Genomic DNA, 115,343 nt, shown 5'->3' on the forward strand with positions numbered 1-115,343 from the left:
CGCGAGCGGCAGGTCGCCGAGGGCGTCGGCCAGCCGGTCGGCCTCGGGCCCGGTGAGTTCGGGTCCGCGGCGGCGCAGCAGCTGCACGCTCTCCGTGCGCGCGAACACGTCGACCTCCAGCGGGCGGGCGACGTGCGACCACTGCGGGTTGCGGGAGGTGACGAGGATGTTGCCGGTGCCGCCGGCCGGGAAGTAGCCGCGGACGCTCTCCGGGCTCTCCGCGTTGTCGAAGACCAGCAGCCAGTCCTCGTACGGCTCGCCGCGGCGCAGCGCCTCCAGGACGGCGGGTACGGCCGTGCCCGCCTCGCCGCTGGTCCTCAGGCCGAGGCGCACCGCCAGTTCGGCCAGGGAGCGCTGGATCTGGGTGCTGCGTTCGGCGGGGATCCACCAGATGACGTCGTACTCGCCGAGCCTGCGGTACAGGTACTCGACGACGAGCGCGGACTTCCCGACGCCGCCCATGCCGTGCAGGGCGTTGGGCAGCACGGCGGTGGCGCGCTCCCGTTGCAGCCGGCGGTGGAGGTTCTCCAGGAGGTCCTCACGGCCGATGAAGTTGGCGTTCTGCGGCGGGACGTTGCCCCACACCACCGGGGTGCTGCCCGACCGCGTACCGCTCCGCGGCCGGCTGGCCTCGACCATCTCCTGGCCCCTTTCCTGAATGTGCCGATTGTCCTGAAGTTGTCGACGTTCTTGCGTTTCCGGTGTGGCGTGCTGAGTGATGACGTTCGTGCCCGACGCCCGGGCCTGCCGGGTGAGCGCCCCCGCGGCCGGCGTCCTGACCGGTGCCGGTGGCAGGGGTGCCGAGGGCACCGGCGCATGCTCGGCCAGCGCCTGGCCGATACGCCGGGCCGCCTCAAGACTGGGGCCGGACAGGGCGCCCAGGACGGCCTTCTGGGCGGTCAGCCACGGCACGCTGTCCGTGCCGACCGGGACGCGCAGCGGCGCCGTGGGATCGTCGATCAGCCGGGGCAGGTCCCACAGCGGGCGGGAGCGCGGCCCCAGCGCCGCGGTGGCCGTGCGCACCAGGCGCCGCAGGTCCTCCTGCCGGACGTAGGCCAGCAGTTCCTCGCGTACACCGGGTACGAAGTCGAAGCGCACCCGCTGGGCGCCGGTGACCCGGTGCGGTGCCGCGACCGGCCGCAGCAGGCCGTGGGCGAACATCTGGGCCAGGGCGTGCGGTCCGGCGGCGGCCGGGCACAGCCGCCGCACCCGGCCGATCAGCGGCCCGGTCAGCGGTACGGCGGCCAGCAGCACACCCAGGTCGAAGACCTCGGGCGCGGCCCACCGGCGCAGGCCGTCGACCAGGTCGGCGGGCGCGCGCGGGGCGGGCAGCGGCGGGCGGGGCGGTGCGGGCGCCGTGGCGCGGCCGGCGAAGGTGACCGGGAGCGCGGTCCAGCCGGGCGTCCGGGAGGTCAGCATGGCCGCCCAGCGGGCGAGTTCGGGCGCGGCCAGCTCCAGGACGGGCACCGGCACGGGGGCGCCCGGCGCGGCCCGGCCCGCGCTGCCGGGCCGGATGCCCCGCACCCGGCAGCGCAGCCGGTGGGCGCGGGCGCCGGGTGCGTCGGGCCGCAGGAAGGCGGGCCAGGTGGTGAGCCGGGTGCGGTCCCACAGGGCGCGCGGCAGCAGCTGTACGACGGCCACCGGTCCGTCCGCCGCCCAGCGGGTCAGCAGTCCGTCGGTACGGCCCGTCGTCCAGCCGCCCGCCCAGCCGTCGGTGAGCAGCAGCGTGACCCGGCCCGGCGTGCGCGGCAGGGCCCGTCCGTCGCCCGGCCGCCGCACGGCGACCCGCTCGAAGGCACCGCTGCGCCGGGCCAGCGCCCCGACCTCCCGCGCGGTCTGCCACCACACGTCCGTCGCGGGCCCGTCGTCCAGCACGACGGCGACGTCCCGCCGCCCCGGCAACCCGGCAAGCCCCCGCAGCACCGCCAGCACCCCAGCGGAATCAACCCCCTCCACTACACCGCCCTCCCCGACGCTCGCCACGCCAGGACCGGCCGAACCGACACCGCCCGCCCGGCGTCTGCCGACGGCTCGGGCGAACCCGACGGAGCGGGACGTGCCGGCCGCTCGGACAGCAAGGGCTGCGCGGGGTTTGTCAGCGGCCCAGTGGGAACCGGCGGGTCGGGGCGTGAGCGTGGCTCGGGTGGGGGTGGCTGAGCGGGGCGTGTGCGTGGCTCGGGGGTAGCGGACGGGCCGGGTGGGGCCGGGGGCCTGCCGGTCACGGGGGCGCCGTGGGGGCTCGGCGCGGCCCGCCGTCCGTGGTCCGCCGCGGCCGGGTGCGGTCCCACCACGCCCGCCGGCACACGCCCGCCGTCGGCCACCTCGGCACCGGTCCGGGCACCGGGTACGCACCGCCCGCCGCCGGCCACCTCACCACCCACCCGGCCCGACACACCGAGTACACACCACCCGCCATCGGCCACCCCACCACCGGCCCCGCCCGACGCGCCGGGTGCGCACCGCCCGCCGTCGGCCACCTCACCACCCGCCCGGCCCGACACACCGGGTACACACCGCCCGCCATCGGCCACACCACCACCGGTCCCGCCCGACGCACCGGGTACGCACTGCCCGCCGTCGCCCACCTCACCACCCGCCCGACCCGACGCGCCGGGTACGCACTGCCCGCCGTCGGCCACCTTCGCGCCGGTCCCGCCCGGGCCGTTGTGGACGCGCCGTCCGGCGATGGGTGTCGGGGGTGTGGTGTGCCCCGGGGGTCGGGTGGTGGAGGTGGTCGTCGTCATTGGGTCTCCCCCCATGCGGCCCGGCGCAACAGGGCGTCCAGGGCCGTCTGTCCGGGGTATTCCCCCTCGGGCGGGGGTCCACCCGCCGAGTGCCGGGCCCGTGCGAGCCACATCGCGTCCAGGAGGGGGCGTGCGCCGGGGGCCTGGCCGGGTTCCATGCCCTCCAGGACGCGCAGGGCGGCGCGGGCGCCCGCGTCGGCGGTGCCGGGCGGCAGCCAGGTCTCCGCGAGCCGGTCGGGGTCCGGCGGCGCGGACAGCCGCAGCGGCACGCAGCGGCCGGTGAACGCGCGCGGCAGCACGTCCTCGTCCGCGGCCGTGATCACCACCACCGGGTATCCGTCGCCGCACGCCACCCGGCCGTGGGCGATCTGGGCCGCCGCGCCGGGCCCGTCGGCGGTGCCGACCGTCGCCTCGGGCACGTCCCGTAACTCGGCGACGTCGAACGCCCCTTCCTCCAGGACGTCCTGTACCGCCTCGCACAGGGCGACATCGCTGCGGTCCAGGTTCTCCACCAGCAGCACCCGGGGCCGCTCGCGCGGCAGCAGCGCGGTGCCCAGTGGCCCCAGCCGGACGAAGGCGCCCGCGCCCGGGTCCTCCCGCCGGGCCGCGGCGGCGCACAGCCGGCCGGTGGTGTCGTGCTCGTACAGGCCCTCGCGCAGCGTGGTGGTGCTGGTGATCCACCAGCGCAGCACGGGCCCGAGGCCCAGTTCCCGGGCGAGCTGCCGGGCCAGGGCGCTCTTGCCCACGCCGGGCGGACCGGTGACGAGCAGCGGGCGGCGCCACAGCAGGGCGGCGTTGACCAGTGCGAGCCCGTCGGGGCCGAGGTCGACCGGGGCGCCGGGCGGGGCGTCACGGCGGCGCCAGGGCGGGGGCGCGGGCAGGGACGGCCCGGGCTGTCCGGGGTCCGGGGGCCGTCCGGTCCCCCGGTAGACCCACCACGGTTCGGTGTCCAACACGCGCTCCCCTCTCCTTTTGTCTTGTCTCCAGGGCCGCCTACAGGGCTCCCGGTGCCACCGGCTCGCCGGGAGCGAGCGGGTTGCGTCCGGGGTCGTCCCACAGGACGGCCAGATGCTCGGTCACGGGGTTGGCCTCGGGGGTCTCCACCAGCACCTGCCGGCGGGCGGCGGCGACCCGGGCGGGCAGGTCGGGCAGGCGCCCGCGCAGCAGCTGGTTGACGGACTGTTTGATCTCGACGTTCGTCTCCTCGGTGCGGTGCCACACCAGCACCGGCAGCCCCGACGACAGCGCGGCCGCGGCCTCGTGCGGGCCGCGCGTGCGCCAGGGGTCCGGCGGTTCGCTGAGCATCACGGCGACGTACCGCTCGTCGTTGAGCTGCGCGACCAGCCCGGACACATCGCGGGCGTCGGACGGGAAGCTCTCGGCGGTCATGAACACGGGCCGGCAGTCGGAGCCGCTCTGCAGCCGCTGCCAGCGTCTGATCCACTCCCGGTACCAGCCCTGGTTGCGCAGCCGGTCGAGGCTGCGCAGCACCACCTCGTAGCGGGCGGCGAGCTTGGCCCGCGCGCCGCCGCGCCCCGCGGACCACCAGTGCACCGGGAGGTTGAGCAGTTCCAGCGGCAGCACGAACTCAAGGCGCAGATCGGCGCCCCGGCCGCGGGCGCCCTCCTCGACCTCGACGAGGGAGACGATCTCGTTGACGGCCTCTTCCAGGGCGGCCAGCTGCTCCTCCCTGAGCGCCGCGGCCCGCTCGTCGCGTGCCCCGGCGGGTCCGGGCGCCAGCAGCGCGGCGGCCGTCAGCCGCACCCGGCGCACCGCGCGGCCCGGGGTGGTCACCAGCCGGCCGTGCTCGTCGGGGGACTGCAGCCAGTACGACACCGTGTACCAGTCGAGGGTGAGCGGGTCGGGGGCGATGCCGATGAGCAGGTAGTCGCCGGCGGACCGGGGCAGGACGGCCGGTGCCCGGCGGGCCCAGCGGTCCTTGTCGAGCCGGTCGGCCAGCTCCGGGCCGCCGAGGTCGAGGACGCTGTGCCGGGTCAGCTTGGGCAGGTCGCGCCGGGTGCGGGGGCCGCGCTCGCGGGCCACCCGGTCCAGCAGCACGGTCCAGGGCGGCACCCCGCCGGGCCGGGCGGCCTGTCCGACGAGGTACAGGAACAGGTCCCACACGCTCGTGCAGTGGTCCGGCGGCCGTGTCATCCGTGCGTCGGTGGCGGCGCGCAGCAGCTCCGCGAGGTCGTCCTCGGGGCGGCCGTTCAACTCCAGCCTGAGCCAGGTCCAGTGGGGCACGAACCGGCCGAGGGCGCTCGCGGCGGTCCATTCGTCGGCCGCCCGGTGCAGGGCCAGGGCCGGCGGGCCGTTCTGGTCGAGGTCCTGGACGACCCTGGCGAGGCCGGGCAGCAGACAGGGTTCGCCGTCGCGGGTGCAGGCCCGGGTCAGGGCGCGGCACCACATGCGCCAGTCCGGCAGGTCGCCCAGGGTGAAGGGCCGTCCGATCTCGTCGGCCAACTCGTCCTGGAGCAGGGCGCGGAAGGAGTCGTAGGGCATCGACCGGACGCTCTGCAGGGCGTCGACGACCTCGCCGCGTATCCTGCGCTGGATGGCCGGCAGGGTGTCGCCGTCCGTGTCCCGGGCCCGCTCGTGGGTCCCGTCCAGCCCCTCGGTCACCGTGCCGCCCCCTCCCCCGACCCCCCGCCCGGCCGCACGCCGCACGCCCTGAGCGTAGCCAATCCACGACGCGTGGGTGTACGGCTTGTTTCCGCCGGTTCGCCGGTTCAACCGTCGAACCGGCGCTGCGCGGCCCGCATGCCGAAGGGGCCGCCCGCACCACGGATGGCGGACGGCCCCTTCGGGCGGCTGGACGGAGCCCCGGTCAGGATGCCTTTGCCTTCGCCTCGGCCTTGTCGGCCGGGGCCGCGGCGGCGACCGGCGCCGGCTTGGCGGCCTCGTAGAACTCCTCGCGGGGGTTCTGCATGGCGCCGAGGGAGACGACCTCGCGCTTGAGGAACATGCCGAGGGTCCAGTCGGCGAAGATGCGGATCTTGCGGTTCCAGGTCGGCATGGCAAGACCGTGGTAGCCACGGTGCATGTACCAGGCGAGCCGGCCCTTGAGCTTGATCTTCATCTTGCCGACGACGATCATCGCGACGCCCTTGTGGAGGCCGAGGCCGGCCACCGCGCCCTTGTTGGCGTGCGCGTAGTCCTTCTGCTTGAAGCCCCGCATGGCGGAGACGACGTTGTCGCCGAGCACCTTGGCCTGGCGCAGCGCGTGCTGGGCGTTGGGCGGGCACCAGGCGTTCGGGTTGCCGGCCTTGCGGCCGACCAGGTCGGGCACCTGGGCGTTGTCGCCGGCGGCCCAGATGTAGTCGGTTCCCTGCACCTGGAGCGTGGGCGCGGTGTCCACGTGGCCGCGCGGGCCGAGGGGCAGGCCGAAGCGGGCCAGGGCCGGGTTCGGCTTGACGCCGGCGGTCCACACGACGGTGTTGGAGTCGACCTCCAGGCCGTTCTTGAGCACCACGTGGCCGTCGACGCAGGAGTCCATGGAGGTGGAGAGGTAGATCTCCACGCCGCGGCTCTCCAGGTGCTCCTTGCCGTACTGGCCGAGCTTGGGGCCGACCTCGGGGAGGATCTTGTCGGCGGCGTCGACGAGGATGAACCGCATGTCCTCGCGGGAGACGTTGGTGTAGTACTTGGCCGCGTCCCGGGCCATGTCCTCGACCTCGCCGATGGTCTCCGCGCCCGCGAAGCCGCCGCCGACGAAGACGAAGGTGAGCGCCTTGCGGCGGATGTCCTCGTCGGTCGTGGAGTCGGCCTTGTCGAGCTGTTCGAGGACGTGGTTGCGCAGGCCGATGGACTCCTCGATGCCCTTCATGCCGATGCCCTGCTCGGCGAGGCCGGGGATCGGGAAGGTGCGGGAGACCGCGCCGAGCGCGACCACCAGGTAGTCGAAGGGCAGCTCGTACGCCTCGCCGACCAGCGGGGCGACGGTGGCGACCTTGCGGTCCTGGTCGATGGTGGTGACCCGGCCGGTGAGCACCTCCGCCTTCGGCAGCACGCGTCGCAGGGGGACGACGACATGGCGAGGGGAGATGCTGCCGGCGGCGGCTTCGGGAAGGAAGGGCTGGTAGGTCATGTACGACCGGGGGTCGACGACCGTGACGGTCGCTTCGCCGTAGCGCATCTTCTTGAGGATGCGCCGAGCCGCGTACAGGCCTACGTACCCACCGCCTACTACGAGGATCCTGGGACGCTCCGTGGTGCTCATGGCATCGAGTATCCACCCGCCCCTGGGGGGTGGCTCGTGCGCCCCTTCACAAGCTCCGACGGCCCCTGTGCTAAACTGCGCGACCCGCGTCAGCCAGGTCATGACGGCACGGGGAACCCCGTGTCCGATACCGGCCGTTGTCAATGCCGCGTGAGCTGCCCGTCCGGGCCCGCGGAGGGCATGGCCGACCCCCTTTCGACACCGCCGCGCGACCCCTTCGGATCGCTCTTTCGGGCATGCTCCCAGGGTTGTTGAGCCCCGTACAGGGCCGACCGGCCCCATTCGGCCCGCCACCGGGCGGCAATTCCTTGTGAAGAACTTCACGAACTTTCCCGACGGCGCGTCGCCCACCACCCCGCCACTCCACCCCCGCCCCGCTCAAACGCCACCCAGACCGCTCAGCGGAGTACACCCGACGAGCGAAAGCCGAGTGAAAGACAAGCCGGTCCCGTGTACACAAATACGCGTACACTGGCTTCATGGCTGAGAACACCGTGACCATACGAGAGGCCCGCGCGCATCTCGCGGACCACATCAACCGGGCCGAGGGAGGCATCCCGACGGTCATCACGCGCAACGGCACGCCGGTGGCGGCCGTGGTTCCGATCACGGACTTCGAAGCGCTGGAGGAGGCGGCCGACGTGATGTTGGCACGCGAAGCGGAAGCGGTCCTGGCCGAGGGCGGCCCCACCGTCACGATGGCGGAACTGCTGGCGGATCTGTTCACCGAGCACGGCGGCGACGCGGCGTGAAGTACGCCTTCCGGTTCACCACGGCGGCGCAGCGACAACTCCGGGCCATCAGCCGACCCGACGCCATGCGCATCCTGACCGCGCTGACCGCGCTCGGCGAGGACCCGTACCGCGAGGACGCCGACGTCAAGAAACTCACCGGCCCGTCCGGGCTCTACCGGCTCCGGGTCGGGAGCTACAGGGTCGCCTACCAGATCAACGACGGTGAACTCGTCATCCTCGTCGTCAAGGTGGGCGACCGGCGGGACGTGTACCGCAACCTGTAGGCGGTCAGGCCAAGGACCAGGCGATGCCGTCGAGGATGTCGTGTTCGCTCACGACGATCTCGGGGGTGCCGGTGCGGTCCATGAGGGTCAGGAGGATCAGGGCGCCCGCGCCGATGACGTCGACGCGTCCGGGGTGCATGGACGGGATCGCGGCCCGCTCCGCGTGCGTGGAGCGCAGCAGCCACCCGGTGATCTCGGCGACCCGGTCGCGGGAGATCCGGGAGTGGTGGATGCGGGCGGAGTCGTAGGCGGGCAGGTCCTGCGCGATCGCCGACACGGTGGTCACGGACCCGGCGAGCCCCACGAGCGTGCGCGCCTCGCGCAGCGGGACCGTCTCCTCGGCGAGGTCGAGCGCCGCCTCGATGTCGGCCCGCATGGCGGCGATCTGCGCCTCGGTGGGCGGGTCGCTCACCACGCCGTCGCGCACCAGGTGCCGCTCGGTCATCCGCACACAGCCCACGTCGACGGAGCGGGCGGCGCGCACCCGTTCGTCGCCGACCACGAACTCGGTGGAGCCGCCGCCGATGTCCACCACCAGATAGGGCCGGGCGAGGTCGGTGCGGCCCTTCAGCTCCGCGGTGGCCCCCGTGAAGGAGAACTCCGCCTCCTGGTCCCCGGTGATCACCTCGGGCTCCACGCCCAGGATGTCCAGCACACCCCGCGCGAACTCGTCCCGGTTCTCCGCGTCCCGTGAGGCGGACGTGGCCACGAACCGCAGCCGCTCCACGCCGTGCTCCTTGATGACCGCCGCGTATTCCCGGCAGGCGGCGAACGTCCGCTCCAGGGCCTCGGGGGCGAGCCGGCCGGTGCGGTCGACGCCCTGGCCGAGCCGCACGATCGTCATCCGCCGGTCCAGGTCGACGAGTTCGCCCGCCGTCCCCGCGCCCAGGGCGCCCTCGGACACGTCGGCGTCCGCGACGAGCAGCCGGATCGAGTTCGTACCGCAGTCGACGGCGGCCACGCGGGTCACTGGTCGTCCCCCTCCGGGATGTGGTCGGTGTCCTTCGCGGGGACCGTCACACACGGCCCCTTGCGCCACCACTCGGGCAGCAGGGCGATCGCCTCGTCGCCCAGGGGGTTCACCCCGGGCCCCGCGGCCAGCGCGTGGGCGACCAGGACGTGCAGGCACTTCACCCGGTCCGGCATGCCGCCCGCGCTCGGGAAGCCGGTCAGTTCCTCGATCGCGTCCCGGCGCCGGATGTAGTCCTCGTGCGCGGCGCGGTAGGCGGCGGCCAGCTCGGGGTCGGTGGCCAGACGGTCCGTCATCTCCTTCATCACGCCGTTCGCCTCCAGGGTGCCGATCGCCGAGGAGGCGCGCGGGCACGTCAGGTAGTACAGCGTCGGGAAGGGGGTGCCGTCCGGCAGCCGCGGGGCCGTCTCCACGACGTCCGGCTGCCCGCACGGGCAGCGGTGGGCGATCGCGCGCAGCCCCCGGGGCGGCCGGCCGAGCTGCTGCTCGAAGGCCGCGACGTCCGCGTCGGTGGGCTCGGTGCGCGCAGTGCGCGGCGGAGGCGTTTCCATGACTGTGTTCAGGGTGTCTTTCTGTCGGTTCACTGGTCGGCGGCGTCGGACCGGTCGACCCCGTCCCAGACGTTGGCGTACCAGGGACGGTGGGCGGCCCCGTGGTCGGCGCGGGCCTGCTTGGCCGCGTTCGGGTCGATCACGACGTAGCCGGTCTCGCCGGGCATCACATAGTGCAGCCGCTGCCGGATCTGCGCTCGCGCGTACGCGTCGTCCTGCCAGCGCGCCTTGAGGTCGCGCAGTTGCTCGACCCGCTCCCTGGCCTGCCGCTGCTGCCGCTCCAGGTCGGAGATCTCGGCCCGCTGGGAGACGTACTGGCGCATCGGGTAGGCGAGCGCCACCACCATCGTGCACAGGACCAGGGCGAGCAGCGCGGCCCGGCCGGTGAGCCGGGAGCGGCGGGCCTGGCGGCGGGTCTGGGAGCGGTAGACCCGGGCCGCCGTCTGCTCCCCGAGCAGCCGCAGCCTGGTCGCGGTGGAGAACCGGTCCCGGTCCTTCGCGGCCATCTCCCGCCTCCCCTTGCCTGCGTGCGTCCTACGCGCGTACGTCCCCGGACACGGTACGGGACCGGGTACGGGGACGTACGTACGACTGGCTGAGCCCTGGCCCTTACCGGATCAGCCCTTGAAACGCGGGAACGCGCTGCGGCCCGCGTACACCGCGGCGTCGTCGAGGATCTCCTCGATGCGCAGCAGCTGGTTGTACTTGGCGACGCGCTCGGAGCGGGCCGGGGCGCCGGTCTTGATCTGGCCGCAGTTGGTGGCGACGGCCAGGTCGGCGATGGTGACGTCCTCGGTCTCGCCGGAGCGGTGGGACATCATGCACTTGAAGCCGTTGCGCTGGGCCAGCTCGACGGCGTCCAGGGTCTCGGTCAGGGAGCCGATCTGGTTGACCTTGACCAGCAGCGCGTTGGCGCTGCCCTCCTCGATGCCGCGGGCCAGCCGCTCGGGGTTGGTGACGAACAGGTCGTCGCCGACGAGCTGGACCTTGTCGCCGAGCTTGTCGGTGATGACCTTCCAGCCGGCCCAGTCGTCCTCGAACAGCGGGTCCTCGATGGAGACGAGCGGGTAGGCCGCGACCAGCTCCTCGTAGTACTCCGTCATCTCGGCGGCGGAGCGCTCCTTGCCCTCGAAGACGTACTTGCCCTCCTTGTAGAACTCGGAGGCGGCGACGTCGAGCGCCAGGGCGATCTGCTCGCCCGGCACGTAGCCGGCCTGCTTGATCGCTTCGAGGATGAGGTCGAGGGCCTCGCGGTTGGAGCCCAGGTTCGGGGCGAAGCCGCCCTCGTCGCCGAGGCCGGTGGACAGGCCCTTGGACTTCAGGACGGACTTGAGGGTGTGGTAGACCTCGGCGCCCCAGCGCAGGGCCTCGGAGAAGGACTCCGCGCCGATCGGGGCGATCATGAACTCCTGGATGTCCACGTTGGAGTCGGCGTGCGAGCCGCCGTTCAGGATGTTCATCATCGGCACCGGCAGCAGGTGCGCGTTCGGGCCGCCCAGGTAGCGGAAGAGGGGGAGGTCGCTGGCCTCGGAGGCGGCGTGGGCGACGGCGAGGGAGACGCCCAGGATGGCGTTGGCGCCGAGCGAGCCCTTGTTGTCGGTGGCGTCCAGGTCGAACATGGCCTGGTCGATCAGGCGCTGCTCGGTGGCGTCGTAGCCGACCAGCTCCGGGCCGATCTGCTCGATGACGGCGAGGACGGCCTTCTCGACGCCCTTGCCCTGGTAGCGGTTGGGGTCACCGTCGCGCAGCTCGATGGCCTCGAAGGCGCCGGTGGAGGCGCCGGACGGGACGGCGGCACGACCCGTGCTGCCGTCGTCGAGGCCGACCTCGACCTCGACCGTGGGATTGCCTCGGGAGTCCAGGATTTCCCGGGCTACGACGACGTCGATGGACGGCACGAGCATCTCCTTCTTGGAATGTGACGCTGGAAGTGCGGGGCTGTGCGCCTTGCGACTAGAGCCTAACCGGACCGGGGCCCCCGGCCGGTCGCCGACCGCCCCGTGGACAGGGTGACGACAGGCTGACGGTACACATTGTTTCCAACCGGAACAAAGGAACGGCCCAAAAACCGCGGCCACACCAGCGGCAACAGAACGAGAAGAAGAAGGACCGGCAAACAAGAGGGGGCACGCCACGGGGGCAGCCCTGGGTCGGGGAGGAGCGGCCACGGGGTGGGCGCGCCGGGGGACGACACCCGGGAGGGCGGCCGGGGCAGCGCTGGAGGCGGGCGATCAGGCGGAACCCGAGGGACCGCGTCCCGGTGACCGCTGCGCGGCTCGGTCCTGACGGGTCGGCGCCGCGGCCTCGTCGTGCAAGGCGCGGCGGACGGCCGTGATGCCGTCGCCGGTCCTGGACGCCATGGAGAGGCGGGGCGGGAGGGGGTGGGTGGGCCGGCCGTGCAAGGGGGGCGGTGGGAAAGGGCCCGCCCCGGCGCGTACGGGGGAAGACGCGTCGGGGCGGGGGTTCCGTGGGGACGGGGCGGGCACGGGGCGCCCTCCAGGGTGGCGGGCGCCGCTGTGCCGGGGCTGTGGCCGGGCTGCCGGCCGGCTGTCACTTCAGGTGCAGCAGCTGGCCCGGGTAGATGAGGTCGGCGTTCTCGACGATGTCCTGGTTCAGCTGGAACAGCTTCTGCCAGCCGCCCTTCACCCCGTGCCGCTGGGCGATCGAGCTGAGGGTGTCGCCGGTGACGACCTTGTACTCGCCGTCACCCTTCTTGACCTGCTTGCCGGTCGGGGTGGTGACCGTCTTGCCGGCGGCCGGGCGGTCGGCGGAACGGGAGGCGGACTGCCGCTCGGTGGAGCGGTCGGTACCGGCATTCGAGGAGCCCGTGCCGGTGTTCGAGGAGCCGGTGCCGCTGCCGGAGTTCGAGGTGCCGCTGCCCGTGGTGGAGTTCGAGGAGCCGGTGTTGCCGCCGGACGCGGAGCCACCGCCGTAGGCGGCGCCGGACAGGCCCTTGCCGCAGACCGGCCAGGCGCCCTTGCCCTGACCCGCGAGGACCTTCTCGGCGATCGCTATCTGCTGCGACTTGCTGGCCCTGTCGGCGGTGCCCGCGTACTGCGTGCCGCCGTACGCGGCCCAGGTGGAGGCCGAGAACTGCAGGCCGCCGTAGTAGCCGTTGCCGGTGTTGATGGACCAGTTGCCGCCGGACTCGCACTGGGCGACGGCGTCCCACTCGGAGGCGGTGGCCGCGGAGGCGTTGCCGGCCGCCATCAGCGGGGCGGCGACGGCGGCGCCGGCGACACCGGCGAGCGCCACGACACGGGTGACCTTGGACGGACGACGGTGCTTGCCCTTGCCGAAGAACAGCATGGATGGTTCCCCTCACCGACGCCTGCGAGGTGAGCTGTCGGGTTCGGGCCGGTTGAGTTGCCCGGCCACGTCTCCGTGTGGAGGCGTGGCTTCACCCCGAGCCGCTTCGGTCAACCGACCGGCGCGGCACTTACCTTGGGTCCCCCGCTCCTGCCTACGGCGCTTGACGCGACGACTGTTCCCGTACGGCCGCTGGCAGGACTCGGCGTTGCGGCAGCCGGGGCTCGCGGTGGCGAGCGGTCATGACCGTAGGCACGCGATCGCCGGAATTTCAAAGACGATCAGGGCTTCTGAGACTCATCCCACACTTTCAGCAAACCGGATATCACCCACGAAACGGGACGTCAGCTCCCGCTACTTTTCGCCCGTTTCGACCCCGACGTCCAGGGTCTGACCGGCGGCGATGTGGTTCGGGTCGGCGCCGATGGCCTTCTCGTTGGCGGCGTAGAGCGCCCGCCAGCCGCCGTCCACGTCAAGGGAGTCGGCGATGGAGGCGAGGGTGTCGCCGGCGCGCACGGTGTAGGCGTGCCGCCCGGACGGGCCTGACTCCGGGTCAGCCGTACCGGTTGCCCCGTTTTCGTCCGCGCTGTCGCCCCGGTGGCGACCGCCGCCGAGCGATCCGGTGTCGACGAGGCTCCAGGAGCCTCCGCTGCGCCAGGAATTGCCCGAGGCCGCGGACTCGGGCTCCTCCGTGGGTGAGCCGTCCTCAGGCGAGGCGCCGGGCTCGGACGGGTCCGACCGGCCGGGCTCGGCGGAGGACGTACGGCCGCCCTCCCCCTCGCGGCCGGCGCTCTCGCTGGGCGAGGGCGAGGCGGACGGCGAGGTCTCCGCACCGGAAACCGCCGTGTCGGAGGACGAGGACGGGTCGGAGGAGCCGGACGATCCGGAGGAGCCGGATCCTTCCGGCGAATCGGTGGAATCCAGCGATTTCTGCGTATCTGACGGCCCGGAGGACTTCGTGGAGCCCTTCGAGCCGGTCGAACCGCCGCCGGTCACGCCGGTGTCGACGCCGACGGAGCCCGATGTCGAGGTGAGCCCGGAGAGCAGGGCGCAGGTCGCCCACGGGGTGGTGCCCCGGTCGGCGAGGATCTTCTCGGCGACGGCTATCTGCTGCGAACGGCTGGCCTGGTCCGGGGTCGTCGCATACTCAAGACCGCCGTGGCTGTCCCAGTCCTGCTGTGAGATCTGCAGCCCGCCGAAGTACCCGTTGCCGGTGCTGGCGCTCCACGAGCCGCCGCTCTCGCACTCGGCGACCCGGTCCCATGTGGTGCCGTCGGCGGCGCTCGCGCCGGTGGCGCCGAGCAGCGGGATGGCGATCGCGGAGCCGGTCACTCCGGCCGCGACGACGAAGGCCGGAGCCTGACGGGGCCGACGGTGACGACCGTTCCCGGAGAGCATGCGGAAGCCTTTCGCGCGACAGCACTGACCGGCGCGGCAGGCCACACCGGAGTACCGCACCGAGGGGTGAACGTATCGGCACCCGATCGCCTGTCACAAGTTCATGCCGCGCAGATCACGTGAAGATCACAGACTTGAGGGCCTGTCACCTTCCGTCGGGGCAAGGGGCTCCGGAATCACCCATTCCGTTCGCTTCCCGGACGGGCGTGAACTCAACGGGCAAAGTGCGCAGTCCACGCATGATGAGCCCGCCGCGCCAGCGCAGATCGGCCGGTTCCACCGCAAGTCGCAGGTCGGGCAGGCGGGTGAGGAGGGTGGCGAGTGCGGCCCTGCCCTCCAGCCGGGCGAGCGGCGCACCCAGGCAGTAGTGGATGCCGTGGCCGTAGCCGAGGTGCTGATTGTCACGCCGGCCGAGATCGAGCACGTCCGGGTCGGCGAACCGCTCCGGATCCCGGTCCGCCGCCGCGAGGACGACGAGAACGGGGTCGCCGGCCGCGATCCGCTGCCCGCCGATGCTGACCGGCTCGGTGGCGAACCGCCAGGTGGCCAGCTCGACCGGGCCGTCGTAGCGCAGCAGCTCCTCCACTCCGGTCGCCAGCAGGTCCCGCTCCCCGGCCGCGAGGGAGCGTTGCAGGCGGCGGCGCTGCTCGGGATGGGTGAGCAGCGCGTACGTGCCGTTGCCGATGAGGTTGACGGTCGTCTCGAACCCGGCGAACAGCAGGATGAAGGCCATCGCGGCGGCCTCGTTCTCGGTCAGGTGCTCGCCCTGGTCGGAGGCGCGGATGAGCCCGGAGATGAGGTCCTCGCCGGGGGCGGGCTCACCGGGCAGCGCCGCCCGCTTACGGTGGATCAGCTCGGCCAGATAGCCGCGCATCTTCTTCACCGACCGGGCCACGCCGCCCCGCGGCCCGCCACCGTGCCGGATCATCATCCCCGCCCAGTCCCGGAAGTCGTCCTGGTCCTCGCGCGGGACGCCGAGCAGGTCGCAGATGGCGTAGATGGGCAGCGGGAAGGCGAACTCGTGGATGAGGTCGGCATGGCCCCGGTCCGCGAACCGGTCGATGAGCCGGTCGGTGAGCCGCTGCACGCGCGGGGCGAACTCGGCGACCCGCCGTGGCGTGAACGCCTTGCTGACCAGCCGGCGCAGCCGGGTGTGGTCCGGCGGGTCGATGTTCAGCAGATGCGTCATCAGCTCGGCCTTGCGCTCCCCCGGGATGCCGGTCCTGCCGCGGGCGTGCTCGGGCTCGTCGTGGTGCGCCGGGTTCTTCGACAGCCGCGGGTCGGCCAGGGCCTGCTTGGCGTCGGCGTAACGGGTGACCAGCCATGCCTCGACCCCGCTCGGCAGCTCCGTCCGGCGCACCGGGGCGTGCTCGCGCAGCCAGGCGTAGGCCGGGTAGGGGTCCGCGGCGAACTCCCAGGTGAAGAGGTCGGGCGCGGCGGGGGCGGGCTTCGGAGGGTGGGGCTGGTCGGTCACTCCCCGACCGTATCGGGCGGGGCGGGGCGGACCAGGCTCCGGTCCCGCCAGTACCGGGCGCGGACCTCGTAGATCACGGCGAGCTGCCGGGCCGCCTCCACCGCGCCCCGCCGCGCCGCCATCTCCAGATACGGGATCGCCCGGCCGTCCTCGCCGCGGCGCAGCAGCAGCGTCGCCAGCAGCAGGGCCGCGCGATCGTCACCGAGGTCCGCGGCCCTCCGGTACCAGCCCTCCTGCTCCTCGCCCTCGGTCAGCGACGCGAACCGCATCATCACCGGAACGTCGCCGCCCTCGACCCGCGCGCGCAGCGCTGCCTTCGCCGCGTCCAGGACGGCCGCCCGGTCGACCTCCCGGTCGCCCAGCAGGGTCCACCACACCCCGTCCGGAACCGGCGGCAGGTCCCCCGTCCGCAGCGCCTCCGCGACGAGCGCCCCGTACGCCCGCCAGGTGCCGCCGCTCTCCCCCTCCACGAGCAGCCCCGATATCCCGAACATCGGCGCCGTGGCCCAGGCCAGCGCGGCCTCCAAGGGTTCCCGTTCCGCCCCGTCGGCCGGATAGCAGCCCGCCGCCCGCAGCAGCAGCTCCACCGACACGGCCTCCGTGACACCGCACCGCGCCAGGTCGACGGCCACCCGCACCAGCAGCCGCCCGCGCGGATGCTCGGCCTGTGTGCCGGCCCGCTGCCACTCGTCGAACAGCAGATGCCCGATCGCGAAGTAGGAGGCGGCGCCCTCCCGCCCACTCCACATATAGGCCGGGTAGGCACGCGGGTCGTCGGTGTGCCCGGCCAGGCGCGCCAGCTCCGACTCGCTCCACTCACGGGCCAGCGCGACCGTGCGCGCCCGCGTCAGCACGCCCTCACCGGGCCCGGTCCCGGACCGGCGCCGGTAGTACTCCTCCGGTTCCATCGTGCCCAGCACCACCACGCCCCGGTGGGCGAAGCGTCCCAGCAGCCGCCGGTCCAGTCCGCTTCGGCCGCCGAGGTGGTCGCTGAGTTCGTCGAGCCACAGGACCCGCTTGCCCGCGTCGCCCTTCGGCCCGGTGGGCAGCGCGCGCAGGTCCTCGTGCGGATCGGGGGCGTAGAGCAGATACCCCTGTTCCGCCAGCGACCGCACGGCGTTCCACGCGGTGTACGACTTGCCGACGGACCGCTCGCCCAGGACCACGACCAGCCCGCCGCCCTCCAGCAGCAGGTCCCGAAGCTGTCCGTCGCAGTCCCGGGGGACGTACGGCGGCACTTCCGGCAGCCCGGGGACGAGTCGGGTCGGCTGCACCCCGAACTCCACGGGGTCCACCTCGTCCACGGGGCTCCACTGCACCGGCGTGGGCATCGGCACGGCCGGATAGTGGTGGTGCTGCACGCCGATCACCTCCGCGTGGAAGGTGGCGTCACGGAAGTCGACGTGGTCGGCGAGCGGGGCGGGAGCGGGGGTCTCGACACCGGCGGGCGCGGGGGCCGCCGGGGCCGCCGGGCGGGGCTGGTCGTGGCGAAGGGCGTCGGAGGGGGCGGGGGCCCGATCGGCACGCCCGGAGCGGGTGCCGGCGGCGCGGGCATCGGCGGCGCCGGCGTCAGCGAGGGGGCCGGCGGCGCGGGCGTCGACAGCGAGGGGGTCTGTGGCGCGGAGGCCGGTGGCGCGGGCGTCGACGGACTCAGGGGCGCTGGGAAGGGAACGAGAAAGGGCCTCGCTGACAAGGGAGTTGTGTCGGGCGTCGGAGTCGGAGCCGTAGGGATCGGTGCCTTGGGCGGAGACGCCGGCCGGCCCGTCGGAGCGAGGGCTGCCGGAGCCGGGGCTGCCGGAGCCGGGGCTGTCGAAGTCGGCGTACGGGGAGTCGGGGTATGGGGAGTCGGCGTACGGGGAGTCGGGGTCCGGGGAATCGAGGTCCGGGGAATCGAGGTCCGGGGAATCGGCGTCCGGGGAGCCGGGGTACGGGAAGTCAGTGTGCAGGGGATCTGTGTGCCGGGGGTCTGTGTGCGGGGGGCCTGTGTGCGGGGAGTCGGGGTAGGGCGGGAACCACCGTTCGGGGGCGTCCGTGGGGCGGCCGGTGGTCCTCATCCGGTCGACGAACTGCCGGTACGCCTCCGGGCTCTGCTCCCGCAGCGCGAGCAGATAGCTGCGCATCGACTCCGGACTCGCGTACCCGGGGAACCGTAACTCCCGCTGTGCGTCGGGCATCTCCTGGAGCTTGCCCACGAGCCATTCCAACTCCCGCTCCATGCAACGCCCCCACGCATAGCGGCCACCCGTGTGACCCACGGTACTAAGCGCTCCGCCGGATGCGCCGCGATGTGCCGTCGGTCGTCCGCGGCACCGTGGTGGCTGGTCGCTCCGCCCCGTGCCCCTTCGGGGCGCTGTCGAACCGCACCGTACTGCACCGGGCCCGCTTGGCGTTCGATCCGCCGGGCGGTCCCCGAACCGGTCCCGGGCGGTCCCCGCTGCCCCGAGCGATGCCTGCGATACCTAGACGTCCACCCCCTCCGCCGTGCGCACCGCGTCCCGGTAGGTCCGGGCCGCCGCCCGCAGCGCCGCCTCGGGGTCGACGCCCTCCGCCTCGGCCCGCGCCGCCAGCGCCAGCAGTTCGTATCCGATGCCCTCGCCCCGCGGCAGCGGCACCTCCAGCCCGGCCGTGCGCACGCGGGAGGCGAGCTTGGCGGCGAGGGCGAGCCCGGGCTGGCCGAGCGGGACGCCGTCCGTCACGGAGGCGCGCCGCTTCTCCTCCGCCTTCGTGCGCAGCCAGTGTTCCTTGACGTCCTCCGGGGTCTCGGCCGTCTCGTCGCCGAAGACATGGGGGTGCCGGTGGATCAGCTTGGCGACGATGCCGCCTGCCACGTCGTCGATGGAGAACGGGGCGTCCGTGTCCTCCTCGGCGATGCGGGAGTGGAAGACGACCTGGAGCAGGACATCGCCCAACTCCTCCCGGAGTTCGTCGCGGTCGCCGGCCTCGATCGCCTCGACCAGTTCGTACGCCTCCTCGATGCCGTACTTCGCCAGGCCCTGGTGGGTCTGGCGGGACGACCAGGGGCACTCGGCGCGGATGCGGTCCATGACCTGGACGAGGTCGAGGAGCCGGGCGCCCGGCAGGTCGTAGGAGGCGGGGAGCAGTTCCAGCGCGGGCATCCGGACGCGGCCGGAGCCGGCGAGGCGGGCCAGTCCGTCGGTGAGGGCCGGTTCGCCCTCGCCGGTCGCCACGACCACCACCGTGTGCCCGCCGGCGCAGGCGTCGACCAGCTCCGGGGCGCTCGGGGACGCCTCCTGGACGGATATTCCGGCCTCCCGCAGATAGGGCAGCTGCGGGTGCGCGCCGTCCGCGCACAGCACCTGGTCGGCGGCGCGCAGGGCCTGCCAGGCTGGCCAGGACAGCAGGCCGGGCGCGACGCGGTGGCTGGTGGTGAGCAGGACGACGCGGCCCGGGGCGGCGTCAGGTCCCGGTTCCGGTGCGGCGGCTTCGAGGCTGGTGGTGTTCACGCATCGAACGTAACGCACACCCGCCGACCGCCCCGCGAGTTGTCCACAGGCAGGGTCAGCCGATGCGATCGTATGACCACCATGGGCGGATCGCGGCCCGGCCCGGCACCGATGCCCCGGCCCGCCCGCGCCGCGGCCCCGGCCCCTGACCTGCGGTATCAGGCCACACCCGGACTACCACGGGCGGCCGGCCCGCACCTGCGATCAGGCCACGCCGGGCCACCACCGACGGTCGGCTCATGCCTGCGGTGCCGGGCCACGCCCAAGCCACCACCGACGGGCTGACCCAGACCTGCGATCAGACCACGCCCGGCCCACCACCGACGGCCGGCCCGCACCTGCGGCATCAGACCATCGCCCGGACCACCACCAGCGGCCGGCCCGTAGCTGTGGTGTCAGGTCGTCTGCTGTGGGGTGCCGCTCGTCGTGATCTCCCGTACCCAGGGGGTCTTCGCGTCGACGCGGCTGCTCTTCTCCACATCCCAGGTGCCGTAGCGCGGGTTGAGGTCGACCTGGAGGTCCGCGGAGGCGGCGGACATGGCCTTCCAGAAGGCGGGCGCCGAGGTGTCGGTGCCGAGCTTCTGCGCGAGCTTCTGGGCCTCCAGCTGGACCCGGAGGTTGTCGTCGAGCCGGTTCGGCGCGACCCCGTACCGCTGGAGCCACGTCGTCTCCAGCACCTTCGCGCCGCCCGCCTGCTGCTCCAGGCCGGTGCGCATCTGCTGGAGCTCCTTGGGGCTCACGGTGACGCCCGCGTCCCGCGCGGCCCGGTGCAGCACCCGGTCGAGGACCATGTTGTGCAGGGTGTCGCGGGTGAGGCTGCTGGTGGAGGCGAGGACCTGCTGGTACTGGCTCTCGTCCGGCACCGCCGCCCGCTGCGCCCGGCGCACCTCCTTCACCCGGTCCTCCAGCTGGGCGACCGTGATCCGCTGACCGCCGACGACGGCCGCCGCGCCCGGATGCGCCTCGCTTCCGCAGGCGGTGAGCAGGGGTGCCGCGGCGGCGATCGCGGCGGACAGGACGAGCGCGGTGCGACGGCGGCGGTGCAAGGAAACCTCCCGAGGAGATTGTGCGACGGTGCACAAGGTCTTGCGGTGATCGATGGTAGGCAGTGGGCGGCCTCTGGCCAACCCATCGGACCAACGATTCACCTGCTCTTCGGGCACCGGCCCGTCCCCGCGGCGGCGATGTCAGCCGACGATGGCCACCGGTGCGTCCCAGGCGTCCCGGTCCACGGTGATCGTGTAACCGTTCCGCGTCTCCTTGCTGTTGACCATGTACTGGTGGCCGCGGCTGTGGTCGGTGAACTGCGTCGCGCCCCACGGCCAGTCCGCGGTCGTGGTGTTCTTCTTGTCCCACAGCGCGTACCAGAGGTTGCCGGGCAGGTCCGTCTTGTCGGTCGCGGTGGCGATCGCCTTGGCGCTGGAACTGGTGAAGCCGTACATGCCGCCGCGGTACGTCTTGCCGCGCAGCGTTTTCGTGAAGGAGCGCACATACGTCAGGACGGCGTTGTTGCACGCCTTGTTCGTGACGTCGTACGCCTCCATGTCCAGGTAGATCGGGCTGCCTGCCTTCATGCCGAGCGCGGCGGCCTTGGCCACGGCGTCGGCGGCGTCGTGCGCGCCGAGGGAGGCGGCGGTGCTGGCCGTGATCTTCTCCGGGCTTGAACCGGTCTGGCAGGGCGGCTGGGCGCCGACGTAGATCGGGATGAGCTTCCAGCCGACGGCGTTGACGGACTTGACCCAGGAAGCGGTCAGGTTGGGCTGGTTGCAGCCGCGGTTCTTGCCGCCCACGTAGACGGCGGCGGCCCCGTAGAAGCCGGTGTGCCATGCCTTCATCGCGGCCAGCGAGGGCGCGGCGCAGGTGTCGAAGGCGCGGCCGGTGTACGTCTTCTGCGCGGGCCAGGTGGTGGCGGCCATGGACGTCTGCGCGGCGATGCCCGCGCCCGCCGCGACGACGGCGCCCACCGCCGCCCACGTGATGTATCGGCGCTTCTTCGACTGCCGATGGCTGGACATGAAGACCCCACCCCTGATCGCTCGGTGCCCACGGCGGCACGCGGGCCGGCACACGCTGTCCGGCACACGCCGCGCACCCGCCACGCGCACGCTGTCTGCACGCGCTGTCTGGCACGTACTGTCTGGCAAAAACGAACCGCAACCTATCCGGCCGCGTCCCTGGCTTCGGAAAACCCCGCCCCCGGAAGATCACAAGATTCCCACAGGAGTCGGCAAAGCCTAGCCGCGCACCTGTCCCAGCCACTGCAGGCTCCGTCTGACCTCGGCGGCCAGCGAATGGCCTGGGCCGTGCACCCGCTCCACGTCGATCAGCAGCCGCGCGAGCGTGTCGTGGGCGGCGGGCCGGTCGCCGAGCGCGAGCAGCAGATGGCCGATGCGGCGGCGCACGTCATGGCCGAGCCGCGGGTCACCGGAGACGTACTGGTTCTCGTAGTACGGCAGCAGCGCGCGGTACTCGGCGAGCGCCGCCGCCGCATCGCCGAGTTGTTCGAGGCACTGGGCGGCCTCGTAGCGAAAGCGCAGGGACTGCGGATCGGACGGGCCGGCCTCGGCGGCGCGCTCGTCGGCCAGGCGGCGCAGTTCGGGCAGCGCGCGCCGGTACTGGCCGTCGTCCATCAGCGTGGCCGCGTACTGCTTGCGCAGCGTCCGCACGACCGGGGAGTGCTCGCCGTGCTGCTCGGCGGCGGCCGGCAGGATCGCGCCGAGGATGTCGACGGCCTGGGTGATGCGGCCCTCGCCGAGCAGCCGTTTGACCTCGTCCACGGCGGCGGCGACATCGGTCCTGCCGGGGGCGGCCGGCACCGGGGCGGGCGAGGGCACGGGCGTGCGCGCGAGGTCCGGCCAGGGGGCGTGCGGGCGCAGGAAGGGGCGCGTGGGATCCAGCGGTTGCCCGGTCGGCGTGCCCCGCCCGGGCAGCAGCGGCGCCAGGTGTTCGTACACCTCCTGCGCGGACCCGGGGCGGTGCTGCGGGTCCTTGGCGAGCAGGCGCAGCACCAGCGCCTCCAGGGGCTCCGGCACCTCGGGGCGGAGCCGGCGCACGGGCAGCGGCGGCTCGTACAGGTGCCGGTGCAGCACGCCGAGCGCCGTGGAACCCGCGAACGGCACGTCACCGCTGAGCAGTTCGTGCAGCAGGACGCCGAGCGCGTACAGGTCGGTGTACGGGCCGACGGCACCGCCCATCGCCTGCTCGGGCGCCATGTACGCGGGCGAACCGATCGGCGAGCCCGTGTGGGTCAGGCGCGTGGTGTCCGTGTCCATCACGGAGGCGACGCCGAGGTCGAGGACGGTGACCGTGCCGTCCTGCTTCACCATCACGTTGCGCGGCTTCAGGTCCCGGTGCACGATCGGCACCGCGTGCACGGCGCTCAGCACCGCGCACAGCTGCGCGGCGACGGCGACCGCCCACTGCCACGGGTACGGATCGTGCTCGGCGAGGTGGTCGGACAGGTCGGCGCCGTCGACGTACTGCATGACGAGGAACAGCTCCTCGCCCTCGCTGCCCGCGTCGTGCACGGTCACCAGGCCGGGGTGGTCGACCTGCGCGGTCACCCGGCACTCGCGCACGAACCGTCGGCGCAGTTCGTCGGCCTCCTGTCCTGCCACCTTGTCGGGGCGCAGCAGCTTCACCGCCACGCGCCGGTCGAGCCGCTGGTCGTACGCCGTCCAGACCTGGCCCATGCCGCCCTGCCCGATCAGCGTGGACAGTTCGTAGCGCCCGGCGACGACGCGTCCCGTCGCCACGCTCACCTTCCGCCTTCGCGGTCGCCGCCGTCGCCGCCGTTGCCGTCCGTGGGCTGGCCGTCGTGCCTGCGCAGATAGTCGCTCAGCTCGTCGAGTTCGGCGCGCACCTGGTCGATGCGCGCGGGCGCAGGACGCGCGGGCGGCGCGGGTATCGGCGGCCGCGGCCCCGGCGGGCCGACGGCGGGCGCGGGCGGTACGGGGGTGTGCGGCCCGCGCGCGTGCGGTACGGGCGTGTGCGGTGAGGGGGTATGCGGTACGGGCGTGTGCGGCATCCGGGGCTGCGGCATCGCGGGCCGCGGCACGATCGGTACGGTCGTCCCGGTGGACCACGGCTGCCCGTAGCCGTACGCCGGTGTCCGCGGCCCGCCGTGGGCCTCCTGGAGTCGCTGGAAGTGACGTATGTCCGCGACCAGGTAGTACGCGGTCGAGGCCACGAGCGTGAACAGCAGCACGGCGAGGCCCAGATAGCCGCCGGGGGTGTGGATCTCGTCACCCGGCTCGCTGCCCAGCAGCACCACGCTGAGCACGTCGGCCGCCAAGGTCGCCACGAGCAGGCCCCGGTCCAGCGCCCTGCGGGTCACGACGGCCAGGCGCAGCATCATCGCCCAGCTCAGAAAGCCCATGCTGACGAAGGCGAGCCCCACGAACAGCACGCGCAGGAAGACCAGCCACGCGGGGTGCGGCGGCTGCTTCACCGGCTGTGCGTAGCCGTGGCCTTGCATGGCTGCTCCTGTGATGCCTGAAGTGGGCGTACGCGCCCGCCGGCACGGTCCGCAGCGCGGGCGACGCCGGTCGGGCGATGTCGCTTCGAGCATATGGCCCACCAGGGACGAGCGGTCCAACGTTGTGGACAGTGAGCTACCGAACCGTTGTCGACCCGCGGCACCCGCGCCCGCCCAGTCCTTCGCGGAGCCGCCGTCGGCCTTCAGCAGATACGACTCGCCCTCGGTGGCGTGCCCCAGGTCCTCGACCTGGACGCGCTCGGCGGCTGAGGCTCAGCGGGCGTGGAAGCGCTCCGGCGCTTTGGTCGGGTTGCCGCCTGAGGGCAGTTTCTGGTTCGGGCAGGCGGCCAGCACCTTCTTCATGGCGGCCTGTTCCGAGGCGGTGACCCACAGCTCGTACTTCTGCTTCACGGCGACCTGGGCGGCGACGTACGCGCACCGGTAGGACTTGTTGGGCGGCAGCCAGGTCGCCGTGTCGCCGTCGCCCTTGCCGCGGTTGGTGCTCGCGTCGACGGCGATCAGGTTGAGCGGGTCGTTGGCCAGGGCTATGCGCTTGCCGGCGTCCCAGTACTTGGCGCCCTTCTGCCAGGCGTCCGAGAGGGCGACGATGTGGTCGATGTCCACCTGGCTGCGTCCGCGCCGGTAGGTGATGTCCTTGCCGGAGTACGGATCGGGTTCCAGCAGGCCGTAGGAGACCTTGCAGTCGCCGTCGGTGAACTTCACGTCCTTCAGGTCGCGTTTGAGGATGTCGTCGCGGGTGTTGCAGGAGTTGGAGTCGGTGTCGGCCCAGGCCGTGCCGAACCGGTCGCGGTCGTAACCGGTCTTCGGCGCGCGCCCCTTGACGGTCAGTGACTCCGCGGCGGCCAGGGCCGCGCCCCCGCCGCCCGTGCCCTCGGCCCCGGAGGATCCGTCCGACTGCAGCTCCGTGCAGCCGGCCACGGCAAGCATCACGACGGCGGCGGTGACGGCCCCGCCCCTCAGACGCCCCACGGCGCGTCCCCCTTGGGTTCCTCTGCTCCGCCCCGGCGTGGAGCAGATCGTTGCTGGTGACACGGTAGCGGCCGACGGATGAGCAGCGCAGCGGGCTCAAAGGGGCGTTGGGGGCGAAGAGGGCGTATCGCCGGTGGCACGCCGCCGACTTGTGGGTCGACTCACACCCACCGCCGTCCACCACCACCCCCGCAGCCGCCCCCGCACGCAACCCACCACCGACGCCAACGACCGGCACCCAACCCGGAACCGGCACACCGCCGACGCCACTTGCCCCGGAGACCGGCCCACCCCCGCCGACCGCCGGCCTCACCGCCCAGCGCCCCGACCCACCACCGACGCCACGACCTCACACCCCACCGACCGCCAACGCCGCCGACCGGCACGCCCGGAACCGCCCCACACCCAGCCCCCACCGACGCCACCCGACCTGGAACCGACTCGCACCCGGCCCCGCCGGCCTCACCGCCCGGCCCCGTTGGCCTCACCGCCTGGGCCCGTTGGCTTCGCCGCCCGGGAGCCGTCCCGGCCGCCGGGAGGCGTTCCCGTGGGGTGGGGTCAGGAGCCCAGGATGGTGGCCAGGAACTCGCCGACCCAGGACAGCAGTTCGCGGCCGACCAGCGGTTTGCCGCCCACCTTCGCCGTCTTCGGGCGGGGGACCAGGACCTGGTGGGCGGCCGGCTTGATGACCGCCCCCGGGTACAGCCGTTTGACCCGCAGCTCCTGCGACTCGCGCAACTCCACCGGCGCGAAACGGATGTTGTTGCCCTGAAGGACGATCTCGCCGACCCCGCACGCCCGCGCCAGCATCCTGAGCCCGGCCACCAGCAGCAGGTTCTCCACCGGTTCGGGCAACTTGCCGTAGCGGTCGACCAGTTCCTCGCGGACCGAGGTGATGTCCGCCTCCGAGTTGGCGGAGGCGATGGACCGGTACGCCTGGAGGCGCAGCCGCTCGCCGGGCGCGTAGTCGTGCGGGACGTGCGCGTCGACGGGCAGCTCGATCTTGACCTCCAGCGGCGGCTCCTCCTCGATCGCGCCGGTCTCCAGCTGCCGCCGGTAGTCGGCGACGGCCTCGCCCACCATGCGCACATACAGGTCGAAGCCGACGCCCGCGATATGCCCGGACTGCTCGCCGCCGAGCAGGTTCCCGGCGCCGCGGATCTCCAGGTCCTTCATCGCGACATACATGCCGGCGCCCATCTCGGTGTGCTGGGCGATGGTCGCGAGCCGTTCGTGCGCGGTCTCCGTCAGCGGCTTCTCCGGCGGGTAGAGGAAGTACGCGTACCCCCGCTCCCTGCCCCGGCCCACGCGTCCGCGCAGCTGGTGCAGCTGGGACAGGCCGAAGGTGTCGCCGCGCTCCACGATCAGGGTGTTGGCGTTGGAGATGTCGATGCCGGACTCGACGATCGTCGTGGACACCAGCACGTCGAACTTCTTCTCCCAGAAGTCGACGACGACCTGTTCCAGCGTCGACTCCGACATCTGGCCGTGCGCAGTGGCGATGCGCGCCTCGGGGACGATCTCCCGCAGCCGGGCGGCGGCCCGGTCGATCGACTCGACCCGGTTGTGGATGTAGAAGACCTGGCCCTCGCGCAGCAGTTCACGGCGGATCGCGGCGCCGATCTGCTTCTGTTCGTAGGGCCCGACGAAGGTCAGCACCGGGTGCCGCTCCTCCGGCGGGGTGGTGATCGTGGACATCTCGCGGATGCCTGTGACCGCCATCTCCAGGGTCCGCGGGATCGGGGTGGCGGACATCGTCAGGACGTCGACGTTGGCGCGCAGCTTCTTCAGCTGCTCCTTGTGCTCGACGCCGAAGCGCTGCTCCTCGTCGACGATGACCAGGCCGAGGTCCTTGAACTTGGTCTCGGCGGAGAAGAGGCGGTGGGTGCCGATGACGACGTCCACGGAGCCGTCCCGCAATCCTTCCAGGACGGCCTTGGCCTCGGTGTCGGTCTGGAAGCGGGACAGGGCGCGCACGTTCACCGGGAACTGGGCGTAGCGTTCGCCGAACGTCCCGAAGTGCTGCTGCACCAGCAGTGTGGTCGGTACGAGCACCGCGACCTGCTTGCCGTCCTGCACCGCCTTGAAGGCGGCCCGCACCGCGATCTCCGTCTTGCCGTAGCCGACGTCGCCGCAGATCAGGCGGTCCATGGGAACCGACTTCTCCATGTCCTCCTTGACTTCGGAGATCGTGGTCAGCTGGTCGGGGGTCTCGGCGTAGGGGAAGGCGTCCTCCAGTTCGCGCTGCCAGGGGGTGTCGCCGCCGAAGGCGTGCCCGGGTGCGGCCATGCGCGCGCTGTACAGCTTGATCAGGTCGGCGGCGATCTCCTTGACGGCCTTCTTCGCGCGTGCCTTGGTCTTCGTCCAGTCGGCGCCGCCCAGGCGGTGCAGGGTGGGTGCCTCGCCGCCGACGTACTTGGTGATCTGCTCCAGCTGGTCGGTGGGGATGTAGAGGCGGTCGCCGGGCTGGCCGCGCTTGGCGGGGGCGTACTCGACCACCAGGTACTCGCGGGTGGCGCCCTGCACGGTGCGCTGGACCATCTCGATGTAGCGGCCGACGCCGTGCTGCTCGTGGACGATGTAGTCGCCCGTCTCCAGGGTCAGCGGGTCGATGGTCTTGCGGCGGCGGGCGGGCATGCGGGCGCCGTCCTTGCCGGCCGCCTTCTGCCCGGACAGGTCGGTCTCGGTGAGCACGGCGAGCCGCAGTACCGGGTCCACGAAGCCGTAGTCGATCGAGCCGCAGGCCACGTGCACGACGGACGGCGCGATCTGCCCGAGGTCGACGTCCAGGCGGGCCGCGACGCCCTCGCTGCCGAGCACTTCGACCGTGCGGGCGGCCGGTCCGTGGCCCTCGGTGACGAAGACGGTGCGCCAGCCGTCCGCGAGCCAGCCCTTGGTGTCGGCGAGCGCCTTGGCGGTGTCGCCGCGGTAGGTGTCCGGGGCGTGCATGCCCAGCTGGAGGGTGTCGGCGTCGCCCGTGGCGTCGGCGCCCGACGTCAGCGACTCGTCGGCGGCGAACGGGGACACCGACCACCACATCATGCCCAGCTCGCGGGCCCGGTCCCGGATGTCCGCGAGGGACCACAGGGAGGCCGCGCCGACGTCGATGGGGGCCTCTCCGCCGCCGGCGGTGGCCGCCCAGGACGCCTGCAGGAACTCCTGCGAGGTGGCCACGAGGTCGGCGGCACGCGTGCGGACCCGCTCCGGGTCGCAGACGAGGGCCATGGCGCCGGCGGGCAGGACGTCGAGCAGCAGTTCCATGTCGTCGACCAGGACGGGGGCCAGGGACTCCATGCCCTCGACCGCGATGCCCTCGGCGATCTTCCCGAGCAGTTCGCCCAGTTCGGGGTGTTCCTCGGCGAGGGTACGCGCACGCGTGCGTACGTCGTCCGTGAGCAGCAGTTCGCGGCAGGGAGGCGCCCACAGGCCGTGCTCGGCGACTTCGAGGGAGCGCTGGTCGGCCACCTTGAAGTAGCGGATCTCCTCGACGTCGTCGCCCCAGAACTCGACGCGCAGGGGGTGCTCCTCGGTGGGCGGGAACACATCGAGGATGCCGCCGCGCACCGCGAACTCGCCGCGCTTCTCGACCAGTTCCACGCGCGCGTAGGCGGCGGCGCCGAGGGCGTCCACGATCTCGTTCAGGTCGGCGTTCTGGCCGCTCCTCAAGGACACAGGTTCGAGGTCACCGAGGCCCTTGACCTGCGGTTGGAGCACGGAACGCACGGGCGCGACGACAACGGAGACCGGGCCGGTCTCCGGGTCGTCAAGGCTGGGATGGGCGAGGCGGCGCAGCACGGCGAGGCGGCGGCCGACGGTGTCGCTGCGCGGGCTGAGCCGCTCGTGCGGAAGGGTCTCCCAGGAGGGGTACTCCACGACGCCCTGCGCCGGCAGCAGCGAGCGGAGCGCGGCGGCCAGGTCCTCGGCCTCGCGGCCGGTGGCCGTCACGGCGAGCACGGGGCGGCCGGTCTCGCGGGCCAGGGCGGCGATCGTGAAGGGGCGGGCCGCCGGGGGGCCGACCAGGTCGACGTGGGTGCGGTTGCCGTCGGCCGCCGCCTTGATCGCTTCCGCGAGAGCGGCGTCCTTGACGACGGCGTCGAGCAGACCGTGCAGGCTCATGGAGGGGGTGTCCGTCCTGGAAGGGGCAACGCGAATCACCCGACACGCTGCGCGGGCCGGGGGTGTCCAGCCTACGACGCCCGAGTGACGTTCACCCGCGAGAGCGAACGACGTGACGCTGCGTGAACCGTACGGTTGTGCACATGAGTGCGACCTTCCCCATCACTGTGGCCCGTGCCCGGTTCGGCTCCCTGGTCCGCAGGACGGCGAACGCACGCGAGCGCATCACCATCACGGATCACGGCCAGGCCGCCGCCGTGTTCATCAACCCCAGCGAGCCGGCCGAGCTGGAGGCCCGGCTTGCGGACCTGGAAGATCAGCCGACGCCGGCCCGGTACCGGGCCCGCCAGGCCGGCGGCCGGGTCGCCGCCGCCCCGCAGGACGAGGCACGCGCCCGCCTCGGGCTGCACCGCCGGTGACCACCGAATACGGATCGCGCGAGCTGCGCCGCCGCATGCGCGTGGGGCGTTACCGCCGCATGCAGGGGATCACCGAGAGCAACGTCACCGTCACGGTCCTCCACCTCGGTCGTGGCGCCGCATGACGAGGGGCCCGGTGCCGGGGAGTTCTCGTACTCCCCGGCACCGGGCCCTTCCCCCGCAACCCCCGTCTGCGGTGGTCCTGACGTCGTCACTCCGTGGCGATCGCGTTCAGTACGTTCATCCGGCCCGCGCGGAACGCGGGGATCAGCGCGGCGAACAGGCCCACGAAGGCGGAGCCGACGAAGACGCCGATGATCGTCGGCCAGGGGATGTCCAGGACACCCAGGCCCTCCAGGGCGAGCAGCTTCTGCGCGGTGGTGCCCCAGCCCATGCCGAGGCCGAGACCGAGAAGGGCGCCGAAGAGGGCGATGACCACGGACTCCATGCGGATCATGCGGCGCAGCTGGCGGCGGGAGAGGCCGATGGCCCGCATCAGACCGATCTCCCGGGTCCGCTCGACCACCGACAGCGCCAGGGTGTTCACCACGCCCAGCACCGCGACGATGATCGCCAGGGCGAGCAGGCCGTAGACCATGTTCAGGAGCTGGCCGACCTGGTCCTTCAGTTCCTGCTTGTAGTCGGTCTGGTCCCTGACCTGGTACGTCGGGTACTTCTTCAGCGCGCTCTTCAGGGCCGCGTACGCCTGCTTCTCCTGGCCCTTCTCCGCCTTCGCGAACATGATCACGTTCGGCGGGATCTGGCCCTTGGGCAGGTACTTCTCCATGGTGGCGATGCTGGTGTAGCGGGCGCCCTGGTCGATCGCGGTGGAGTCGTCGGTGATCGCGGCCACCTTCAGCCGGGCCGTGCGGCCGCCCTTGAAGGCGACAGTGAGGGTGTCTCCGACGTGCACGCCGTGCTTCTTGGCGTAGTCGGAGCCCACCGACATCGCGCCGGTGCCGTAGGCGTCCTTCAGGGTGCCCTCGGTGGTCGGGCGGCGCAGATCGTCGGCGTACGTCGGATCCGCGGCGGTGATGCCGGAGTCGTCCACCTCGCCGTCGGGCGAGGTGAGGGTGGCGTCGAGGGCCTTGTAGCGGGTGACGTGGGCCAGGCCCGGGGCCTGCTCCATGGCCTTCTCCGCCTGCGGCACGATCGGCTGGTTGCCCTCGACGATGAAGTCCGCGCCGACCGACTTGTCCAGTTCGCTGGTGGCGGAGGCGACCATGGAGGAGCCGACCACCGACAGGCAGGCGACCAGCGCGAGGCCGATCATCAGGGCGGCGCCGGTGGCCCCGGTGCGCCGCGGGTTGCGCAGGGCGTTGCGTTCGGCCATCCGGCCGACCGGGCCGAAGGCCCGCAGCAGCACCGCGCTGATCACCCGGACCACGCCGCCGGCCAGCAGCGGACCGATGACGACGAAGCCGATCAAGGTGAGCACGATGCCCAGGCCGAGGACGAGCGCGCCGTCGCTCGCCTTGTCGGCGGTGGCCGCCGCGTACAGGGCGGCACCGCCGGCGCCGGTGAGGACCAGGCCGATCAGGCCGCGCACCAGGCCCGCCCGGCCGTCGGCCGGGGTGCCGGCGTCGCGCAGCGCGGCCATCGGGGAGACCTTGCCGGCCCGCCGGGCCGGCAGATAGGCGGCCAGCACGGTGACGATCACGCCGAGCACCAGGCCCACCACCGGGGTGGTGGCCTTGACGGTCAGGTCACGGGTGGACAGTTCCATGCCCGCCGCGCCCATGAGCTTCATCAGGCCGACCGCGATGCCGACGCCGGCGCCGACACCGAGGACCGAGCCGACGAAGCCGAGCAGCAGCGCCTCGACCAGCACCGACCGGTTGACCTGCCGGCGGGAGGAGCCGATGGCCCGCATCAGGCCGATCTCGCGGGTGCGCTGGGCGACCAGCATCGAGAAGGTGTTGATGATCAGGAAGATGCCCACGAGGAACGCGATCCCGGCGAAGCCGAGCATGGCGTACTTGATGACGTCCATGAAGGAGCCGACGTCCTTGCGGTTCTCGTCGGCGTTCTCCTTGGCCGTCTGGAACCTGTACGGCCCGCCGAGCGCGCCCGCGACGTTCTGCTTGAGCCGCGCGTCGGAGACGCCGGCCGCGGCGGTGACGTTGATCTGGGTGTAGCGGCCGGTGCTGCCGAGCAGCTGGCGCTGGGCGGTGGGGGTGTCGAAGTACACAACGGCGGCACCGGGGTTGGTCACCTTGAAGGTGGCGATGCCGACGATCCGGGCGGTGAAGTCGCCCCGCTGGGTGATGGTGCGCAGTTCGTCGCCGAGCCCCAGGTGGTGCTTGTCGGCGGTGTCGGCGTCGACCATCATCTCGGTCGGACCGCGCGGGGCGTGCCCGGAGGTGATCTCCATGGAACGCAGGTCGCCGCTCGTCCAGTTGCCCGCGATGGTGGGGGCGCCGGTGGTGGAGCCCACGTTCTCGTTGTCACCGTCGACCACGGTCACGCTCATCGAACTGACCGCGCCCTCGGCGGACTTGACGCCGTCGACGGTCTTGACCCGGTCCAGGGCGGCGGCGGGCAGCGACAGCGGCACGCCGTTCTGCGGGCTCTGATCGCTCTTGGCGTCCTTGGGCGAGACGGTGACGTCGGACGCGGTCACCGAGAACAGCTTGTCGAACGTCGTGTTCATGGTGTCGGTGAACACCAGCGTGCCGCACACGAACGCGACCGACAGCAGGACGGCGACCGCCGACAGCGCCATGCGTCCCTTGTGCGCGAAGAAGTTGCGCAGCGACGTCCTCAGGACGGTCATGACGTGCGCCCCCGGGCGTCGAAGTCCTTCATGCGGTCGAGGACCTGGTCGGCGGTCGGCTGGTACATCTCGTCGACGATGCGGCCGTCGGCGAGGTAGAGGACCCGGTCCGCGTACGAGGCGGCCACCGGGTCGTGGGTGACCATCACGATGGTCTGGCCCAGTTCGTCGACCGACCGGCGCAGAAAGCCCAGCACCTCGGCGCCCGCCCGGGAGTCGAGGTTTCCGGTCGGCTCGTCACCGAAGATGATCTCGGGTCGGGCGGCCAGCGCGCGGGCCACGGCGACCCGCTGCTGCTGCCCTCCGGAGAGCTGGGTGGGCCGGTGCTTGAGCCGTCCCGCGAGCCCGACGGTCTCCACCACCCGGTCCAGCCACGCCTTGTCCGGCTTGCGCCCGGCGATGTCCATGGGCAGCGTGATGTTCTCGATCGCGTTCAGCGTCGGCAGCAGGTTGAACGCCTGGAAGATGAACCCGATCCGGTCCCGGCGCAGCTGGGTGAGCTTCTTGTCCTTCAGGCCGGTGATCTCGGTCTCGTCCAGGTGGATCTGCCCGCTGGTGACCGTGTCGAGGCCGGCGAGGCAGTGCATCAGGGTGGACTTGCCGGACCCCGAGGGGCCCATGATCGCGGTGAACTGGCCGCGGGCGATGTCCACGTCGACGTGGTCGAGAGCGACGACCCGGGTCTCCCCGGAGCCGTACGCCTTGACGACCTGCCGCGCCCGCGCGGCAACGGCCGTACGCCCTCCAGTACCCCCGTGCCTGGGAATGGTCACAGCCGATGTCACGGTAAATCTCCTATGTCGGTTTGCGCTTGGGCGGCGCGAAGCGGTACGTCGATGAGTGTCATGGCCGGCAAGGGGTCGGCGCGCTGGTGCACAGCCCCGTCTTCTCCTGGGGAAAACCCCACCCCCGCCGTGCGATGAGCCGCCCCCCAGCGGCGTAGAGCCAGGTTAAGGACGCCGGCGTACGGCTCTCGTCCTCCGCCGGGACGAACCCTGCCCGGGCCTCAGTACGGAGATACCCCTAGGGGCCGTCCACCGCCGGGTGGACCCCTTCTCGGGGTCGGGTCCACCCTTCGGCCAAGGAAGCCTCCACCCTGCCGTCGCGTCAGGGTCAAGTGGGAAGCTGTCGCAACGCCGGACGGACGCACGGAAAAAACAGTCAGGGGGACCGCGGTGGGCAGCACGAGACCCGTGACACGGGACGCCGCTCAGCAGACCGGGACGGACCACAGGGGCGCCGTGGTCGCCGCGCTGATGCTCGCGATGGCACTGGCGGCGCTCGACTCCACCATCGTCTCCACGGCCGTCCCGCAGATCGTCGGCGACCTCGGCGGCTTCTCCGTCTTCTCCTGGCTGTTCTCCGGCTATCTGCTCGCCGTCACCGTCACCCTGCCCGTCTACGGCAAGCTCTCCGACACCTTCGGCCGCAAACCGGTCCTGGTCGCGGGCGCGGCCGTCTTCCTGGCCGGCTCGCTGCTGTGCGCGCTCGCCTGGAACATGGCGGCACTGATCGCGTTCCGCATCGTGCAGGGCCTCGGCGGCGGGGCGCTGCAGGGCACGGTGCAGACCCTCGCGGCCGATCTGTACCCGCTCAAGGAACGCCCGAAGATCCAGTCCAAGCTGTCCACGGTATGGGCGGTCTCGGCGGTCGCCGGCCCGGGGCTCGGCGGGGTACTGGCCGCCTACGCGGACTGGCGGTGGATCTTCCTGGTCAACCTGCCCATAGGCGCGGCGGCCCTGTGGCTGATCGTCCGTCACCTCCACGAACCCGCACGCGAGCCGCGCACGCCCCCGCGCATCGACTGGGCGGGCGCGCTGGCGGTGTTCGCATGCGGCGGGGCACTGCTGACCGCGCTGGTGCAGGGCGGGGTGGCCTGGGCGTGGCTGTCCGCGCCGTCACTCGCCCTGTTCGCCACGGGCCTCGCCCTGATCGCGGTCGTGGTGTGGGTGGAGCGCCGGGCGGCGCAGCCCATCATCCCCGGCTGGGTGTGGCGGCGCCGTACCATCGCCGCGGTCAACGTCGCGCTGGGCGCGCTCGGCCTGCTGATGGTGGCACCCACGGTGTTCCTGCCGACGTACGCGCAGTCGGTGCTCGGCCTGGCCCCGGTGGCCGCCGGATTCGTGCTCTCCGTATGGACCCTGACCTGGCCGGTGTCCGCGGCACTGAGCCAGCACGTGTACCGGCGCATCGGCTTTCGCGACACCGCGCTGCTCGGCATCGGCACGGCCGCGCTGATCCTGTTCGCGTTCCCCCTCCTGCCGTACCCGGGCGCCGCCTGGCAGCCGACGCTGCTGATGCTGCTGCTCGGCGCCGCACTCGGCCTGTTCCAGCTGCCGCTGATCGTCGGCGTCCAGTCCACGGTGGGCTGGGCGGAACGCGGCACCGCCACCGCCTCCGTCCTGTTCTGCCGCCAGACCGGCCAGACCGTCGGCGCCGCCGTGTTCGGCGCGGTCGCCAACGGCGTACTGGCCGCCCGGCTCGGCGGCGCGGGCGACCTGGACACGGTGACCCGCTCCCTGGACTTGGGCCCCGCCGCGGACTCCACCCGGCACGCCGTCGCCGAAGCGGTGCACGCGGTGTACCTCGGAGCGGCCTGCGCGGCGGCCCTGGCCTTCCTGGCCCTGCTGCTCCTCGCGCCCCGCCGCTTCCCCGTCCTGAACGACTGATCCCGGCACCCGACGGCCCCCGGCACCATGCGGCCCGCTCACTCCCAGACGGCACGCCCCGTCAAAGACGTGAGACTGTCGCGCACGCAGTCCATCTGCGCCTGCATCTCGTCCCACACCTCACTGTGCTCCCGCAGCACCCGCTCCGTCTCCCCCGCGATGTGCTCCTGCCGCACCCGCGCCTGCGCAAGGATCTCCGCGGCACGCGCGTGCGCCTCGTCCTGACAGCGCCGGGCCGCCTCCCGCGCCTGACCGATCTCCCGCTGCGCCACGGCCAGCGCGGCCTCGGCCCGGACCACCGCCTCGGCATCCCCGCTCTCCCGCGACGACGCCCGCTCAAGCTCCTCCTGCTCCGCCCCCGCCCACCGCGCCGCATGCTCCTTGGCCTGCTCGGCGAGCATCGCGGCGGTCCGCTGCCGCACCTCCCGCAACGCCGCAAGCGCCTCACCACGCCACTCCTTGACCGCACGCCGCGCCCCGACACGAACGTCGTCCGCCTCGGCCTGCGCCGCCAGCAGCCGCCGACGGGCCCGCTCCTCGGCCTCCGCACGCACCGCGTCCGCCTCGTCCTGGGCCGCCCGGCGCACCCCGAGCGCATACTCCTCGGCCCGGGCCGCCTCCTTGCGCAGCACACCCCGAGCGCACTCCCGCAGCGCCGCCGCCTCCTCCTGCGCCAGCTGGAAGATACGGCACGCGTTCTCCCCGAGCGTCTCGTACGTCTGCGGAGCGAGCCGCGCGACCGCATCGCGCAGCCGCTCCACCTCCGCCTCCATGTCCCTGGCGAGCACGGTCAGCCGCGCGGCCCGCTCCCACGCCGCGTCCCGCTCCGCCGAGAGCGCCGCCGTGTACGCGTCCACCTGCTCGGGGCGGTACCCGCGCCCGCGGACGGTCAGGAAGCCGTGCGATGGCACCGATGCCCTGTTCATCCTGGAACCTCTCTCCGCCGAACACACACGAAATGATGATTTCGCGCAGCTCAGGATGAATCAGGTGTAAGCGTCCGTGACACGCAAAAGGGGCCGGGTCCGATCACTCGACCGGACCCGGCCCCCGGGCTCACCAGCGCACGGCTACAACAAGCCGTCCCACATCTGCTCCAGCAGCACCGACCACCAGCTCTCCGGCGAACCGAGCGCCGCCGGATCGAGAGAGGCGAGCTGCGCCTGGAAATCGACGGTCCAGCGACCCGCCTGCTCCTGGTTCAGGCCGTACCGCAGCCGCCACATCCGGCCGAGCAGCGCCAGACAGCGCGCGAACTCCGGCAGACCGGTGTTCACGAACTGCGGCGGCACCGGCGCCCCACCCGGCCCCGCCTCCACCGGCACGGCCACGATGTTCGCCGTGCCGTACTGCACACAGACCGCCCGGCCGAAGTCGGTGCCCATCACCAGATACGAACCCGCGTCCGCGGCGGGCCGCACCCCGCGCTCCTGCGCCAGCTCCGCCAGCGTCGGCACCGGACGGCCCGGCTGGGCCTGCGCCCAGAAGAACGGACCCACGTCCACCGGCAGCCCCGCCACGACCAGCGTGTGCGCCACGACCGGCGGCACCCCCTGCCGGGACACCGCGGCCTGCTCGAAGTGGAACACGCCCGGCCCGAACGCCGCCGCCAGCTCCTGCGCGACCCCCTCCGGCGGGACCGGCGGCGCCGCCTGCACCGGAGGCAGCGGCGCCCGCACCGGCGCCGGCCGCGCGGGACCGTCCGCCACCTGATGCAACTCGCCCTGATGCGCGAGCAGTTGCCGCATACCCTGCTGCCGGCTCGCATGGTCCGTGCCGTACGGCGCGATGCTCGTGATGCGCGCCTGCGGCCACTGCTCGCGGATCATCCGCGCGCAGTAGGCGCCCGGCAGCTCACAGGACTCCAGCTCCGTGTGCAGCTCAAGCACCTGGTCCGGCGGGACGTTCATGGCGCGCAGCTCGTGGAAGATCTGCCACTCCGGGTGCGGCGTGCCCGGCGCCGAACGCCGGATCAGCTGCTGCTCGGAACCGTCCTGCGCGCGGTAGCGCAGCACGGCCTGATACCCCGGGCCGACCGTCGGCTGCGCCTGCTGCGGATAGCCGTACGCGGGCGGCGGAACCGCACCGGGCGGCGCCGGCGGGGCACCCGGGGGCACACCGGGAGCGCCCGGCGCACCGGGTACGCCGTGCGGCGGCGGAGGCATACCGGGTCCGCCCACCGGGGGCCCGCCCACCGGGGGCGCGGCCAGCACGGTCTCGGCATGGTGCACGGGAGTCGGCTGCCCGGCACCACCAACGGAAGGCACACCCGGAACACCCGGCGGATTCGACGCACCAGGGGGCTGCGGGGCTCCGGGGGCGCCGGGAGGCTGCGGGGGGCCAGGCGGATTCGGCGCACCCTGTTGCGGGGCTCCGGGAGACTGCGGCCCACCAGGGGCGCCCGGGGGCTGCGGGGGTCCGGGGCGCTGCGGGGCGCCGCCGCCCGTGCCGCCGCCCGCCATCCGGCTCGGGTCGGCCAGCACGGTCGCCGCCTGGTGCACGCTGCCGGCAGGGGTGTCACCCGGGGCACCCGGCGGGTTCGGGGCACCGGGTCCGGTGCCGCCGGGTCCGTCCGGGCCGAGCGACGACACGAGCCGCGTCGGTACGTACCCGCCGGGCGGCGTGGCCGGCCCACCCGGCGGCGGCGTGCTTCCCGGCCGTACGCCCGGGGTGCCCGGAGCGCCCGGCGGCGGAGGCGGCGCGCCCATAGCGCCGCCACGACGCGGCGGCGCGGCCTTGCTCGTGGCGGCGTCCGCGATGTCCCCCGCGGCGGCCGCAGGCGCGGGACTGCCCTGCGGGAATCCCGACGGCGGCGGAGTACTGCCGCCCTGCGGCACACCCGGGGGCGGAGGAGTGCCCTGCGGGAACCCCGGAGGCGGCGGCGTGGCGGGGCCCTGCGCAGGCGGCGGGGCGGCCGGCCCGGCACCCGGAGGCGGCGTGCCGGGACCACCCGGACCCTGCGGATAGCCGTACGGGGGCGCGCCCGGCGGAGGCGCGGGCATGCTCCCCGGCGCGCCCGGCACAGGCGCAGGCATGCCACCCGGCGGAGGCGGCGGCGTGTTGCCCGGTGCGGACGGCGGCGTACTGCCCGGCCCACCCTGCACGGGTGCAGGCGGAGCCATGCTCCCCGGTGCGGGCGGCGGCGTACTCCCCGGCGCGCCCGGCGGTGGCGCGGGCATGCTCCCCGGCGCGCCCGGTGCGGGCGGCGGTGTGCTGCCCTGGGGGCCCGGGGGGTTCGGGGCGTCGACGGCCGGGGCGACCGTCGTGCGTGGCAGCTGGCTGCCGCCCGACATCAGCGCCGTCTTGGCGTCCGGCGCGGCGGCGGGCGGCACGTCGTCGTCCGAGTCACCCACCGGCGACGAGAACACCGTCGCCGGCAGCGGCACCGACCGGTCCTCACCCGCGTCCGCGTTGGTGTCCGTGCCCGCCCAGGGCGTCGCGCCCACCGGAGCGCCGGGCGCCACCCGCCCGGCACCCTCCTCGGCACCACCCCCGGCGGCCGGCCACGCAGAACCAGAACCACCCCCCGCACCCGACGACGCACCAGGCGCCGCACCAGGCGCCGCATCGGACGCGGACGGCCCGACCGGAACCCCGGCCTGCGTCTCGGGCAGCGCGCCGCCGCCCGCCGCCCGCCGATCCGGAATGCCCAGCTTGTCGGCCGCCTCCTGAAGCCACTCCGGTGGAGTCAACAAGAACGACGTCTGATTGAGATCCACCCGCGCCGCAGGCGCCGGCGGCGCCTCGGCCACGCCCGCCTCACGGCCGTACTCCTCCTCGTACCGGCGGATCACCTCACCCACCGGCAGCGCCGGCCACAGCGTGGCCTCACCACTGTCCCGGGCGATCACGAGCCGCTGCCCGCCCGCATCCGAACGCGGACCCTCCGCCCGGTCCTCCCCCCACACCACGAAACCGAGTTCGAACTCCCGCACCCGCACCTCACGATGCTGATACGCGGGCACGTCCCCGTTGACCCACTCCTCCGCGCGCTCCTGCGCCTGCGCAAACGTCACCATCGAAAGCTCACTCCCCCGCAGACCCGGCCGACACCACCGGCACCGCACGCGCGAAGCCGCCGTCCACCATCAGGTTCGCCACCGTATCCAGCTCCGGCGGACTACCCGCGAGCCGCGACAAAAAGGCATCGAAGTCCTCACCGCACGGCAGCAGCAGCCGCGCCACCCGCTCCGCAGGCGGCCACGCCGGATCCACGTCCCGCGCGTCGTCGTACGCGCAGAACCACACCGAACCCGTCCGCTCACCCTTGACCTTCACCGCGAGCAGCCCGCCCTGCACAAAGGCCACACCCAGATAGTCCTTGGTCAGATGATCCCGCAGGCACTTGTTCACATACACCAGGTCATTGACCGCCGCCTCGTCCCGCACCGTGAAGAACGGCTGGTCCAGCAGCAGCCCCAACTCCGCGTCCAGCGCCGTCCCCACCGGCGCGCAACCACCCGCCGCCTTCAGGAACGAACGGTACGCGCCGGGCAGCCGGTACCCCAGGTCCTCCTCGACCCCCTGCACCTGCTGCTCCGTCACCGCCACCCCCGACTTCGGCAGCCCGAAGTGCGCCGGACGCGTCTCCTGCAACGGCCGCGTGCCCCGCTTGCCCTGGTCGACACGGGCCGTGGCGATCCCCCCGTGGTGCCGCAGCAGCGCCTTCACCTCGACCGGAACCAGTTCGAGCCGCCGCGAACCCGCCACGTGATGCCAGGTCCAGCCGTGCGGCGTGGCCACCTCCGGGACCGTGTCCCACAACTCGTGCCCCGCCGCCGACAGAGCCGCGTTCGCCGACACATAGTCCGTCAGCCGCAGTTCGTCCACACCGAAACCCTCCGGCGGATCGGCGATCTCCGCCGCCGCACGCGCATACGGCGAGAAGTCGGGATACCCGCGCTCGTCGACCCGTACCCCTCTCGGGTGGCGCGCCGCCCGAACCGGATCCGGGAAGTGCACGACCTGCCCGGCATAGGCCGCGTTCGGCGGCGCGGCTTGTTGCCCGAGCCGACCTGTCGTCATGGCGGTTGCCCCCTGCGGCACTCTGTACGAGCCGCGACCGCACCACGCACGGCGCGCCACGACCCGTATCCGACTGTCTCTCCAACGTCACCGACGCGTTGACCGCGCCCATCGCGGTGCCGACAGCCTATGCGGTACACGGACACCGGTCACCGGGCCTCCGCTTCCGTGACCAGAGGTCATCCCACCGTGACAGTCCACCCAAACCCGGGCGTGTCGCGCCGCCCCAGCTTCCGCACCCGCCACGGCATTTGGCACTCTGTGTCCTTCGGGGGACGCCCGGGAGGGAAACGATCATGAACTCGACGCAGACGGGACCGCAGGCGAACGCCCGCGCCGAAACACGGGCCGGCGGCGCCGACAGCGCCTCCGGCGACCCCCGCATCGACTGGAGCCACACCGAGTCACCCCAGGTGCCCGCCCTCCTCCACCGACGCGACGGCATCCTGCCGACCGTCGCCGCCGCCCTGTCCGTACGCGGCGCCACCCTCACCGGCACCGCCGCCCGCGGCGACCAGACCCCGCCCCTGCACCCGCTCGTCCAGGACTTCCTCGACACCCTCACCAGCGACCAGCGGGACCGCTTCACCGGCCGCTGCGCCGAGACCATCCTCATCTCCCGCCACATCGCCGCCGCCGACGCCGCACGCAGCAAGCGCGCCGCCCGCAAACCGATGACCAACGGCGAAGCCCGCAAAGCCCTCAAGCAGGCCAAGCTCACCACCCGCTGGATACGCGAGGACGGCGACCCCCTGCACGGCAGCTTCGCCACACCCTGCCGCGCCTGCACCGCCCTGAGCGCCCACTTCGGCGTCCGCGTCGTCGACCCGGCCACGACAGACCGCTGAACACCCCAGGGCCGGCCCGCGTACCCATCCCCGACACCCCCGACACCCTCACCGCCCCACACCCGCACGACCGGAACCACCCGCACCACCGCAAGATCTCGACGAACGAAGGGCAGATGCACACCGACCGCACCACCTCCACCCGCTTCGCCGTGCCCGTCGACGCCGCCCTGCGCGCCGCCGGCTGGCAGCCCGGACGCTGGGACATAAAACAGGCCGAAATCTGGGCCGACGCCCTGCGCGCCCACATCTCACCCGCCGGCCACCGGCACGCCGTCTTCCCCGCGGCCGTCGAAGCCTGGGCCGAATTCGGCGGACTCCGCATCGCCCCCACCGGCCCCGGCCGACAGATCGCACCCGCCGCACTGCACCTCGAACCGCTGCACGGCCTGCACCTCGCCCGCACCCTCGGCGACCTCGGCCGCGCCCTGGACACCGAACTGTGCCCACTCGGCGAGGAGACCGACACCGGCGCACTGCTCGCCATCGACGCCGAAGGCCGCGTCTACACCCTCGACCACACCGGCGACTGGTACCTCGGCCCGGACATCGACCGCGCCCTCACCACACTCATCGCAGGCACCCAGCCCACCCGCCTGACAGCGGCCTGACCCACCCGGCACACACGCGCCGGCCAGCAGGACACACAGCGCAATCCGGACGTACGGGGAATCCGGACGCAGGGGGAATCCGCACCCGGACGCACACGGCGCGGCCCGCCGCCCGAAGCGCGAGGACCGCCCAGCGACACGCGGGCCGCGAAGATCACACCGCCGGAATCACCGCCGACACCCGAAAACCCCCCGCGTCCGTCGGACCCGACACAAAAACACCGCCCAGCGCCACGACCCGCTCCCGCATCCCCAGCAGACCGTTGCCACCGGACGGCAACCCCGCCGCCGACGCCGACGCCGGCTCGGGCGGCGGCTCGTTCTCCACCTGCATCGCGATCTCCGCACCACGATGCGCCAGCCGCACATGCGTCTTCGCGCCCGCCGCATGCTTGTGCACGTTCGTCAACGCCTCCTGCACCACCCGGTACGCCGTCTGCTCGACCTCCCGCGCATACGACCGCAGCTCACCCTCCACCGACAGATTCACCACCATGCCCGCCGCAGCCGACTGCCCGATCAACTCATCCAGTTCCGACAGACACGGCCCCTCCCCCGCACCCTCCTCGGCCACCGCCCGCGACGCCGCCGCCGCAGCGACCGCCTCCACAGCCGCAAGCGGCACCGGCTCCGCACGCCGCACCGAACCGTCCCCCGACCGCAACACCCCCAGCATCTCCCGCAGTTCCGTCAACGCCTGCCGCCCCATGTCCCCGACCAACGCCGCGTTCTTCACGGCCTTCTCCGGATCCTTGCGCGCCACCGCCTGCAACGCCGCCGCATGCACCACCATCAGACTCACCCGATGCGCGACCACGTCATGCATCTCCCGCGCGATCCGCGTGCGCTCCTCGTTACGCGCCCACTCGGCCCGCTCCTCGGCCCGCTCCGCAAGCAACTGCAGCTCACGCTCCAGACTGTCCGCCCGCTCCCGCAAGCTCTCCATCAACCGCCGCCGCGCCCCCACATACAGCCCCAGCAGCACCGGAGGCGCCGTCATACCCAGCGACGTCGTGATCGACGCGAACGGCTCGAACCAGTCACCCAGCGTCAGATCCCCGCGCGCCATGTCCTGCCGCACCCGCACAAACGTGACGATCATCGTCCCGACGAACGACATACCGGCCAGCGCCACGATGATCCGGCGCGGCAGCTCGGCGGCGGCCAGGGTGTACAGGCCGACCAGACCCATCAGGAAACCCATCTGCGCCGGCGTGATCGCGATCGCCACCAGCACCACGGCGATCGGCCACTTCCTGCGCAGCACCAGCACCGAACCGGCCAGCAGACCGAACAGGACCCCGGCCGGCACCGGGATCCCCGCGTCCCGCGCGAACGGCACACCCTCCGCCGCGCACTCCGCGGCCGACACCACCGCGAGGCCGCCGTCCAGCAGTGCGCTGCGCCACCTCGCCCACCACCACGGCCCGGTCACGGCCGCCGTGTGCTCTTCCCCCGTCGTGGTCATGCGTCCAGCCTACGGGCGGCGGGCGCCGCTTATCGGGTGAGTTTTGCGTACCCGCTCACAGCACACTCCGTGAGCGCACCGTTGCGAAGCCTCCCCGTATCCCTCGAACTGGTGAACCATCCCCGTTCGACTCCGGAACGACCCATTCCGGCCGGACGGTATGCCCATGGCACATCCACCGGGCAAATACACCGACTTCGAGTCCCTACGCGAACAGGCGATCGCGCTGCGGCGCGGCGGCTACAGCCTTCGGCAGATCCGGGACGAACTGAAGATCTTCAACAACGACATCCTCAACCAGCTAGTGAAGGGCGAACCACCACCTGAATGGACAAAACGCCCCCGCGCGAAGGACGACCTACGCGAAAAAGCGCGGGAGCTACGCCTCCGGGGCTGGACATACGACCAGATCGAGGCAGAACTCGGCTGCTCGAAGAGCTCGGTCTCCCTCTGGGTACGGGACCTCCCGAAGCCGGAGCGCAGGCGCAGCCGCGAGGAAGCGGCGTCCATCGCCAAGAAGGGCTGGGAGGCGAGGCTCCGCCTCCGCGACGAGGAACGGCAGCAGACGAAGAGCACCGCCCGCGACTCCATCGGCAACCTGTCGCCCCGCGAGCTGTTCCTGGTCGGGGTCGGCCTCTACTGGGCCGAGGGCAGCAAGGACAAGCCCTACGCCCGCCGCGAGAACGTCACCTTCGTCAACAGCGACCCCGGCATGATCAGGGTCTTCCTCGCCTGGCTCGACCTACTCGGCGTCGAGCGCGAGCGGCACCGCTACACCGTCATGATCCATGAGAGCGCGGACGTGGCGGCTGCCGAGCAGTACTGGGCCCGAACTCATCGGCGCCGACGGCGCCCTGTTCAACAAGACGACACTCAAGAAGCACAACCCCAAGACAGTCCGCAAAAACACCGGCGACGGCTATCACGGCTGCCTCGTGATCAAAGTCTTGAAGAGCGCCGACTTGTACCGTCGCATCGAGGGCTGGTGGTGCGGCATAGTAGGTGTCGCGACCTCAGCGGAGTAGGCAAATGTCCGTTTTAGGTCGTTAAGCACTCCCCTGTGGTGTAATGGGCAACACGGGTCACTTTGGATGATTTATTCCAGGTTCGAGTCCTGGCAGGGGAGCCACAGCGCACAAGACCCAGGTTCGGGCCCTGACCGGTGTTGTCAGGGCCCGCTCTCGTGTCGTCTGCGAAACGCCCCGGTATCCTGCGGGTGTCACCCCCGCCCGTCAAAGCCGAAAGGCAACTCCGTGAGCGCCATTCGCCCGGCAGCCGTCGTCGTTCTCGCAGCGGGTGAGGGCACCCGTATGAAGTCGGCCACACCCAAGGTGCTGCATCAGATCTGCGGCCGCTCCCTGGTCGGCCATGTGCTCGCCGCGGCACGCGAGTTGAAGCCGCAGGACCTGGTCGTCGTCGTGGGTCACGCGCGCGAGCAGGTCGCCGCGCACCTCGGTGAGCTGGATCCGCAGGCGCGGACGGCGGTGCAGGACCGGCAGAACGGCACGGGGCACGCGGTGCGCATGGCCGTGGAGGAGCTGGGCGGCGCCGTCGAGGGGACGGTGGTCGTGGTCTGCGGGGACACTCCGCTGCTCACGGGTGAGACGCTGCGCCGGCTCACCGACACCCATCACGCCGACGGCAACGCGGTCACGGTGCTGACGGCGGAGGTGCCGGATGCGACGGGGTACGGGCGGATCGTCCGTGACGGTGCTTCCGGTGCGGTGACGGCGATCGTGGAGCACAAGGACGCCGACGAGTCGCAGCGTGCGATCCGTGAGATCAATTCGGGTGTGTTCGCGTTCGACGGGCAGTTGCTGGCGCAGGCTCTGGGCAAGTTGCGCACGGACAACAGTCAGGGTGAGGAGTATCTGACGGATGTGCTCGGGATTCTGCGGGAGGCGGGGCATCGGGTCGGTGCTTCGGTGGCCGCTGATCACCGGGAGATCGCGGGGATCAACAACCGTGTGCAGTTGGCGCAGGCGCGTCGGATTCTGAACGACCGGCTGCTGGAGCGGGCCATGCTGGCGGGGGTGACCGTGGTGGATCCGGCGACGACGTGGGTGGATGTGACGGTGTCGTTCGAGCAGGACGCGGTGGTTCATCCGGGTACGGAGTTGCATGGTGCGACGCGGATCGGTGAGGGCGCGGAGGTCGGGCCGAACACGCGGTTGACGGATACCCGGGTGGGTGCCGGTGCCCGGGTGGATACGACGGTGGCGGACCGGGCGCAGATCGGTGCGGGGGCGAGTGTGGGTCCGTTCGCGTATTTGCGTCCTGGTAGTCGTCTGGGTGCCGGGTCGAAGGTGGGCACGTTCGTGGAGACGAAGAACGCGGCGATCGGGGAGGGCACGAAGGTTCCGCATCTGTCGTATGTGGGGGATGCGACGATCGGTGAGTACACGAATATCGGTGCGGCGAGTGTGTTTGTGAACTATGACGGTCAGGACAAGCATCACACGTCGGTCGGTTCGCACTGCCGTACCGGTGCGGACAACATGTTTGTGGCGCCGGTCACGGTGGGGGACGGTGCTTATACCGCCGCGGGGTCGGTGATCACGAAGGATGTGCCGCCCGGTTCGTTGGCTGTGGCCCGTGGTCAGCAGCGGAATATCGAGGGTTGGGTGGCGCGTAAGCGTCCGGGGAGTGCTGCGGCGAGGGCGGCGGAGGCGGTGGCGCGGCAGGGGGTTGGCGAGGACTGACCGGAAACGGGTACGTGAAAGACGGCGTACCGTGATAAGTGCACACCCGCACCCACCAGCTGAGTTGGCCTCTCCTGTCTTGCGGAGGGGTCGCTCGACGGCTGAGACACCTCTGAGGAGACAGTGCTGTGACCGGGATCAAGACGACCGGCGAGAAGAAGATGATGTTCTTCTCCGGCCGCGCCCACCCCGAGCTTGCCGAGGAGGTCGCCCACCAGCTGGGTGTCGGGGTTGTCCCGACGAAGGCCTTCGACTTCGCGAATGGCGAGATCTATGTGCGGTATCAGGAGTCGGCGCGTGGTGCGGACTGTTTCCTGATCCAGAGCCATACGGCGCCGATCAATAAGTGGATCATGGAGCAGTTGATCATGATCGACGCGTTGAAGCGTGCGTCGGCCCGCTCCATCACGGTGATCGTGCCGTTCTACGGTTATGCGCGTCAGGACAAGAAGCACCGCGGGCGTGAGCCGATCTCGGCGCGGTTGATCGCGGATCTGATGAAGACGGCGGGTGCGGACCGCATCCTGACGGTGGACCTGCACACGGATCAGATCCAGGGGTTCTTCGACGGTCCTGTCGATCATCTCTTCGCGTTGCCGCTGCTTGCGGACTATGTGGGGGCGAAGGTGGATCGGGCGAAGCTGACGGTGGTGTCGCCGGATGCGGGCCGGGTCCGGGTGGCCGATCGCTGGTGTGACCGGCTCGGTGCGCCGCTGGCGATCGTGCACAAGCGGCGTGACAAGGATGTGGCGAACCAGGTGACGGTGCACGAGGTGGTGGGTGAGGTCAAGGGCCGGGTGTGTGTGCTGGTCGATGACATGATCGACACCGGTGGGACGATCTGTGCGGCGGCGGACGCGTTGTTCGCGCATGGTGCGGAGGATGTCATCGTGACGGCGACGCATGGTGTGCTGTCGGGTCCGGCGGCGGACCGGTTGAAGAATTCGCGGGTGGGTGAGTTCGTGTTCACCAATACGCTGCCGACGCCGGGGGAGCTGGGCCGGGATCTGGACAAGATCACTGTTCTGTCGATCGCTCCGACGATCGCCAGTGCGGTGCGTGAGGTGTTCGAGGACGGCTCGGTGACGAGTCTCTTCGACGAGCAGTGAGGTTTCTTCAGGGTGTTCCGGGGGTGCGGGCGTGCCGCGCCCCGGCGGGGGCACCGTCGAGCTGAAGATCCTTTTGGGTGCGGCCTTCTTCGCCGAGTACACTTCTCGGGTTGCTCGGCGAGGGAGGCCGTGTCCCGTTTTCCGCGGGTGCGGTGGTCCGTTATCGACGCGCTCTTCGTAGCAGGCCGTTCGTGGCCGGGTGACCACGTTCCTGTCTACCTCTACGAGGAGTGATCATGTCCGAGGTGAAGCTCGCCGCCCAGACGCGCACCGAGTTCGGCAAGGGTGCCGCGCGCCGTGTCCGCCGCGACAACAAGGTTCCGGGTGTGCTGTACGGTCACGGTGCGCAGCCGCTGCACCTGACCCTGCCGGGCCATGAGCTGCTGCTGGCGCTGCGCACGCCGAACGTTCTGATTTCCCTGGACATCGACGGCAAGTCCAACGAGCTGGCGATTCCGAAGGCCGTGCAGCGTGACCCGCTGAAGGGTTTCCTGGAGCACGTCGACCTGCTGCTGGTCAAGCGCGGTGAGAAGGTCACGGTCGAGATTCCCGTGCACACCGAGGGTGAGCTGGCTCCGGGCGGCAACCTGCTGGAGCATGTGCTGGCCGCGCTGCCGGTCGAGGCCGAGGCCACCCACATTCCCGAGTCCGTCACGGTGTCCGTCGAGGGCCTGGCGGCCGGCGCGTCCATCCACGCCAAGGACATCGTGCTGCCGTCGGGTTCGACCCTGGCGGTGGACGAGGACGCGGTGGTGCTTCAGGTCCTGGCCGCGCAGGCCGAGGAGGCCGCGGAGGAGGCCGCCGAGGGCGAAGAGGCCGCCGAGGCCTGAGCCTGATCGGACCGTCGGCATCGGCGGGGCCGGGCGCTCGTTGGCCGAGTGTCCGGTGCTGTCGGTGCCTACCGTTCCGCCCGTGCGGGACGGCCGCCCACAGCGGTGTGCAGCCGCTGCTTCCCCGGGGAGCAGCGGCTGCATCGCATTGCGAGGAGACATGGACGTGACCAGCCCCGCCAGTGGCCCCTGGCTGATCGTCGGGCTCGGGAATCCCGGGCCGGAGTACGCGATGAACCGGCACAATGTCGGTTTCATGGTGGTGGACCTGCTCGCGGAGCGGATCGGGGGGAAGTTCAAGCGGGCCCAGAAGGCGCAGGCGCAGGTCGTGGAGGGCCGGATCGGTCCGCCCGGTCCGGCGAACCGGCGGGTGGTCCTCGCCAAGCCGATGTCGTACATGAACCTGTCGGGTGGTCCGGTGAACGGGCTGCGGGACTTCTTCAAGGTGCCGGTCGCGAACGTGGTGGCGGTGCATGACGAGTTGGACATCGACTACGGCGTGCTCAGGCTCAAGCTGGGCGGCGGGGACAACGGGCACAACGGGTTGAAGTCGATCACCAAGGCGATGGGGGCGGACTATCACCGGGTGCGGTTCGGGATCGGGCGGCCGCCTGGGCGGATGCCGGTGGCCGACTTCGTGCTGAAGGACTTCTCGTCGGCGGAGCGCAAGGAGTTGGACTACTTCGTGGATCGTGCGGCGGACGCGGTGGAGTGTCTGGTGATCGAGGGGCTGGAGCGGGCGCAAAGCTCGTACAACTCCTGACTTGTCCGGCCGTCGGCGGCCGCGGAGTTGACCGATCGGAGGGCCATGGCCAATGATCCCGGCCATGCCCGCCACAGCCGCCACGTCCCGTCAGTCCTCGGTCGCCGCGCTGCGGTTCGGCCGGCTCGCGGCGATGGGGGCCGTCACCGTGCTGATCCTGGTCGCGGGTGTGTGGGGGTCTTGGGGGACCGCGCAGCACGTGATGCTGACGAAGGGCCGGGAGAGCGGCACGATCAAGGTGACGGGCTGTGCGCGGGAGACCTGTTCCGGGCCGTTCACGCCGGGTTCGGCGGGGGCGAGGGCCCGTGGGCGGGTGGTGATCGCGCGGGGCGTGGCGGTGCGCAGGGGCGAGACGTACGCGGTGGTGGTGAAGCCGGGCACCGACGAGGTCGTACGGTCCGGTCCGGCCGGGGTCCTGAACGCGTGGGTGCCGCTGGGCGGCGCCCTGCTGCTGGCCTCGGTGGTGGTCGCGGGCGGCCTGCGCCTGACCCGCCTCGCCTGGCTCCTGGCCGCCTCCGGCCTGCTCCTGGTCACCGCCACCTTCCTCACCCTCTGACCCGACCCCAGCAAGCCCACCCCCTGGCCCCCTCGCACCACACGACAGCACCCCGGCTCGCGGAGAGCGTGCTGGTGGCGCCGCCGGGGGTGCAGGCGGGGCAGCCGGTGGCGCGTGGACCCGCCGCGACACCTTGACCCCCGCGACGATCACCCCCACCACGCCGGCCCACCCCATCCGACGCCCGAACCCCGCACACGACAGCGCCCCCGCTCGGACAGCGTGCCGAAGGCATCGCCGGAGCGTGCGGTCGGCGGCAGCCGGTGGTGCGTGGACCCGCCGCGACACCTTGACCCCCGCGACGATCACCCCCCACCACGCCGGCCCACCCCATCCGACGCCCGAACCCCGCGCACCACAGCGCCCCCGCTCGGAGAGCGTGCCGGAGGCGTCGCCGGGGCGTCGGGGCGGCGGCAGCCGGTGGTGCTCTGGGCCGCCGCGACGCCACCGCCGACCTCAGGCCCGTGCGACGATCAGCGGCCGTCACGGCCGGATGCGGTCTGGCCCGGCTCATCACCGCCCTGCCCAGGTCCTCGGGAATCCGTGCACGACGCCGGCGCCGGCTTCCGCGGCGAGCGTGCCAGGGGCTCCGTCTCGTGTATGTGGCAGCGCCCCGGCTCGGGGAGAGTGAGCGGGGGCGCTGTCGGGGTGGGGTCAGCCTGTGTTGCGCAGGCCGGCCGCTACGCCGTTGACCGTGAGGAGGAGGGCGCGGGCCAGGAGTGGGTCGGGCTGTTCGCCCGCGGTGGCGGCGTCGCGTTGCCGCTTGAGGAGGGTGACCTGGAGGTAGGAGATGGGATCGAGGTAGGCGTCGCGGATGGCGAAGGTCTGCTTCAGTACGGGCTGGGCGTCGAGCAGTTCGCTCTCGCCGGTGATCCGCAGGACCTCGTGGACCGTCAGGTCGTGTTCGGCGGTGATGGTGTCGAAGACGTGCCGCAGTTCGTCGGGCACCAGGGTGTCGACGTAGTGGCGGGCGATCCGCAGGTCGGTCTTGGCGAGTGTCATCTCGACGTTGGAGATGAAGTTGCGGAAGAAGTGCCACTGTTCGTGCATTTCGGCGAGGACGGTGTCGAGGCCGGCCTCGCGCAGGGCCTTGAGGCCGGAGCCGACGCCGAACCAGCCGGGGACGATCTGCCGCGACTGGGTCCAGCCGAACACCCAGGGGATGGCGCGCAGTCCGTCGAGTCCGGCCCCGGAGTCGGGGCGGCGCGAGGGCCGGGAGCCGAGGTGCAGGTCGGCGAGCTGGTCGACCGGGGTGGAGGCGAAGAAGTACGCCGGCAGGTCGGGGTCCTCGACGAGTCTGCGGTAGGCGGAGTGCGCGGCGTCGGAGACGACGTCCATGGCGGCGTCCCAGCGGGCGAGGGCTTCCACGGACTGCCGGGGCGCGGTGTGCAGGGCGGATGCCTGGAGGGTGGCGGCGACGGTCAGTTCCAGGTTCTCCCGGGCCAGCGCGGGCACGAGGTACTTGTCGGAGATGACCTCGCCCTGTTCGGTGACCTTGATCTCGCCTTCGAGGGTGCCCCAGGGCTGGGCGAGGATGGCGTCGTGGGAGGGGCCGCCGCCGCGTCCGACGGTGCCGCCGCGGCCGTGGAAGAGCCGCAGCCGCACCCCGTAGCGGTGGGCGACGTCGCGCAGCCGGCGCTGGGCGCGGTGGATCTCCCACTGGCTGGTGGTGATGCCGCCGAACTTGGAGGAGTCGGAGTAGCCGAGCATGACCTCCTGGACGTCCCCGCGCAGCGCGACGAGCCGCCGGTAGGACGGGTCGGAGAGCATGTCCTCCAGGATGGTGTCGGCGGCCTTCAGCTCGTCGGTGGTCTCCAGCAGCGGCACGATCCCGATCTTCGCCCAGCCGGCGTGCAGGTCGATCAGGCCGGCCTCGCGGGCGAGGACGGCGGCGGCGAAGACGTCGTCGGCGCCCTGGCACATCGAGATGATGTACGACTCGACGACCTCGGGTCCGAAGATCTCCAGGGCGCGCTTGACGGTCTGGAAGACGCCGAGGGTCTTCGCGCCCGCGGCGTCCACGGGTGCCGGGGTGGGCGCGAGCGGCCGGCGGGAGCGCAGTTCCTTGGCGAGCAGCTTGGCCCGGTACTCGCGGGGCATGTCGGCGTAGCGCCAGGACTCCTCGCCGAGCCGGTCGAAGAGCTGGCCGAGGGCGTGGTGGTGGGCGTCCGCGTGTTCGCGTACGTCCATGGTGGCGAGCTGGAGGCCGAAGGCGGCCAGGGTGCGGATGTTGCGGCCGAGGCGGCCGTCGGCGAACAGGCCGCCGCGGTGTTCCCTCAGGGAGGTCTGGATGAGCCTCAGGTCGGCGAGGAGTTCGGCGGTGCCGAGGTAGTCGCGGCCTGCTTCGTGGGGGGTGCCGGTGGCCAGCCGCTGCTTGGTGTTGACGAGCTTCTGGCGGACGCAGGTGGCCTTGAGCCGGTAGGGCTCCTCGGCGTTGAGCCGCTTGTAGCGGGGGCTGATCTCGGGCAGCAGTTCCAGGTCGGTGGCCAGGGACTGGAGCAGTTCCTCGGTGGCGCCGGTGTAGCGGATGGAGTTGGACAGGAAGCCGCGCAGTTCGTCGATCATCTCCAGGGCGTCGTTGATGCCGTGTTCGTGCTGGAGGATGAGGACGTCCCAGGTGACGTCGGGGGTGACGTTGGGGTTGCCGTCGCGGTCGCCGCCGATCCAGGTGCCGAAGGTGAGCGGCCGGGTGTCGTCGGGGAGGCGGACGCCGACGCGTTCGAGTTCGGCCGTCAGGTCTTCGAGGACGTCGCCGACGGCGCCGGCGTGCAGTTCGTCGAGGTAGTAGATCGCGTTGCGGGCCTCGTCGGCGGGTTCGGGCCGTACGACCCGTAGTTCGTCGGTCTGCCAGACGAGGTCGATGTTCTCGGCGAGCCGGGTGTCGTGGCGGCGCCGGTCGGCCTCGATGACGGGGGTCTCCAGGAGCGCGGCGATGCGCCGGAGCTTGTTGAGGACGGAGCGGCGCGCGGCCTCGGTGGGGTGCGCCGTGAACACTGGGCGAACGTTCAGGTGCTCGACGGTCTGCCGCAGGTGGTCGGGGTCGGCGTCCTTGAGGCGGTCGGCGGTGCGGGCGAGCAGGCTGCCCTCGGCCGCGCGCCGGGCCCGCAGTTCGCGTCCGCGGTGGACCTGTTCGGTGACGTTGGCGAGGTGGAAGTAGGTGGAGAAGGCGCGTACCAGCTTGGCGGCCGTCTCCAGTTCGGTGCCCCGCAGCAGCTCGGCGGCGGCTTCGCCGTCCTCGCGGGTGAGGCGGCGGACCTTCTCGACCAGTTCGAGCAGTTCGGGGCCCTCCTGCCTGACCAGGGTCTCGCCGAGGAGGTCACCCAGTCGCCGGATATCGGCGCGCAGCTCGCTGCTGGTCGTGGTGGTCTGATCGTCGGCACTGCTCACAGGTGCGGCTCCTTGCAGTGTGGAAACTGATCCGGGAGGGAACCCGGTGGTCCGCCGCGCGGCGGGTGGGCCGCATACGGGCGGGACAGCCGGGAAGAAATCAGAGCGGACCGCGCTGTCCGACCGATTCCAAGGATAGGTGTCCATGCGGACGCGCAGGTTCTCGGGCTCTTGCCGCCGCACGCGGCGCTGCCATACTTACGACGCCGTAGGTTACGGAACCGTAGGGAAGCCCACCCGGCCTCCCGCCGGTTCCGGCGGCCCGGTACCCGTCTCGGCCCTCGACCCCCCAGGGGACGCCCCATGACCACCCGTTCCGATGTGATCGACGACGCCCAGAAGGCCACCGACCCGTCTCTTCCGTCCGCCACGCTGGGTGGCGAGCAGAAGCGCTCGATCGAGCAGATCACGCTGCTGCTGTTCATCACCGTCCCCTTCCTCGCGCTGCTCGCGGCGGTGCCGCTGGCCTGGGGCTGGGGGGTCAGCTGGCTGGATCTCGGCCTGCTGGTGTTCTTCTACTTCCTCGGCTGCCACGGCATCACGATCGGTTTCCACCGCTATTTCACCCACGGTTCGTTCAAGGCGAAGCGGCCTTTGCGGATCGCCCTGGCGATCATGGGGTCGCTGGCGGTCGAGGGTCCCCTGGTGCGCTGGGTGGCCGATCACCGCAAGCATCACAAGTTCTCCGACGCGGAGGGCGACCCGCACTCTCCGTGGCGCTACGGGGAGACGGTGCCCGCCCTGATGAAGGGGCTGTGGTGGGCGCACATCGGCTGGATGTTCGACGAGGAGCAGACGCCGCAGGACAAGTACGCGCCGGATCTGATCAAGGATGGGGCGATCCGTGCCGTCTCCCGCCAGTTCGTGCTGTGGACGATGGTGTCGCTGCTGCTGCCCGCGCTGATCGGCGGTCTGGTCACGATGTCCTGGTGGGGCGCGTGCACGGCGTTCTTCTGGGGGTCCCTGGTCCGGGTGGCGCTGCTGCACCATGTGACCTGGTCGATCAACTCGATCTGCCACGCGGTCGGCAAGCGGCCCTTCAGGTCGCGGGACCGTTCGGGCAACGTGTGGTGGCTTGCGGTCCTGTCGTGCGGCGAGTCCTGGCACAATCTGCACCACGCGGATCCGACGTCGGCGCGGCACGGTGTGGAGCGCGGCCAGGTGGACTCCTCGGCGCGGATCATCCGCTGGTTCGAGCTGCTCGGCTGGGCGCATGATGTGCGCTGGCCGTCACGCTCGCGTATCGATTCGCGCCGCAACACCGGGGAAGACGGCTCCCGGCGCGGGACGGAGACCGCGAAGACGGCATGATTGACGCCGTGGCGACCGACTCCAGCACTCCCAGTCCCGACAAGCCGCGGCGAGCGCGTCGCACCCGTATGACCGGTGCCGAGCGCCGCCAGCAGCTGCTGGAGATCGGTCGCACCCTCTTCGCGGCGAAGGGTTTCGAAGGCACCTCGGTGGAGGAGATCGCGGCGAAGGCCGGGGTGTCCAAGCCGGTGGTCTACGAGCACTTCGGCGGCAAGGAGGGGCTGTACGCGGTGGTGGTCGACCGCGAGATGCGGCGCCTGCTGGACATGGTCACCAGTTCGCTCACGGCCGGGCACCCCCGGGAGCTGTGCGAGCAGGCCGCGTTCGCGCTGCTGGACTACATCGAGGAGTACACGGACGGCTTCCGGATCCTGGTCCGCGACTCTCCCATCCCGCAGTCGACGGGTTCCTTCGCGTCTCTCATCTCGGACATCGCCACGCAGGTGGAGGACATCCTGGGCCGCGAGTTCAAGAGCCGCGGTTTTGATCCGAAGCTGGCTCCGCTGTATGCGCAGGCCCTGGTCGGGATGGTCGCGCTGACCGGGCAGTGGTGGCTGGACGTGCGCCGCCCGAAGAAGGCGGAGGTGGCCGCGCACCTGGTGAACCTGGCCTGGCACGGCCTGGACGGACTGGAACCCAAACCCCGCCTGATCGGCCACCGCAGGTCCTGAGCGGACGGCTCCGCCGAAGCCCGGGACACTCCAGCCGCTTTCGGCAAGGCCCACGCACCGGCGCCCTGCCGCCCCGGCGGGACGACGAGACGGCCCGCCGGGGCCCCGATACGCCCGTGCCACGCAGCCCGGAGCGGGCGGGCGCCGCCGTGGCGTCGATGCCCGTGGCACGCAGCTCGGGAGGGGCGACGGCCGCGGCACGCGGCCCGGGGTGGGCGGGCGAGCCACCGGAGCCCCGACGCCCGGGCCGCACGGCCCGGAGCAGGCGAGGCAGACCGACGAGGCGCCGACGTCCGCGGCACGCTCCCGCGAGCCGGGCGCGCCTCCGGAGCCCTGATCACCGTGCCGCCCCGGACGGGGACGCTCCGCGGACGACGAGTCGGCCCGCCGGGGCCCCGATACGCCCGTGCCACGCAGCCCGGAGCGGGCGAGGCGGACCGCCGGGGCGCCAACGTCCGCGGCACGCAGCCCGGGGGTGGGCGGGCGAGCCACCGGAGCCCCGACGCCCGGGCCACACGGCCCGGAGCAGGCGAGGCAGACCGACGACGCGCCGACGTCCGCGGCACGCTCCCCCGAGCGAGGCGCGCCCCCGGAGCCCTGATCACCGTCCCGCCCCCGACGGGAACGCCCCACGGACGACGAGACGGCCCGCCGGGGCCCCGATACGCCCGCGCCACGCAGCCCGGAGCAGGCGAGACGGACCAACGAGGCGCCAACGTCCGCGGCACGCAGCCCGGGACGGGCGGGCGAGCCACCGGAGCCCCGACGCCCAGGCCGCACGGCCCGGAGCAGGCGAGACGGACCGACGACGCGCCGACGTCCGCGGCACGCTCCCGCGAGCGGGGCGCGCCCCCGGAACCCTGATCACCGTCCCGCCCCGGACGGGAACGCCCCACGGACGACGAAACGGCCCGCCGGGGCCCCGATACGCCCGTGCCACGCAGCCCGGAGCGGGCGAGGCGGACCGCCGGGGCGCCAACGTCCGTGGCACGCGGGGTGCTGATCGCACTGGCGGACGCTCTCACCGACGACCGAATCGCCGGATCTGGGCACCCTGGCCACCGCCGCGACGCGCCAGGACGCGGAGGGGAACCTGGCGGACGCCCTGGCCGGCGAAGCGGACCGCCAGATCTGGCACCCGGCCGCCGCCATGACAGGTCAGGACGCGGACTGGCACCTGGCCGCTGCCGCGTCGGGGCAGGGCGGGGAGGGTGTCGACGGCTTGGTGGGGAGCGACAAGCACGCAGGTGTCCGGGACGGTACGCGGCGCGGAGGCGCGCGGCCGGTGCCTGCCGCCACGACGGTCCGCTCACCGACCCGGTCCGCTGCGGATGGCGGGCGGGCAGCTCGGTGTGGTGGTCAGGGCTGCTTTGTGGCCACCGTGAACAGGCGGCGGAAGGGCAGCACGGTGCCGTATTCGGTGCTTGGGTAGGCGCTGCGCAGCAGGGTGCGGTATTCGTCGAGGAACGCGTCCCGGGACTCGGGGTCGTCCGACAGGGCGGTGAGGACGGGTCGCAGTCCGGTGCCTTTGACCCAGTCGAGGACGGGGTCCTCACCAGTCAGGACGTGGAAGTACGTCGTCTCCCACACGTCGGCGGTGCAGCCGAGGCGGGTCAGGCGGTCCAGGTAGACGGCGGGGAGGTGGACGGAGTCCTCGTGGCGCAGGACGTGGGCGAGGCGGGCCTTCCAGCGGGGGGCGGCGGCGAGTTCGCGCATCAGGGCGTGCAGGGGCGCGTCGATGTTGTGCGGCACCTGGAAGGCGAGGGTGCCGCCGGGGGCGAGGGCGTCCAGCCAGGCCGGGAAGGCGTCCAGGTGGCCGGGGACCCATTGCAGGGCGGCGTTGGAGACGATCAGGTCGTAGGTCTCGGCGGGCACCCAGTCGGTGGCGTCCGCGTGGGCGAAGTCGAGGCGTCCGCCGCCGGGAGTGCGACCGGCGTGCGCCTGGGCGTCGGCGAGCATCTGCGGGGAGTTGTCGTAGCCGGTGATGTGCGCGGCGGGCCAGCGGTCGGCGAGCAGGCGGGTGACGTTGCCGGGGCCGCAGCCGAGGTCGGCGATGCGGGGGGCGGCGGCGGGCGGGTCGGGGACGCGGGCCAGCAGGTCGGTGAAGGGGCGGGCGCGGTGGCCGGCGTGACGGAGGTACTGGGCGGGGTCCCAGGTGGGGCGCGCGGCGGGCATGGCGGGCTCCTCGGAGTCGTACACCGTTGTGATCGCCACTCTGCCCCGCCATACACCTTGACGTCAAGATACTTGACCTCAAGAGACTTCATGTCGACACAACCACTACACTGATCGGCATGGAGGACGAGGTCGATCGGCTGGTCGCAGCGTGGCGCCGGGAGCGCCCGGACCTCGACGTGGAACCGCTTGAGGTGCTGAGCCGGGTGAGCAGGCTGGCCCGGCACCTGGACCGGGCGCGCCGGCTGGCCTTCGCCGAGCACCAGCTGGAGCCCTGGGAGTTCGACGTGCTGACCGCGCTGAGGCGGGCGGGCACGCCGTACCAGCTCTCCCCCGGGCAGCTGCTCACCCAGACCCTGGTCACCTCGGGCACGATGACGAACCGCATCGACCGGCTGGCCAAGAAGGGCCTGGTCGAGCGGCTGCCCGACCCCAGCGACCGGCGCGGTGTGCTGGTCCGCCTCACCCGGGAGGGCCAGGACCGCGCGGACCAGGCGCTGGCGGGCCTGCTGGAGCAGGAGCGGGCGATCCTCGCGGAACTCTCCCGCGCCCAGCGCACCGAACTGGCCGCGCTGCTACGCCAGTTGACAGCCCCCTTCGACAACATCCCCGGTTAGCCCCCAGCCGGCCGCCTCCCGTACCGGCGGTACGCGTGGTACGCCAAGCGCTCCGCTGGACAGGGGCGCGGGGAACCGCGCGACCGGCCACGGCGGTGCCGCGGACGACCGACGGCGCATCACGAGGCGTGCGATCAGGCCGTGTTGGGCTGCCGGGGGCTGGGGGCCAGGTCGGCCGGGCCGACGCCGGCTCGGCGGGCCAGGGCCACGGCGGCGAGGGTGGAGTGGACGCCCAGCTTGCCGAGGACGTTCTGCATATGGGTGCGCACCGTGTGCGGGGACAGGAACAGCCGCTCGGCGACCGCCTTGCGGCCGAGCCCGGCGACCATGCAGCGCAGCACCTCCCGCTCCCGCGGGGTCAGCGACTCGACCAGCCGCTCGCTCTCGGTGCGGTGCTTGCGGGCGGCGGTCAACTCGCGCAGTACGCCGGTGAGCAGCGCGGGCGGCAGATGCGTCTCGTCGCGCAGGACGCCCCGGATGACGCCCAGCAGCCGCGACAGCGAGCAGTCCTTGGCGACCCAGCCGGACGCGCCGGCCTGGAGCGCGAGGGCGGCGCGGCGCGGGTCGTCCCGCTCGGCGAGGACCACGGTCCGTACCCCGGGGTGCGTCGAACGGACGCCCGCGACCAGCGAGATCCCGTCCACCAGCCCCTCTTCGTTGCTGGCCTGCACCGGCACCGCCGGCCGGGCCCCGGGCACATGACCGCCCAGGTCGGCGTCGACGAGCAGCACGTCGAAGCGGCGGCCCTCGCCGGCCGCCCGCTCCAGGCAGCGCAGCGCCGCCGGGCCGCTGCCGGCCGCGGAGACCTCCACGTCCGGCTCGGCGGCCAGGGCCGCGGCCAGCGACTCGGCGAAGATGCGGTGGTCGTCCACGACCAGGACTCGGATGCGCACCATGAAACCCCCTTCCCCGTGCTCTCGAAGAGCAGGGGACACCCCAAGGTCCGGAGAACGACGACCTCGCGGGTACGACGCTGTGGTGGGCGGGGCCGGCCGCACGGCCGCCGCCGTGCAGTCACTGCTACCCCCACCGCGGGCGTCGTACCCGCCTGTCTCGCCCCCTGATCAGCACCGGCCCCCACCGGTACCGTTCACCAGAGTACGGCCGGGCGCCGTCAGGGGAAGGTGATGTGCGGAACTGGCCGCCCGGCGCGTTTATGGTGTGCCGCATGTTTCGTATTGAGGCAGAAGTCGACAAGGCCCGACGCGATCTGCTCCGTTCCCGGCTGCGGGACACCAATACGGCGGCGTCCCCCGTGCTTGCCGCCCTGCGCGGCACGCCCGGCGCACGCGAAGTCCCCCTGCATGTCTGGGCGGTGGACGCCGCGGGGGAACTGGCCGGCGGGCTGGTCGGCCACACCTGGGCGGCCTGGCTGCATGTGACCTATCTGTGGGTCGACGGCCGGTACCGCGGGGCGGGCCTCGGCGCGCGGCTGCTCACGGAGGCCGAGCGGCTGGCCGGGCGGGACCGGGGCTGCCGGGCGGCCCGTGTGGAGACCTGGGACTTCCAGGCCCCGGAGTTCTACCGCAAGCAGGGCTACGAGGTGGTGGGCGTGATCCCCGACTATCCGCCGGGGATCACCGAGTACACCCTGACCAGGCGGCTGCGCTGACCCCGGGTCACACCAGCCGGCGGGCGCCCGCCGCGGGCACCGCCTCGAAGGTGCGCGGTGCCGTGAAGCCGGCCGCGGCGAACGCGGCCTCGACCGCCTTGGTGATCGCGTCGGCGTCGCCCGCCTCGGCCAGCACGATCGCCGAGCCGCCGAAGCCGCCGCCGGTCATCCGCGCGCCCAGCGCGCCCGCCTCCAGCGCCGTGTCCACCACGAGGTCCAGTTCGGGGCCGGAGATGCGGAAGTCGTCCCGCAGGGAGGCGTGGCCCTCGGTCAGGAGCGGGCCGATCGCGCGGGTGTCGCCCGATTCCAGCAGGGACACGACCCGCTCCACCCGGTGGTCCTCGGTGACGACATGGCGGACCAGCCGGCGCACCTCCTCCTCGTCGCCGAGCCGGGCCAGTGCGGCGTCCAGCCCGTCGTAGGGCACGTCCCGCAGCGCGTCCACGCCGAGCAGGGCCGCGCCCTTCTCGCAGCCGGCCCGCCGCTTGCCGTACTCGCCGTCGCTGTGGGCGTGTTTGACCCGGGTGTCGACGACCAGCAGGCGCATGCCCTCGGCGGCCAGGTCGAAGGGGATCTGCCGCTGGGACAGGTCGCGGGTGTCGAGGAACAGGGCATGGCCCTCGGTGCAGCAGGCGGCGGCGGTCTGGTCCATGATGCCGGTGGGCGCACCGACGTAGACGTTCTCGGCGCGCTGGCACAGGCGGGCCAACTGCCAGCGCTGAAGGCCGAGTTCGTACAGGTCGTTCAGGGCGAGCGCCACCACGACCTCCAGGGCCGCCGACGACGACAGGCCGGCGCCGGCGGGGACCGTCGAGGCCAGGTGGATGTCGGCGCCGGTCACCGGGTGGCCCGCCTCGCGCAGGGCCCAGAACACGCCCGCGGGGTACGCCGTCCAGGTGCGGTCCGACTCCGGGGCCAGCTCGTCCAGCCGGAGTTCCACGACACCGCCCGCGGTGCCTGCGGTGGCTGCTGTGGCTGCGGTGGCTTCTACGTTCGCCGAGTGCAGCCGCAGCACGCCGTCGGTGCGGCGCGAGACGGCGGCGACGGTCGTGTGCGGCAGCGCGAACGGCATGACGAAGCCGTCGTTGTAGTCGGTGTGCTCGCCGATCAGATTGACCCGGCCGGGCGCCGACCAGACGCCCTCCGGTTCGCCTCCGTACAGCCCGACGAAGCCGTCCCGCACCTGCTGTGCCCCCACTAGCGCTCCTCCACGATGCTCTGCGCGAACTCCCATGCGTCCGCGACGATCCCCGCGAGGTCCGCGCGGGACGGGTTCCAGCCCAGTTTCTCGCGCGCCGTGCGCGCCGACGCCACCAGCACCGCCGGGTCGCCGCCGCGGCGCGGCGCGGCCACCTCAGGGACCGGGTGGCCGGTGACCCGGCGGACGGTCTCGATGACCTCGCGCACCGAGAAGCCGTTGCCGTTGCCCAGATTGCAGATCAGATGCTCGCCCGGGGTGGCGGCCCCGAGGGCCAGCAGATGGGCCTCGGCCAGGTCGGCGACGTGGATGTAGTCGCGGACGCAGGTGCCGTCCGGGGTCGGGTAGTCGTCGCCGTACACCGAGACGGCCTCGCGCCGGCCCTGGGCGACCTGGAGCACGAGCGGGATCAGGTGCGACTCGGGGTCGTGCCGCTCGCCGTAGGCGCCGTACGCGCCCGCCACGTTGAAGTAGCGCAGGGACACGGCGCCGAGGCCGTGGGCCGCCGCCTCGCCCGTGATCATGTGGTCGACGGCGAGCTTGGTGGCGCCGTAGGGGTTGGTCGGCTTCGTCGGGGCGCTCTCCGGGATCGGGATCTGCTCCGGCTCGCCGTAGGTGGCCGCCGTGGAGGAGAAGACCAGCGTGCGCACGCCCGTCTCGCGCATGGCGCCGAGCAGCGCCATGGTGCCGCCGACGTTGTTGTCCCAGTACTTCTCGGGCCGCGCCACCGACTCGCCGACCTGGGAGGAGGCGGCGAAGTGCAGGACGCCGTCGTAGGAGGAGTCGAGCCACTTGGCGGCGTCGCGGATGTCCCCCTCGACGAACGCGGCCCCGGCGGGGACGCCCTCGCGGAAGCCGGTGGAGAGGTTGTCGAGGACGGTGACCTCGTGACCGGCCTCCAGCAGGTGCTGGGCGACCACGCTGCCCACATAGCCCGCGCCGCCGGTGACCAGATACTTGCCGCTCATGAACTCGCTACCTCTCGCAGTCGCTGGGCCGCGCGCTCCGGCGGCACGTCGTTGATGAACACGCTCATGCCCGACTCGGAACCCGCGAGGAACTTCAGCTTGCCCGATGTCCGGCGGATGGTGAAAAGCTCCAGGTGCAGCGCGAAGTCGTCGCGCGTCACACCGTCGAACTCGTCCAGCGTGCCGAACGGCGCCTGGTGCCAGGCCGCGATGTAGGGCGTCGGGGGCTCGCCCTCGCCGAAGATCCGGTCGAAGCGCTTCAAGAGTTCCAGATAGACCTGGGGGAACTCTGTGCGGGCCGGCTCGTCGAGGCCGAGCAGATCGGGGACCCGGCGCTTCGGGTACAGGTGGACCTCGTAGGGCCAGTGCGCCGCGTACGGCACGAACGCCGCCCAGTGTTCACCCTCCAGGACGACCCGCTCGTCGGCGAGTTCACGCTCCAGGACGGCGTCGAAAAGGTTCTCGCCGCCGGTCGCCTCCTTGTGGGTCGCAAGGGAGCGCAGCATCAGTGCGGTGCGCGGGGTGGTGAAGGGGTAGGCGTAGATCTGGCCGTGCGGGTGCCCGAGCGTCACACCGATCTCCTCGCCGCGGTTCTCGAAGCAGAACACCTGCTCCACGGAGGGCAGATGGGACAGTTCCGAGGTCCGGTCGGTCCATGCGTCCAGGACGAGGCGCGCCTGGTCCTCGCTCAGGTCAGCGAAGGAGGAGTCGTGGTCCGAGGTGAAGCAGACGACCTCGCAGCGGCCGGAGTCCTGGGCCAGCGACGGGAAGCGGTTCTCGAAGACGACGACGTCGTAGGAGGAGTCGGGGATCTCGCTCAGCCGGCCGTCCCGGGTGGGGCACAGCGGGCACTCGTCGGCGGGCGGGTGGTAGGTGCGGCCCTGGCGGTGCGAGGCGATCGCGACGGCGTCGCCGAGCAGCGGGTCGTGGCGGATCTCGGAGGTCGTCACGGTCCGCTCCAGCGGCCGGCGGTCCACCGCGCCGCGCACCGTGTCGTCCCGCAGGTCGTAGTAGATCAGCTCACGACCGTCGGCCAGCAGGGTCGAGGTCTTCTTCACGCCGGACTCCTCTGTGCCCGCACCCAATCAATCAACACAACCAAACATAACAGATCACAAGTCCACATCTCATTCGACCATCACAATCAAACAAAGAACACCATCAGAACTGTTCAATATCTGAACACAGAGGCGTAGGTTCCGCTACGGACCAGTTCGCGCAACGAAGCGAGTACGCATGTACACCCCCACCCAAAGCCCCACGTACCTGGCCGCGGAGCTACGGCTCCCCACCAACTGGCTGGACTACACGATCCTGGCGATCTACTTCGTCGTCGTGCTGGGCATCGGTCTCGCCGCACGGCGCTCGGTCAGAACCAGCCTCGACTTCTTCCTCTCCGGACGCTCGCTGCCCGCCTGGATCACCGGTCTCGCCTTCATCTCCGCCAACCTGGCCGCAACCGAGATCCTCGGCATGGCGGCCAACAGCGCCCAGTACGGCGCCTACACCGTCCACTGGTACTGGATCGGCGCCATCCCGGCCATGGTCTTCCTCGGCCTGGTGATGATGCCCTTCTACTACGGCAGCAAGGTCCGCTCGGTCCCCGAGTTCCTGCTGCTGCGCTTCGACCGGTGGGCGCATCTGCTCAGTTCGGTCCTGTTCGCGTTCGCCGCGATCCTGATCGCCGGCGTGAACCTCTACGCGCTCGCGATCGTCGTGGAGGCGCTGCTGGGCTGGCCGCAGTGGGTGGCCATCGTGGTCGCCGGCTTCTTCGTGCTGGCGTACATCACGCTCGGCGGCCTGTCCTCCGCGATCTACAACGAAGTCCTCCAGTTCTTCGTGATCCTGGCGGCCCTCATCCCCATCACCATCCTCGGCCTGAAGAAGGTCGGCGGCTGGGGCGGGCTGACCGACAAGCTCACCGCGGCCCACGGGGACAACTTCACCACCGCGTGGGGCGGCACCGGCATCGGGCACGGCAACCCGCTCGGCGCCAACTGGCTGACCATCGTGCTCGGCCTCGGCTTCGTGCTGTCCTTCGGCTACTGGACGACCAACTTCGCCGAGGTGCAGCGGGCCCTGTCCGCGAAGAACCTCTCCGCCGCGCAGCGCACCCCGCTGATCGCCGCGTTCCCGAAGATCTTCATCGTCTTCCTGGTGATGATCCCGGGCCTGGTGGCCGCCGCGCTCGTGCCGAACATCGGCACCTCCGCGTCGGGGCTCCAGTACAACGACGCCATTCCCTATCTGATGCAGGAACTGCTGCCCAACGGCGTGCTCGGCATCGCGGTGACCGGTCTGCTGGCCGCCTTCATGGCCGGTATGGCGGCCAACGTGTCGTCCTTCAACACCGTGTTCACCAACGACATCTGGGCGAAGTACGTGGTCAAGGACCGCGAGGACGCCTACTACGTCCGCTTCGGCCGGCTGATCACGGCGATCGGTGTCCTCGCCTCCATCGGCACGGCGTTCCTGGCGTCCTCGTTCTCGAACATCATGAGCTACCTCCAGACGCTGTTCTCCTTCTTCAACGTGCCGATGTTCGTCGTGTTCATCGTCGGCATGTTCTGGAAGCGGGCGTCCGCCAAGTCCGGGTTCTGGGGCCTGCTCGCCGGGACCGTGACCGCGATGGTCAACTACTTTGTGATGTACAAGAAGGACATCATCAGCATCCCCTCCGACCAGGGCGCCAACTTCGTCTCCGCGATCGCGGGCTTCGTCGCCGGTGCGGTGGTCATGGTGGCCGTGTCGCTGTTCACCAAGCCGAAGCCGGCCGGGGAGTTGCAGGGGCTCGTCTACGGCACCAGGTCCCCGGGGATGGCCGAGGCCCCCGCCGCCGGCGACGACGCCTGGTACCGCAGGCCGGCCCTGCTGGGCTGGGGCGCGGTGGTGCTGGCCGCCGTCTGCTACATCCCGTTCTCGTTCTGACGGCCGTCCCAAGGGGAGTTTGAACAATCATGACCGAGCACTCCGAACACTCCGAGCACTCTGGGCAGTCCGGGCAGTTCGGACACTCCGAGCGCGACATCCAGCGGGAAGTCACCGAGCTGGAGCAGAAGTCCGCGACCGCCGCCCGCATCTTCGACCTGCGCCGCATCATCGGTGGCCTGTTCATCGTCTACGGCGTCATCGTCACGATCGTCGGCATCACCGACTCGCAGGCCGCCATCGACAAGGCCGAGGGCGTCAACATCAACCTGTGGACGGGCCTGGGCATGCTGATCCTGGGCCTGTTCTTCCTGGCCTGGCTAAGCCTCCGCCCCACCCCGCCCCCACCCCCCACAGCCCCGTCCGACGACACCCCCCACCCCGAGTAACCGCTCCCGGCACAGCCGGGGACGCGTACGACGGGCGTAGGCGGCGGGCGTAGGCGGTCGGCGCGGCCGGGGACGCGTACGGCGGACGCGGCCAGGGACGCGTGCGGTGGGCGTAGGCGGTGGGCGCGGCCGGGGACGCGTGCGGCGGGCGGGGCCGGGACGCATGCGGCGGGCGCGACCGTAGACGCGTACGGCGGGCACGGCCGAAAACGCGTACGCCGGGCACGGCCAGGGAGGCGTGCGGCGGAGCGGCCGAAGACGCAGGTGACGGGCGAAGCCGGGACGCATGCGGCGGGCGCTGCAAGGGCCTGGCGAGCGTGCCGGCGACCACCGTCGGCACACGGCAGCCACCGCACACCGCCCCAGACAGCGCCCACCGAACGCCCCGCGACACCACGTACGCGTGCCGCGCCCTGGTCAGGGGCCGCATGTCCGCGCCCGGCCCCCCGACCACCCACGCAAGCGGGCCGGACCCGACGCTCCGACGAGACCGAACGGCAACCACCACCCCCGGACACGGCCCCACCAGCGGACGCGGCCGAAGACGCAGGCGGCGGGCGGGGCCGGGACGCAAGTGACGGGCGGGGCCGGGACGCATGCGGCGGGCGCTGCAAGGACGGCCTGGGGAGCGTGCCGACGACCACCGTCGGCACGCGGCAGCCACCGCACACCGCCCCAGACAGCGCCCACCGAACGCCCCGCGACGCTGCGTACACGTGCCGCGCGCTGGTAAGGGCCGCATGTCCGCGCCCGGCCCCCGACCGCCCACGCAAGCGGGCCGGACCCGACGCTCCGACAAGACCGAACGGCAACCACCACCCCCGAACACAGCCCCACCAGCGACCGCCGCCGTCACGCCTCCGGCGGCGGCAGCCGGTGCCACCGGCCCGCAACCGGTGACCCCGCCCGTCACCAACCGGCTGAGGCACACGCCGAGGACCACGACGACCCCCGGCACACCGGCGACCGACCACCACCGGGGCAGCCCCTCAACCGGCGGCAGTCGAGGCGAACGACAGCCGCCGCCACCCAGCCCACAACCGGTGACCCCCACCCTCACCACCGACTGAGGCACACGGGGATGGGCGATCGTCCACGGGAGCAGGCGGTCTGTCGGTGGGTCCCGGTGGACCGCTGTCGGAGTTGCCGGGTGGATGGCTAGGGGTGGGGGTTCGCGTGGTCCAGGAGGCCGGTTCTGGCTGCCAGGGCCGCTGCTTCCAGGCGGGAGCCCACGCCCAGTTTCATCAGCACCCGCTGGACGTGCGTCCGGGCGGTCGACGGGGCGATGCCCATGCCGGCGGCGATCAGCCGGGTGTCCTCGCCGTCCGCGACCCGGACCAGGACCTCCACCTCGCGCGGGGTGAGCATCTGCAGCAGCCGCCGGCCCTCGTCGTCGGGTTGGGCGGCGGGATTGAGCAGTTCACCGAAGGCGCTCTGAAGCAGCTGCGGAGCGACGGCCGCCTCCCCCGCCCGCGCCTTCATGATCGCCCGTTCGACCCCCTCGATCCGCTCGTCGTGCCGCACGTACCCGGACGCGCCGGACGCGAAGGCCGCGGCGATCCCGCGCGGCGACGGCACGGGTCCGAGGACCACGACCGCGACCTGCGGCCGCTCCCGCTTGATCTTCACCACCGGGTCGAAGGTGCCCGGCTCGGCAGGCGCCGCCGTACCCAGCAGGCACACCTCGGGCGCGCGGCTGATCACGAGGTCGGCGGCGCCCACGGACGGCGCCGCCGCGGCGAGCACCCGGTGCCCGCGCAGCTTGAGCGCCGAGGCCAGCGCCTCGGCGAGCAATCGGTGGTCGTCCACCACCATGAGCCGCACTCCCACAGAGCAACCCCCCAGTCCCCCCCATGGAGCCCCCACTATGGATGCCCACCGGTCCGCGTGGACAGAGGGCCCCCCGGCACCTCGTCCTTCATTGCCCCCGGAAGCTACACGCTTGTTCGACGTTGCGCTGCCCCTAGAGAGGAGAAGTGCCCCGGATCGAAGGAATCTCCTGCTGTCCCTGCATGCGCGGAGGGTGAGCGGTACGCACGCGGCCCCGCCCCCCGCGGCGAGCAGGGGGCGGGGCCGTGGGGCCGGGCGGGCCTGCGGTCAGCCGCCGGTGCCGAAGGCGACCGCCAGATACTCCTTGCCGTACGCGGTGTTGGTCTTGTGGGCGAACACCGCCGACATGTACAGACGGCCCTGCGCGTAGCGGATCTCCGCGTAGTCCGGCAGCATGCTGGTCTCCGCGTCCCGCACCGCCTTGGTGGCCGGGTTCTCCAGCAGCTTGGTCTCCTTGAAGGAGTTGCCGTCGATGCTGACGATCTGGCCGCCCTTGTCGTAGGGCGGGCGCTTGTACGCGATCAGGTTGGCGCCGTCCATGCGCAGCGGGGTGATCGTGTAGCCGTCGCCGGCGTCCCCGCGCTGCCCGGTCTGCTTGCCGGTGGCGAGGTCGAACGCGACGATCTCGTTGGTCTTGCTGTACTGGCCGCTGCCGTCGTGCTCCTCGGTCGGCACATACAGCTTGTCGCCGCCGACGACGATCTGCCGGCAGTACTCGATCCGGGAGATGCCGTCACAGCGTCCGGCGTAGTCGTCGCCCGGCGCCGAGATCCGGGCGCGCAGCTTTCCGGTCTTGTTGTCGATGGAGAAGTAGTCGGAGATGCCGCTGCCGTCACCGGCGCTGTCGCCGACGTCGGCGGCCACCACCAGCGGGTCGGTGGAGACGATCGCCGCGTACTCGATGCCCGCGGTCATCTTGTACTCGGAGATCACCTTCCCGGACTTCGGATCGATGGTCTGGATGTGCAGCTGGCGGTTGTCGTAGCTGCCGCACTTGCGGACCGCGACCAGCTTGGTGCCGCCGCCGTACCCGGCGTCGTAGCAGGTGTCGGTCGGCTTCGGCTGCCACAGCACCCTGCCGGACAGGTCGAAGGCGGCGCCGCCGCTGGTGCTGCCGACCGCGACCGTGTTCTGGGCGATCGTGACGTTATCGAAGTTGATCGGCCGGTCACCGGAGTTGACCGTCTTCGTCCAGAGCTTGGTCCCCGCGTCGAGGTCGATCAGCGCGAGCTGGCTGCACCCCTCGGTGGAGCCCTTCTTCGGCATCCGCGGCTGGAAGACGACGGCGGTCTTGTTGTCCGAGGTGATGTGGTCGGTGGCCTCGCACACCGGGCCGGGCAGCTTGACCGTCCACAGCTTGCTGCCCTTGACGGGGTCGTAGCCGACGATCTCGGCGATGCCGCTCTTCGCGTACACCTTGTCGGTGAGCCAGGAGCCGGAGGTGACGACCGTGTCGTCGGTCGTGGGCAGCGGAACCTGGAAGAGGACCTTGGACGCGGTGTCGGCGGGCGCCTTCTCCTTGCCGCCGGTGCCGGAGCCGCCGGAGCCGCCCTTGTCGTCCTTGCCGCCGGTGCCGCCGCTGGAGTTCGCCGTGTCCTTCTTCGAGGAGTCGTCGCCGGACGACTTCGCGTACACGAGACCGCCGACCACGATCAGCGCGATGGCCACGACCGCCGACACGATGATGATCAGCGGCGCCTTGGACTTCGCCGGACCGCCGGGCGAACCGGGCTGCGGCTGCTGCGGCATGCCCGGCGGGCCCGGATAGCCGTAACCGGGCTGCGGGGCGTACGCGTTGGGCTGGCCGTACGCGTTGGGCCGGCCGTACGGGCCCGGCTGCTGGCCGGGGTAGCCGTAGCCGGGGGGTGTCTGGGGCCCGCCCTGCGGGGGCTGCGGTGCCTGCGGATACCCGTAGCCGGGCGGCGGGGGCGGCGGGGTCTGGGGGGCCTGCGGCGGCTGCTGCGGATGGCCGGGGCCCTGCTCCGGGGCCTTGCCGAAGCCCGGCGGGGTCGCGGGCGGGCCCTGCGGGGCCGGTGGCGTCGGCGGTCCCGTGGGCGGTTGGGGCGCGCCGAAGCCACCCGGCGCGGGCTGCTGCGGCGGCGGACCGGCGGGCTGCTGCGGCGGGCCCTGGGGCGGGCCGAAACCGCCCTGCTGGGGCGGCTGGTTGGGCGGGGGCGGCGGCTGGGTCATGACGGGTACACCTCGGAGGAACGCTCGAAGACGGCGGAGACGGCGACGACGAAGACGACGAAAGCGACGAAGGGCCGGCGGAAGGAATGCGGTGCGGTCCGGCGCCGCGGTGCGCGCCGGACCGGGCCGGGCTCACTTGCCGAAGGCGAGCATCAGCTTCTCCTTCGAGTCGTCGTTGCCGGTGAGCCGGGTGGAGGAGATGTAGAACCTGCCGTCGACCCAGTCGACCGCGCCGTCGAAGAAGCTGTTCTCGACGGTCGCGGTGGACTGCGGGTTCTGCAGCAGCTTGACCGGCTTGTGGGCGGCGCCCGCGGTCGGGATCGACACGACCTGACCGCCCGCGTCGTACGACGGCTGCACGTACGCGACGAGTTGTCCGCCCTCGACCTTGAGCGGCGCCATCGACTCGTCCGCCGGGGACTTGACGCGCCACTTCTCCTTGCCGTCGGCGAGGCCGATCGCGACGATCTCGTTGGCGCCGCTGGCGGCGTCGGTCGGCAGGTACAGCGTGTCGGCGTCGGCGGCGACGCCGGTGCAGCCCTGCAGCTCACGCGCGAGGATCGCCCAGCCGCACCGGGGAGCGAACTTCTCGTCGACGGTGACCTCCGAGCGGAAGCCGCCGCTGCCGGTGAAGGTGGAGATGTTCCATGCCTTCTTGTCCTCGTTGGTCAGGTAGACCACGAGCGGGTCGACGGAGTAGGCGCGCGCGACCTTCCAGCCCTTCTTGACCGGCTGGGTCCACTTGACCTTGCCGGTGGCCGGGTCGAGTTCCTGGATCTCGTCGTGCTCGTTGCTGCCGGTGGCGTCGCAGGAGGCCACGGAGATCAGCCGGCTCGTGCCGCCCGCGAACGCGGTCGGGAAGCAGGCGTTGCCGTACTTGGTCTTGTCGTACAGCTTGCGGCCGCTGTCCATGTCGTACGCCGTGCCGGACTGTGAGCGGCCCACCATCAGCGTCTTGCCGCTGAGGGTCAGTTCGATGGTGATGGTGCTGTCGAACAGCGCGCCGTCGGCGACCGTGCCGGACCAGCCCTTCTTGCCGGTGTCGAGGTCGATCACCTGGAGCTGGTTGCACTTGGCGCGGTCGCTGGAACCGCTCATGTACGCCACGACGACCTTGTCGTCGGCGGTCTTCCGCGGGGTGACCGCGCAGATCTTCTGCGGGAAGGTGATCGGCTCCCAGGAGGGCTTGCCGTCGGCGACGTCGTAGGCGAAGACCTGCTTGTACGCGGCCTTCACCGCCGTCTTGCCGGTGATCCACATACCGGGGGCGTCGGCGCCGGAACCGGGCGCGTCGGGCGCCGACTTGTACCAGAGCACCCGGGACTCGCCCGCCTGGCGGCCCTCGTTGAGGTCCTCCGGGTCCGAGCCGCCGTTTCCGCTGCCGTCACCGGGGTCGACCGGGCCGCCGGAGGCGGAGGCCGACGGCTTGGCGTCGTCCGACCGCTCGGCGACCGGCTTCTTCCCGCCGTCGTCACCGCTGACCGCGTACACGGTGCCGCCGATCAGGAGCAGCGCCGCCACCGCCCCGCCGACGATCAGCGCGGTCTTCTTCCTGGTGGAGCCGCCGGGCGGCGGGGTGCCGGGCGCGCCGGGGTACTGCGGCTGCTGCGGGTAGCCGTAGCCGGGCTGCTGACCGTAGGGGCCCGGCTGCTGCGGCTGTCCGTACGGGCCCGGCTGGGCGTAGGGTCCCGGCTGGGCGTACGGGCCGGGCTGCTGCGGCGGGCCGTACGGACCCGGCTGCTGCTGTGGCATGGGCGGCGGCTGCGGCGGCTGCGCGGGCGGCGGCGGTGTGCCCGGGATGCCCTGGGCGGCGCCGAAACCTCCCTGCGCGGGCGGGGTCTCGGGAGCCCCGAATCCTCCGCCCTGCGGCGGTTGTCCCTGCGGTGCTCCGAAACCGCCGTGCGGCGGCTGGTCGGGCGGCTGAGTCATCAGCGCTCTTCCCCCTCGTTCACTGATTTTTAGCCACGCCCTGAGGTTCGCGATGGACCCAAGGTCGTTCTCAGACGGTACTCAGACGGCCCTTTCTATCACCCGGAACGGAACGCGTACTTGGCCGGATCCACCCCTGTTCCCAAGGGAGGACCGCCCCGTGATGCCGCCGTTACGCGCCTTCACGCCCCCTTCACCCCGCACCCGCAAGGACCCCGCGCCAGGCCGCAAGCCGGCGCCCCGAAGGGGCGCGGGGAACTGCGCGCCCAGCCACAACGGCGCCGCAGACAACCGACGCCACATCGCGGCAACCCCCGCGGAGCGCTACGCGTCGTCCGCCAGTTCCAGCCAGCGCAGCTCCAGTTCATCGCGCTCGGCCGCCAGGTCCCGCAGTCGGGCGTCGAGCTCGGCCACCTTCGCGAAGTCGGTGGCATGCTCGGCGATCTGCGCGTGCAGCGTGGTCTCCTTCTCCGAGACGCGGTCCAACTGGCGCTCGATCCGCTGGAGTTCCTTCTTCGCGGCCCGCTGGTCGGCGGCGCTGCGCTCCGCCGCCGCGGGCTTCGGCGCCGCGGCGGCGGCCGAGGCGGCCACGGCCTCCTCCATGCGCCGGCGCCGCTCCAGGTACTCGTCGATGCCGCGCGGCAGCATCCGCAGCGTGGCGTCGCCGAGCAGCGCGTACACCCGGTCGGTGGTGCGCTCGACGAAGAACCGGTCGTGGGAGATGACGATCATCGAGCCGGGCCAGCCGTCGAGCAGGTCCTCCAGCTGGGTCAGGGTCTCGATGTCGAGGTCGTTGGTGGGCTCGTCGAGGAAGAGGACGTTGGGCTCGTCCATGAGCAGCCGCAGCAGTTGCAGCCGCCGCCGCTCACCGCCGGACAGATCACCCACCGGCGTCCACTGCTTCTCCTTGGTGAAGCCGAACGTCTCGCACAGCTGCCCCGCGGTCAGCTCGCGCCCCTTGCCGAGGTCGACCCGCTCGCGCACCCGCTGTACGGCCTCCAGGACCCGCCAGGCCGGGTCGAGTTCGGCGACCTCCTGGGAGAGGTAGGCGAGCCTGACCGTCTTGCCGACGGCGATCCGGCCGCTCACGGGCTGTGCCTCGCCGGCGGTGCGCGCCGCGTCCGCCATGGCCCGCAGCAGCGAGGTCTTCCCGGCGCCGTTGACCCCGACCAGAGCGATCCGGTCGCCGGGGCCGAGCTGCCAGGTGACGTGCTTGAGCAGCATCTTCGGACCGGCCTGGACGCTCACGTCCTCCAGGTCGAAGACGGTCTTGCCGAGCCGTGAGGAGGCGAACCTCATCAGCTCGCTGCTGTCACGGGGCGGCGGCACGTCCTTGATCAGCTCGTTGGCGGCCTCCACCCGGAACCGCGGCTTGGAGGTCCTGGCGGGCGCGCCGCGCCTGAGCCAGGCCAGTTCCTTGCGGATCAGGTTCTGCCGCTTGACCTCCTCGGTGGCGGCGATGCGCTCGCGCTCGGCGCGGGCGAAGACGTAGTCGGAGTAGCCGCCCTCGTACTCGTAGACCGCGCCGCGCTGCACGTCCCACATCCGGGTGCACACCTGGTCCAGGAACCAGCGGTCGTGGGTCACGCACACCAGCGCCGAACGCCGCTCCCGCAGATGCCGGGCCAGCCAGGCGATGCCCTCCACGTCGAGGTGGTTGGTGGGCTCGTCGAGGACGAGCAGGTCCTGCTGCTCGATGAGCAGCTTGGCCAGCGCGATGCGGCGCCGCTCGCCACCGGACAGCGGGCCGATGACGGTGTCCAGGCCCGCCGGGAAGCCCGGCAGGTCGAGCCCGCCGAACAGGCCGGTCAGTACGTCCCTGACCTTGGCGTCGCCCGCCCACTCGTGGTCGGCCATGTCCCCGATGACCTCGTGCCGCACGGTGGCCGCCGGGTCGAGCGAGTCATGCTGCGTGAGCACGCCGAGCCGCAGCCCGCCGGAGTGCGTGATGCGCCCGGTGTCGGCCTCCTCCAGCTTGGCGAGCATCCGGATGAGGGTGGTCTTGCCGTCGCCGTTGCGTCCGACGACCCCGATCCGGTCCCCTTCGGACACGCCGAGCGAGACGCCGTCCAGCAGCGCACGCGTGCCGTACACCTTGCTGACGTTCTCGACATTGACCAGGTTGACGGCCATTTCACTCCTGTGCGCGGGGATCGATCAGCCTTCAAGCGTAGGGCCTGCGGCGGCGCGGGCGGGGCGCCCGGGGGTGGTCACTCTTTGTGATGACGCGATCGGGATCCGGCGGTTACCGTGGAGGGCAGGCAGCAGGATCCCGTCCATGGGAGGAACCATGACCGCCGAGTCCGTCGAGCACCACGTGCAGTGGCCGGTGCCGCCGCAGGACGGCTACACCGTGGACGACCTGTTCACGCTGCCCGATCTCCCGCCGCACACCGAGCTGATCGACGGGAGCCTGATCTTCGTGAGTCCGCAGCGCCGCTTCCACGGCAACATGGTCGACTTGCTCGTCTTCGGCCTGCGCAGCAGTGGTCTGCCCGCCGAGTTCAGGGTCAGCCGGGAGATGACCGTGGTCCTCGACAAGCGCAACGGCCCCGAACCGGACGTGAGCGTGATCCGGGCTGATGCCATCACCGGGCCGGAACAGACGAGCTACCGAGCCGAGGCCGTACTCCTGGCCATCGAAGTCGTCTCGCCCGATTCCGAGTCCCGTGACCGCACGACCAAGCCGCAGAAGTACTCCGCCGCCGGGATCCCGAACTTCTGGCGCGTCGAGGCGAGCGGGACGAGCGGCAGGCCCGTCATCCACGTCTACGAACTCGACCCGCTCACCAAGGCGTATGTGCACATGGGCATGCACCGCGACCGCATCAAGGTCGACAAGCCCTACCCCATCGACATCGATCTGACCGCCATCGACAACCTCTGAGTCACCCGCGCCTCAGAGCACCGTCGCGCCCGCCGCCGGTCCGGAGGCCGTTCGTACGGTGCGGCACGTCCCGGACGACCGCAGTGCTTCCCCCACCCGCTCCGCCGACTCGGGGTCACGGGCCAGGAACGCCGTGGTCGGGCCCGAACCGGAGACCAGCGCCGTGAGCGCGCCCGCCGCGCGGCCCGCCGCCAGGGTGTCCGCCAGTTCCGGGAAGAGGGACAGGGCCGCGGGCTGGAGATCGTTGGAGACGCCGGCCGCCAGCAGGTCCGGGTCGCCCTTCGCGAGCGCGTCCAACAGGTCCGGGCAGGCCACCGGCTCGGGGATGTCACGGCCCTCGGCGAGCCGGTCGAACTCGCGGAACACGGCCGGCGTGGACAGGCCACGGTCGGCCATCGCGAACACCCAGTGGAAGGCGCCGCCGACGTCGAGCGCCGTCAGCCGCTCGCCGCGCCCGGTGCCAAGGGCCGCCCCGCCGAGCAGACTGAACGGCACATCACTGCCCAACTCGGCGCAGATGTCGAGGAGTTCGGCCTGCGAGGAGCCCGTACCCCATAGCGTGTCGCAGGCCAGCAGCGCGCCCGCCCCGTCCGCGCTGCCGCCCGCCATGCCACCGGCGACCGGAATGTCCTTGGCGATGTGGATGTGCACGGCGGGCTCGATGCCACGGCGCCCGGCGAGCGCGACGGCGGCGCGCGCCGCGAGGTTGGTGCCGTCGAGCGGGACCTGACCGGCGTCCGGGCCGGCGCAGGTGACCCGCAGTTCATCGGCCGGGGTCACGGTGACCTCGTCGTACAGGCCGACCGCGAGGAAGACGTTGGCCAGGTCGTGGAAGCCGTCGGGTCTGGCGGCGCCCACGGCGAGCTGGACGTTGACCTTGGCCGGTACGCGTACCGTGACGCTCACTTGCTCTCCTTGTGCTCCGCGATCCGCGCGAACTCCTCCACGGTCAGCGACTCCCCGCGTGCCTGCGGCGAGACCCCGGCCGCGACCAGGGCCGCCTCGGCCGCCGCCGCGGAACCGGCCCATCCGGCCAGGGCCGCCCGCAGCGTCTTGCGGCGCTGCGCGAACGCCGCGTCCACAACCGCGAAGACCTCCCGCTTCGACGCCGTGGTCTTGACCGGTTCGGCCCGCCGGACCAGGGAGACCAGCCCGCTGTCCACGTTCGGCGCGGGCCAGAAGACGGTGCGCCCGATGGCCCCGGCCCGTTTCACCTCGGCGTACCAGTTCGCCTTGACGGAGGGGACGCCGTACACCTTCGAGCCGGGCGCGGCGGCGAGCCGGTCCGCGACCTCCGACTGCACCATCACCAGGGTCCGCTCGATCCCGGGGAAGGTGTCGAGCATGTGCAGCAGCACGGGCACGGCCACGTTGTACGGCAGGTTCGCGACCAGTGCCGTCGGGGCGGGGCCGGGCAGCGCGGCGACGTCCAGGGCGTCGGAGTGGACCAGCGCGAACCGGTCGGCGCGCTCGGGCATCCGCGCGGCGATCGTGGCGGGCAGCGCGGCGGCCAGCACGTCGTCGATCTCGACGGCGGTGACCCGGTCGGCGGCCTCCAGCAGGGCCAGGGTGAGGGAGCCGAGCCCCGGGCCGACCTCGACCACGACGTCGTCGGGGCGGACCCCGGCGGTGCGGACGATACGGCGGACGGTGTTCGCGTCGATCACGAAGTTCTGGCCGCGCTGCTTGGTCGGGCGCACGCCCAGCGCTGCCGCCAGCTCACGGATGTCGGCGGGCCCGAGGAGGGCGTCAGGGATGGGGCTGCTCACGGCACAAGGGTACGGGCCCGCGCCGACCCCCCAGCCCCACCGGCCGGTCGGGACGGCCCACGGCCCGGACGGCCCCGCAGCCCCACGGCCCGAACGGCCTGGACAGCCCCGCAGCCCGGACAGCCCCACGGCCCGGACGGCCCGGCGAGACCGGGGCCCGGCGCGACCGCAGTCCACCGGCGCCAAGACCCACCGGCGCCATGGCCCACCAGGGCCGCAGCCGGGCCAGGCCACGCTCCCGCGAGACCGCGGTCCACCGAGACCGCGCCCCAGCGGTCCGGCGGACACAGGGCTCGGGCGGGCACGCGGTCCGGCGGGCACGGGGTCCGGCGGGCACGGGGGCCGGCGAGCACGCGGTCCGGCGGGCACGGGATCCGACACGCACGGGGACCGGCGGGCACGGGGGCCGGCGGGCACGGGGACCGGCGAGCACGGGATCCGACACGCACGGGGGCCGGCGAGCACGGGATCCGACACGCACGGGGGCCGGCGAGCACAGGGTCCGACACGCACGGGGGCCGGCGAGCACAGGGTCCGACACGCACGGGGGCCGGCGGGCACAGGGTCCGACACGCACGGGGGCCGGCGGGGCCGCGGTCCGGCCGAGCCGCAGCCCGCGAGGCCGCAGTCCACCGGCGCCACCGTCCGGCGAAGCCACGCTCCGACGCGACCGCAGTCCACCGAGACCGCGCTCCAGCGGTCCGGCGGGCACAGCGTCCGGCAGGCACGCAGTCCGCCGAGGCCGCAATCCACCGGGCCCGCGCTCCAGCGACCCCACGGCCCGGTGGCCCCACGGCCAAGCGGGCCCGCGCTCCAGCGGTCCCGTGGGCAAGCGGGCCCGTGGGCCCCTCGGGGGTCACCCGTACAGGCGGGATCCGCAGTGGGGCCAGGGGCTTGTGCCTCGGCGCACGTACAGCTTCTTGGCCCGGTACGTCTGCTCCGCCGCCGAGGCGTCCTGCGGGCGTCCCTTGCCGCCCAGGCTGCGCCAGGTGTGCGTGTCGAACTGGTAGAGGCCGCCGTAGGTGCCCGAGGGGTCCACCGCGGCGGGCCGCCCGCTGGACTCGCAGGCCGCGAGCGCGCGCCAGTTCAGTCCCTCGGCGCCCGCGACGGAGGGCGGCGGCGGCTTGATGCCCACCCGGACGAGCTGGGTGAGCGGCTCGCGGACCACCCGGGACTTTTCCCGGCGCGGCTTCTGCCGGACCCCGTTGACGGTCCGCAGCAGATAGGTCACGCGCCGCACGCCCGGCTGTCCGGCACGGTCGACCACCTCGATGCCCCGGAACAGCGCGGGGTCGTTGGTCCGGCGCACTTGGAACGGGATCGGCTCCTCGCGTACCTCCTTGGTGCCGGTCACCCGCAGCACGGTCACCGTCTGTCCGTCCCGCGGGAAGCTGCCGGACGGCACGGACGTGGTGTCCTGGCCGCGCAGCGTGATCCCGGCCTGCTCGACCGTCTCGCGGACGGTCGCCGCGTTGGTGCGGACGGTGTGGGCGCGGCCGTCCGCGATGACCGTCACCGCGCGTTCGGTGCGCACGTCGAGGGTGAGCCCGGCGCGGCCGATGGGCTGGGAGCGGGCGGCCGACAGATAGGCGCCCTCCGCGCGCACCCCGAGCTGTGCGAGCGCTTCCTCGACGGTGCGCGCCGTCGTCCACACCTGGCGCCGCTCGCCGTCGATCGTGAGCCGCAGGGGGCGCCCGTAGCGCACCGCGATCTCGTCGCCGCTGCTGAGCGCCGAGCCGCGGGCGGGCGTGACCACGTCGTGCGCCCCCACCGGCACGCCCTCCTCGGCGAGCAGTTCGGTCACGTCGTCGGCGAAGGTGTGCAGGGTGCGCGCCTTCCCGTCGACGCTCAGCTCGATCGCCTTGTCCTTGGCGACGAACGCGCTGGTCCCGCCGGCCAGGAAGGCGACGACCAGGGCCTGCGGCACCAGTCGGCGCATCGTGGGCTCCGAGCGCCGGGCGTAGCGCGCCCGGCGCCGGTGTGCGGCGCGCCGGTCCGAGCGGGGGCGCAGGACGGGCTCGCGCAGGTCCGGCACGCTCCCGCCGGGCGCCTGTCGCGGCAGCAGCGGCTGTTCGTAGGCGGGCCGGTGGGTGGCCCGGTACGCGCCGCCGGTGACGGGCGTCTCCCACGTGCCGTACCCCGCCGCCGGGGCCGGGGCCGGGCCGGGTCCCTGGAGATACGTCCCGTAGGGCCCGTACATCCCAGGCGTCCCGTACCCGTACGTCCCATGAGTCCCGTACGTCTCGTACTGCGGATTGCTCACACCGACACGCTCCAGAGGGCCGAAAAGGGGTCCAAAAGGCCCCCAGAACCTAGCGGAGCACCCGTCACTCTCCAAAACGACACAACTACCGACAGCGAGGAGAGGTCACGCGGCGGTCAGTAGGCGAAGGCGCGGGCCGTGTTGGCACCCAGGGCCGCCGCCAGGGTGTCCTCGTCGATGCCGCGCACGGCGGCCATCGCCCGCACCGTCACCGGAACCAGGTAGGGCGCGTTGGGCCGTCCGCGGTACGGCGCCGGGGTGAGGAACGGGGCGTCCGTCTCCACCAGGACCAGTTCCAGCGGGGCGACGGCGAGCGCGTCCCGCAGATTCTGGGCGTTCTTGAAGGTGACGTTCCCGGCGAAGGACATGAAGTAGCCCTCGCGGGCGCACACGTCGGCCATCGCGGCGTCGCCCGAGTAGCAGTGGAAGACGGTGCGCTCGGGCGCGCCCTCCTCCTTGAGGACGCGCAGCACGTCGGCGTGCGCGTCACGGTCGTGGATGACCAGGGCCTTGCCGTGCCGCTTGGCGATCTCGATATGGGCGCGGAAGGACCGCTCCTGGGCCGCCTTGCCCTCGGGGCCGGTGCGGAAGTGGTCGAGCCCCGTCTCGCCGACGCCCTTGACCTGCGGCAGCCCGGCCAGCCGGTCGATCTCGGCGAGCGCTTCGTCCAGGGCGGCGTCGCCGCCCGCCTCCCGGGCGCCCTGCCGGGACCACCCTTCAGGGTCGCCGTGCACGATGCGCGGGGCCTCGTTGGGGTGCAGGGCGACGGTCGCGTGCACACCGTCGTATGCCGCGGCGGTCTCCGCGGCCCACTGGGAGCCCTTGATGTCGCAGCCGACCTGGACGACCGTCGTCACCCCCACCGACGCGGCCCTGGCAAGGCCCTCCTCGACCGTGCCTGACTGCATGTCGAGATGGGTGTGGGAGTCGGCGACCGGCACCCGGAGGGGTTCCGGGAGCGGCGGCGCCGCGTTCTTGTCGGCGTTCGAAGGCATGCCCCGATCCTACGAAAGGGGCATGCCGCCGCGGCCGGGCCGTCCCGTGCCGGTCAGCCCGCCTTGCGCTGGAACGGATGGAGGAGATCGGACAGGTGCCAGTGGTGGTGCGCCGGCTCCGGTTCCCGCTCGGCCGTCCGCGCCGCCGGCACCTCCGGCACCTCGACCGGTCCGGCCGGGGGCGTGCGGTGCCGGTGCCCGTGCGCCGCGCCGAGCACCGACGAGACCTGTCCGGCCCGCATGATCCGCACCACGCGGCCGTCGCAGTTCTGGCACACGGGCCGGCTCAGCGGCGACGGGACGACCCGCCCGTTCGCCACATACATGACGAACTCGGCGCCGTCGGCGTCCGTGTGGTGCTCTATCTCGTACGACTGCTCCCAGCCGTGCCCGCAGCGCATGCAGGCGAAGGAATACGACTCGTGAACGACGGCTGTCGCCGCCCCGCGGAGGCCGGTCTGCCCTGCGATCTCGCTCATGCCAGCTGCTCCTCTTGTCCGCCGGACCCTCCAGTCCAGTGGACGCCTCCCACCACCCCCAATGCACCACCGCCTGCCGAGTATTGGACCCGATTTGGCAGACCTTTGCCCCACCACCCCGACACCCAGCCCACCCCTTTGCCCGACGCTCCCTCCCTTTGCTCCCCCATGGGGCGCAAAGCGCCCCACCAGGGGCGCGGGGAACTGCGCACCCAGCCCAAAACAACCCGCACCCCACAACACACCCCAACCCCAACGGCGCCCCATAGGGGCGCGGGGAACTGCGCAAAACCCCCCACAACCCGCACCCCGCAACGCACCCCAACCCCCACAACGCGCCCCGAAAACCCCGCCCTACCCAGCGGAGCGCTTCGCGGAGACGACCGCATCGAACACCACCCGCTTAGGAACCCCCGCCTCGACCGCCACCGCGGCAATCGCCTCCTTGCGCCGCTCCCCCGCCTCCTCGCGGACCCGGACCCGCCGCACGAGTTCAGCGGCGTCCAGGTCCTCGGGACCGGCCTCGGGGGCGCCCTGGACGACGACGGTGATCTCGCCCCGTACCCCGTCCGCCGCCCACCGGGCCAGCTCGGCCAGCGGGCCGCGGCGCACCTCCTCGTACGTCTTGGTCAGCTCCCGGCAGACCGCGGCCCGCCGCTGCCCGCCGAACACCTCGGCCATCGCGGCGAGCGTGTCGTCCAGGCGGTGCGGCGCCTCGAAGTACACCAGCGTGCGCCGCTCCCCGGCGACCTCCCGCAGCCGGGACAGCCGCTCGCCCGCCTTGCGCGGCAGGAAACCCTCGAAGCAGAACCGGTCGACGGGCAGCCCGGACAGCGCGAGGGCGGTGAGCACGGCGGACGGACCGGGGACCGCGGTGACCCGGATGTCCCGCTCGACGGCGGCGGCGACCAGCCGGTACCCGGGGTCGGAGACCGACGGCATCCCGGCGTCGGTCACCAGCAGCACCCGGGCGCCGCCCGACAGTTCGGCGACCAGTTCCGGCGTCCTGGCCGCCTCGTTGCCCTCGAAGTAGGAGACCACGCGTCCCTTCGTGGTGACGCCGAGCGCCTGCGTCAGCCGGCGCAGCCGCCGGGTGTCCTCGGCGGCCACGACGTCCGCGGCCGCCAGTTCCGCCGCGAGCCGCGGCGGCGCGTCCGCGACGTCGCCGATGGGAGTGCCCGCCAAGACAAGGGTTCCAGTCACGCCCCCATCCTCCCAGGGGCGCGCGGACGGGGGCGCATCCGGACCCGTAGCGCCCATGCGCGGGACTCACACAGAAGGGTTCCCTACGATGGCGCGGTGACCAGTACCGCGTCCTCCACGGACACCCGGCAGGACCAGGCCCCGCACGACCAGCGGCCGTCATGGCTCCAGCGGCTGCGCCGCTTCGGCTATCCGGCGGGCCCGGCCACGGCCGGCGGCGGCCCCGGCGACGTACGCGACCGCCTGGTGCCGCCGTACGCCGAGCCCAGCCCGCGCCTCTGGCTCGTCCTGGGCGTGCCGCCGGCCCTGGCCGGGCGGATCACCCGCTGGTCGGGCTGGCTGGGCCCGCTGCTGGTGACGCTGGTCGCGGGCGTGATGCGGTTCTGGAACCTGGGCAGCCCGAAGGCGGTGATATTCGACGAGACGTACTACGCGAAGGACGCCTGGGCGCTCGTCCACCGCGGCTTCGAGGTCAACTGGGACAAGAACGCCAACGACCTGGTCCTGCAGTCGGGCGGGCATCTGGCCGTCCCCACGGACGCGGCGTACGTGGTGCACCCGCCGGTGGGCAAGTACGTCATCGGTCTCGGCGAGCTGATCTTCGGGTTCGACCCGTTCGGCTGGCGGTTCATGACGGCCCTGCTGGGCACGCTCAGCGTGCTGCTGCTGTGCCGCATCGGCCGGCGGATCTTCCGCTCGACCTTCCTCGGCTGTCTGGCGGGCGCGCTGATGGCGGTGGACGGCCTGCACTTCGTGATGAGCCGCACCTCGCTGCTCGACGGTGTGCTGATGTTCTTCGTGCTCGCGGCCTTCGGCTGTCTCGTCGTGGACCGGGACCGGTCGCGGGCGCGGCTCGCCGCCGCGCTGCCCGCCGACGCCGACGGCCGGGTCCGCCCGGACGCGCAGACCGCCGACACGCTCCGCCTGGGCCTGCGCCCCTGGCGCTGGGCGGCGGGCCTGATGCTCGGGCTGGCCTTCGGCACCAAGTGGAACGGGCTGTACATCCTCGCCGCGTTCTGTGTGCTGGCGCTGCTGTGGGACGTCGGCGCCCGCAAGGTGGCCGGGGCGCGGCATCCCTATCTGGCGGTGCTCAAGTACGACACGGGCCTGACGTTCCTGGCCACGGTGCCGGTGGCGATCGCCGTGTACCTGGCCTCCTGGACCGGCTGGATCCTGTCCCCGGCCGACGGCACGGGCGGCTACTTCCGCAACTGGGCGGCGACCGACGGCAAGGGCGGCCACTGGACGTTCCTGCCGGACTGGCTGCGCAGCCTGTGGCACTACGAGCACGAGGTGTACGAGTTCCACGTCGGCCTGTCATCCCCGCACACCTACCAGTCCAACCCCTGGAGCTGGCTGGTGCTGGGCCGCCCGGTCTCGTACTTCTACGAGTCCCCCTCGCCCGGCGCGGACGGCTGCCCGGCCGACGCGGGTCAGAAGTGCGCCCGTGAGGTCCTGGCGCTCGGCACTCCGCTGCTGTGGTGGGCGGCCTGCTTCGCGATCCTGTACGTCCTGTGGCGCTGGCTGTTCCGCCGCGACTGGCGCGCGGGCGCCATCGCCTGCGGCATCGCCGCCGGCTATCTGCCCTGGTTCATGTACCAGGAGCGCACGATCTTCTTCTTCTACGCCATCGTCTTCGTGCCGTTCCTGTGTCTGGCGGTGGCGATGCTGGTCGGCGCGATCGTCGGCCCGCCCGGCTCCACCGACACCCGCCGGGTGATCGGCGCCTCGGGCGCGGGCGTCCTGGTCCTCCTGATCGCCTGGAACTTCATCTACTTCTGGCCCCTGTACACGGGCACGGCGATCCCGATCGACCAGTGGAGATCGAGGATGTGGCTGGACACGTGGGTCTAGCCGTGCGCGGGGGTGACGGCCGGTCTCCGTTCGGACACCATCCGACAACATCCCTCACCTTCGCACCACGGGGCCGCCTACAGTTCGGGGGACGGTCGCGGGGGCACGGGGAGGGATCGGCAGTATGCGCAGGGGGGCCAAGGCCGCCGTCGTGGGCGGTGCGTTCGTCGTGCTGGCGGCGGGGGCCGGGTACGGGACGTACAACGTCGTGTCCGCCGTGCGGGGCGGCGGGGGCACGGGCGGCGGGCCCGCGGCCGTGCGGACCGGGCCGCCCACCGGCGGCGAAGTGCGGGAGACCACGCGGAAGTTCTTCGCCGCCTGGGAAAAGGGCGAGGCGGCGACGGCGGCCTCGTACACGGACAACTCGGCCGGCGCCGAGCCGCTGCTCACCGCGTACGCGCAGGACGCGCACATCACGCACGTGCGGATCACGCCCGGCACGGCGACCGGCACCACCGTGCCCTTCACGGTCAAGGCCACGGTGTCGTACGACGGCAAGTCGAAACCGCTCACCTACAGGAGCAAGGTGACGATCGTGCGCGGCCTGACCACGCACCGCGCGCTGGTCGACTGGCGGCCCTCCGTCGTGCATCCCAGGCTGCGGCCCGGCGACACCCTGGTGACCGGGGAGTCCGCGAGCCCGCCCGTCGAGGCGGTGGACCGCGACGGAAAGGTGCTCACGAAGGACGCCTATCCGTCGCTGGGTCCCATCCTGGACGAGCTGCGCGACAAGTACGGCGCGAAGGCCGGCGGCAGACCCGGGGTGGAGCTGGCGGTGCGGCACGAGGCCGACGGCGCCGCCGACACCCCGCTGCTCACCCTCGCCGAGGGCCGGGCGGGCCGGCTGCGGACGACGCTGAGCGCGAGCGCACAGGCCGCGGCCGAGACGGCGGTGCGCAGGTACCCGGAGTCCTCGGTGGTGGCGGTGCGGCCGAGCACCGGCGAGGTGCTGGCGGTCGCCAACCACCGCGAGGACGGCTTCAACGCGGCCTTCCTCGGCAAGCTGGCCCCCGGCTCCACCATGAAGATCCTCAGCGCGGCCACGCTCATCGACAACGGGATCACCACGGCCGACGGTCCCGCGCCCTGCACCCCGGACGCGATGTGGGAGGGCCAGACCTTCCACAACCTGGACGGCCTGGCCCCGAACCAGAACGCGACGCTCTCCGAGAGCTTCGCCCGCTCCTGCAACACGGCGTTCATCAAGTACACCGACGATCTCAAGACCGACTCGCTCACCCGGGAGGCCGAGGACCGCTTCGGCCTCGGCCGGGACGACTGGCAGACCGGTGTCCCGTCCTTCGACGGCTCGGTGCCGGCCACCGGCGGCCCGGACATGGCGGCCTCCCTCATCGGACAGGGCCAGGTCCAGATGAGTCCGCTGAACATGGCGTCGGTGACGGCGACCGCGATGACGGGCACCTTCCGGCAGCCGGTGATCGTGCCGCTCGGCCTCGACGGCCGTGCACCGGCCCGCGCGCGGGGGCTGTCCGCGGGCACGGTGCAGCAGTTGCGGGCGATGATGCACCGCACCGCGACCAGCGGCACCGCGGCCGGTGTGATGGCCGGCCTCGGCGGCGACATCGGCGCGAAGACCGGGTCCGCGGAGGTCGACGGGCAGAGCAGGTCCAACAGCTGGTTCACCGGGTACCGGGGCGACGTCGCGGCAGCGGCGATGGCCCAGGACGCAGGCCACGGCGTCGACGCGGCCGGACCGATTGTCGCAGCCGTGCTACGGACAGGTGGCTGACGTCACCCGTACAGGACGGGACTCTAGGGTGGTGGCCGTCGTTGAGGAGCATGGGGGCAACGAGGGTGACGGGGACCCTGGGGAAATCGCGGAGGAACTGAGGCAGTGGGCAAGAGAAGGCGCGTCGCCGAGCGACGGAAGACCGGACCCGCCGTGCTCGGCGGGATGTGCGCCGTCGTCGTGATCGGCGCCGGGGTCGCCGTCTACGCGCTCTACGACGGCGGCGCGGCGGCCGAGGACCGGACGCAGTCGACGTCGGCGACGGCGGACGGCAAGGCGGTGAAGACCGGCCCGCTCACCGCGGCCGAGGTGCGGACCGCCGCCACGGCCTTCCTGACGGCGTGGCAGCGCGGCGATGTCGCGCGGGCCGCCGCCGCAACGGACGACGCGAGCGCCGCCACCGCGCTGCTCACCGGCTACACCAAGGACGCCCACCTCAAGGACGTCCGGGTCACCCCCGGCACCGGCACCGGCGCCGAGGTCCCGTTCTCCGTGCGGGCCACCGTGTCCTACAAGGGCGTGAGCAAGCCGCTGGCGTACGACAGCGCGCTCACGGTGGTGCGCGCCGCGTCCGACGGCGAGCCGGTGGTGGGCTGGCACGCCGCCGTGCTGCACCCCGATCTGAAGGACGGCGACACCCTGGTCACCGGCGAGTCCGGCACACCGCCGGTGACGGCGCTGGACCGCGACGGCGGGAAGCTGACCACGGCGGCCTACCCGTCCCTCGGCACGGTGCTGGACGGGCTGCGCGAGAAGTACGGCAAGCTGGCGGGCGGCAAGGCCGGCGTCGAACTGCGCGTGGTCCGCGGCAAGGAGTCCAAGAAGGCGAAGCTGTCCGACAAGACGCTGCTGGAGCTGAGCAAGGGCACGCCGGGCACGGTACGGACGACGCTGAGCGCGAGCCTGCAGGCCGCGGCCGAGCGGCAGGTCGCCGCGTCCCAGCGCGCCTCGGTCGTGGTGCTGCGGCCCTCGACCGGTGAAGTCCTCGCGGTGGCCAACACCAGCCGCGGCTTCAACACGGCCCTGCAGGGCTCGCTGGCCCCCGGCTCCACGATGAAGGTCATCACGTCGTCGCTGCTCATCGAGAAGGGCCTGGCCGCCGCGGACGAGTCCCATCCCTGCCCCAAGACGTTCACGTACGGCGGCTGGAAGTTCCACAACGACGACGACTTCCAGATCAAGGGCGGCACGTTCAAGGCGAGCTTCGCGCGCTCCTGCAACACGGCCTTCATCAGCCAGGCGGGCAAGCTGGCCGACGACGACCTGACGAAGCAGGCCCAGCAGGTGTTCGGCCTGTCCATGAACGACTGGGCGATCGGCGTGCCCACCTTCGACGGCTCGGTGCCGGTGCAGTCGGCGGCGCAGATGGCGGCCTCACTGATCGGCCAGGGCGGGGTGCGCATGAACCCGCTCAACATGGCGTCCGTGGCCGCGACGGTGAAGGCGGGCGTCTTCCGCCAGCCGTACCTGGTCTCCCCGTCGGTCGACCACCGCAAGCTGGCCACCGCGTCCCGCACGATGTCCGCGGGCACCCTCTCCCAGCTGCGCGAGCTGATGCGGTACACGGCGGCGTACGGCACGGCGGCGCAGGCGATGTCCGGTCTCGGCCCCGACTACGGCGCGAAGACGGGGTCGGCGGAGGTCGACGGGCAGAAGAAGCCGAACGGCTGGTTCACGGCGTACCGCGGGGACCTGGCCGCCGCGGGCGTGGTCCAGGCGGGCGGGCACGGCGGCGACACGGCGGGGCCGATCGTGGCGGCGCTGCTGCGGGCGGGCGGCTGAGGCGGCGCCGGGCCGGGCCCGGGGCCGCGATGCGCGGATGCTCTGCGCTCAGATGCTCTGTGCTCTGTGCGGCATCGGTTCGGCGGCCATATAGGTGCGCCGCAGGAACCGGAGCAGGGCCTTCGACTCGAACTGCACCACGGAGACCCCGTGCGCGGAGTGGAACTCCACGACGGCCTGGACCCGGCCGCAGGGCCACACCCGGACGTCTCCGCTCTCGGCGGGCGCGCGCAGACCCTGTTCGAGCAGCGCGCGTGCGAACGTCCACTCATGGGGTCCGGGCAGCGGATCGGGCAGTCCGACACGCACCGACCTCGGGTCCGCCTCGGGGTCGTAGCGCAGGATGACGGGGACGGCGGGGGCGTCCTCGCGGAGGTCCTCGTCCGTGACGACATGGGCTCGTGCGTACTGTTCGACTACGGACATCAGACAGCCCCTAACGCCGCGTTACCGAGATGAATCCTGTGTATTCACGTGTACCCACCTCCATCCCAATGTCGCATATTTCCAGGAATGTGCTCATTGGGAGCCGGACGATCTCACCTGTGCAATAAACGACAACCTCGCTCTTGCAAGACGTTCGCAACAAGCGCCTAGAATCGACGGGTGCATGTACCTGACGGATTCATCGACGCGCCCACCTCCGCCGTCACCGGCGTGGTCGCCGCCGGCGCCATCGCCGTGAGCCTGCGCGGCGCGCGACGCGAGTTGGACGAGAAAACCGCGCCGCTGGCCGGTCTCGTGGCCGCGTTCATCTTCGCGGTGCAGATGCTCAACTTCCCCGTCGCCGCCGGAACCAGCGGCCATCTGCTCGGCGGGGCGCTCGCCGCGATACTCGTCGGCCCCTACACAGGAGTGCTCTGCGTGTCCGTCGTCCTGCTCATGCAGGGCATCCTGTTCGCCGACGGCGGCCTGACCGCACTCGGCGTGAACATCACCGACATGGCGATCGTGACCACCGTGGTGGCCTACGCCGTCTTCCGCGGCCTGCTCGCGGTGCTGCCGGGCGGACGGCGCTCGGTCACCGTCGCCTCCTTCGTCGCCGCGCTGGTGTCGGTGCCGGCCGCCGCCTGCGCCTTCACCCTGATCTACGCGATCGGCGGCACCACCGACGTGGCCCTCGGCAAGGTCGCCACCGCGATGATCGGCGTCCATGTGCTGATCGGGATCGGCGAGGCCGTGATCACCGCGCTCACGGTCGGCGCCGTCATCGCCGTACGGCCGGACCTGGTGCACGGGGCCCGGGGCCTGCGGCGGGAGCTGAAGCTGCGGGTGAACGGCGAACTGGTCGACGCCCCGGCCGCCCCGGTCCCGGCCGCCGCCCGGACATCACGCCGCACCCTGTGGATCACCGGTCTCGTCACCTCGCTCGTGCTCGCCGGGTTCGTCAGCTTCTACGCCTCAGCCAACCCCGACGGCCTGGAGAAGGTCGCCCACGACCACGGCATCGACAAGAAGGCCGAGGAGCACGCTTCGGCCGACTCACCGCTCGCCGACTACGGCGTCAAGGACATCTCCGACGCCCGGCTCTCCGGCGGCCTCGCCGGTGTGATCGGCGTCGGCGTCACCGTCGTCGCGGGCAGCGCGGTCTTCTGGACGGTGCGCAGGCGCCGCACCCGGGACGTCTCCCCCGCGGGCACGGACGTCTGACATGGGGGCCGGACACACCCATCGGCTGTACCGGCACGGGCACTCGCCCGTGCACGCGCTGCCGCCGCACACCAAACTCGCCGCCGCCTTCGCCTTCGTGGTGGTCGTGGTCTCCACCCCACGCGAGGCCGTGTGGGCGTTCGGACTGTACGCCGTGCTGCTCGCGACGGTGGCGCACCGCGCCCGGATCCCGGCCGGTTTCCTGCTCAAACGCCTGCTGATCGAGGTGCCGTTCGTCGCGTTCGCGGTGCTCATGCCGTTCGTGGCGGAGGGCGAGCGGGTGGACGTCCTCGGCCTGTCGCTGAGCGTGCACGGCCTGTGGGGCGCCTGGAACGTGCTCGCCAAGGGCACGCTGGGCGTCGCCGCCTCGGTGCTGCTGGCCGCCACCACCGAACTGCGCGAACTGCTGCTCGGGCTGCAACGGCTGAAGCTGCCGCCCCTGCTGGTCCAGATCGCGTCGTTCATGATCCGTTACGGCGACGTCATCACCGACGAGATGCGCCGCATGCGGATCGCCCGCGCATCACGCGGCTTCGAGGCACGGGGCGTGCGCCACTGGGGCGTGCTCGCCAAGTCCGCCGGGGCGCTGTTCATCCGCTCCTACGAACGCGGCGAACGCGTCCACCTGGCCATGGTGAGCCGCGGATACGCCGGCTCGATGCCGGTCATCGACGAGGTCACCGCGTCCCGGGCCCAGTGGTCGTACGCCCTCACCCTCCCGTTCGCCGCGCTCGTCGTCTGTCTGCTGGGATGGACCCTGTGACCACTGACTCGATCCCCGCGTCCCTGGAGGTCTCCGGCCTCGCCTTCGCCTACCCCGACGGCCACCAGGCCCTGTTCGGCGTCAACTTCCGCATCGGCCGCGGCGAACGGGTCGCGCTGCTCGGCCCGAACGGCGCCGGCAAGACCACCCTCGTGCTGCACCTCAACGGCATCCTGAGCGGTGGGGCCGGGACGGTGACCGTGGCCGGACGGCCGGTCGGCAGGAAGCACATGGCCGAGATCCGGCAGAAGGTCGGCATCGTCTTCCAGGACCCCGACGACCAACTGTTCATGCCGACCGTGCGGGAGGACGTGGCGTTCGGACCCGCGGCGGCCGGTCTGAAGGGCACGGCGCTTAAGGAGCGGGTGCGCACGGCCCTGGAACGGGTGGGCATGCAGGACTTCGCCGACCGGCCACCGCACCACCTCTCCTTCGGCCAGCGGCGCCGGGTCGCCGTCGCCACCGTGCTGGCGATGGAGCCGGAGATCCTGGTCCTCGACGAGCCCTCCTCCAACCTCGACCCGGCCTCCCGCCGGGAACTCGCCGACATCCTGCGCGCGCTGGACGTCACCGTCCTCATGGTCACCCACGACCTGCCGTACGCGCTGGAGCTGTGCCCGCGCGCCCTGATCCTCAGCGACGGCGTGATCGCCGCGGACGGTCCGACCGGCGACCTGCTCTCCGACGACGCGCTGATGCGCTCCCACCGCCTGGAACTGCCCTTCGGCTTCGACCCGCGATCGGTGACGACGGCCGGGCGGTGACCCGCGGAATCGCAGTCCGACCGCGCGTGTTGCACTGACAGTCGAAGGTGAGCCGAAGGGGTGTGCGGGCGTGGACGTGAACGGCACAGTGGCCGAGGGCTTCGAGCCGGTCAGGGAGGCGTTCCAGCGCAACTTCGCGCACCTGGGCGAGCGGGGCGCTGCGGTCGCCGTGTACCGGGACGGGCACCGGGTCGTCGACCTGTGGGGCGGCACCAAGGACGTGCACGGGACGGCCGGGCTGTCGGGGACGGACGGGAACACCGGGGCCGCCGAGAACGCCGGGGCCGAGCCCTGGGAGCGCGGCACCGCGCAGATCGTGCGCTCGGCCACCAAGGGCGTCGCCGCGGCCGTCCTGCTCCTGCTGCACCAGCGCGGGGAGTTGGACCTGGAGGCGCCCGTGGGCGCGTACTGGCCGGAGTTCAAGACCGCGGGCAAGGAGCGCACGCTGGTGTGGCACCTGCTCGCGCACCGCGCCGGCGTGCCCGTGCTGGACCGCCCGCTCACCCCCGCACAGGCGGCCGATCCCGAGCTGGGCGCGGCGGCCGTCGCTGCCCAGGCGCCCGTGTGGGAACCGGGCACGGACCACGGCTACCACGCGCAGACCTACAGCTGGCTCACCGGGGAGCTGGCCCGGCGCATCACCGGCCGGCCCGTCGGCGCCTGGCTCGCCGACGAGATCGCCGGGCCGGTCGGCGCGGACCTGTGGCTCGGGCTGCCGGACGCGCAGGCCGCGCGCGTGGGCCGGGTCGGGCCCGTCGAAGCACCCGAAGCGGCCGGCGGGCTGCGGACCCGGCCCAAGCGGTCCGTCGCCGAGGCGTACGCCGACCCCGGGTCCCTGACCCGCCGCGCCTTCGCCGCGATCACCCCGCTGCCCGACGAGAACGACCCCGGCTACCGCGCCGCCGCCCTGCCCGCCTCCAACGGCATCGCCACCGCGGACGGGCTGGCCCGGTTCTACGCGGCGCTGATCGGCGACGTGGACGGCGGCCGGCGGCTGTTCACCCCGCGCACCATGGAACTGGCCCGCGGCGAACGGTCCGCCGGGCCCGACCGCGTCCTGGTCGTGGGCACTCGCTTCGGCCTCGGCTACATGCTGCACGGCACGGCGTCGCCGCTGCTGACCACCGGCTCCTTCGGGCACCCCGGGCGCGGTGGCGCGCTCGGCTTCGCCGATCCGGAGTCGGGGATCGCCTTCGGCTATGTGACGAACGGCTTCCGGCAGAGCGTGACCGCGGATCCGCGGGCGCAGGCCCTTGTACGAGCGCTACGTGCGGCTCTCGCCGGGGAGTTGGCGGCTCCCTCGGCTGGGGTCGGCTAGATTTGCCCCCGGTGCCCTTACCCTGCGGGCCGCGCTGCCGGTCTTCGTCTGCGGCGCCATCGTGGCTGGTCGCGCAGTTCCCCGCGCCCCTTACGGGGCGCACTGCCGGCCCTTGACCGCAGCGCCGTCGTGGCTGAGCGCGCAGTTCCCCGCGCCCCCTGCGGGGCGTCGGCTGTTCAGACGTTGATGGGGTGGGACGTGCGGCCGGAGGCTGCGTCTATTTCGTTGTGGGCCTTGGTCAGTAGTTGCATCGCCAGCTCGTTGAGGGCGCGGGCGCCCGCTATCTCCTCGCCGACCCGCGGCTGATTGCTGTCGGTGCGGTGCCGGCTCGCCTGGCCGTGTGCCCGCACCTCCGTGCCGTCGGGCAGCCGCAGCAGGGCCGCCGCCCGCGTGTGCTGTTCGTCCTCCTCGAACTCCATCTCGACGTGCCATCCCACTGTGCTGTGCATCATGAGGACCACCTCCGGAACCACTGATTCCAGGGTGCGCCCACGCCGCCGCCACGTCACGCCGGACCGCGTCAGGACTCCGGCTCGCCGTCGAAGCTCGCGAAGTACGCGGCGGCCATGTCCTCGTCGCCGTGCCCCTGCGCGGCGGCCCGGGCGAGGCGTTCGGCGGTGGCGGCGGCGACATCCAGGCGTACGTGACCGCGCTCCCCCGCCCGCACGATCAGCCGCGCGTCCTTCTCGGCGGTGGTCACCGCGAACTGCGCGGGCGTCAGCTGCCCGTCGAGGATCATCCCCGCCTTGGCCCGCAGGTACCCCATGTCGAGCGGTCCCTCGGCGATCAGGTCGAAGAAGCTGTGCGGGTCGACGCCGAGCGCCTGGGCGAGGGCGACGACCTCCCCGCCGGCCGCGGTGACCGCGAGGACCCAGCTGTTGGCGACCAGCTTGAGCCGGGTCGCACCGGCCTCGGCCCCGTCGTCGCCGGTCCACAGGGTCCGCACGCCGATCGCGTCGAAGACGGGCTTGACCGTCGCCCGGTGCTCCTCGGGTCCTGCGGCCAGCACGGTGAGCTGCCCGGACTCGGCGGGCTGCCGGGTGCCGAGGACGGGGGCGTCGTAGAAGACGAGGCCGTGCTCGCGGGCGAACGCGGCGAGTTCGGCGACGGAGTCGAGGCCGGCCGTGGTCGACTGCGCCCAGACGGCGCCGGAGCGCAGCGCGGGTGCCGCCTCGCGCATGACCTCCAGGACGGTGTCGCCGTCGTACAGCATGGTCAGCACGATGTCGGCCCCGTGCACCGCCTCGGCCGGGTCGGCGGCGATGTGCACCCCCTCGGAGGCCAGCGGCTGGGCCTTGTCCCGGGTGCGGTTCCAGGCGCGGACGGCGTGTCCGGCGCGGGCGATGTTGCGGGCCATCGCGGCGCCCATGATGCCCGTGCCCAGGACGCTCACGGTGAGCTTGTCGGTCATGCGTGCTCCTGTTCTGGAATGTCCTGCTCGCGGATTCCCGCTCCGGCGCGACCCATACGGGAGTCGATGCGTCGTCTCTTCACAGCCGCCCTCCGGGCCGGTACCGCCGCGGCGATCTTAGGCGGCCTCTTCACCGGACGACGGCATGGAGCTGATCGGCGCGCTGGGCGCCGCCACGGCGTGCGTCGGGGTCGGGGCGGCGTTCGCCATGCTCGTCGTGGTCACGCGGAGCCTGCTGAGCGGAGCGACGGACCCGCGGACCGAGATCGCCGAGGTGTCGCCCGCGGGCCGTGCCGCGGTGGTCAGGGGGTGCGCTCGCGTACGTCCACCAGGGTGCCGCCGGCATGGGCGATCAGCGTCTTCGGGTCCATCGGGAACACGGTGTGCGGGGTGCCGGCGGCGGCCCACACGAGGTCGTGGCCGAGCAGCGAGCGATCGGCGAGCACCCGGGTGCGGGTCCGGTGCCCGAAGGGCGGCACACCGCCGATGGCGTACCCGGTGGTCTCCCGTACGACCTCGGCCTTGGCCCGGGTGACGGATTCGGCGTCCAGTTCCGCCCGGACCCGCTCGACGTCCACCCGGGACGCGCCGTCCATGAGGACGAGCACCGGCACCCCTCCCCCAAGCTCTCGGCTTCGCTCAAGCAGGGGGGACCCCCACACGGCGAAGATCAGCGACTTGCAGATCTGGCTCAGCTCGCAGCCGATCGCGGCGGCGGCCTCGGCGGCGGTGCGGGTCGCGTCCGGGAAGCGCCGGATGCGCGCGTGCAGGTCTTCGAGGCCCAGCTCGTCCAGGGCGGCGGCGAATTGGGGGTGGGCTCCGGAGCCCTCGGCGTCCGGGGCGGCTGTCGGCGTCGTCGGTGGCATGGGTGCACCGTAGCGGGACGGGCGGACGGCGGGCGAACGGGTTCGCTCGCGTCGCGGGACGAGCGAACGGGCGGACGGGCAGGCGGGCGAGTTGGGTCGCGGGACGGGCAGGCGGGCGAACAAGTTCCGTCGCGTCGCCCGGGACACAGAAGGCCGGTGAGGGCAGCCCCGTCCCCACGGTCCCTCACCGGCCGGTTCCTGTGTCAGGCGGTGCGCGTCAGGCGCGTACCAGCTCCCGGTCCTCGTCCCGTGGCCGGTCGTCGTCCCGGGCGCGCAGGCCCTCGCCCTCGACGTCCACGTTGGGCAGCAGGCGGTCCAGCCAGCCGGGCAGCCACCAGGCACGCTTGCCGAGCAGGGCGAGCACCGCGGGCACGATCGCCATGCGCACGATGAAGGCGTCGAAGAGCACGGCGACCGCGAGGCCGAAGCCGATCATCTTCACCATCGACTCGCTGGAGCCGATGAAGCCGGCGAAGACCGCGATCATGATCACGGCCGCGGCCGTGACGACCCGTGCGCCGTGCCGGAAGCCGGTCACCACGGCCTGGCTCGGCTTCTCCCCGTGGACGTACGCCTCCCGCATCCGGGTCACCAGGAACACCTCGTAGTCCATGGCGAGGCCGAAGACCACACCGACCATGAAGATCGGCATCATCGACATGACCGGACCGGTCTCCTCGACGCCCATCAGGCCGGACAGCCAGCCCCACTGGAAGACGGCGACGACGGCGCCCAGGGCGGCCAGCACGCTCAGCAGGAAGCCGAGGGCCGCCTTCAGCGGCACGAGGACGGAGCGGAAGACCACGATCAGCAGCAGGAACGCGAGGCCGACGACGAGGGTCAGATAGGGCAGCAGCGCGTCGTTCAGCTTCTGCGAGACGTCGATGTTCATCGCCGTCGAACCGGTGACCAGCACCGTGGCGTCGGTGCTCCGGGCGATGTCGGCGCCGGTGTCCCGGATCGCGTGCACCAGGTCCTCGGTGCTGGTCGAGGACGGCTTGGAGTCCGGGATCACGGTGATGGTCGCGGTGTCACCGGCCTTGTTGGGCGCGGCCGGGGCCACCGTGACGACGTTCTCAAGGCCCTTGATCCGGTCCTCGACGTCGGTGAAGGCGGCCTTCGGGCGGTCGCTGTCGAAGGCGTCGACGACGACCATCAGCGGGCCGTTGAAGCCCGGCCCGAAGCCCTCGGAGAGCAGGTCGTAGGCGCGGCGCTGGGTGGTGGACGTCGGCTGGGAGCCGTCGTCGGGCAGGCCCAGTTCCAGGGAGCCGGCCGGGACGGCCGCGGCGCCGAGGCCGACAATGCCCAGCAGCAGGACGGCGACCGGGCGGCGCACGACGAAGCTCGCCCAGCGGGTGCCCATGTTCGGCCGGCCGGCCTGCTGCGGCTGCTCGGCCTTGCGCCGGCCGCCGAACAGCCTGCTCTTCTCGCCGGCCGGCTTGACCCTGCGGCCCACGTAGCCGAGCAGCGCCGGGATCATGGTGAGGGCGATCAGGACCGCGACGGCGACGGTGCCGGCGGCCGCGATGCCCATCTTCGTCAGCATCGGGATGTTGACGACGGACAGGCCGACCAGGGCGATCACCACGGTGAGGCCCGCGAAGACCACCGCGGAGCCCGCGGTGCCGACGGCCCGCCCCGCGGCCTCCTCGCGGTCGCGGCCCTCGGCGAGTTCGGCGCGGTAGCGGGAGAGGATGAACAGCGCGTAGTCGATGCCGACGGCGAGGCCGATCATCATCGCCAGGATGGAGGTGGTCGAGCCCAGGTCGAGGACGCTGGCCAGCGCGGTGATGGCGGAGACGCCGATGCCCACGCCGATGAGCGCGGTCAGCAGCGGAAGCCCGGCCGCGATCAGGGAGCCGAAGGTGATGACGAGGACGACCGCGGCGACCGCGATGCCGATGACCTCGCTGGATCCGGTCTCCGGTGTGGCGCTGAGCGCGTCACCGCCGATCTCGACGGTCAGCCCGGCGTCCCGCGCGTCCTCGGCGGCCTGGTTGAGCGCGTCGCGCGAGGAGTCCTCCAGCTCCATGCCGGAGACCTTGTACGTGACGGACGCGTAGGCGATCGTGCCGTCCTTGCTGACCGCCTTGCCCTTGTACGGGTCGGCGACGGAGGCGACCTCGGAGCCGTCGCCCAGCTCCTTCACCGTCTTCTCGACGGTGGCCTTGTTGTCCTTGTCCGTCATCTTCTCGCCGTTCGGCGCCTTGAAGACGACGCGGGCGGTCGCGCCGTCGGCGCTCATGCCGGGGAAGCGCTGTTCCAGCAGGTCGAAGGCCTTCTGTGCCTCCGTGCCGGGGATCGAGAAGGAGGTGTTGCCGGCCGCGGGCGCGCTGGCCGCGCCGACGCCCGCCAGGGTCAGCAGCGCCACCCAGATCAGGGCGACGAAGTGCCGTCGCCTGAAGGCGAGCCGGCCCAGTTTGTAGAGGAACGTGGCCACGAGGGCGTACTCCCGGTCAGTCGTGGGGTGTTCAGGGCAGGGGTGATCGACCCGTGGGGGCAGGGCTGATCGGCCCGACGACGTGAGCGGTGACGTCAGGTGGGGCTGGGGAGGTGCGAGGTGGTCAGTCGGTGGGCACGCCGAGGGCGGGGAGGACCACGGCGTCGACGTACGAGATGAGGAAGGCACGGGTGGGTGGCTGGTCGTCGAGCAGTGCTCGGGTGGCGAAGCCGCCGACCATCATGTGCACCAGGAATTCCAGCGCCGGGCAGTCCGGGCGGACCTCGCCGCGGTCTATGGCGCGCTGCACCACCTGGCGGAACCCGTTCATCTCGGGGTCCACGAGCTGGTTGCGGAACGCCTCGCGCAGGTCCGGGTTGTTGTGCATGGCCATGGCGACGCCGCGCATCAGGGCGGAGTTCCGCTCGATGACGCAGTCGTCCTCGGCCGCCATCAGGGCGTGCAGATCGCCCCGCAGCGATCCGGTGTCGATGTCCTCGATGTTGCCCGGCTTGCCGTGCCGGATGGCCTTCACGACCAGGTCGGCCTTGCCGCCCCACTGGCGGTAGAGGGTGGCCTTGCTGGACCGGGTGCGGGCGGCCACGGCGTCCATGGTGAGGGCGTCGTAGCCGACTTCCCGGAGCAGATCGAGCACGGCCTCGTACAACTCGGCCTCACGCTCAGGAGTGATCCGACTGCGACGCCCCGGTGCGAGCACCGGCTCCACCGGAGCGGCTGACGCCACACCCCTGGATGCCCCAGCCATACCACTCAGCCTTCCTGCTCCGAACGACACGGTTTCGTACGAGACGAATGTAGCGCACCCACCATCGAAACGAAACTGTTTCGTACGTGCGCTGGGTCACGTCCGTCAGTTCCGCATAAGTTGCCCGTGCGCAGACGGCGGAAAAGCATGGGGAGGTGAGCTATCTGCGCCTGCCGCACCTCAGCGGCGACCTGCTGTGCTTCGTGGCCGAGGACGACCTGTGGCTGGCCTCCCTCGACGCACCCGGCCGCGCCCGGCGGCTCACCGTCGACCGCACCAAGACCGGCCACCCGCGCTTCTCCCCCGACGGCCGCCGGATCGCCTACACCACCTGGCACAGCCTGGTACCCGAGATCCACCTGGCCGACGTCGACGGCGGACCGGGGCGGCAGTTGACGTACTGGGGCAGTGCCGACACCCGGGTGTGCGGCTGGACGCCGCCCGGCCCGGACGGCGTGTCCGACATCCTCGCCGTCGCCTCCCACGGCCAGCCCTTCTCCTACTTCACCTGGGCCTACAAGGTCTCCACCGAGGGCGACCCGGGCCGCACGCTCCCCTGGGGCCCGGTCAGCGACATCCAGGTCGCGGACATCGCCGACGAGCGCAGGACCCTGCTGCTGACCGGCACCCCGCCGCACGAACCGGCCGGCTGGAAGCGGTACCGGGGTGGCGCCATGGGCCGGCTGTGGCTGCACGGACGGCGGCTGCTCGCCGACCTCGGCGGCCATCTGGACTCCCCGATGTTCGTGGCCGGCCGGATCGCCTTCCTCTCCGACCACGAGGGCGTCGGCAACCTCTACTCGTGCGCGTACGACGGCTCCGACCTGCGCCGCCACTCCGACCACGACGCCTTCTACGCCCGGCACGCCGCCAGTGACGGAACGCGGGTGGTGTACCAGTGCGGGGGCGATCTGTGGCTCGTCGACGACCTGTCGCCGCACGCCGTGCCGCGCCGGCTCGACGTGCGGCTGTCCGGCCCGCGGGCCGGCCGCCGCCGCTACCAGGTCCCGGCCGCGCAGCACGTGGACGGCGTCTCGGTCGACGAGACGGGGCGGGCCAGCGCCGTCGTCGTGCGCGGCAGCCTGTACTGGCTCACCCACCGCGACGGCCCGGCCCGCACCCTCGCGGACACCCCGGGCGTCCGGGTCCGGCTGCCGGAGATGCTGGGCTCGACCGGGCAGATCGCCTACGTCACGGACGCCGAGGGCGAGGACCGGATCGAGATAGCCCGGCTGCCGAGGGCCAGCGGCGACCAGGCGCCGCGCCGGCTGGCCCCCCGAGGGCTTGGCCGGGTCCTGGAACTGGCCTCGGACCCCTCGGGCGAACGCCTCGCCGTCGCCGCGCACGACGGACGACTCCTCCTCATAGACACCACCGAAGCCACCGAGGACGCCGGGGACTTGGGGAACACCGGGGACTCTGAGAACTCCAAGGGCGCCGGAGGCGCCGGGGAAGCCGGCGGCTCCAGGATGGACGGGGGCTCCGGGGAAGCCAGCGGCTCGGGGATAGCCGGGGGCTTGGGGGCTTCTGGCGGTTCCGGGGGTGGCGGCCCCGGCGACTCGGGCGATGCCCCCGCCGGGGGTTCCGGGGGCGGATCGTGGGTGGACGGCGGGGGTGAGGGGGTCGTCGAGGTGATCCGGTCCGTCAACGGGCCGGTGAAGGACCTGGCGTTCGCCCCGGACGGGACCTGGCTGACCTGGTCGCACCCGGGGATCGGACGCTCACTGCGGCAGATCAAGATGGCCCGCGTCCCCGGGACCGGACAGGCGGACCGGCTGATCGTCGACGTCACCAACGGCCGCTTCGAGGACGAGAACCCGGTGTTCACCCGGGACGGCCGCTACCTGGCGTTCCTGTCCTGGCGCGGCTTCGACCCGGTGTACGACGTGCACACCGGCGACCTGTCCTTCCCGCTCGGCTGCCGCCCCTACCTGGTGCCGCTGTCGTCCGCCACCCCCTCCCCGTTCGCGCTGAACCCGGACGGGCGCCCGGCGGCCGGCGGCCTGGACCCCGCCGAGGACGGGCCCGGCGACGGCAACGCGGTGACCGTCGAGGTCGAGGGCCTGGAGAGCCGGGTCACCCCGTTCCCGGTGACCGCCTCCAAGTACTCGGCGCTGCACCCGGTGGCGGGCGGCGGCCTGGTCTGGCTGCGCTGGCCGATCTCCGGCGCGCTGGGCGAGACCTTCGTCAACCCGGCCGACATCAGCGGGCGCCCGACCCTGGAGCACTTCGACATCACCAAGGCGAAACGGTCCGAACTCGTCGGTCATCTGGACTGGTTCACGGTCAGCGGCGACGGCACCCGGCTGGTCGTGGTCGACGAGGACGACCTGCGCGCCGTACCGTCCACCGATCCGGGCGACGCCGACACGACGGTCTGGATCGATCTGCGCCGCATCCTGCACGAGGTCGACCCGCCCGCCGAGTGGCGCCAGTCCTTCGAGGAGGCGGGCCGGCTCATCCGGGCCTACTTCTGGGACCCGGGAATGTGCGGCATCGACTGGGACGCGGTCCTCGACCAGTACCGGCCGCTGGTCGAACGCGTCGCCTCCCCGGACGACTTCGCGGACCTGCTGCGCGAGGTGCTGGGCGAACTGGGCACCTCCCACGCCTATGTCACCCCGGCCCGCCGCAACGAGGGCCCACCCCACTACCAGCGCTACCAGGGCCTGCTCGGCGCCAACTTCGTCTGCCGGGACGGGCACTGGACGGTCAAGCGGATCCTGCCCGGCGACTCCTCCGACTCCCGGGCGCGCTCGCCGCTGGCCGGCACCGGCATCCGGGAGGGCGCCGTGCTCACGCACGTGGACGGGCGGCCGGTGGACCCGGTGGCGGGCCCGTACCCGCTGCTGGCGGGCGCCGGCGGCACGACCGTGGAGCTGACCTTCGCCCACTGCCCCTCCGGGGACGAACTGACCGGCGCAGGCGGCTCCGTGGCGGTCCCGGGTGACCGGTCGCGGCGGGTGGCCGTCGTCCCGCTGATCGACGAACGGCCGCTGCGCTACCAGGACTGGGTGGCCAAACGCCGCGAAGTCGTACGGGAGTTGAGCGGCGGCCGGTGCGGCTATCTGCACATCCCCGACATGGGCGGCTCCGGCTGGGCCCAGTTCAACCGCGATGTGCGCATGGAGGTGTCACGGCCCGCGCTCCTGGTGGACGTGCGCGGCAACGCGGGCGGGCACATCAGCGAACTCGTCGTCGAGAAGCTGACCCGGACGATCCTCGGCTGGGACGTGACCCGCGACGCGCAGCCGGTGTCGTACGCGTCGAACGCGCCGCGCGGCCCGATCGTGGCGCTCGCCGACGAGGCGACCTCCTCCGACGGCGACATGATCACGGCCGCCATCCGGCTGCTGAAGCTGGGGCCGGTGGTCGGGCAGCGCACCTGGGGCGGCGTGGTCGGCATCACCGGGCGGCACCGGCTGGGCGACGGCACGGTGATCACGGTGCCGATGAACGCGGCCTGGTTCGACGCGTACGGCTGGTCCGTGGAGAACCACGGCGTCGCCCCGGACGTGGAGGCCCTGCGCACGCCCCTGGACTGGGCCGAGGGCCGCCATGTCGAGATGGACGAGGCGATCCGGCTGGCCATGGACCTGCTGGACACCTGGCCCGTGGCGACCCCACCCGACCACGACGACATCCCCGACCGCTCCCGCCCACCCCTCCCACCCCGCCCATGACCACCGGGAGTTGAGACCCCACGCCGACCACACACGGCCGCCGCCCGGCCACAAACGGCCGCCGCCCGGCCACAAGCGGGCCGCACGCCCGGAGTTGAGCCCCACGTCAGCCACGAGAGGTCCTCCGTGCCGAGGCGGGGCGGGGCAGGCGGAGGGGCGCCCCGCGTCCGGGGCGCCCCTTGTGGGCCGATGGCCGACCGTGGCGTCAGGCGTCGTAGTCCTGGTCCATGCGGTCGTGCATCTCGCGCTCGGTGTCCTGCTTGTCCCGCGGGTTCTGGCGGCCACGCTCGGACTGCGGCTTGCCGGACTTCTGCTGACCGCGCTGGCCGGCCTTCTCGCGCATGTTCTGCTCGGCCTGGTCCCGCATGCTCTTGGCCTTGTCCTGGAACTGGTCCTTGATACCCATGTGGGTTCACTCCCGTGAGGGTGAGGGGGGTTGGGGCCCTCAGTGGGCCCCGACCAGATTCACACGGCTGGACACGGAGCGCATGTCGATCAGTTACCGTGCGTAGCACGCTCCTGTTCGTCGGCCTGACCGCCCGCGCCGACGAGCCCCGTGCGCTTCCCCTGGAGCCGGGGCGCGAACCGCCGCATCTCGCGCTGTCCCACCGTCCCGACGAGCCCCGGCAGCCAGCCGCGTACGCCCTGCATCCCGCGCAGCCACCACTGCCCGTACACATGGCTCGACCGGCGTTCGATCCCGGCGACGATACGGTCCACCGCGGGCCCCGGCGGATAGGTCCTGCCCGCCGGCCACGGCAGCCGCTGCCGCAACTCCCGCATGACCTCGTCCTGGTCGGCGCCGCGCACCATGTCCGTGTCGGTCCAGGACAGATACGCCACCCCGACCCGCACCCCCCGGTGGCCGACCTCGGCGCGCAGGCTGTGCGCGTACGCCTCCACACCCGACTTGGACGCGCAGTACGCCGTCATCATCGGCGCCGGGGTGATCGCGGCGAGCGAGGCGATCTGCAGCAGATAGCCGCGGCTCTCGGTGAGCAACGGCAGGAACGCGCGGGCCGTCACCGCCGAGCCGATCAGATTGACCTCGATCACCCGCCGCCAGGCGTCCGGGTCGGAGTCGGCGAAGGGGCCGCCGGTGGCGACGCCCGCGTTGGCGACGACGATGTCCGCCTTCCCGAACCGTTCCTTGACCTCGCCTGCGACACGGGTCATCGCCTCGTGGTCGGTGACGTCGGCGTACCAGTGGCCGCCCGGGCCGTGCAGCCGTCCGGCGACGTCCCTCAGCGCGTCCGCCTCCAGCCCGACCAGCGCCACCGTTGCGCCGTGCGCGGAGAGTTTGCGGGCGAGCAGCGCGCCGACGCCGCGCGCCGCTCCGGTGACGACCGCGACCTGCCCTTCGAGGCCGACCCTCATGCGCCCTCCTTGGCATGCCTGTTCTCGGCGCCCGCACCGTCCACGGGGCCTGTCGTGTCTGCGGCGCCTGTCGTGTTTGCGGCGCCTGTCGTGTTTGCGGCGCCGGCCCTCCGTACGGCGCCGGCCGTGTCTGCGGCGCCGGTCGTCCGTACGGCACCCGCTGTCCGTACGGCACCCGTCCTGCTCCCGGCCCCGGTCGTGCTCCCGGTGCCCGCCGTGTCCCGTGTCTGCCGGGCGTAGGTCGTGGCGAGTTCCCGGATCCGCCCGCTGATCAGGCCGGGGGCCTCCAGCGGGGTCATGTGCCCGAGGCCGGGCAGTTCGGTCAGGCCGACGCAGTGCGGCAGCGCGGCGGCGATGGCCCGCGCGTGCACCGGCGGGGTGAGCCGGTCGGCACTGCCCACGACCACCGCCGTAGGCACCGCCAACTCCCGTACCGCGTCGTCGAGATCGAGCCGTTCCAGCACCTGCGACCAGGCGTGCCGGGCGCCGCGCGGGCAGGCGTGCACGATCCGTGCGCACGCCTCCACCACGGCCGGGGCGGAACCGGCGCCCATCGTGGCGTACTTGAGGATCCGCCGGGCCATCGGCGTGACCGGTCCCAGCGGGGCGCGCGAGCCGAGGATCCGCGCCGTGAGCCAGGTGCGCCCGCGCCCGGCGCGCAGGGGTATCACCCGTGCCTCGGCGACCAGCCGCGAACTGCCCGTGCCGCACAGCAGGACGGCGGCGGCGTGCTCGCGGAGGCGGGGCCGCGCGGACGCCGCCAGCACGGTCATGCCGCCCATGGAGTGGCCCGCGATCACGGCCCGTTCGCCGGGCGCGAGCGTGTGGGCGAGCACCGCCTCCAGGTCGTCCGCCAGCGCCCGCGTGGAGCAGACGGGGTGCGCCGGGCTGCGCCCGTGGCCCCGCTGGTCGTACGCGATGACCCGGTGGTCCGCCGCCAGGTCCCGGATCTGCGCCGCCCAGAAGGCGGTCGAGCAGGTCCAGCCGTGGGCGAGGACGACCGGCGGCGCGTCCTTCGGGCCGTGCACCTCGGCGTGCAGCCGCGCGCCGTCGGCGGAGACGACCGTCAGCTCCCGGGCGGGCGCGGGCGGCGCGCAGGGGCCCGCGGTCGGCCGTGTCAGCCGGCTCATGCCCCCACCCCCGCCGGGGCCGCGGCACGGGCGGGCACCCGCAGCACCTCGTACTCGGCGAGGTCCACCCGCCGGGTGGCCCGCCGGAACTCGGTCGTCGTACCGGGCCAGACGGTGGTGTTGCGGCCGCTCGCGTCCAGATACCAGCTGGTGCAGCCGCCGGTGTTCCACACGGTGCGCCTCAACCGCTCCTGGATCCGCTCGTTCCAGGCGCGCACGGCGCCCGGGCGGGCGTCGAGGGCGGCACGCCCGCCTAGCACGTCCAACTGCCGCAGGAAGTCGGCCAGATAGTTCAGCTGGGACTCGATGACCAGGACCATGGAGGAGTTCGCGAGTCCGGTGTTCGGCCCGATGATCGTCAGCCAGTTGGGGAAGCCGGGCGCGCAGCTCCCGCGCAGCGCCTGCATGCCGTCCTTCCAGGACTCCGCCAGCGTCCTGCCCCCGGCCCCGACGACCCGTTCGGCGATCGGCATGTCGGTGACGTGGAATCCCGTGGCGAAGACGATCGCGTCGACCTCGGCCGCACTGCCGTCGGCGGCGAGCACCGTGGCACCCCTGACCTCGCTCAGCCCGTCGGCCACCACGTCGACATTCGGCCGGGTCAGGGCCGGATAGTAGGAGTTGGACAGCAGGATGCGTTTGCAGCCGATCCGGTAGTCGGGGGTGAGTTTGGCGCGCAGCGCGGGGTCCTTGACGGCGCGGGCGATGTTGCGCTTGGCCAGCCGCTCGACCAGGCCGAGTTCGCCCGGGTGCTTGGTGAACGCCTGCACCTGCGCCTCCCGGATGCCCCACAGCAGTCCGCGCCGTACCTGGGTGGTGAAGGGCAGCCGCCGGTGCAGCCGGCGTTCGATGCCGCTGATGGCCCGGTCGGCGCGCGGCATCACCCATGGCGGGGTGCGCTGGAAGAGGGTGAGCCGGGAGACGAGCGGCTGGAGGGCCGGCACGATCTGGATCGCGGAGGCGCCCGTGCCGACCACGGCGACGCGCTTGCCGCGCGGGTCGTAGCCGTGGTCCCAGCGGGCCGAGTGGAAGACCTTGCCCGGGAAGGAGTCGAGGCCCGGGATCGCGGGGATCTTCGGGTCGGACAGCGGCCCGGTGGCGGAGACGACGACATCGGCGAAGAGCGGGCCTGCGCTGGTCTCGATGTGCCAGCGCAGCCGCTGTGTGTCCCAGGTCGCCCTCTTCACTTCGGCGCCGAAGCGCAGGTGCGGGCGCAGCCGGAAGGTGTCGGTGACGTGCTCCAGGTAGGCGCGGATGTGTTCCCTTCCGGAGAAGGTGCGCGGCCACTCGGGGTTGAGCGCGAAGGAGAAGGAGTACAGGTGGGACGGCACGTCGCAGGCGCACCCGGGGTAGCTGTTGTCCCGCCACGCGCCGCCGACGCTGTCCGCCCGTTCCAAGACGACGAAGTCGGTGATCCCCTCGCGGCGCAGCCGCACGGCGGCGCCCAGCCCGCCGAATCCCGACCCGATCACCGCCACCCGCACATGCTCGTGCTCGGCCATTCCGCAGCCTCCAGGCATCGCAATGGATTACGCCAGTGAACACTGGCGCAATGGGAGGGTAGAGCAGCCGCGTACCGCTGGGTAGGGGGCGCGAGAAGGAAGTTACCGACGGTACGGCCTTGCTGCGGTTCGGCAGCGCCCCGAAGAGGCGCGGGGCTGTATCGATATGCGGCTCCGCCGCGTGGGGGTCCCCCCTGTTCGAGCGAAGCCGAGAACTTGGGGGAGCGACCGGCCACGACGGCGCCGCAGACAACCGACGGCACATCGCGGCCCATCGAGCGGAGCGCCTAGGCTGCGCATGTGGCAGCAGACGGTGGACGGGGCGACGGGCACGGCGGCGACCGGCACGAGGGCCCCCGCGAGTACCGCATGGCGGAGCTGGCCCGGCTGGCCGGCATCACGGTACGCACCCTGCGCTTCTACCGCGAACGCAAGCTGATCCCGCCGCCCCGCCGCGAGGGCCGCATCGCCTGGTACGACGACCACCATCTGGCCCGGCTGCGCACCATCTCGGCACTGCTGGAGCGTGGCCACACCCTCAGCGGCATCGCCGAGCTTGCGGAGGCGTTCGACCACGGCCGGGACGTCGCCGACCTGCTGGGCGTCGAAGGACCCAGCGAGGAGGAGCCGGTCCGGCTCACCCCGGAGGAACTGGCCGCCCGTTTCGAGGGTGAGGTCACCCCGGAGAACCTGGCCGCCGCCATGGAACTGGGCTATCTGGGCACCGACGGCGACGAACTCGTGCACATCAGCCGCCGCCTGCTGGATGTGTCGTCCGCCCTGGTCCGCGAGGGCATCCCGCTCGCCGAGGTGCTGACCGCGGGCAGGCGCGTACGCGAACACGCCGACGCGCTGGCCGACATGTTCGCCGAACTGGTCCTGCGCCACGCCCCCGAGGACGACGTCGACCGGCTGCGCCCGCTGGCCCGCAGCGTCCTGGCGGCGGAGTTCTCCCTGGCCCTGGACCGCCGCCTGCGCAAACGGGGTTGACCAAGCAGAACACCATCAAGACGCGTACGGGAGACGCCGCGCAGGGCAGGGTTGGCACAGGCCGCACAGGCCGCACGGGCCCAGGTCAGCTTCACAACTCGCCCAACCGGTGCGGCCTGTCACGGGCCGACCGCCGCCTCCACGATCGGCCGCAGGGCCGTCACCGGCTGTCGGGTGTGGCCCAGGCAACGAGCTGGAAGATGACACCGTTCGGGTCGGTGAGGGCGCCGCCGACGTGATCTTCCGTCGCCCGCGCCGACCTCGACACCCAGGCCGCGGCCCGCGACAGCGCCATGTCCGACGAGCAGTGGTGGGCCGCCAACGCGCCGCTTCTGGCCAGGGTCTTCGATCCCGCCCGGTTCCCTCTCGCGGCCCGGGTCGGAAGCGCCGCGGGTGCAGCTCACCAGGGCGTGTACAACCCCAAACACGCCTTCGGCTTCGGACTGCAGCGCATCCTGGACAGCCTCACCCACCTCATCGCGAGCCGGTCCCGATAGCACCCTCACATGCCGGCCCGACAACGTCCGCGTTCACGCCCACTGGCCGCGGACCACGGCCACCACTGTCGGTCCCAAGCCCGTCAGAGGTCGTAGACGACCGTCACCGGGGCGTGGTCCGACCAGCGCTCGGCGTGCGTGGCCGCCCGCTCCACGAAGCCCTTGACGGCCCTGGCCGCGAGCCCCGGCGTCGCGACGTGGTAGTCGATGCGCCATCCGCTGTCGTTGTCGAAGGCACGGCCGCGGTAGGACCACCAGGAGTACGGGCCCTCGGCATCGGGGTACAGGGAGCGGACGACGTCGACGTAACCGGCGCCGGCGGGATCGAGGACCCCGCCCAGCCACTCCCGTTCCTCCGGCAGGAAGCCCGAGTTCTTGGTGTTGCCGCGCCAGTTCTTGAGGTCGGCGTTCCGGTGGGCGATGTTCCAGTCGCCGCAGACGACGACCTCACGGCCGTCGGCGGCGGCGCGGGCGCGCAGCTCGTTCAGGTAGGCGAGGAACTCGTCCATGAAGCGGACCTTCTCGTCCTGCCGTTCGGTGCCCACCTCCCCGGAGGGCAGGTAGAGGGAGGCGACGGTGACCCCGGGCAGGTCGGCCTCGACGTACCGCCCGCTCGCGTCGAACTCCGCCGAACCGAAACCGACCTGGACCCGGTCCGGTTCGCGCCGGGTGTACAGGGAGACGCCCGCGCGCCCCTTGGCGGCGGCCGGGGCGTGCACGACATGCCAGCCGTCCGGCTGCCGCACGCCCTCGGGCAGTTGCCGCGGCTCGGCGCGCACCTCCTGAAGACAGAGCACGTCCGCGGGGGTTGTGGCGAGCCACGCCACGAAGCCCTTCTTCGCCGCGGCCCGCAGCCCGTTCACATTCACCGAGGTCACTGTCAGCACCAGGGCACGATACCGGCACACTGGACGAGGTCCCGTTCCGCCCTCTGCATAGAAGTACGATGCCCAGCATGAATATACGTCGCGTTCCCTTCGACCACCCCGACGCCGTCAAGCTCAACGACGAGGTCCAGGCCGAGTACCACCTGCGCTACGGCGACGGCGGCGACGCCACGGTCCTGGACGCGTCGGACTTCACCCCGCCGAGGGGCGTGTACCTGATCGCCTACGACGAGAACGACCGGCCCGTGGCCACCGGCGGCTGGCGCAGCCAGGACGAGAACGGCGAGGGCAACGAGGACGGCGACGCCGAACTCAAGCGCATGTTCGTGATCGAGCAGATGCGCGGACGCGGCCTGGCCCGCCGCCTGCTGGCCGCCCTGGAGGAGGACGCGCGCGCCGCCGGCCGCATCCGCATGGTCCTGGAGACAGGCACCAAGCAGCCGGAGGCCATCGCCCTGTACGTCTCCAGCGGCTACGAGCCGTGCACCAAGTTCGGCTACTACCGCCACTACGAGTCGAGCCTCTGCTACGCGAAAGCCCTCTAGCCGCACAAAAGCCCCAGCCGACACCGCCGACTGGGGCTTCATGCCCCGCCGACTCCCTCGGCAACAGCGCCTCTGCCGCCCAGTTGCTCATCGCCTGGCAGCACACCGCCGAGGTCTACTCCGACCCCGAACTGCTGGCCGCACCGACCAGGGATCACGGCGAAGATGACGGACCCGTACCGGACCCGCGGGGCGTCGCATGCCCCCGGGCCGCGCCGACCGCGCCGCACCCCGAACGGGCTCAGACAAGTTGAGGATGGTGTCAGCGTCCGGGGACTCCGAGTTGCCTCGCGGCAGCGTCGACGGTCTGTGCCAGCAGGACGGCGATGGTCATCGGGCCGACCCCGCCGGGAACAGGGGTGATCAAGCGGGCGCGGGTGTGGGCGGTGCCGAAGTCCACGTCGCCGATGTTGCCGGGGGTGTACCCGGCGTCGATCACTACCGCGCCGGGTTTGATGTCTTCTCCGCGGATCAGTCGGGGCCGTCCCACGGCCGCGATCACGATGTCCGCTTCCCGGACGACTGCGGACAGGTCCGTGGTGCGGGAGTGGCAGTACGTCACCGTGGCGTCCTTGGCGAGCATGAGCATCCCGACCGGTTTACCGAGGATCGCGCTGCGGCCGACAACGACGGCGTGCCGGCCCGCGGGATCGACGTTGTACTCGTCCAGCAGCCGCATGATGCCGCCGGGCGTGCACGATACGAAGCCGGGTAGCCCGAAGCTCATCGCGCCGAAGGAGTGCATCGTGACGCCGTCGACGTCCTTTTCCGGGGCGATGGCCTCGAACGCCGCGCGCTCGTCGATGTGCTCACCGGCAGGGTGCTGCAACAGGATGCCGTGCACCCCGGGGTCCTGGGACAGGGCGGCGAGCGTGTCGACCAGTTCGGCGGTTGTGGTGGTGGCGGGCAGAGGGACATGGCGGGAGGTGATGCCGGCCTTCGCGCAGCGGGCCCGCTTCATGCGGACGTACGTCACGGACGCTGGGTCCTCACCCACCAGGACAGTCGCCAGGCACGGCGCCACGCTGGTGCGCCGTGAGATCTGCGCCGCACGGGCGGTGGTCTCCTCGATGATGCGCCGGGCGAGTCCGGTGCCGTTCATGAGCTGGGCCGTCTGTGTCGGGGACATGGTCGCCTCCCAGGCGTCGTTGACCACTCGCCCAGGCGCACGGCATCGACCGATTCGTCAGACCGCTCCCCGGTGGTGCTCCACCTCAGCGCCAGTCACGGCCCACCCCGCACTGTAGGGGACGCGAGTGGATTCGGCGGGCCGGCAGCCGCTGGGCGCAATCGTCAAGGGAGGGGGCCCGCCTGTTGTGAGACGCGAGACGCTGAGATTCCGGGGTCCGACGAACTCGACATCGGCAACCCCAAACGCCCCCGTCCACCACCCCGGACAGGCTCGAACAGACGCCAGAAACGACAAAGATCCCTGCCGATCATGAAGATCGGCGGGATCTCGTCAACCGTCCCTGAGCGAACTCAAGAACAGTCGTGCGTGGACCTGAGGGGATTTGAACCCCTGGCCCCCTCGATGCGAACGAGGTGCGCTACCGGACTGCGCCACAGGCCCTTGCAACGAGTGAAACCTTAGCATCCCCCTCGGGCTGCTTGGAAATCCGTTCCCCGACTGGTCAGCGGCCGGGTTTCCGGGCGGCCCGGGAACGGTTTCCCGGACCGCCCGAGGACCGCCGTCACTCGTTGGCGGCGCGCGGCCGGTCGCCGTCCTCGTACTGGTCGAACAGCGGGGTGCGTCCGCGCTCGCGCGCCCGGCGGGCGGAGGCGGCCCGGCGGGCGTCCGTGCGTCCGTCCGCCGCCGGCTTGTCCTCCCCGGCGTGCGCCTCCTCCGCCGTGCCGCCGGGCGCGGACGCGGGCGCGGCCTGCTCCGGCTCCCGCTCGGGGACCACGGAGCTGGAGCGCGCGGAGCTCCAGGCGTCGGGCGCCGCCAGGTCCACATCGGACGTGGCCCGGGGCGCGACCGGCGCGGTCACATACGTGGGCAGCGGCACCGGCACCGGGTCCCAGCTGTCGCCGTGCCCGGGGCGGCGCTGCCGCTCGCGCTGCTGGTCGACCCACTCGGCGTGGTCGGTCTGCTCGACGAGGGCGCGCCGGTCGGCGGCGAGTGCGGAGAGCCCGGGGTCGGTCTCCGGTTCTGGTCCCTCGTCCGGTTCGTCGGCGGTGGCGCCCGGGTCCAGGGGCGCGCGCCGGCGCGGCTGGCGCTCCCTGAGCCGCTGCGCCGCGGCCTCGGCTCGGCGCCGGTCCATCTGATAGGCGAACCGGCGGCGTTCCTGGGTGCGCAGATACGCGATGTACACGCTGAGCATGACGGCGGGCACGCCGGGCGCCCACAGGAAGGCGAGCCCGCCGACGGCGGCCACGATCGCGCCGAGCGTGAAGGCGAGGAAGAGCATCACCGTGGTGCGCCGACGACGCGCGAGCACCTTCGAGCGCCGGGCGCGCGCCGCGGCGGCCTGCGCCGAGGGGGCACGCCGCGCGGCCGGGACGCCCTGCTGTGCGGGCGCCGACGAGGACTTGGCCGCCGGTGCGGAAGGGGAGTTGGCCGCGGGGGCGGACGCCGGGGCCGTGGCCGCCGGCGCGGACGGCGACTTGGCCGCGGGGGCGGACACCTCCGGTTCGGCCTGCGCGCGCGCCTGACGGCGCGGAGGCATGGCGAAGGCCCGGACGTCCACCGAGTCGGTGACGGCGCCAGGTGCGTCGGTGTCGGGCTCCCCCTCGCGGGCGGAGCGCGACCGCAGGTCCTTGGCGTATCGGCGCTCCATCCCCGCCCGTCCGGACAGCAGCCGGATGGCGGTGCTGAAGCGTTCCGTCGGACGGGCCTCGTTCAGCTCGTCCTGCCTACGGAGCCACATCGGCACCAAGTAGGCGGCCCAGGCCCCGACGATGACTGCGTAGATGAGGCCGCTGCTGCTCACGCCTCACACCGTAGAGGGGTTTGCGTGAGGCCATCTGCCAATTGGGCCGGTGTGTCGCACGATCCAGCTGATATTTCCAGCTTTTTTTGCGACCGATGCGATCAGCGGACCGCCGTTGCCGCCAATTCAATGCCCGGAGTCGGTCATCCGCCGATCAATTTCGAACATGTATTCAATTTCCGGGCTACCCGGGATTCCCCGGGGTGTTCTGGGTGTTCTGCGGATTCCGCGGGGCGCTCGGGCCGTTCGGCGCGCTCCCGTCGTCCGTCGTGCGCCGTGCTCGTGTCCGCTGCCAGCGGCCGAACAGCCCTTCGGGCACCTCTTCCGCCGTGAGCGCGAAGACGAGGTGGTCGCGCCAGGCGCCGTCGATGTGCAGATAACGCGGCCGCAGCCCCTCCTCACGGAATCCGAGTTTCTCCACGACCCGGCGGCTGGGCCGGTTCTCCGGGCGAATGCAGACCTCGATGCGGTGCAGGCCGACGGTGCGGAAACAGTGGTCCACCACGAGCGCCACGGCCGTCGGCATCACTCCGCGGCCGGCCACCGCCTCGTCCACCCAGTAACCGATGTGTCCCGAGCACATGGACCCCCAGGTGATCCCGGCGACCGTCAACTGTCCCACCAGACGGCCCTGGTACTCGATGACGAAGGGCAGCATCCGGCCCGCGTTCGCCTCGGAGCGCAGATGCCGGACCATCTGGCGGTAGGTCGGCCGGTGGGTGATCGGCCCGCTGGGCGTGGGCGGCGGAATGGTCGCCTCCCAGGGGCGCAGCCAGTCCCGGTTGCGCCGATTCACCTCGCGCCAGGTCCGCTGGTCGCGCAGCCTTATCGGCCGGAGGACGACATCGCCGTCTGCCAGCACCGCGGGCCAGGATGGGCTGTTCAGCTCGCACCCCCGTGTCTGGAACGGCCGTGTCCGGCCGGCCGGGGCGCCGCCTCCTGCCGGGGGTGGTCGCCGCCGCGGATCTGGTCGACGGCGTGGACGAGCAGCGGCTCAAGGACGGACAGACCGTCCTTCACCCCGCCGCTGGACCCGGGCAGGTTGACGATCAGTGTCCGGCCCGCCACTCCTGCCAGTCCACGGGAGAGCGCCGCGGTCGGCACCTTCGCGCGGCCGAACGCCCGCACGGCCTCCGCGATGCCCGGCACCTCGAAGTCGATGACCTCGCGGGTGGCCTCGGGGGTGCGGTCGGTGGGCGAGATGCCGGTGCCCCCGGTGGTGACGACGACGTCGTAGCCCGCGTCGACCGCGGCGCGCAGGGCGGCGGCCACCGGGTCCCCGTCGGGGACCACCTGCGGGCCCTCGACGGCGAAGCCGAGGCCCTTCAGTGCGTCGGCGACCAGCGGGCCGCCCTTGTCCTCGTAGACGCCGGCCGCGGCGCGGTTGGAGGCCGTGACGACCAGCGCGCGGTAGGCCCCGGCGGTCACGACCTGCTCCAGTCGCCCGACTTGCCGCCCGTCTTCTCCTCCACCCGCACGTCCGTGATGACCGCTCCCTTGTCGACCGCCTTGACCATGTCGATCACGGTGAGGGCGGCCACCGACACCGCGGTGAGGGCTTCCATCTCGACGCCCGTGCGGTCCGTCGTCTTCACGGTGGCCACGATCTCTACGGCGTCGTCCGCGACCGACAGGTCCAGTTTCACACCGGACACCGACAGCGGATGGCACAGCGGGATCAGGTCCGGGGTGCGTTTGGCGCCCATGATGCCGGCGATGCGCGCGGTGGCCAGGGCGTCGCCCTTGGGGACTCCCTCACCGCGCAGCAGCTCGATCACCCGGGGCGAGACGAGGACGCGGCCGCTGGCGCGGGCGGTGCGCGCGGTCACGTCCTTCCCGGATACGTCGACCATGCGGGCCGCGCCCGCGTCGTCGATGTGCGTCAGTCGGTCCTGCGTACTCATGGTGTGTGGCGCTCCCGGTCGGGACCCGTCGCGGTGCGGCGCACGGGTGTGTCGTGCGCGACACGGTACCGCCAACTCGGGGCACGCACCGGAGCAGGACCGGCTCCCGGGACCGCCCGCCCGTACGGCGGCGAACTGGCCACGGGACTGCCCAGGCCGAGCGGCACGGGGTTGGTTGCGGAACCACCCGGCCCAGCGGTACCGGGGTGACCACGGGACCGCCCGGGCCGAGCGATACCGAGCTGCTCATGCACCATCCGGACCGAGCGATACCGAGCTGGTCACGGGACCCTCCGGGCCGAGCGATACCGAGGCGGTCACGGGACCGCCGGGCCCGGCGCTTCCAGGGTGCCGGGGTGCTCAGCCGAGTCGGATCACCTCGACCTCGGTGCCGGGTTCGACGGACTCCGCTTCCTCGGGGATGACGATCAGCGCGTCGGCGTGCGCCAGGGCCGCGACCAGATGGGATCCGGCGCCGCCCACCGGCGTCACCTTGCCGTCGGCGTACGTGCCCCGGAGGAACTGTCTGCGGCCCTTGGGGGAGCTGAGCGCCGCATCGGCCGTGAGGGTCGCCCGGATCCGGGGCCGGTGGACGTCGGGCAGCCCCATGAGGGTGCGGATGGCGGGGCGGACGAACACCTCGAAGGAGACGTACGACGACACGGGGTTGCCGGGCAGGGCCAGCAGCGGCGTGTGGTCGGGGCCGACGGTGCCGAAGCCCTGGGGCTTGCCGGGCTGCATGGCCAGCTTGCGGAACTCGACGCCGCCACCCGCCTCGTCCGCGTCGCCGACGTCCGACAGCGCCTCCTTGACGACGTCGTACGCCCCGACGCTGACGCCGCCCGTGGTGACCAGCAGGTCGGCGCGGACCAGCTGGTCCTCGATCGCGGAGCGCAGCGTCTCGGCGTCGTCGGCGACGGCGCCCACCCGGTAGGCGATGGCGCCGGCATCACGGGCGGCGGCGGTCAGGGCGAAGCTGTTGGAGTCGTAGATCTGGCCGCCGCCGAGCGGTTCGTCGGGCTGGACGAGTTCGCTGCCGGTGGACAGGACCACCACACGCGGGCGCGGGTGGACGCGTACGGTGCCGCGGCCGATGGCGGCCAGCAGCGCGATCTGCGACGGGCCGAGGACCGTGCCGGCCGCGAGGGCGCGGTCACCGGCCCGTACGTCGCTGCCCTCGGCGCGCACATGCGCGCGTGGCTCGGCGGAGCGGTGCACGCGCACATGCCCGGTGGCGCCCTCCGGGGCCAGGCCGTGGGCGCGCATCCCGGTCACCGGGCCCTCGCCGAGGCCACCGTCGGTCCACTCCACGGGGACGACGGCCTCCGCGCCGGGCGGCAGCGGGGCGCCGGTCATGATGCGGGCAGCCTGGCCGGGACCGATCCGGACGGGATCGGCCGCGCCGGCGGCGACGTCCCCGACGACCTCCAGGACGGCCGGGAACTCCTCGCTCGCGCCCGCGACGTCCGTGACCCGCACCGCGTACCCGTCCATGGAACTGTTGTCGAACGGCGGCAGCGAGACGGACACCGTGACGTCCTCGACGAGGACACAGCCCTGGGCGTCGAGGAGTTGCAGCTCGATGGGCTCCAGGGGGCGGACGGTGGTGAGGACGTCCTCCAGGTGCTCGTCCACCGTCCACAGGTGGTCCGGGTCGGCGGGGCGGGTCGCGGTGCTGCTCAACTCGCTACATCTCCTCGGCTACGTAACTGCGAAGCCAGGTCCGGAAGTCCGGGCCCAGGTCTTCACGTTCGCATGCGAGTCTGACAATGGCACGCAGGTAGTCGCCACGGTCGCCGGTGTCGTAGCGGCGGCCCTCGAAGACGACGCCGTGCACGGGGCCGCCGGCCTTCTCGTCCTGGGCGAGTTGCTGGAGGGCGTCGGTCAGCTGGATCTCGCCGCCGCGGCCCGGCTCGGTCTGCCGCAGTATGCCGAAGACGTGCGGGTCGAGGACGTAGCGGCCGATGACCGCGTAGTGCGACGGCGCGTCCGCCGCGTCCGGCTTCTCGATCAGGCCGGTGACCTTGACGACGTCGCCGTCCTCGGTGGTCTCCACGGCCGCGCACCCGTAGAGGTGGATCTGCTCGGGCGCGACCTCCATGAGCGCGATCACACTGCCGCCGTGCCGTTCCTGGACCTCGATCATGCGCCGCAGCAGCGGGTCGCGCGGGTCGATCAGGTCGTCACCGAGGAGCACCGCGAAGGGCTCGTGGCCGACGTGCGGAGCGGCGCACAGCACGGCGTGGCCGAGGCCCTTGGGGTCGCCCTGGCGCACGTAGTGCATCGTCGCGAGGTCGCTGGACTCCTGGACCTTGGCGAGCCGCTCGGCGTCGCCCTTCTTCTCCAGGGCCGACTCCAGCTCGTAGTTGCGGTCGAAGTGATCTTCCAGGGGGCGCTTGTTGCGTCCCGTGATCATGAGGACGTCGTCGAGCCCCGCCGACACGGCCTCCTCGACCACGTACTGGATCGCCGGCTTGTCCACGACCGGCAGCATCTCCTTGGGAGTGGCCTTGGTGGCCGGCAGGAACCGGGTGCCGAGGCCCGCTGCGGGAATGACAGCCTTGCTGATCCTGGGGTGCGACTGAGTCATGCCCGCAACCCTATCCGGTGCCTTTGTGCGAAAACTGTGGCTCCGGTTAACTCGCTCTCATATGAGCGTATTGAGAAGGATGCGAGAACGACCCGTGGATCACGCAGGACGTCCGGCCGAGCCTGACAAGCGCACGTTGCGGCGAGAGCTCCTTACGGCGAGGAACAGGTTGACGGCGGATGACGTCAGGGTGGCCGGCGCCGCGCTGGCCGAGCGCGCGCTGGAACTGCCCGAGCTGGCCCGGGCGCGCACGGTGGCGGCGTACGTCTCCGTCGGCAGCGAGCCGGGCACCCTGGCGCTGCTGGGCGTGCTGCGCGCGCGGGGCGTCCGCGTCCTGCTGCCCGCGCTGCTGCCGGACCACGACCTGGACTGGGGCGCGTACGCCGGGGAGGGCTCCCTCGCGCTCGTGCGGCACGGCGGGCGGATGGCGCTGTTCGAGCCCGCGGGTGACCGGCTGGGCCCGGACGCCGTGACGCGTGCCGACGTGGTGCTGCTGCCCGGCCTCGCGGTGGACGCGCACGGAACGCGCCTGGGCCGCGGCGGAGGCTCGTACGACCGCGTGCTGGCCCGCCTGGAACGCGCGGACGCCCGCCCCGCCCTCGTGGTGCTGCTGTACGACACCGAGGTCGTCGAGCGCGTTCCGGCACAGCCGCACGACCGGCCCGTGCACGCCGTCGTGACGCCGTCGGGCGTGCGCCGGTTCACGGGCGTCTGACGGCGGCCTCCGGGGCGGGCAAACGGTCCGCGGCCACCCGGAAGGGCAGAGGGCGGAAGGGCCCCTCCACGCGCGCGTGGAGGGGCCCTTCCGCCAGGCTGTCAGCCGGTCAGGGCTTGAGCACCAGGGTGTCGCTCGTGCTCTTGTCGACCGCCTTCCCGGAGAACGACCAGGGCAGCAGCTCGCCGTCGGCCCACTTGTCGGTCTGGTCGGTGTAGTGGGCGCTGTAGGCGTGGCCCGACGCGCCCGTGAGGTTGATCCACTTCGATTTGTCGAGGTCGTCGAGGTTGACCACCATCCGCATGGACGGCACCCACACCACTCCGTAGCCGCCGGCGGCGTTCCAGCCGGTCGCGTTGACCGTCGCCTCGCCGCCGCTGAGCTTCCAGGGACCGCGGTTGAGGACGTACTGGAGGACGCCGGGGCCCTCGGTGCCCAGGGTCTGGTTCTTCAGGAACAGCCGGTGCAGCCGGCCCCAGCTCCAGCTGTCGATGTCCTTGCCGAGCTTGGAGGTCAGCTCCCAGCGCGCGTCGATCATGGCGCGGCGGAACAGCTCGTCGCGGTTGTCCGCCTCGGGCCGGTTGCCCGTCCGGGAGGCCGGCGTCTTCCACCAGTCGCTGTCCGGCTTGTCCATGAGGGTGCGCACCACCTCGAACCAGCGGTCGCCGCCGTCCGGCTGCGCCTGGTCGGCGTCCCGCTCGCCGCACTCGCGCACCTTGGTGTCGTCGTCCACCGGACCGGTGCTGTCGATCTTGTCGACCCACAGGCACTGGCCCTTGACGCGCAGTTCCTTGGGCAGCTTGTTGCCGAAGGCGAGCTTGACGATGTTGCGCCAGACGGCGTTGAAGTAGGCCGCCGCCGCGGAATCGGCGTCCTGGGTGTAGTCCCAGCCCTCCAGCAGCCGCTGCGCCTCGCGGACGTCCTTGTCCTTCACATGGATCTTCAGCAGCTTGGGCACGAGCAGCTTGGCGATCTCACTGCTGTTGTCGAGCTGCATCTGGCGCATGTCGTCGGTCGAGATCTTGCCGCCGCCCTTGATCTTGGACTCGATCAGGTCGGTGATCCGCTGGCTGCGGGTGCCGTAGCCCCAGTCGGCGGTGAGCGTGTAGTGGTACTTGTCCTGGTCGACGACGGCCTGGTTGGCGGTGACGATGTAGCCGCGCTCGGGCTCGTACTCGTAGGGCAGTTGGTCCTGCTTGAGGTAGCCGGTCCAGGCGTACTTGGAGTCCCAGCCCGGCGCCGGGACGGAGCCGTCGACGCCCTCCGCGCGCGTGGGGATCTTCCCGGGCAGGGTGTAGCCGATGTGACCCTGGGTGTCGGCGTAGATCAGGTTCTGCGAGGGCACGTCGAACAGCGCGGCGGCGGCCCGGAAGTCGTCCCAGTTCGCGGCCCGGTCCATGGCGAAGACGGCGTCCATGGAGGTGCCCGCCTCCAAGGCGGTCCACTTCAGGGCGATGCCGTAGCCGTCGCCGCGGTCGGGGGCGGCGGTGTCGACGGTGGCCTTCTTGCCGACCTTGACCAGTTCGTCGTCGCGGTCCGAGAGCAGCGGTCCGTTGTTGGTCTCGCGGACGACGATCTTCTTGGACTCGCCGCCGGCGACCTTGATGGTCTCCTCGCGGGTGGTGAAGGGCTTGACCTTGCCGTCGTACAGGTAGCCGCTGCCGGTCAGCTTCTCCAGGTAGAGGTCGGTGACGTCGACGCCGGAGTTCGTCATGCCCCAGGCGATGTCGCCGTTGTGGCCGATGATCACACCGGGCATGCCGGCGAAGGTGTAACCGGTCACGTCGTACTGGCACTTGGCGGAGACGGTGCGGCAGTGCAGGCCCATCTGGTACCAGACCGACGGCAGCGAGGCCGACAGATGCGGGTCGTTGGCGAGCAGCGGCTTGCCGGTGATCGTGTACTTGCCGGAGACGACC

The 115,343-nt window shown here is 72.3% G+C and carries 91 protein-coding genes, 2 tRNA genes, 1 pseudogene and 2 riboswitches (2 of these 96 cut by a window edge); of the genes and pseudogenes, 33 read left to right on the plus strand and 61 right to left on the minus strand.

The features are described 5' to 3' along the window. The 4 genes from fxsT to AC27LF_RS20265 all read right to left on the minus strand — a co-directional run. On the minus strand, positions 1-1,956 hold the 5' portion of the coding sequence (gene fxsT, locus AC27LF_RS20250) for an FxSxx-COOH system tetratricopeptide repeat protein (protein WP_479661161.1). The gene continues 1,893 nt to the left of window position 1, outside the view; only the first 1,956 of its 3,849 coding nucleotides appear in the window; it begins with the start codon at positions 1,954-1,956; the stop codon falls past the left edge of the window. 784 nt (positions 1,957-2,740) lie between these two features. After that, positions 2,741-3,700, minus strand: coding sequence for an AAA family ATPase (locus AC27LF_RS20255; RefSeq protein WP_479661160.1), 960 nt, complete (start codon positions 3,698-3,700; stop codon positions 2,741-2,743). A 37-nt stretch (positions 3,701-3,737) separates the two neighbouring features. Continuing rightward, entirely contained in the window at positions 3,738-5,366 is a 1,629-nt protein-coding gene (locus AC27LF_RS20260; RefSeq protein ID WP_479661159.1) for a VMAP-C domain-containing protein, read from the minus strand. Between the two features lie 205 nt (positions 5,367-5,571). Further along, positions 5,572-6,963 (minus strand): NAD(P)/FAD-dependent oxidoreductase, encoded by a 1,392-nt coding sequence (locus AC27LF_RS20265; RefSeq protein ID WP_479661158.1) that lies wholly within the window; start codon positions 6,961-6,963, stop codon positions 5,572-5,574. Between the two features lie 479 nt (positions 6,964-7,442). Between AC27LF_RS20265 and AC27LF_RS20270 the strand changes: the two genes are divergently transcribed. Together AC27LF_RS20270 and AC27LF_RS20275 are read left to right on the plus strand one after the other, a co-directional pair. Continuing rightward, on the plus strand, positions 7,443-7,715 hold the full coding sequence (locus AC27LF_RS20270) for a type II toxin-antitoxin system Phd/YefM family antitoxin (protein ID WP_479661157.1): 273 nt from the start codon (positions 7,443-7,445) through the stop codon (positions 7,713-7,715). Then, positions 7,712-7,981: a type II toxin-antitoxin system RelE family toxin gene (locus AC27LF_RS20275; RefSeq protein ID WP_479661156.1), complete on the plus strand. Its 270-nt coding sequence runs from the start codon at positions 7,712-7,714 to the stop codon at positions 7,979-7,981. The genes AC27LF_RS20270 and AC27LF_RS20275 overlap by 4 nt, the downstream gene beginning before the upstream one ends. A 4-nt stretch (positions 7,982-7,985) precedes the next feature. On the opposite strand, the gene AC27LF_RS20280 is transcribed toward AC27LF_RS20275, so the two are convergent. The 15 genes from AC27LF_RS20280 to mfd all read right to left on the minus strand — a co-directional run bounded on the left by AC27LF_RS20280 (position 7,986) and on the right by mfd (position 28,730). After that, positions 7,986-8,951, minus strand: a complete 966-nt coding sequence (locus AC27LF_RS20280) for a Ppx/GppA phosphatase family protein (RefSeq protein ID WP_479661155.1) — start codon at positions 8,949-8,951, stop codon at positions 7,986-7,988. Further along, entirely contained in the window at positions 8,948-9,502 is a 555-nt protein-coding gene (locus AC27LF_RS20285) for a DUF501 domain-containing protein (protein ID WP_479661154.1), read from the minus strand. The genes AC27LF_RS20280 and AC27LF_RS20285 overlap by 4 nt, the downstream gene beginning before the upstream one ends. A gap of 29 nt (positions 9,503-9,531) precedes the next feature. Further along, complete coding sequence (locus AC27LF_RS20290) at positions 9,532-10,008, minus strand: FtsB family cell division protein (protein ID WP_479661153.1); 477 nt, start codon at positions 10,006-10,008, stop codon at positions 9,532-9,534. Positions 10,009-10,119: 111 nt separating this feature from the next. After that, positions 10,120-11,400 (minus strand): phosphopyruvate hydratase, encoded by a 1,281-nt coding sequence (eno, locus tag AC27LF_RS20295; RefSeq protein ID WP_479661152.1) that lies wholly within the window; start codon positions 11,398-11,400, stop codon positions 10,120-10,122. Between the two features lie 652 nt (positions 11,401-12,052). Beyond that, entirely contained in the window at positions 12,053-12,811 is a 759-nt protein-coding gene (locus tag AC27LF_RS20300) for a transglycosylase family protein (protein WP_479659333.1), read from the minus strand. Between the two features lie 4 nt (positions 12,812-12,815). Further along, a riboswitch (cyclic di-AMP (ydaO/yuaA leader) is annotated at positions 12,816-12,983 on the minus strand. A 182-nt stretch (positions 12,984-13,165) separates the two neighbouring features. Continuing rightward, positions 13,166-14,209, minus strand: coding sequence for a transglycosylase family protein (locus tag AC27LF_RS20305; protein ID WP_479659332.1), 1,044 nt, complete (start codon positions 14,207-14,209; stop codon positions 13,166-13,168). Between the two features lie 145 nt (positions 14,210-14,354). Further along, the gene (locus AC27LF_RS20310) at positions 14,355-15,683 is read right to left on the minus strand and encodes a cytochrome P450 family protein (protein WP_479663258.1); all 1,329 of its coding nucleotides are present in this window, start codon (positions 15,681-15,683) and stop codon (positions 14,355-14,357) included. Continuing rightward, positions 15,680-17,899, minus strand: coding sequence for a hypothetical protein (locus AC27LF_RS20315; RefSeq protein WP_479659330.1), 2,220 nt, complete (start codon positions 17,897-17,899; stop codon positions 15,680-15,682). The genes AC27LF_RS20310 and AC27LF_RS20315 overlap by 4 nt, the downstream gene beginning before the upstream one ends. Positions 17,900-18,142: 243 nt before the next feature. Then, positions 18,143-19,147 carry a nucleoside triphosphate pyrophosphohydrolase gene (locus AC27LF_RS20320; RefSeq protein ID WP_479659329.1) on the minus strand — a complete coding sequence of 335 codons (1,005 nt, stop codon included), beginning with the start codon at positions 19,145-19,147 and terminating at the stop codon, positions 18,143-18,145. A gap of 395 nt (positions 19,148-19,542) precedes the next feature. Next, a complete protein-coding gene (locus tag AC27LF_RS20325; protein ID WP_479659328.1) occupies positions 19,543-20,193 on the minus strand; it encodes a SurA N-terminal domain-containing protein in 651 nt (216 codons plus the stop codon). Between the two features lie 141 nt (positions 20,194-20,334). Further along, entirely contained in the window at positions 20,335-21,162 is an 828-nt protein-coding gene (locus AC27LF_RS20330) for a glycoside hydrolase domain-containing protein (RefSeq protein WP_479659327.1), read from the minus strand. Between the two features lie 219 nt (positions 21,163-21,381). Continuing rightward, on the minus strand, positions 21,382-22,866 hold the full coding sequence (locus AC27LF_RS20335) for a serine/threonine-protein kinase (RefSeq protein WP_479659340.1): 1,485 nt from the start codon (positions 22,864-22,866) through the stop codon (positions 21,382-21,384). 38 nt (positions 22,867-22,904) lie between these two features. Further along, entirely contained in the window at positions 22,905-23,624 is a 720-nt protein-coding gene (locus tag AC27LF_RS20340; protein WP_479659326.1) for a hypothetical protein, read from the minus strand. A gap of 273 nt (positions 23,625-23,897) precedes the next feature. Next, a complete protein-coding gene (locus tag AC27LF_RS20345; protein WP_479659339.1) occupies positions 23,898-24,572 on the minus strand; it encodes an HNH endonuclease family protein in 675 nt (224 codons plus the stop codon). 600 nt (positions 24,573-25,172) lie between these two features. Next, positions 25,173-28,730, minus strand: a complete 3,558-nt coding sequence (gene mfd, locus AC27LF_RS20350; protein ID WP_479659325.1) for a transcription-repair coupling factor — start codon at positions 28,728-28,730, stop codon at positions 25,173-25,175. 143 nt (positions 28,731-28,873) lie between these two features. Here mfd and AC27LF_RS20355 point away from each other — a divergent pair, with 143 nt between their 5' ends. Beyond that, complete coding sequence (locus tag AC27LF_RS20355; protein WP_479659324.1) at positions 28,874-29,149, plus strand: type II toxin-antitoxin system Phd/YefM family antitoxin; 276 nt, start codon at positions 28,874-28,876, stop codon at positions 29,147-29,149. Further along, positions 29,146-29,274, plus strand: a complete 129-nt coding sequence (locus AC27LF_RS20360) for a hypothetical protein (RefSeq protein ID WP_479659323.1) — start codon at positions 29,146-29,148, stop codon at positions 29,272-29,274. Before AC27LF_RS20355 ends, AC27LF_RS20360 begins: the two co-directional genes overlap by 4 nt. A gap of 86 nt (positions 29,275-29,360) precedes the next feature. On the opposite strand, the gene AC27LF_RS20365 is transcribed toward AC27LF_RS20360, so the two are convergent. Both AC27LF_RS20365 and AC27LF_RS20370 read right to left on the minus strand, forming a co-directional pair. Next, positions 29,361-31,925 (minus strand): ABC transporter permease, encoded by a 2,565-nt coding sequence (locus AC27LF_RS20365; RefSeq protein WP_479659322.1) that lies wholly within the window; start codon positions 31,923-31,925, stop codon positions 29,361-29,363. Beyond that, positions 31,922-32,710, minus strand: a complete 789-nt coding sequence (locus AC27LF_RS20370; protein WP_404027111.1) for an ABC transporter ATP-binding protein — start codon at positions 32,708-32,710, stop codon at positions 31,922-31,924. The genes AC27LF_RS20365 and AC27LF_RS20370 overlap by 4 nt, the downstream gene beginning before the upstream one ends. Before the next feature lie 390 nt (positions 32,711-33,100). Between AC27LF_RS20370 and AC27LF_RS20375 the strand changes: the two genes are divergently transcribed. Then, entirely contained in the window at positions 33,101-34,594 is a 1,494-nt protein-coding gene (locus AC27LF_RS20375) for an MFS transporter (RefSeq protein WP_479659321.1), read from the plus strand. A 38-nt stretch (positions 34,595-34,632) separates the two neighbouring features. Here the strand turns inward: AC27LF_RS20375 and AC27LF_RS20380 are convergent, their stop codons facing one another. The 3 genes from AC27LF_RS20380 to AC27LF_RS20390 all read right to left on the minus strand — a co-directional run bounded on the left by AC27LF_RS20380 (position 34,633) and on the right by AC27LF_RS20390 (position 39,619). Next, positions 34,633-35,520: a coiled-coil domain-containing protein gene (locus AC27LF_RS20380; protein ID WP_479659320.1), complete on the minus strand. Its 888-nt coding sequence runs from the start codon at positions 35,518-35,520 to the stop codon at positions 34,633-34,635. 144 nt (positions 35,521-35,664) lie between these two features. Further along, positions 35,665-38,613, minus strand: a complete 2,949-nt coding sequence (locus AC27LF_RS20385) for an SUKH-4 family immunity protein (RefSeq protein ID WP_479659319.1) — start codon at positions 38,611-38,613, stop codon at positions 35,665-35,667. A 7-nt stretch (positions 38,614-38,620) separates the two neighbouring features. Further along, positions 38,621-39,619: an SMI1/KNR4 family protein gene (locus AC27LF_RS20390; RefSeq protein ID WP_404027119.1), complete on the minus strand. Its 999-nt coding sequence runs from the start codon at positions 39,617-39,619 to the stop codon at positions 38,621-38,623. A gap of 296 nt (positions 39,620-39,915) precedes the next feature. On the opposite strand from AC27LF_RS20390, the gene AC27LF_RS20395 reads away from it, so the two are divergent. Together AC27LF_RS20395 and AC27LF_RS20400 are read left to right on the plus strand one after the other, a co-directional pair. Then, the gene (locus AC27LF_RS20395; protein WP_479659318.1) at positions 39,916-40,467 is read left to right on the plus strand and encodes a YwqJ-related putative deaminase; all 552 of its coding nucleotides are present in this window, start codon (positions 39,916-39,918) and stop codon (positions 40,465-40,467) included. A gap of 116 nt (positions 40,468-40,583) precedes the next feature. Then, the gene (locus AC27LF_RS20400; protein WP_479659317.1) at positions 40,584-41,078 is read left to right on the plus strand and encodes an SUKH-3 domain-containing protein; all 495 of its coding nucleotides are present in this window, start codon (positions 40,584-40,586) and stop codon (positions 41,076-41,078) included. Positions 41,079-41,232: 154 nt separating this feature from the next. Here the strand turns inward: AC27LF_RS20400 and AC27LF_RS20405 are convergent, their stop codons facing one another. Beyond that, positions 41,233-42,546, minus strand: coding sequence for a sensor histidine kinase (locus AC27LF_RS20405; protein WP_479659316.1), 1,314 nt, complete (start codon positions 42,544-42,546; stop codon positions 41,233-41,235). 166 nt (positions 42,547-42,712) lie between these two features. Between AC27LF_RS20405 and AC27LF_RS20410 the strand changes: the two are divergent. The 7 genes and pseudogenes from AC27LF_RS20410 to AC27LF_RS20440 all read left to right on the plus strand — a co-directional run bounded on the left by AC27LF_RS20410 (position 42,713) and on the right by AC27LF_RS20440 (position 48,506). Further along, a pseudogene (locus AC27LF_RS20410) lies at positions 42,713-43,571 on the plus strand (hypothetical protein). A 29-nt stretch (positions 43,572-43,600) separates the two neighbouring features. Further along, positions 43,601-43,675, plus strand: a tRNA-Gln gene (locus tag AC27LF_RS20415). 124 nt (positions 43,676-43,799) lie between these two features. Further along, positions 43,800-45,248 (plus strand): bifunctional UDP-N-acetylglucosamine diphosphorylase/glucosamine-1-phosphate N-acetyltransferase GlmU, encoded by a 1,449-nt coding sequence (gene glmU / locus AC27LF_RS20420; protein WP_479659315.1) that lies wholly within the window; start codon positions 43,800-43,802, stop codon positions 45,246-45,248. A 128-nt stretch (positions 45,249-45,376) separates the two neighbouring features. Then, positions 45,377-46,357, plus strand: a complete 981-nt coding sequence (locus tag AC27LF_RS20425) for a ribose-phosphate diphosphokinase (RefSeq protein ID WP_404027131.1) — start codon at positions 45,377-45,379, stop codon at positions 46,355-46,357. A 236-nt stretch (positions 46,358-46,593) separates the two neighbouring features. Beyond that, a complete protein-coding gene (locus AC27LF_RS20430) occupies positions 46,594-47,187 on the plus strand; it encodes a 50S ribosomal protein L25/general stress protein Ctc (RefSeq protein WP_479659314.1) in 594 nt (197 codons plus the stop codon). A gap of 160 nt (positions 47,188-47,347) precedes the next feature. Further along, positions 47,348-47,950 (plus strand): aminoacyl-tRNA hydrolase, encoded by a 603-nt coding sequence (gene pth / locus AC27LF_RS20435; protein WP_479659313.1) that lies wholly within the window; start codon positions 47,348-47,350, stop codon positions 47,948-47,950. A 52-nt stretch (positions 47,951-48,002) separates the two neighbouring features. After that, positions 48,003-48,506 (plus strand): hypothetical protein, encoded by a 504-nt coding sequence (locus AC27LF_RS20440; RefSeq protein ID WP_479659312.1) that lies wholly within the window; start codon positions 48,003-48,005, stop codon positions 48,504-48,506. A gap of 654 nt (positions 48,507-49,160) precedes the next feature. On the opposite strand, the gene ppc is transcribed toward AC27LF_RS20440, so the two are convergent. After that, positions 49,161-51,893: a phosphoenolpyruvate carboxylase gene (gene ppc, locus AC27LF_RS20445; protein ID WP_479659311.1), complete on the minus strand. Its 2,733-nt coding sequence runs from the start codon at positions 51,891-51,893 to the stop codon at positions 49,161-49,163. Positions 51,894-52,196: 303 nt separating this feature from the next. Here ppc and AC27LF_RS20450 point away from each other — a divergent pair, with 303 nt between their 5' ends. Continuing rightward, positions 52,197-53,204, plus strand: a complete 1,008-nt coding sequence (locus tag AC27LF_RS20450; RefSeq protein WP_479659310.1) for an acyl-CoA desaturase — start codon at positions 52,197-52,199, stop codon at positions 53,202-53,204. Next, positions 53,201-53,875: a TetR/AcrR family transcriptional regulator gene (locus tag AC27LF_RS20455; RefSeq protein ID WP_479659309.1), complete on the plus strand. Its 675-nt coding sequence runs from the start codon at positions 53,201-53,203 to the stop codon at positions 53,873-53,875. Before AC27LF_RS20450 ends, AC27LF_RS20455 begins: the two co-directional genes overlap by 4 nt. Positions 53,876-55,234: 1,359 nt before the next feature. Here AC27LF_RS20455 and AC27LF_RS20460 read toward each other — a convergent pair. Beyond that, the gene (locus tag AC27LF_RS20460; protein ID WP_479659338.1) at positions 55,235-56,050 is read right to left on the minus strand and encodes a trans-aconitate 2-methyltransferase; all 816 of its coding nucleotides are present in this window, start codon (positions 56,048-56,050) and stop codon (positions 55,235-55,237) included. A gap of 119 nt (positions 56,051-56,169) precedes the next feature. On the opposite strand from AC27LF_RS20460, the gene tamR reads away from it, so the two are divergent. Further along, positions 56,170-56,667 (plus strand): MarR family transcriptional regulator TamR, encoded by a 498-nt coding sequence (gene tamR / locus AC27LF_RS20465; RefSeq protein WP_479659308.1) that lies wholly within the window; start codon positions 56,170-56,172, stop codon positions 56,665-56,667. A 134-nt stretch (positions 56,668-56,801) separates the two neighbouring features. Here tamR and AC27LF_RS20470 read toward each other — a convergent pair whose 3' ends face one another. Beyond that, entirely contained in the window at positions 56,802-57,563 is a 762-nt protein-coding gene (locus AC27LF_RS20470) for a LuxR C-terminal-related transcriptional regulator (protein ID WP_479659307.1), read from the minus strand. A 260-nt stretch (positions 57,564-57,823) separates the two neighbouring features. Between AC27LF_RS20470 and AC27LF_RS20475 the strand changes: the two genes are divergently transcribed. Next, on the plus strand, positions 57,824-58,279 hold the full coding sequence (locus AC27LF_RS20475; protein WP_404027340.1) for a GNAT family N-acetyltransferase: 456 nt from the start codon (positions 57,824-57,826) through the stop codon (positions 58,277-58,279). Positions 58,280-58,286: 7 nt separating this feature from the next. Here the strand turns inward: AC27LF_RS20475 and galK are convergent, their stop codons facing one another. Genes galK through galT form a run of 3 tightly spaced genes read right to left on the minus strand, consistent with a single transcriptional unit; the run spans position 58,287 to position 61,503 of the window. Beyond that, positions 58,287-59,477, minus strand: a complete 1,191-nt coding sequence (gene galK / locus AC27LF_RS20480) for a galactokinase (RefSeq protein ID WP_479659306.1) — start codon at positions 59,475-59,477, stop codon at positions 58,287-58,289. Continuing rightward, positions 59,477-60,445: a UDP-glucose 4-epimerase GalE gene (galE, locus tag AC27LF_RS20485; protein WP_479659305.1), complete on the minus strand. Its 969-nt coding sequence runs from the start codon at positions 60,443-60,445 to the stop codon at positions 59,477-59,479. The genes galK and galE overlap by 1 nt, the downstream gene beginning before the upstream one ends. Beyond that, positions 60,442-61,503, minus strand: a complete 1,062-nt coding sequence (gene galT, locus AC27LF_RS20490; protein WP_479659304.1) for a galactose-1-phosphate uridylyltransferase — start codon at positions 61,501-61,503, stop codon at positions 60,442-60,444. The genes galE and galT overlap by 4 nt, the downstream gene beginning before the upstream one ends. Before the next feature lie 178 nt (positions 61,504-61,681). Here galT and AC27LF_RS20495 point away from each other — a divergent pair, with 178 nt between their 5' ends. Then, positions 61,682-63,373, plus strand: a complete 1,692-nt coding sequence (locus tag AC27LF_RS20495) for a sodium:solute symporter family protein (protein WP_479659303.1) — start codon at positions 61,682-61,684, stop codon at positions 63,371-63,373. 29 nt (positions 63,374-63,402) lie between these two features. Then, entirely contained in the window at positions 63,403-63,762 is a 360-nt protein-coding gene (locus AC27LF_RS20500; RefSeq protein ID WP_479659302.1) for a hypothetical protein, read from the plus strand. Positions 63,763-64,920: 1,158 nt separating this feature from the next. Here the strand turns inward: AC27LF_RS20500 and AC27LF_RS20505 are convergent. From AC27LF_RS20505 to AC27LF_RS20520, 4 genes are all read right to left on the minus strand, one after another. After that, positions 64,921-65,592: a helix-turn-helix transcriptional regulator gene (locus AC27LF_RS20505; RefSeq protein WP_479659301.1), complete on the minus strand. Its 672-nt coding sequence runs from the start codon at positions 65,590-65,592 to the stop codon at positions 64,921-64,923. Between the two features lie 267 nt (positions 65,593-65,859). Next, the gene (locus tag AC27LF_RS20510; RefSeq protein ID WP_479659300.1) at positions 65,860-67,782 is read right to left on the minus strand and encodes an outer membrane protein assembly factor BamB family protein; all 1,923 of its coding nucleotides are present in this window, start codon (positions 67,780-67,782) and stop codon (positions 65,860-65,862) included. 132 nt (positions 67,783-67,914) lie between these two features. Next, a complete protein-coding gene (locus AC27LF_RS20515) occupies positions 67,915-69,711 on the minus strand; it encodes an outer membrane protein assembly factor BamB family protein (RefSeq protein ID WP_479659299.1) in 1,797 nt (598 codons plus the stop codon). Between the two features lie 324 nt (positions 69,712-70,035). Further along, complete coding sequence (locus AC27LF_RS20520; protein ID WP_479659298.1) at positions 70,036-71,844, minus strand: ABC-F family ATP-binding cassette domain-containing protein; 1,809 nt, start codon at positions 71,842-71,844, stop codon at positions 70,036-70,038. A 157-nt stretch (positions 71,845-72,001) separates the two neighbouring features. Here AC27LF_RS20520 and AC27LF_RS20525 point away from each other — a divergent pair, with 157 nt between their 5' ends. Then, positions 72,002-72,598: a Uma2 family endonuclease gene (locus AC27LF_RS20525; RefSeq protein WP_479659337.1), complete on the plus strand. Its 597-nt coding sequence runs from the start codon at positions 72,002-72,004 to the stop codon at positions 72,596-72,598. Between the two features lie 12 nt (positions 72,599-72,610). Here the strand turns inward: AC27LF_RS20525 and AC27LF_RS20530 are convergent, their stop codons facing one another. The 6 genes from AC27LF_RS20530 to rsmI form a co-directional block, all read right to left on the minus strand. Further along, complete coding sequence (locus AC27LF_RS20530; protein WP_479659297.1) at positions 72,611-73,504, minus strand: 4-(cytidine 5'-diphospho)-2-C-methyl-D-erythritol kinase; 894 nt, start codon at positions 73,502-73,504, stop codon at positions 72,611-72,613. Then, complete coding sequence (gene rsmA, locus AC27LF_RS20535) at positions 73,501-74,367, minus strand: 16S rRNA (adenine(1518)-N(6)/adenine(1519)-N(6))-dimethyltransferase RsmA (protein ID WP_479659296.1); 867 nt, start codon at positions 74,365-74,367, stop codon at positions 73,501-73,503. The genes AC27LF_RS20530 and rsmA overlap by 4 nt, the downstream gene beginning before the upstream one ends. Before the next feature lie 856 nt (positions 74,368-75,223). Further along, positions 75,224-76,630 (minus strand): resuscitation-promoting factor, encoded by a 1,407-nt coding sequence (locus AC27LF_RS20540; protein WP_479659295.1) that lies wholly within the window; start codon positions 76,628-76,630, stop codon positions 75,224-75,226. A gap of 116 nt (positions 76,631-76,746) precedes the next feature. After that, the gene (locus AC27LF_RS20545) at positions 76,747-77,625 is read right to left on the minus strand and encodes a TatD family hydrolase (protein WP_479659294.1); all 879 of its coding nucleotides are present in this window, start codon (positions 77,623-77,625) and stop codon (positions 76,747-76,749) included. Between the two features lie 53 nt (positions 77,626-77,678). After that, positions 77,679-78,104 (minus strand): hypothetical protein, encoded by a 426-nt coding sequence (locus AC27LF_RS20550; protein ID WP_479659293.1) that lies wholly within the window; start codon positions 78,102-78,104, stop codon positions 77,679-77,681. Positions 78,105-78,458: 354 nt separating this feature from the next. Then, positions 78,459-79,307, minus strand: a complete 849-nt coding sequence (gene rsmI / locus AC27LF_RS20555; protein WP_479659292.1) for a 16S rRNA (cytidine(1402)-2'-O)-methyltransferase — start codon at positions 79,305-79,307, stop codon at positions 78,459-78,461. A 96-nt stretch (positions 79,308-79,403) separates the two neighbouring features. Between rsmI and AC27LF_RS20560 the strand changes: the two genes are divergently transcribed. From AC27LF_RS20560 to AC27LF_RS20570, 3 genes are all read left to right on the plus strand, one after another. Next, positions 79,404-81,161, plus strand: coding sequence for a dolichyl-phosphate-mannose--protein mannosyltransferase (locus AC27LF_RS20560; protein ID WP_479659291.1), 1,758 nt, complete (start codon positions 79,404-79,406; stop codon positions 81,159-81,161). 124 nt (positions 81,162-81,285) lie between these two features. Continuing rightward, the gene (locus AC27LF_RS20565; protein ID WP_479659290.1) at positions 81,286-82,911 is read left to right on the plus strand and encodes a penicillin-binding transpeptidase domain-containing protein; all 1,626 of its coding nucleotides are present in this window, start codon (positions 81,286-81,288) and stop codon (positions 82,909-82,911) included. 105 nt (positions 82,912-83,016) lie between these two features. Beyond that, complete coding sequence (locus tag AC27LF_RS20570; protein WP_479659289.1) at positions 83,017-84,693, plus strand: penicillin-binding transpeptidase domain-containing protein; 1,677 nt, start codon at positions 83,017-83,019, stop codon at positions 84,691-84,693. Positions 84,694-84,741: 48 nt separating this feature from the next. Here the strand turns inward: AC27LF_RS20570 and AC27LF_RS20575 are convergent, their stop codons facing one another. Further along, a complete protein-coding gene (locus tag AC27LF_RS20575; protein ID WP_479659288.1) occupies positions 84,742-85,119 on the minus strand; it encodes an SsgA family sporulation/cell division regulator in 378 nt (125 codons plus the stop codon). Between the two features lie 180 nt (positions 85,120-85,299). Here AC27LF_RS20575 and AC27LF_RS20580 point away from each other — a divergent pair, with 180 nt between their 5' ends. From AC27LF_RS20580 to AC27LF_RS20595, 4 genes are all read left to right on the plus strand, one after another. Continuing rightward, positions 85,300-86,343 carry an energy-coupling factor ABC transporter permease gene (locus AC27LF_RS20580; RefSeq protein WP_479659287.1) on the plus strand — a complete coding sequence of 348 codons (1,044 nt, stop codon included), beginning with the start codon at positions 85,300-85,302 and terminating at the stop codon, positions 86,341-86,343. Between the two features lies 1 nt (position 86,344). Further along, positions 86,345-87,106, plus strand: coding sequence for a cobalt ECF transporter T component CbiQ (gene cbiQ, locus AC27LF_RS20585; RefSeq protein WP_479659286.1), 762 nt, complete (start codon positions 86,345-86,347; stop codon positions 87,104-87,106). Then, positions 87,094-87,870: an energy-coupling factor ABC transporter ATP-binding protein gene (locus tag AC27LF_RS20590; RefSeq protein WP_479659285.1), complete on the plus strand. Its 777-nt coding sequence runs from the start codon at positions 87,094-87,096 to the stop codon at positions 87,868-87,870. The genes cbiQ and AC27LF_RS20590 overlap by 13 nt, the downstream gene beginning before the upstream one ends. Positions 87,871-87,940: 70 nt before the next feature. Beyond that, positions 87,941-89,188 carry a serine hydrolase domain-containing protein gene (locus AC27LF_RS20595; RefSeq protein ID WP_479659284.1) on the plus strand — a complete coding sequence of 416 codons (1,248 nt, stop codon included), beginning with the start codon at positions 87,941-87,943 and terminating at the stop codon, positions 89,186-89,188. Positions 89,189-89,364: 176 nt separating this feature from the next. Here the strand turns inward: AC27LF_RS20595 and AC27LF_RS20600 are convergent, their stop codons facing one another. From AC27LF_RS20600 to AC27LF_RS20620, 5 genes are all read right to left on the minus strand, one after another. Next, positions 89,365-89,640 carry a DUF1876 domain-containing protein gene (locus tag AC27LF_RS20600; protein ID WP_479659283.1) on the minus strand — a complete coding sequence of 92 codons (276 nt, stop codon included), beginning with the start codon at positions 89,638-89,640 and terminating at the stop codon, positions 89,365-89,367. A gap of 68 nt (positions 89,641-89,708) precedes the next feature. After that, on the minus strand, positions 89,709-90,599 hold the full coding sequence (locus AC27LF_RS20605) for an NAD(P)-dependent oxidoreductase (protein WP_479659282.1): 891 nt from the start codon (positions 90,597-90,599) through the stop codon (positions 89,709-89,711). Positions 90,600-90,901: 302 nt separating this feature from the next. Beyond that, positions 90,902-91,465 (minus strand): YbaK/EbsC family protein, encoded by a 564-nt coding sequence (locus AC27LF_RS20610; protein ID WP_479659281.1) that lies wholly within the window; start codon positions 91,463-91,465, stop codon positions 90,902-90,904. A gap of 217 nt (positions 91,466-91,682) precedes the next feature. After that, a complete protein-coding gene (locus AC27LF_RS20615) occupies positions 91,683-93,905 on the minus strand; it encodes an MMPL family transporter (RefSeq protein WP_479659280.1) in 2,223 nt (740 codons plus the stop codon). Positions 93,906-94,029: 124 nt separating this feature from the next. Next, positions 94,030-94,671, minus strand: coding sequence for a TetR/AcrR family transcriptional regulator (locus tag AC27LF_RS20620; protein ID WP_479659279.1), 642 nt, complete (start codon positions 94,669-94,671; stop codon positions 94,030-94,032). A 155-nt stretch (positions 94,672-94,826) separates the two neighbouring features. Between AC27LF_RS20620 and AC27LF_RS20625 the strand changes: the two genes are divergently transcribed. Then, the gene (locus tag AC27LF_RS20625) at positions 94,827-98,354 is read left to right on the plus strand and encodes a S41 family peptidase (RefSeq protein WP_479659278.1); all 3,528 of its coding nucleotides are present in this window, start codon (positions 94,827-94,829) and stop codon (positions 98,352-98,354) included. A 205-nt stretch (positions 98,355-98,559) separates the two neighbouring features. On the opposite strand, the gene AC27LF_RS20630 is transcribed toward AC27LF_RS20625, so the two are convergent. From AC27LF_RS20630 to AC27LF_RS20645, 4 genes are all read right to left on the minus strand, one after another. Further along, positions 98,560-98,760, minus strand: coding sequence for a hypothetical protein (locus AC27LF_RS20630; protein ID WP_404027238.1), 201 nt, complete (start codon positions 98,758-98,760; stop codon positions 98,560-98,562). 89 nt (positions 98,761-98,849) lie between these two features. Next, on the minus strand, positions 98,850-99,731 hold the full coding sequence (locus AC27LF_RS20635; protein ID WP_479659277.1) for an SDR family oxidoreductase: 882 nt from the start codon (positions 99,729-99,731) through the stop codon (positions 98,850-98,852). Then, positions 99,728-100,861, minus strand: coding sequence for an alpha/beta fold hydrolase (locus tag AC27LF_RS20640; protein ID WP_479659276.1), 1,134 nt, complete (start codon positions 100,859-100,861; stop codon positions 99,728-99,730). Before AC27LF_RS20640 ends, AC27LF_RS20635 begins: the two co-directional genes overlap by 4 nt. Next, positions 100,858-102,363: a flavin-containing monooxygenase gene (locus AC27LF_RS20645; RefSeq protein ID WP_479659275.1), complete on the minus strand. Its 1,506-nt coding sequence runs from the start codon at positions 102,361-102,363 to the stop codon at positions 100,858-100,860. The genes AC27LF_RS20640 and AC27LF_RS20645 overlap by 4 nt, the downstream gene beginning before the upstream one ends. A gap of 369 nt (positions 102,364-102,732) precedes the next feature. Between AC27LF_RS20645 and AC27LF_RS20650 the strand changes: the two genes are divergently transcribed. Next, entirely contained in the window at positions 102,733-103,353 is a 621-nt protein-coding gene (locus AC27LF_RS20650; RefSeq protein ID WP_479659336.1) for a MerR family transcriptional regulator, read from the plus strand. A gap of 293 nt (positions 103,354-103,646) precedes the next feature. Further along, entirely contained in the window at positions 103,647-103,850 is a 204-nt protein-coding gene (locus AC27LF_RS20655) for a TetR/AcrR family transcriptional regulator C-terminal domain-containing protein (RefSeq protein ID WP_479659274.1), read from the plus strand. Positions 103,851-103,933: 83 nt separating this feature from the next. On the opposite strand, the gene AC27LF_RS20660 is transcribed toward AC27LF_RS20655, so the two are convergent. Further along, positions 103,934-104,737 carry an exodeoxyribonuclease III gene (locus AC27LF_RS20660; RefSeq protein WP_479659273.1) on the minus strand — a complete coding sequence of 268 codons (804 nt, stop codon included), beginning with the start codon at positions 104,735-104,737 and terminating at the stop codon, positions 103,934-103,936. A 68-nt stretch (positions 104,738-104,805) separates the two neighbouring features. Between AC27LF_RS20660 and AC27LF_RS20665 the strand changes: the two genes are divergently transcribed. Beyond that, positions 104,806-105,282: a GNAT family N-acetyltransferase gene (locus AC27LF_RS20665; protein WP_479659272.1), complete on the plus strand. Its 477-nt coding sequence runs from the start codon at positions 104,806-104,808 to the stop codon at positions 105,280-105,282. Positions 105,283-105,544: 262 nt separating this feature from the next. On the opposite strand, the gene AC27LF_RS20670 is transcribed toward AC27LF_RS20665, so the two are convergent. The 8 genes from AC27LF_RS20670 to galU all read right to left on the minus strand — a co-directional run bounded on the left by AC27LF_RS20670 (position 105,545) and on the right by galU (position 112,709). After that, positions 105,545-106,411, minus strand: a complete 867-nt coding sequence (locus tag AC27LF_RS20670; protein WP_479659271.1) for a bifunctional 5,10-methylenetetrahydrofolate dehydrogenase/5,10-methenyltetrahydrofolate cyclohydrolase — start codon at positions 106,409-106,411, stop codon at positions 105,545-105,547. Between the two features lie 22 nt (positions 106,412-106,433). Then, positions 106,434-106,520, minus strand: a riboswitch (ZMP/ZTP riboswitch). 261 nt (positions 106,521-106,781) lie between these two features. Next, positions 106,782-106,855: transfer RNA gene (locus tag AC27LF_RS20675), tRNA-Ala, on the minus strand. Between the two features lie 121 nt (positions 106,856-106,976). Beyond that, a complete protein-coding gene (gene sepX, locus AC27LF_RS20680; protein ID WP_479659270.1) occupies positions 106,977-108,215 on the minus strand; it encodes a divisome protein SepX/GlpR in 1,239 nt (412 codons plus the stop codon). A 184-nt stretch (positions 108,216-108,399) separates the two neighbouring features. Beyond that, a complete protein-coding gene (locus AC27LF_RS20685) occupies positions 108,400-109,077 on the minus strand; it encodes a GNAT family N-acetyltransferase (RefSeq protein ID WP_479659269.1) in 678 nt (225 codons plus the stop codon). 20 nt (positions 109,078-109,097) lie between these two features. Then, complete coding sequence (locus AC27LF_RS20690; protein WP_479659268.1) at positions 109,098-109,643, minus strand: MogA/MoaB family molybdenum cofactor biosynthesis protein; 546 nt, start codon at positions 109,641-109,643, stop codon at positions 109,098-109,100. Then, entirely contained in the window at positions 109,640-110,119 is a 480-nt protein-coding gene (gene moaC / locus AC27LF_RS20695) for a cyclic pyranopterin monophosphate synthase MoaC (RefSeq protein WP_351734092.1), read from the minus strand. Before moaC ends, AC27LF_RS20690 begins: the two co-directional genes overlap by 4 nt. A 360-nt stretch (positions 110,120-110,479) precedes the next feature. After that, complete coding sequence (glp, locus tag AC27LF_RS20700; RefSeq protein WP_479659267.1) at positions 110,480-111,802, minus strand: molybdotransferase-like divisome protein Glp; 1,323 nt, start codon at positions 111,800-111,802, stop codon at positions 110,480-110,482. 4 nt (positions 111,803-111,806) lie between these two features. Further along, positions 111,807-112,709 (minus strand): UTP--glucose-1-phosphate uridylyltransferase GalU, encoded by a 903-nt coding sequence (galU, locus tag AC27LF_RS20705; RefSeq protein WP_479659266.1) that lies wholly within the window; start codon positions 112,707-112,709, stop codon positions 111,807-111,809. A gap of 79 nt (positions 112,710-112,788) precedes the next feature. On the opposite strand from galU, the gene AC27LF_RS20710 reads away from it, so the two are divergent. Next, a complete protein-coding gene (locus AC27LF_RS20710) occupies positions 112,789-113,424 on the plus strand; it encodes a 5-formyltetrahydrofolate cyclo-ligase (protein ID WP_479659265.1) in 636 nt (211 codons plus the stop codon). A 109-nt stretch (positions 113,425-113,533) separates the two neighbouring features. Here AC27LF_RS20710 and AC27LF_RS20715 read toward each other — a convergent pair whose 3' ends face one another. Beyond that, positions 113,534-115,343 carry the 3' portion of a penicillin acylase family protein gene (locus AC27LF_RS20715; protein ID WP_479659264.1) on the minus strand. The gene runs 1,025 nt beyond the window's last position, so the window shows 1,810 of its 2,835 coding nt (coding positions 1,026-2,835); the start codon falls outside the window, past its right edge; the stop codon is at positions 113,534-113,536.

The sequence above is a fragment of the Streptomyces diversicolor genome, from assembly GCF_057537855.1.

Excerpts from the sequence above, each read along its gene's own strand:
- AC27LF_RS20265 (WP_479661158.1), bottom strand. The coding sequence starts at position 6,963 with ATGAGCACCACGGAGCGTCCCAGGATCCTCGTAGTAGGCGGTGGGTAC.
- AC27LF_RS20270 (WP_479661157.1), top strand. The coding sequence starts at position 7,443 with ATGGCTGAGAACACCGTGACCATACGAGAGGCCCGCGCGCATCTCGCG.
- AC27LF_RS20285 (WP_479661154.1), bottom strand. The coding sequence starts at position 9,502 with ATGGAAACGCCTCCGCCGCGCACTGCGCGCACCGAGCCCACCGACGCG.
- AC27LF_RS20290 (WP_479661153.1), bottom strand. The coding sequence starts at position 10,008 with ATGGCCGCGAAGGACCGGGACCGGTTCTCCACCGCGACCAGGCTGCGG.
- AC27LF_RS20300 (WP_479659333.1), bottom strand. The coding sequence starts at position 12,811 with ATGCTGTTCTTCGGCAAGGGCAAGCACCGTCGTCCGTCCAAGGTCACC.
- AC27LF_RS20305 (WP_479659332.1), bottom strand. The coding sequence starts at position 14,209 with ATGCTCTCCGGGAACGGTCGTCACCGTCGGCCCCGTCAGGCTCCGGCC.
- AC27LF_RS20315 (WP_479659330.1), bottom strand. The coding sequence starts at position 17,899 with ATGGAGCGGGAGTTGGAATGGCTCGTGGGCAAGCTCCAGGAGATGCCC.
- AC27LF_RS20330 (WP_479659327.1), bottom strand. The coding sequence starts at position 21,162 with ATGTCCAGCCATCGGCAGTCGAAGAAGCGCCGATACATCACGTGGGCG.
- AC27LF_RS20340 (WP_479659326.1), bottom strand. The coding sequence starts at position 23,624 with ATGCAAGGCCACGGCTACGCACAGCCGGTGAAGCAGCCGCCGCACCCC.
- AC27LF_RS20345 (WP_479659339.1), bottom strand. The coding sequence starts at position 24,572 with ATGCTTGCCGTGGCCGGCTGCACGGAGCTGCAGTCGGACGGATCCTCC.
- mfd (WP_479659325.1), bottom strand. The coding sequence starts at position 28,730 with ATGAGCCTGCACGGTCTGCTCGACGCCGTCGTCAAGGACGCCGCTCTC.
- AC27LF_RS20355 (WP_479659324.1), top strand. The coding sequence starts at position 28,874 with ATGAGTGCGACCTTCCCCATCACTGTGGCCCGTGCCCGGTTCGGCTCC.
- AC27LF_RS20365 (WP_479659322.1), bottom strand. The coding sequence starts at position 31,925 with ATGACCGTCCTGAGGACGTCGCTGCGCAACTTCTTCGCGCACAAGGGA.
- AC27LF_RS20380 (WP_479659320.1), bottom strand. The coding sequence starts at position 35,520 with ATGAACAGGGCATCGGTGCCATCGCACGGCTTCCTGACCGTCCGCGGG.
- AC27LF_RS20385 (WP_479659319.1), bottom strand. The coding sequence starts at position 38,613 with ATGGTGACGTTTGCGCAGGCGCAGGAGCGCGCGGAGGAGTGGGTCAAC.
- AC27LF_RS20390 (WP_404027119.1), bottom strand. The coding sequence starts at position 39,619 with ATGACGACAGGTCGGCTCGGGCAACAAGCCGCGCCGCCGAACGCGGCC.
- AC27LF_RS20395 (WP_479659318.1), top strand. The coding sequence starts at position 39,916 with ATGAACTCGACGCAGACGGGACCGCAGGCGAACGCCCGCGCCGAAACA.
- AC27LF_RS20400 (WP_479659317.1), top strand. The coding sequence starts at position 40,584 with ATGCACACCGACCGCACCACCTCCACCCGCTTCGCCGTGCCCGTCGAC.
- AC27LF_RS20405 (WP_479659316.1), bottom strand. The coding sequence starts at position 42,546 with ATGACCACGACGGGGGAAGAGCACACGGCGGCCGTGACCGGGCCGTGG.
- AC27LF_RS20430 (WP_479659314.1), top strand. The coding sequence starts at position 46,594 with ATGTCCGAGGTGAAGCTCGCCGCCCAGACGCGCACCGAGTTCGGCAAG.
- pth (WP_479659313.1), top strand. The coding sequence starts at position 47,348 with ATGGACGTGACCAGCCCCGCCAGTGGCCCCTGGCTGATCGTCGGGCTC.
- AC27LF_RS20440 (WP_479659312.1), top strand. The coding sequence starts at position 48,003 with ATGATCCCGGCCATGCCCGCCACAGCCGCCACGTCCCGTCAGTCCTCG.
- AC27LF_RS20450 (WP_479659310.1), top strand. The coding sequence starts at position 52,197 with ATGACCACCCGTTCCGATGTGATCGACGACGCCCAGAAGGCCACCGAC.
- AC27LF_RS20455 (WP_479659309.1), top strand. The coding sequence starts at position 53,201 with ATGATTGACGCCGTGGCGACCGACTCCAGCACTCCCAGTCCCGACAAG.
- AC27LF_RS20460 (WP_479659338.1), bottom strand. The coding sequence starts at position 56,050 with ATGCCCGCCGCGCGCCCCACCTGGGACCCCGCCCAGTACCTCCGTCAC.
- tamR (WP_479659308.1), top strand. The coding sequence starts at position 56,170 with ATGGAGGACGAGGTCGATCGGCTGGTCGCAGCGTGGCGCCGGGAGCGC.
- AC27LF_RS20470 (WP_479659307.1), bottom strand. The coding sequence starts at position 57,563 with ATGGTGCGCATCCGAGTCCTGGTCGTGGACGACCACCGCATCTTCGCC.
- AC27LF_RS20475 (WP_404027340.1), top strand. The coding sequence starts at position 57,824 with ATGGTGTGCCGCATGTTTCGTATTGAGGCAGAAGTCGACAAGGCCCGA.
- galE (WP_479659305.1), bottom strand. The coding sequence starts at position 60,445 with ATGAGCGGCAAGTATCTGGTCACCGGCGGCGCGGGCTATGTGGGCAGC.
- AC27LF_RS20495 (WP_479659303.1), top strand. The coding sequence starts at position 61,682 with ATGTACACCCCCACCCAAAGCCCCACGTACCTGGCCGCGGAGCTACGG.
- AC27LF_RS20500 (WP_479659302.1), top strand. The coding sequence starts at position 63,403 with ATGACCGAGCACTCCGAACACTCCGAGCACTCTGGGCAGTCCGGGCAG.
- AC27LF_RS20510 (WP_479659300.1), bottom strand. The coding sequence starts at position 67,782 with ATGACCCAGCCGCCGCCCCCGCCCAACCAGCCGCCCCAGCAGGGCGGT.
- AC27LF_RS20515 (WP_479659299.1), bottom strand. The coding sequence starts at position 69,711 with ATGACTCAGCCGCCCGACCAGCCGCCGCACGGCGGTTTCGGAGCACCG.
- AC27LF_RS20520 (WP_479659298.1), bottom strand. The coding sequence starts at position 71,844 with ATGGCCGTCAACCTGGTCAATGTCGAGAACGTCAGCAAGGTGTACGGC.
- AC27LF_RS20525 (WP_479659337.1), top strand. The coding sequence starts at position 72,002 with ATGACCGCCGAGTCCGTCGAGCACCACGTGCAGTGGCCGGTGCCGCCG.
- AC27LF_RS20545 (WP_479659294.1), bottom strand. The coding sequence starts at position 77,625 with ATGCCTTCGAACGCCGACAAGAACGCGGCGCCGCCGCTCCCGGAACCC.
- AC27LF_RS20550 (WP_479659293.1), bottom strand. The coding sequence starts at position 78,104 with ATGAGCGAGATCGCAGGGCAGACCGGCCTCCGCGGGGCGGCGACAGCC.
- AC27LF_RS20565 (WP_479659290.1), top strand. The coding sequence starts at position 81,286 with ATGCGCAGGGGGGCCAAGGCCGCCGTCGTGGGCGGTGCGTTCGTCGTG.
- AC27LF_RS20575 (WP_479659288.1), bottom strand. The coding sequence starts at position 85,119 with ATGTCCGTAGTCGAACAGTACGCACGAGCCCATGTCGTCACGGACGAG.
- cbiQ (WP_479659286.1), top strand. The coding sequence starts at position 86,345 with ATGGGGGCCGGACACACCCATCGGCTGTACCGGCACGGGCACTCGCCC.
- AC27LF_RS20590 (WP_479659285.1), top strand. The coding sequence starts at position 87,094 with ATGGACCCTGTGACCACTGACTCGATCCCCGCGTCCCTGGAGGTCTCC.
- AC27LF_RS20600 (WP_479659283.1), bottom strand. The coding sequence starts at position 89,640 with ATGATGCACAGCACAGTGGGATGGCACGTCGAGATGGAGTTCGAGGAG.
- AC27LF_RS20605 (WP_479659282.1), bottom strand. The coding sequence starts at position 90,599 with ATGACCGACAAGCTCACCGTGAGCGTCCTGGGCACGGGCATCATGGGC.
- AC27LF_RS20610 (WP_479659281.1), bottom strand. The coding sequence starts at position 91,465 with ATGCCACCGACGACGCCGACAGCCGCCCCGGACGCCGAGGGCTCCGGA.
- AC27LF_RS20620 (WP_479659279.1), bottom strand. The coding sequence starts at position 94,671 with ATGGCTGGGGCATCCAGGGGTGTGGCGTCAGCCGCTCCGGTGGAGCCG.
- AC27LF_RS20630 (WP_404027238.1), bottom strand. The coding sequence starts at position 98,760 with ATGGGTATCAAGGACCAGTTCCAGGACAAGGCCAAGAGCATGCGGGAC.
- AC27LF_RS20635 (WP_479659277.1), bottom strand. The coding sequence starts at position 99,731 with ATGAGGGTCGGCCTCGAAGGGCAGGTCGCGGTCGTCACCGGAGCGGCG.
- AC27LF_RS20640 (WP_479659276.1), bottom strand. The coding sequence starts at position 100,861 with ATGAGCCGGCTGACACGGCCGACCGCGGGCCCCTGCGCGCCGCCCGCG.
- AC27LF_RS20645 (WP_479659275.1), bottom strand. The coding sequence starts at position 102,363 with ATGGCCGAGCACGAGCATGTGCGGGTGGCGGTGATCGGGTCGGGATTC.
- AC27LF_RS20650 (WP_479659336.1), top strand. The coding sequence starts at position 102,733 with ATGGCGGAGCTGGCCCGGCTGGCCGGCATCACGGTACGCACCCTGCGC.
- AC27LF_RS20655 (WP_479659274.1), top strand. The coding sequence starts at position 103,647 with ATGTCCGACGAGCAGTGGTGGGCCGCCAACGCGCCGCTTCTGGCCAGG.
- AC27LF_RS20665 (WP_479659272.1), top strand. The coding sequence starts at position 104,806 with ATGAATATACGTCGCGTTCCCTTCGACCACCCCGACGCCGTCAAGCTC.
- AC27LF_RS20670 (WP_479659271.1), bottom strand. The coding sequence starts at position 106,411 with ATGTCCCCGACACAGACGGCCCAGCTCATGAACGGCACCGGACTCGCC.
- moaC (WP_351734092.1), bottom strand. The coding sequence starts at position 110,119 with ATGAGTACGCAGGACCGACTGACGCACATCGACGACGCGGGCGCGGCC.
- galU (WP_479659266.1), bottom strand. The coding sequence starts at position 112,709 with ATGACTCAGTCGCACCCCAGGATCAGCAAGGCTGTCATTCCCGCAGCG.
- AC27LF_RS20710 (WP_479659265.1), top strand. The coding sequence starts at position 112,789 with ATGCGAGAACGACCCGTGGATCACGCAGGACGTCCGGCCGAGCCTGAC.